The organism is Bacillus pfraonensis, assembly GCF_050768835.1.
GTDB lineage: Bacteria > Bacillota > Bacilli > Bacillales > Bacillaceae_G > Bacillus_A > Bacillus_A pfraonensis.
In genome coordinates, this window is the sequence record NZ_JAHCDO010000012.1 from 1 (window position 1) to 115,343 (window position 115,343).

The following is a 115,343-nucleotide window of genomic DNA, read 5'->3' on the forward strand; positions in this document are numbered from 1 at the left end:
GTTACGTTCCCGTATGGGCAAGAAATGATTGAAGAAGTAATCACAACCCAATTACAGTGTAAGAATAAGAAAAAGGATGGCAAACCGATTGCGTGGTCTGTGGAAGACCACGGGGAGTATTACATTGTAAAATGTTTAGTCGATGTGCCGAAAAACCCTCATACGAATTACAGTACATCAGATGGTGTGATCGGTGTAGATTGTAATCTTGAGCATGTTGCTTGGGCAAATGTAACGAAGGATGGGAATTATAAAGGAAGTGGCTCCCTTCATTTTTCTATTATGGGTAAATCTACAGGACAAATCACAAAAATCATCGAAGTGGAAGTGATTCGCTTAGTGGACTTAGCGGAGCGGTATAACAAACCAATTGTACTAGAGAAATTAGATACGACCCAATCGAAAACAGGAGATCGATACGGAAATAAACAAGCAAATCGAATGAAGAGTATGTTTGCGTATGAGAAGATGACAAGTGCGATCCGCAGTCGTGCAGATAAAAGAGGTGTGGCTGTCTTTCAAGTGAATCCCGCTTACACTTCAATCTCTGGAAAAATGAAATACATGCGGAAATTCGGTATCTCTATTCATCAATCCGCGGCCTTTACAATTGGTCGCCGGGGATTAGAATATAAAGAAAAAGTACCTCGGGTGCTTCAGCTTTATATTCCAAAGAAAGGCGTACACCACTGGAGTCATTGGCATCAATTAAACAATCAATTGGATATTCGCACGCATCATTTCTATCAGTTATACGATGTGAATCAGCCGCAAGAGGCATTACAAATCGAGCGATTAAACTTATTTGAAAGTGAAAAGAAAAAACTAGCAAAACGATTTGCATGATAAAGAAGAACACTTTGTCCCAGATTTTTACGCTTATTACCAGAGCAGATAATAAGTCTAGGAACTGGATGCATGACAAAGTGTTCTAGCCTCGATATAAGAAAAAGTAGTTGTACCTATTTTGTTTGCCTTCTGTCGGAAGATAGAATGGGTCGTCTTACATAACATACAGACACTACTGAACTCTATATCGTTGTATCCTCTTTGTTGAACGAGAGGAACTGTTTTTGTGAGGACAGAGACAGGAGAATCCCCACCTCAAGCTCTTGTAGAGGTAGGTGGGGGTAGTTCAATTTATTCCGCTATTTGTTGGGAGTAGGACTTCGCTCTCTCAAGATTCAGATAGAAGTTAGGAAGAATGCCTGTAAAAGGCTAATTGGGGAGAGATTTCCAACTGTTGCTTACTCTATATAGATCCATTTTTATTTTCCAACAGATAAGTCGCTATTATGAAAATAAAAGGAGATCTCCACTTGTCTTCTTCTTTTGTTTTAATTTGGTATGGGGCAGGAAGAGGGTCTGACCGCTTCAATGCATGGCTGGATGCTCTCTTCTATCTAAAAGGAATGTTTTTTATTTTGTATTTATAAAGCTAGCGCACAAATCTAGTAATAATAGAATGTGTATGAAAAATGAAAAAGTAAGTGTTTCACAAAAACTTCACAAACATTTCGTACATTGTTTTCAGCAGAAGGCTGGAATATGAACTGGTATATCCTCTATACTAAATAAAGTATAAAGGAGGAAATCATAATGAAAAAACTTATAATCACTTTATTTATTGCAATGCTAGCATTAGCTGGATGTAATACAAAGGAAGAAGATACAACAAAAAAAGAGAAACTTGAAGAAGTAAAAGTAGCTGTCCAAACAAATCCGAAAAAAATTAAACCAAATGAAAAAACAGAAGTGCAGGCTCTTGTTACACAAGGGAAAGAAAAAGTAACGGATGCTGATGATGTGAAATTTGAAATTTGGAAAGATGGCGAAGAAAAGCATGAAATGTTAAATGGGAAGCATAAAGGAAAAGGTGTTTATGCAGTAGAAAAAGCATTCCCATCAGATGGTGTATATCATGTTATTGCACATACAAATGCACGTGAAATGCATGTAATGCCAGAAGTGAAAATAGCTGTAGGAAATGCAAAAGTTGAGGACGCAAAGAAAGAAAATGGCGGTCATGAAGCAGGGCACGGCGATCATAAGAGCGATACGATGATTCACCTTATGGCTGGTGAAGTAAAAGTAAATACTGAATCAACAATGAAAGTACATTTAAAACAAAAAGAAGAAGCGTTAACTGGAGCTGAAGTGCAGCTTGAAATTTGGAAAGACGGCGCGGAAAAACATGAATATATTCCTGCTGAAGAAGGCAATAAAGGCGAATATGTAAGTAAACATACGTTTAAAGATGCAGGTGCATATAAAGTAAAAGTTCATGTGAAAAAAGGTGAGCTTCACGAACATAAGGAAGAAACAGTAGAAGTAAAGTAAGAAGCGGCTCTTTAGAGCTGCTTTTTTCTTTAGGTTAATGAAATAAATCATAATTTCATTAGCACTTCTGTGCAGAATGGATTACAATAGAAGGTGTGAAGAAAATAAGAATTTCTACGAAAATGTATTAAAAAGAAAGCGTAAACATGTTATGATATCAGTATGAGATGTCTGACATCTGACTTAGAAAAAACAGGAAAGTTTTTTGCTTCGTTTGAAAATAGAGCGAAGAGAGTTGGAGCATGACTTGAAGAAGTGTTTTAGTAAGTGGGAAACGAGAGAATTCTCACTGATAGCAGTTTCACTTTACAACGTTTTGAACATACTACAAGAAGTAGAACCGAACATATAGGAGGTTGCAGTTATGAATAAATATAAACGTATTTTCCTAGTCGTAATGGACTCAGTAGGAATCGGAGAAGCACCGGATGCTGAAAAATTTGGTGATGTAGGTTCTGATACAATCGGTCATATTGCTGAACATATGAATGGATTACAAATGCCAAATATGGTGAAATTAGGTCTTGGTAATATCCGTGAAATGAAAGGGATTTCTAAAGTAGAGAAACCACTTGGTTACTATACAAAAATGCAAGAGAAGTCTACTGGTAAAGATACAATGACAGGTCACTGGGAAATTATGGGTCTTTACATTGATAAGCCATTCCAAGTGTTCCCAGAAGGATTCCCAAAAGAATTATTAGATGAGTTAGAAGAAAAGACAGGCCGTAAAATTATCGGGAATAAACCAGCGTCAGGAACTGAAATCCTTGATGAGCTTGGTAAAGAGCAAATGGAAACAGGATCTCTAATCGTGTACACATCAGCTGATAGCGTATTACAAATCGCGGCTCATGAAGAAGTTGTACCACTTGAAGAGTTATACAATATTTGTAAAATTGCCCGTGAGTTAACACTGGACGAAAAATATATGGTGGGCCGCGTTATTGCTCGTCCATTCGTTGGAGAACCAGGAAACTTCACACGTACACCAAACCGTCATGACTATGCATTAAAACCATTTGGCCGAACAGTAATGAATGAATTAAAAGATAGCAACTATGATGTAATTGCAATTGGTAAAATTTCTGATATTTACGATGGAGAAGGGGTAACAGAATCTCTTCGTACAAAGTCTAATATGGATGGAATGGATAAGCTTGTAGATACATTGAACATGGACTTTACAGGTCTTAGCTTCTTGAATTTAGTTGATTTTGATGCGATGTTCGGTCATCGCCGTGATCCTCAAGGATATGGAGAGGCATTGCAAGAATATGATGCACGTCTTCCAGAAGTATTTGAAAAACTAAAAGAAGATGATTTATTAATCATTACAGCAGATCATGGTAATGATCCAATTCACCATGGTACTGACCATACACGTGAATATGTACCATTATTAGTATATAGCCCAAGCATGAAAGAAGGCGGACAAGAATTAGCACTTCGTCAAACATTTGCTGATATTGGTGCAACTGTAGCAGAAAACTTCGGTGTGAAAATGCCAGAATACGGAACAAGTTTCTTAAACGACTTAAAGAAATAAGGGGGACAATATAATGAATCGTGAACTTATTACAAAATCAGCTTCATACTTAAAAGAGAAATTCCAAGAAACACCACAAGTAGGACTTATCCTTGGATCTGGACTAGGTGTTTTAGCCGATGAAATCGAAAATGCAGTGACAGTACCATATAGTGAAATTCCTGAATTTCCTGTATCAACTGTAGAAGGACATGCTGGTCAACTTGTATTTGGTACACTTCAAGGTGTAACAGTAGTTGCGATGCAAGGACGCTTCCATTTCTACGAAGGGTATGACATGCAAAAAGTAACATTCCCAGTTCGTGTTATGAAAGAACTAGGTGTAGAAACAGTTGTTGTAACAAACGCGGCTGGTGGTGTTAACACATCATTTGAACCAGGAGATCTGATGTTAATCTCAGACCACATTAACTTCATGGGTACGAACCCATTAATCGGGCCAAATGATTCTGAAATGGGCGTACGTTTCCCTGATATGTCTACATCGTATACAAAAGAGCTTCGCGAAATGGCGAAACAAGTTGCAGCAGATTTAAACATTAAAGTACAAGAAGGTGTATACGTTGGAATGACAGGTCCCGTATACGAAACACCTGCTGAAATTCGTATGCTTCGTACACTTGGTGGAGATGCAGTTGGAATGTCAACTGTACCGGAAGTAATCGTAGCACGCCACGCTGGTATGAAAGTACTTGGTATTTCTTGTATTTCAAATATGGCAGCTGGTATTTTAGATCAACCACTTCATCATGATGAAGTAATTGAAACGACAGAGCGTGTTAAAACTAATTTCTTAGCATTAGTAAAAGCAATCGTAAAACAAATGAAGGGGTGAGTTCACAATGAGAATGGTGGACCTAATTGCAAAAAAACGTGATGGACATGCATTAACGACAGAAGAAGTGAACTTTATTGTAGAAGGCTATACAAATGGCGATATTCCAGATTATCAAATGAGCTCACTTGCAATGGCGATTTTCTTCCAAGATATGAATGAACAAGAGCGTGCTGATTTAACGATGGCAATGGTGAATAGCGGCGATACAATTGACTTATCAGCGATTGAAGGGGTAAAAGTAGATAAGCATTCAACAGGTGGTGTTGGCGATACAACTACGCTTGTGTTAGGTCCGTTAGTAGCGGCTTTAGATGTACCAGTTGCCAAAATGTCTGGTCGTGGTTTAGGACATACAGGTGGTACGATTGACAAATTAGAAGCAGTTCCAGGGTTTCATGTAGAAATTGAAAATGCTGAATTTATTCGTCTCGTAAACGAAAATAAAATCGCTGTTATCGGTCAAAGTGGAAACTTAACACCTGCTGATAAAAAGTTATATGCACTTCGCGATGTAACAGCGACGGTAAACTCTATTCCGCTTATTGCAAGCTCTATTATGAGTAAAAAAATTGCTGCTGGTGCAGATGCAATTGTGCTTGATGTCAAAACAGGTGCGGGTGCATTTATGAAAACAGATGAAGATGCCAAACGTTTAGCAGAAGCAATGGTACGCATTGGTAATAACGTTGGACGTAAAACAATGGCAGTTATCTCAGATATGAGTCAACCGCTTGGCGAAGCAATTGGCAACGCATTAGAAGTAAAAGAAGCAATTGATACACTGCAAGGTAAAGGACCGAAAGATTTAGAAGAGTTATGTTTAACACTTGGAAGTCAAATGGTATACCTTGCTGGAAAAGCTTCTTCTTTAGAAGATGCTCGTGAAAAACTTATTGAAGTAATGAACAATGGAAAAGCATTAGAAGCATTTAAAACGTTTTTAGCAGCGCAAGGCGGAGATGCTTCAGTTGTTGATGATCCTTCTAAGCTTCCACAAGCACAATATAAAATGGAAGTAGAAGCAAAAGAAGACGGATACGTATCTGAAATTGTTGCTGATGAAATTGGAACAGCAGCTATGCTTTTAGGGGCAGGACGTGCAACGAAAGAATCTGAAATTGATTTAGCAGTTGGACTTATGCTTCGCAAAAAAGTGGGCGATAGCGTGAAAAAAGGTGATTCACTTGTTACAATTTACGCAAATCGCGAAAATGTAGAAGATGTAAAAGCAAAAATTTATGAGAACATGAAAATTGAGAAAGACTATGTTGATGCACCGAAACTCGTGCATGGCATTGTAACGAAATAATCTAAAAAGCTAAGGGGCCTTCTCCTTGGCTTTTTTGGTTGTTTTTTGTTAATAATAATAATGGGTGAAATTATGATTAGAATTTGCGCAGTAACGAAAGAAGATGAAGTATTATACGATGTTTCATTAGAAGACACAAAGAGAGAAGATATTGTATGGTATTGGCTTGATTTATATAAGCCGACAAAAGAAGAGTATACATATATTTTACGAGACCATTTTAAGTTCCATCCCTTGGCGATTGAAGATTGTGTAGAGTATGTACAGAGGCCAAAAGTGGATTTCTATGATGGATATAATTTTTTAGTTCTCCATGCATTTGGAGAAGATGGATTAGAGCCACACGAAATTGACTTATTTGTTAGTGAAGGTTATATCGTCTCTTTCCATTTCTCACATAATAATGCGATTGAAAGAGTGTGGAAAAGGCTTGGTGAGAAGAAACGGATTAAGAAGAGTCCTTTGCATGTAGCACATACAATTATTGACCAAATTGTTGATGACTATTTTGCGCCTGTTTACTATATTGAAGATCATTTAAATGCAATTGATGATAATTTAACAGGAGATACAGCAGGAAGTGTACTAGAAGAAGTATTTGATATTCGTGCGGACCTATCTAAGCTTAGACGTACGATTATACCAATGCGTGATCTCTTGTATCGCATTTTAAATTCAACTCGATTTTATGGTGTAAGCGATCATGAAATATATTTTAAAGATATTCACGATCATTTGCTAAAGCTTTCAGAAATGATTGAAGCAAGCCGAGAGTTAACAGCGGATATTCGAGATAGTTACTTTTCGTTAAATTCGCATCATATGAACAACATAATGAAAACATTAACCGTATTCTCGACTATTTTTATGCCATTAACATTTATTGTTGGTGTATATGGGATGAATTTCGATAATATGCCAGAATTAAAATGGGAGTATGGTTATTTTATATGTTTAGCACTTATGGCCTTTATAGGTGGAGGTATGATGGTTTGGTTTTATAAAAAAGGATGGTTTAAGTAAAAAGCGCTAGGGAGTTTCTCCCTAGCGTTTTTTCTTAGCCGATAGCATGTAAGACAAACATGGCTAAGAATAGGCATGTAATAATATACATGGACGGTGCGATTTCTTTATGCTTTCCAAGAGCAACCTTTAAAATAGGATAAGCAATAAATCCGAACGCAATACCATCAGCGATGCTATATGTGAGTGGAATCATAACGATGATTAAAAACGCTGGAAATCCTTCTGAAAAGTCATTAAGAGGGATTTGTAGAATGTTTGTAATCATTAGACCACCAATAATAATTAAAATCGGTGCAATGGCACTATCAGGAATTAATTTGACAAACGGAAGAGCAAACAGTGATGCGAAGAATAACATCCCTGTAACGATAGACGTCAGACCTGTTTTTCCTCCCGCGGCAATACCTGCAGCACTTTCTACTGTTGAAACGGTAGGACTTGTGCCAAATAGACCACATGTCATTGCTGAAATTGCATTTGCTTGATAAGCACGTGGGAATTTACGATCGTCTTCTAATAATCCGTGCAATAGCCCCATGTTCTCAAAAATAAGTACCATACTTAAGGAGAATGTTGCAATCCAAAACGGTAAGGAAGAAAGTTTTCCAAATGACATAGCTCCAAATACATCTCCGTAGTTAGCGAATGAAAATGAGCTATTTCCTACTTGGCTTGTATCAACAAGACCAAATAGCCACGCAATACCAGTTCCAATTGCAATCGTCCATAAAAAGTTTCCACGTACGTTACGAATAAATAAGACAAGTGCAACAATTAGAGTAAGTAGTGTTGCAAGAACAACAGGGCTACTTAATTTTCCTAATGCAACAGCAGTGTTCGGATGCGAAACGACTAAACCACCTTTTTGCAATCCAATGAAAGCTAGGAATAAACCGATGCCGACGGTTATTGCTTCTTTTAACGATTTTGGAATCGATAGTGAAAGCGTGCGAGCAATCGGTGTAAACGCGGCAATTGCAAAAATAATACCGGCGATAAAGACAGCTGCTAATGCCTCTTGCCAACTTAATCCAAGCGTATGCACAGCTGTGTAAGTGAAAAATGCATTTACACCCATACCTGGTACAAGAATAGCAGGTGCATTTGCCCAAAATGCCATCATTAGACATCCAACAAATGAACTAAAAACAGTTGCCAAAATTCCAGCTTCAAGTGGAATACCGGCATCTGATAAAATAGACGCGTTGACAATCATAATATAAACGATTGTGAAAAATGACGTCACTCCAGCTAATATTTCTTGTTTTGTTGATGTGTGGTGTAGGTCTAATTTAAATGTTCTTTCAAGAATTCCTTTCATGTTAAACCTTCTTTTTCATATCCCTCTCCCACCCGTGATATCCCTTTTGTAAAGAGCTCACCGTTCTTTATTATATCAGAACATAATCTTTTTACAATAAATAAAATGAGAACGGTTACTTAAAGATTAATTGGTGTTACAAATAAGTGAAGATCGCACGAACGGTAGAGATAATTTCTAGTTCCCCAGATTGAATTGGAGGAGCAGCTTGTGCCTGTAAAGTAGTATGAGTCGTAAATTCACGCGGCAATTGTGCCGATTCTTCAACGAGTGACAGAGGGACAGGATTAATATTTAAATTATATGAATTCGCAATGATGCGAGCTTTTTCTTGAGCATGCTGAACTGCTTGTAAGAGTGCTTGTTGATAATACGCGTTTGGATGGGAAATGCGAAAGCGTAATCCTCTTGCGACATTTGCTCCATTTGTAACGGCTATATCATATACTTCCCCAGCTTTCTGTACATTTAAAACGGTAATTTCATACAAATGCTCTACTCGGTAACCTTGTAATAATGCTTTTTCATTTACGTATTCATATTGAGGTGTAATTGTGTAGGAGATGGTTTCTATATCTTTATCAGCGATACCAATTTGTTTAAGTGCAGCAAGTAATTGATTAGATTGAATTGCATTTTCCTCTTGTGCTTGTTTGACATTTTTATTATCTGTTCGAATACCGATTGTTAATATAACAACATTTGGTTTTGCTTTTATAACGCCTTCTCCTTGTACAGTAATCGTTGCTTGTTTTCCATTACGGACATCGGGTGAATAAGGATTCATGCCAACTTGCATTTTTGCTCACCATCCTTTTTATATGTATATGAGTAAAAGGGAGAGAAAATTGTATGTAAAAAGTTACATAATTGAGAATCAAAAGGAAAGAAAACATATACAACGTAGGTATTTATAGATTATAATATGTATAAATATGATGAAAAAGGGTCGAGGCTAGTGAACGAAAAAAGAGAAGCGCTGATTTTAGATTTATCTACATCATTTCGAAAGATGATACGTTTATTACAAAATGATATTAATACACGTTTTTCAGAGCATATGCCATATAATGAGTTTTCAGTATTGCGTGCATTGTTCTTGAAAAGCCCGCAAATGGCTTCGCAAATAGCTAGTGAGGTAAATGTAACATCCAGCCATATTACAGCAGTAACAGATCGCCTTGTACGAAAAGGTTTTGTAACGAGAAAACGTTCTGATTCAGATCGTCGTATCGTGTATTTAGAAATTACAGAGCATGGAAAAGAAGTTACACAAAAACTTGAAGCTGTACGTAAAGAATACTATAAAGAGAAATTTAAAGAGTGGAGCGATCAAGAGGTTGAGATGGTATTAGAACTATTTGGTCGTGTACTATAATTACGATAAATGAGGATAGGAAGCAAAATGCTTTCCTATCTTTTTCTTTTGAATAAAAATATTTTGAAATTCCAATACTTTAAGTAAAAAGTATTCGGAGGAAAAATAATGAAATATATTGTTTCACTTGCAATTATTATTGGAAGTTTTATATGCTCGAGCACGTTAAGTTATGCAAAAACACCAGTCCAAGTTGTACAAAAAGAACTACATTATATTACGAGTGATCAGCCTATTTTATATTCAAAGCTATGGATTCGTTCTATGCAGAATGCTATTCTTTTTCAACATAGTAATAATATTCGTGAGCAGGATACAATGCGTAATGTCAAAAATTCTTCTCTCGTAAAAGTGAAACAGCTTTCCCTTGAAAAGGCTTCACATTACATCCCACGGTTATCTCAATATGTCTCTAAGTTTGAAAATAAAAATGTTCAAGTTTATTACGTTGCTGTTCGTTATGAAGTGAAAAAAGAAACTCCATATCAATTGAATGGAATGAATTATTTTCTTCAAGTATTTGTACAAGAACAAGGCGATTGGAGGATTGCTGAAAGTATTGTAGCTCCTACAGATCAAATGATAGAGAATGGTGATGGATTTGGGATGAAGGAAGAGAAGGAATATGGGAAAAGAAGAGAGAATGTGAAATAATCTTTTATATAGTAATAAGGCATTGCTCGGAAGCAATGCCTTGTTTATTTTGCATATAAAGAAAGTTTATGCTTTAAAAGGCGCTGCAAGATAACATATGTCAGTACGCCCGATCCTATAAAGTAAATATAGTAAAGAGGTAAAGAATTACTACCATCAATAAAAACTGTACCACCAAGAAGCCCAAAACAAAGAGAAGTACAAATTAAGAAATACTTATGAAGTTTTGGATATAGCAGTATTTTTCCGTTATGTTCATTTGGAGCACGTATATATAAATAAGCCCCTAGTGGAAGACAAATAAGTATATACATAGCAGGGCTTAACAATGTCCAAGCGGACGGAATATGATGGTAGGTAGGCCCTGTTTGTACATTGCCGAATTCATCTTTATAAGATTCACTTTGTGAGTCATAGTTGTAGTTAATACGAAAATGAGTAAGAGGAGATGCAATACTTACATTTTCTGTATAAAGGGCGTATTTATTATAATTATAATTGTATTCCTTCTGTGGTAAATCCACATGTAATGCAAGGAAAGGGAAAATAAGTCGAAAGATATATAAAGGTAAAATGATAATAATATAACTTAAAGTCCCTTGTGAGATTACGTTCCCTGTAATGGTTCCAATAAAGAGTGTGAATGTGTAAACTGCAATAAGCGTAATGATTGTATACGTAAAGTATATATGAAATGGTTCAAAAGATTGATACTGAGCATGTATCGTGTTCTGGTAGATGATATACATAAGAAGCCAACTAAGGCTAAGCGCACCTACGATATGAACGATGCCTAGTAACCATTTTGATAAAAATAAGTGTGACCGTTTAAATGGCATAGACCAAAGAAAATCGATTGTTTGATTATTGCGTTCCCATCCTATTAAGAGGATCGCTAATCCCATTAATAGAAGGGCTGGAAATAGTATAGCGTCAGCTCCCTGTATATGATACGTATAATAAGTATCTGTCGTTTTCCGTAAATGTTCAGCCGTGTGCTGTGCATTCATATAATATTTATATGGTAAGGTGTATAAAGTACTTAGCCAAAAGAGCCAAATCACATATTTTCCTTGTTTATAGTTCCGTATCCATAAGGCTTTATGAAACATGTATCCACCACCTCAATTTGTATTTATTTCCCTCCAAAAGCAAACTTCAATTTTAATAGACGTGTAAAAATGAAATAACTCATGATAGCGAATAGGAAAAATCCAACATAATAAGACAGCAGGGCATCTCGTCCCCCTAATATTCTACCGCCAAGTAATCCGAAGCATAGAACAGTACAAAGCATGAACCACTTTTGCAAGCTAGGAAACAATAGTATTTTTCCGTTTTGTTCGTTCGGTGTACGTGTGTATAGAAAAATTGATAATGGTAAAAAGATAATGATGTAAGCAAATGGTGTTAATAGTGTCCAAGGAGAAGGCACAGAAGTATGCTCCATTGGATTGTCCTGTGGTACACTAGAAAGTTTATTTCCATAGTCATCAAATGTTTCTATCGGATGGTAATCATAAGTAATAGAAAAAGATTCTAATGGTGAAATAATCCCTACATGTTGTAAGTACTCATGAGTCTGCACCTCTATTTCTCCCATCGCCTCTAAAGACCATTGTGTATGGGTATAAATGAATCCAGAGATTAATAATATGGAACCGTATGGTAAAAATAATAAAATTGCTGTTAAGCTACTTTGGGAGAAAATATTTCCAGTAATAGTTCCGATAAATAAAGTGAATGTATAAATAGCAATGAGTACAACCGTAGCATATACAAAGTAACTATGGAACGGAGTAAAGATTTGATACTCATTGTGAAACGATATGTGTTTGATTCCGTACATGCTAATCCAGCAAATGATCTGTACTGCAATAATGTTGAAAACGCCAAACAACCACTTTGTTAAAAAAATATCTTTTCGCTTAAAAGGCATCGAGAATAGAAAATCAGTAGATTGATTGTTACGTTCCCATCCAATTAAAAGACAAGCGAGTGCAATAAGAGCAGCTCCTTGAAAGAGGACAGCACCATCAGATGTTTGAAAATAGTAGGAGTAGTAGTACGTATAGTCATCAAACTTCATTTTTGAATGATTTAGCGCCATTTGTGCTGCTTGATAATATTTATAAGGGAGTTGATACAAACTAATTAACCAAAACAATAGAATGATATATTTTCCTTGTTTCCATTGCCTCATCCATAAAGCTTTATGAAACATGTGAATCCTCCTCAAACGTTGTGACAAAAATATCTTCGAGTGACATTGGTAATTCTTCTAATAAAAGGGGCTGTTCTTTATGAAACTTTTCTAATGTAACTGCTACGTTTCCTTCAATTAAGATGGTATATACTTTTCCAGTTTGATTTAATATTTTTATATTTGCTAAGTTTTCTAGTTTTTGTGGTAGTGAACGCTCGTAAGCAACTTGTATTTTTGCATAGCGAGATTTCGTATCTTCTAATGCTGTAATCGATGCGATTGTATGATCTTTTAAAATAATAACTGTGTCAGCAATTTTTTCTACTTCATCTAAATGGTGAGTAGAAATGAGAATGGTAATTTCTCTTTCCGCTACTTCTTCAATTAAAAATTGTAAAATTTGTCTTTTTACAATTGGGTCAAGCCCATTGGTTGGCTCATCTAAAATGATGTATTCTACACCTGTACAAAAGGCTAAAATCATAGCAAGAAGTGCCTTCATCCCGCGTGAGTAACTACGAATGCGCTTTTCAGGCAATTTGAAGCGTTCTAGCAGCTGATAGAAATGTTCTTCATTAAAATTGTGATAAACAGCCTTATAAAACTTTACAATTTCCTTTACTGTATATCCGTTTAATATATTAGTAGAATCCGGCACATAGGCTACCTTTTGTTTTATTTCTGGATGCTCATGAACATCCACATCATCATATGTAACAGTGCCTTCATCTGGATTTAAAATACCAACAAGTGTCCGAAGTAAAGTGGTCTTCCCCGCACCGTTTCTTCCGAGTAATCCAACAATACTTCTTTTTTGTAATGTGAAAGAAATATTGTCTAAAATGACTTGGTTATCAATTGTTTTTCTGAGACTCGTCACTTTTAGCATTCGTATTTCCTCCTAGTTCTTTATAGTATGAATCTATCCAATTATGAATTTTTTCTTTCGTAATCCCAAGGTAGGAAGCTTCTAGTAGTAATTGATGGAATTGTTTTTCAACCATAGCAATTTTCCTTTCATCTAGTGTCGGTGTAATCGATTGAGAGACAAATGTACCTTTTCCTCGCAGCGTTTCGATAATACCTTGCCGTTCTAATTCTTGGTACGCTTTGCTTACTGTATTCGGATTAATGACAAGAAGTGAAGCCAGTTCACGTACAGATGGTAGTTTATCATTTGGTGCTAGCATTTTTTTCAGTACGAGTTCTTTTATATTTTGAACAATTTGTTCCCAAATCGGAGTGTTGCTTCTTGGATCGAGTTGAATGTGCAAGAGCAATGTCTCCTTCCTGATGAGTATTAGTGTATTACTAGTTGTAATACACTTAATACAATATATGCGATAGAATTGTTTGTCAATACGAATTCATAGAAAAATATGGTATAAAAATGCTCTAGTTGGAAAAAATAGGTTTGATATAGAATGGAGGGTTAGTCATGAGGCGAGTTTTTGGAATACTTGTTTGTTTCATGTTGTTATTTTCTGGTGTTTCAGTTGGCTTTGCAGAATCTGAGAAAACACAGTCTAAGAAAACAGAAGTAGAAACAGGGCCGAAGTTAGCGGAGCAAGCATCATCAGCAATTGTGATTGAGCAAGATACAGGTAAAGTTTTATTTGAGAAAAATCCAAATGAAAAACTACCACCTGCTAGTATGACGAAGATTATGACGATGCTACTGATTATGGAACAAGTTGAAAAGGGAAAACTAAAACTAGAAGATAAAGTCAGAGCAAGTGAACATGCAGCATCAATGGGTGGTTCGCAAATCTTTCTTGAGCCAGGTGAAGAAATGACAGTGAATGAAATGCTAAAAGGAATTGCGATTGCATCGGGAAATGATGCATCTGTTGCGGTTGCTGAGCATATCGCTGGTTCAGAAGAAGGCTTTGTAAACATGATGAATAAAAAAGCAAAGGATTTAGGACTGAAAAATACACATTTCCAAAATCCAACGGGGCTTCCGGCGAAAGATCATTATTCAACAGCATATGATATGTCAATTATGGCGAAAGAATTGATGAAGTATCCACTCATTCGAAAATATACAGGAAAGTATGAAGATTATTTACGTGAAAATACAGAGAAAAAATTTTGGCTTGTAAATACGAATAAATTAGTACGTTTTTATCCAGGTGTAGATGGAGTGAAGACAGGTTTTACGACAGAGGCAAAATATTGTTTAACTGCATCAGCTGAAAAAAATGGCATGCGTGTTATTTCTGTTGTCATGGGAGCGCCAACATCAAAAGAACGTAACAACCAGGTAACAAAGCTCCTTGATTATGCATTTGGACAATACACAACGAAAAAATTGTATAAGCGCGGTGAGAAAATTCAAACTGTAAAAGTAGGAAAAGGTAAGAAAGAAAATGTAGATTTAGTGGCATCAGATAATGTATCTCTTCTTATGAAAAAAGGCGAGAATATGGACAAGGTAAAACAGGAAGTTATCGCTGAAAAGAAAGTAAAAGCACCAATTAAAAAAGGTGATGCACTCGGTACACTTGTTATAAAAAAAGATAAAGATGTTTTATTAAAGCAAACGATTGTAGCGAAAGAAGATGTTGCTGCAGCAAGCTGGTGGGAACTGTTTAAAAGAAGTTTGGGAGCGTTCTCAACATCGGAATAACGACAAAGATATTGCTCCTTTTCTATCCGCAGGCATGAAAAAGGTAGAATAATTGCTGAAAGGTTCACATTATGGCGAAATAGTACTTCTTTTGTCAGTAGGAAGGATTCTTATTTTATGTTCACGAAAATCTTATGTAAATGAATCAAGTTTAAGCATAAGGAGGAAATCGTGTGAGTCTTTCCATGCATTTAGAAATAAAGCGTGATGTCTTATGTGTTCGGTTAGCGGGTGAATTAGATCATCATACTGCTGAAGAGTTGCGAGCAAAGGTAACGGATATGATTGAGACGCATCGCGCTCATCATATTGTACTAAGTTTAGAGAAGTTAACATTTATGGACAGTTCTGGTCTTGGTGTTATATTAGGCAGATATAAGCATGTTAAAGGTTTAGGAGGGGAGATGGTCGTTTGTGCAATCTCACCTCCTGTAAAACGTTTATTTGAAATGTCAGGTCTGTTTAAAATCATTCGCTTAGAAGAAAGTGAAGCGCATGCGCTCGCGACATTGGGGGTGGCATAAATGAGAAATGAAATGAACCTTCAATTTTCAGCATTAAGTCAAAATGAATCGTTCGCTCGCGTTACAGTTGCTGCTTTTATCGCACAATTAGATCCAACAATGGAGGAATTGACAGAGATAAAAACGGTTGTGTCTGAAGCAGTCACAAATGCAATTATTCACGGATATGAAGGGAATGCAGAAGGTCTTGTTTACATTTCAGTGATTTTGGAAGAAGCAATGGTGAAACTCACGATTCGAGATGAAGGGGTTGGCATTTTTAACTTAGACGAGGCAAGGCAACCTCTTTTTACAACTAAACCTGAATTAGAGCGTTCCGGAATGGGATTTACTATCATGGAAAATTTTATGGATGAAGTAGAAGTAATTTCAAATGAATCTTTCGGGACAACAATCCATTTGACAAAATACTTATCAAATAGTAACGCTCTATGCAATTAAGGAGAATTGCCTATGGACATAGAGGTCAGAAATGAGAAAAAGAAACCTCAGTTAAAGGACCACGAGTTAAAAGCGTTAATTCAAAAAAGTCAAGATGGAGATCAAGGGGCGAGGGATACGATAGTCCAAAGCAATATGCGTCTTGTATGGTCAGTTGTACAAAGATTCCTCAATCGAGGATATGAACCAGATGATTTATTTCAAATTGGCTGTATTGGACTCTTGAAATCAGTAGACAAATTTGATTTGTCTTTCGAGGTGAAATTTTCAACCTATGCAGTTCCAATGATTATTGGAGAAATACAGCGGTTCTTGCGGGATGATGGATCCGTAAAAGTAAGTCGTTCTTTAAAGGAAACTGGAAATAAAATTCGAAAAATGAAGGATGAGCTTTCTAAAGAATACGGCAGGGCTCCAACGATTAATGAGGTTGCTGAAGCGCTTGAACTAACGGCAGAGGAAGTTGTTCTTGCGCAAGAAGCGAGCCGTGCTCCATCATCTATACATGAAACCGTGTATGAAAATGATGGAGATCCTATTACAATTTTGGATCAAATTGCAGATCAAACAGAAACGAAATGGTTTGATAAGATTGCTTTAAAAGAAGCAATTCGAGAATTGGATGAGAGAGAACGTTTAATTGTGTACTTGCGGTATTATAAAGATCAAACGCAATCGGAAGTTGCGGAACGAATTGGTATCTCTCAAGTTCAAGTTTCGAGACTTGAAAAGAAAATTTTAAAACAGATGAAAGATCGAATAGATGAATGACCATCTATTCGATTTTTTATTTCAACGAGAAGGGAGTAATATTTCAAATGAACTTTTGAAAAAAGCTACATCTTATGTTATTAATGTTATCTTTTCCAAAATCCAAAAATTTCACTCATCCAGAAAAATTTACAGAATTTATTGATAATTTAGTAAATTTTAAATATAATCCAATTATAAACTTGTCATAAAGGGGGAAGGAAACATGGAAACAAGGCAGCAATGGGGAACGAGGGCTGGATTTATTTTTGCAGCAATCGGTTCTGCTGTTGGATTAGGGAACATATGGCGTTTTCCGTATACTGCGTATGAAAACGGAGGGGGCGCATTCTTTTTACCGTACTTATTTGCATTATTAACGACTGGTATTTCATTATTAGCTTTTGAATTTGCTCTTGGGCACCGTCACCGCGGTTCAGCACCACTTACATTCTTTCGTATAAATCCACGTGCTGAATTTATTGGTTGGTGGCAAATGGCTGTTACATTTATCGTTTCCACGTATTATGCTGTTATTATTGCATGGTCGATTTCTTATACGTATTTTTCGATTACTGGAGCGTGGGGGAAAGATACAGAAGCTTTTCTATTTAAAGAGTATTTACAAGTTGTTGATAAGCCAGGACAATTTGGAGGCCTTGTACCAGAAGTGTTAATTCCACTTGCGCTTGTTTGGATTATTGTACTTGGTGTGGCATTTAAAGGGGTTAAGAAAGGAATTGAAGTTGTAAACCGTATTTTTATTCCTTTACTTGTTGTGATGTTTCTAATTATTGTTGTTCGCGCTGTTACGATGGAAGGGGCAATGCAAGGGCTTGATGCCTTTTTTAAACCGGATTGGAGTCGTATTTTAGATGGAAAAGTATGGCTTGCTGCATACGGGCAAATTTTCTTTAGTTTATCGTTAGCATTCGGAATTATGATTACTTACTCTAGTTATTTACCAAAGAACTCTGATACAACAAATAACGCTTTTATTACTGGTTTTGCGAACTCAGGCTTTGAATTATTAGCTGGAATCGGTGTGTTTGCAGCACTCGGTTTTATGGCAAATAACATGGGAGTACCAGTTGATAAAGTAGCGAGCGCTGGCGTTGGACTCGCGTTTGTCGTATTCCCGCAAATTATTAACGAATTACCGATGTCACCATTATTTGGAGTATTATTCTTTCTGTCCTTAACGGTAGCTGGAATTACATCACTTATCTCATTAGCAGAAGTATGTTTTGCAGCTGTATCTGAAAAATTTAGTCTAAGTCGTCAAAAGACCATTGGAATTATGGGTACTCTTCTTGTGCTAGTTTCACTTGTATTTGCGACACGTGGCGGGCTTATGTTCCTAGATGTTGTAGATTACTTTGCAAATAACTTTGGACTTATTGTAATTGCATTGGTAGAGGTAGTTACGGTTGGACTTATCCTTCGCCGTTTACCAGTATATCAAAATCATGCGAATTTCACATCGGATATTAAGCTAGGGATGTTCTGGAGAGTTAGTTTACTTGTTATTACACCACTGATGTTAGGGTACATGCTGATTGATGGTACAATCCAAAACATTCAAAAGAATTACGGAGATTATCCAACACAATTTGTCGTAACGTATGGTTGGGCTTTGGCAGCAGCATTTCTTATCATTGCATTAATTATTAGCGTGAAAAAATGGAATTCGCAAATACATTCAGATTCTGCCCAGCTTGAAAAAGAATGGAAAGATCGAGGTGTTTCATAATGAGTGGATCAGCAATTATGATGATGATCATTGGAATTGTAGTCATTTGGGGAGGATTAGCTTTAAGTATTATGAATTTATTTAGAAAAAAGAAGGCATAAAAAAACATCTGCGCCAAAAAAGTGCGGATGTTTTTTCTTTAAGGGTGTGGGGAAACAGGAGTCAGCAGGCTCCTGTTTTTATCGTTATTTGTGGCAATGTCGATATATTTGAAATTGGAACGATAAAATTTTATTCACCATTTTCTTCCATAAGACCCTATTACTAAAATTCCTGTTTTCTTTATTCACTGTGATCGTTGATAAAAATTCACCGTACAAAGTTTATTTTATAAAAATGTTGTATTAGAAAATTTTCCAAAAACCATACTACAACTACGAGGAAAAGTGAAGAGGTGAGCTTTAAGTGGAACAAACAATCTATCTCAAAATGCGAAATCGTCTGCAAGTATCGCCTTCATATGAGGTGAAGATTGAAGATGTTGCACAAGTAGTTGGAGAGTCTGATGTAGTAGAAAAAATAAAAAAACAGCTCGTCTATAAAATCACAAAACGTGATAAAACACATGTTGTAATTGATGCGATGAAAATTATTCAAGTCATTGGGCAAACTACGCAGCATACACAAATTAATTTATTTGGTCCTGGACAAACACTTGTTGAAATCGTCTATGAAAAAAAGAAAGTAAACCCCGTTTTCTTTGGATTGGTTTGGATATTACTTTTTGTCGGGGCGGCTCTGGCAATTATTTATTTTCATGAGGACGTAAGTATGCAACAAGTACATGGACGTCTATATTACATGATTACAGGAGAAATTAACTATAAACCACTCTTATTTCAAATTCCTTATTCTTTAGGACTTGGATTAGGGATGGTCCTATTTTTTAATCATGTGTTTCAAAAACGAATTAATGAAGAGCCGAGTCCGTTAGAAGTGGAAATGTTCCAGTATCAACAATCACTCGATCAATATGTCATGATTAATGAAAATAAAGAGAGTGCAAAACAAATTGCAGATGATTGAATATGGTTTGGTGATCGTAATGGGGCTTGCTGGTGGTATCGCAGTTGGAGGGGGATATGTTGCATTTTTAGCTGTGCTCGGTGTTATTCCACGATTAGCTCAGTTAACAAGGAGTGGCCATCGTATTCAAATTTTTGAATGGGCTGTAATTGGTGGTTCTTTGGTCGGGGCATGGTGCAGTTTAAGAGATATAACCTTTCAAGTATCTCAGTATTGGCTTATTATACTTGGCTTATTTTGTGGAACATTCATTGGTATGCTTGCTGCAGCTTTGACAGAAGTATTAAATGTTTTACCTATATTAGCTAAACGGGTAGGAGTAGATGGGAAAATTGTTATTTTACTTGTTGCACTTGTACTTGGAAAGGTAATGGGTTCTTTATTTCATTGGATTTATTTTGCACGGTAGGAGGCATCAGATGACACAAGATAAATTAAAAGATGATTACATAAATAAAGTAAAAGATTATCATCCAAAGCCAAATTATGTGATGAATTGTGTAAAAGCATTCGTCGTGGGGGGACTGATTTGTACGGTAGGTGAATGCTTGATGAAATTTTTTATGCATTATTTTCATTTCAGTGAGCAAGATGCAGGAAACCCTACAATAGCAACGCTTGTATTATTATCAGCCATGTTAACTGGACTTGGTGTGTATGATAAAATCGGTCAATTTGGAGGAGCTGGTTCAGCAGTTCCTGTTACTGGATTTGCAAATTCAATGGCAAGTGCAGCAATAGAGCATCGTAGTGAGGGAATTGTACTTGGAGTTGCTACAAATATGTTTAAGCTTGCTGGAAGTGTAATTGTATTTGGAGTTGTTGGAGCATATATTGTTGGACTCATTCGATATACGTTTAAACTTTGGATGTCTTAAAGGAGACTAGATATGAGATTGACAGGGAAGCAAACATGGGTATTTCAAAATCATATATTTGTGAATGCAACAGGTACTGCTGTCGGTCCAAAAGAAGCGGAAGGTCCTCTTGGAAAGTGTTTTGATATTTCATACGATGACTTACACTGCGAGGAAGAAAATTGGGAGCTCGCTGAAAGAAGGTTGATGAATGATTCAATTCAGCAAGTTATGCGAAAGGGGGATATAAGACCTTCGCAAATTGATTTTTTTTTAGCAGGTGACTTATTAAACCAAACCGTTACAGCGAATTATGTGGCACGAGAGCTTGGAATTCCTTTTTTAGGTATGTTCAGTGCTTGTGCAACATCAATGGAGACACTAGCAATCGGATCGGCTTTTATTGATGGCGGTTTTGCTAACCGTGTGATAGCTACGGTTAGTAGTCATAATGCAACTGCAGAACGGCAATTTCGTTATCCGACAGAATATGGAGGGCAAAGGCCTGGTACAGCTACATCAACTGTTACAGGGGCGGGAGCAGCTTTAATTAGTAAAGAACCGAGCAATATTAAAATAACAGCTGCCACCATTGGTAAGGTACAAGATTTAGGAATTACAAATCCTTTTGATATGGGATCGGCAATGGCACCTGCAGCTGCTCATACGATTCAACAGCATTTTGAAGATTTAGGGAGAAGTGCAGCTGATTATGATCTTATTGTTACAGGCGATTTATCAGGTGTTGGAGCGCCAATTACGAAGCAGCTTTTACTTGAGGAAGGATATGATTTAGGGCATGTATATAATGATTGCGGACTAATGATTTATCACAAGGATCAAGAAGAAGTTTTTGCAGGTGGAAGTGGTTGTGCTTGTTCGGCAGTTGTAACATACGGTCATTTACTAGAAGAAATGAAAAAGGGAAACTTACAGCGTATTTTTGTAGTTGCAACAGGAGCATTGTTAAGCCCGATTATGATACAACAAAAAGAAACGATTCCGACAATCGCACATGGCATTGTATTTGAAAGGGTAAAAGGAGTGTGAAGTGTGGATTTTGTATACGCGTTTATTGTTGGAGGAGCTATTTGTGTAATAGGACAACTTTTATTAGATTTTGCTAAATTAACTCCTGCACATTTGATGGCAACTTTTGTAGTGATTGGAGCGATTTTAGATAGTTTTGGACTATATGATAAACTCATAAAATTTGCAGGTGCAGGTGCAACTGTTCCTATAACGAGCTTTGGACATTCCCTTTTACATGGGGCATTAGAGGCGGCTGAAAAACATGGCTATTTAGGAATAGGAATTGGGATGTTTAGTTTAACTTCCTCGGGTATTTCAGCAGCGATATTATTTGCGTTCTTTGTGGCACTTATATGTAAACCGAAAGGATAAAACAAATGAGACGAAGGGTTATTTTGGTGACAGACGGAGATGAATATGCAAAGCGAACAATTGAGCTGTTAACAAAGGAATTTGGCGGAAGGTGTATTTCAGCCTCCCAAAGCAATCCGACCAAGTTGACAGGAAAGAAGATTGTGGAGCTGATTATGCAAACGCCATATGACCCTGTATTTGTCATGTTTGATGATAGTGGATTTATCGGAGAAGGTTCAGGTGAAAAGGCATTAAAATATGTGGCGATGCATAAAAACATTGATGTTCTTGGTATTTTAGCTGTTGCGTCTAATACACATCATTGGGAGTGGGCACGTGTAGATGTCAGTGTAGATCGAGAAGGCAGATTAACAGAATACGGCGTTGACAAATTTGGATTGCCCGATGGTGAAATTGGCAGGATTAATGGGGATACGATTTACTGTTTAGATGAATTAAATGTCCCTGTCATCGTTGGGATTGGTGATATTGGAAAAATGTGTGGAAATGATGAGTGGGAACGAGGATCACCTATTACAAAAAAAGCAATTCAATTAATTTTAGAAAGAAGTGGATTTTATGACGAAACAGAAGAACGTTAATATCCCGATTTCTTCTTTTTTAAGTGACAATGAAAATTATTTAAAACAAACAGTCGGACTCGGTGTTACATTTGATGTTGGAATTCGTAAATTTCAAATTCTTGATAAAGAAATCGGTGTATTATTTGTAAATGGATTGTGTGATACAAACTATATCATTCCAATTTTGGAAGAAGCAGTGGATACAAATGAGATAAGGAATGCTGAGGGGAATACAGTAGAGATTTTAGAAAATCGACTTATTCATCAACAAGTAAGTAAAGTGAAAACGATGGATGATGTAATGGTACAAGTTTTATCTGGTCTCGTGATTATTTTTGTAGAAGGTGAGACGGAAGCTTTTGTAATTGATGTTCGTAGTTATCCAGGGCGAACACCGACAGAGCCAGATACAGAAAAAGTAGTACGTGGAGCGAGAGATGGCTTTGTAGAAAATATAGTTGTAAATACTGCCTTAATAAGAAGACGTATTCGTGATCCGCGCTTGCGAAATGAAATTATCCGGGTAGGGGATAGATCGCAAACAGATATTTGCATTACGTATGTTCAAGATGTTGCCAATCCAGATTTAGTAAAGATTATTAAGCAAGAACTAGAGAATATCGAAGTAGATGGAATTACGATGGCAGATAAAACGATTGAAGAATTTTTAGTTAAACAAGGCTATAATCCTTTTCCACTTATTCGTTATACAGAAAGACCGGATGTAGCAGCAAATCATTTATTAGAAGGGCACGTATTAGTTATTGTTGATACATCTCCAAGTGTGATGATTACACCAACAACTTATTTTCATCATGTACAGCATGCGGAAGAGTTTAGACAAAATCCCGCAGTTGGTACATTTTTACGATGGGTACGATTTGTTGGTATCTTATTTTCCCTATTTTTGATGCCTTTTTGGCTCGTGTTTGTTTTAGATCCAACGTTATTACCGGAAAAACTAGCTTTTATTGGACCGAATAAAATGACGCATTTACCTATTGTATTACAAATTATTATGGCAGATATTGGGCTTGAATTTTTAAGAATGGCATCGATTCATACGCCAACCCCTCTATCATCAGCTACCGGTTTAATTTCAGCGATTTTAATTGGACAAATTGCAATTGATGTTGGCTTATTTGTTCCAGAAGTTATTTTATATACAGCTGTTGCGATGATTGGAATATATGCGACACCGAGTTATGAATTAGGACTCGGAAATAAACTAGGAAGATTATTCGTAATTCTTTTAACCGGTTTATTTCATGAAATAGGATTTATTGTTGGAATGACAATGTTAATCTTATTTTTAACATCTATTAAAAGTTTACAAACACCGTATTTATGGCCGTTTCTACCGTTTGATTGGGGCGCATTAACGAAAATTTTGTTACGTCCAACTATGTCTAGCTTAAAAGTACGTCCAAGCATTGTACATCCGCAAAATATACGTAGACAAAAATAAGCAGGATTATTTTCCTGCTTATTTTTTATTATAAATTTATCGTTTTTTAACAAAAACACAACATTTTTTTCGTACAATTAGAGTAGAAATTGTGTATGAAAGGGGAAGAGAGCATGATTAAATTATTTGTAAGTGATTTAGACGATACACTTGTTTATAATGTAAGTCATATTCATAAGGAAGATGAAAAAGCACTTTGTTGGTTAGCAGAAAAAGGGACAAATATTTGCTTTGCTTCTGGCCGTTTTACACATAGAATTCACGATGCAGTTAAATGGTTCACATTTCCATATTATACAACTGGTTTAAATGGAGCTACGATGCTATTACCAAACGGGCAAACATTTCATGAATCGAAATTTAATGATGGAGTTGCCCAGGAAATATATCGATATATTCATGAAAAAAAGCTAGCTGATATTGTGTGTGCAAAAGAGCAGCGATATACGAAAAAGAAAAACGAACATCATTATGTTTTTGAAGAATATATGGGTGTGCATATTGCTGAAATAGAAACATTAGAAGAAGAATTTGGTAAAAGTGTACATCCTGCAAAGTTGTTTGTGTATGGAGAAGCAGAAAAAATTGTGAAATTGGATCAAGAACTAAGAGAAACTTTTCATGAACAAGCTGAAATTTTTATTTCTGGAAAAGGCTATGTGGATATTATGCCAATGGGAGTTAGTAAAGGAAGTGCTTTAAAACGTTTAATGGCGCATTTGAAAATTGAAGCGCACGAAGTAGCATGTATCGGTGATTCTTTTAATGATATCTCCATGTTTGCAGTAACGCCAAATTCTTTCACTCTTCATCATGCACATCCCTATGTAAAAGAAAAAGCACGTCACGTTGTTCGTTCTGTAGAGGAAGCTGTTATGAAGTTACCCTTGCTTATATAAATCTCAAGTATATAAGTCGTGACTATGAAAATAAAAGAAGCATCTGCTCATTTTTTCTCTTTGTTTTGCACATGGCATGGTGTTAAAAAAGCTCTGATCGCTACAATGCAAGGGCGGATGATCTCTCCCACCTAGAAAAGAGGGTTTGATTCGGATGTATAAAGAAAAAGCCCGTCAATGACGAGCTTTTTCTTACTTAAATAAGGATTTAATAAAATCAATAATACTAGAGAAGAAATCTTTTACTTTATCTAGGAACCCTTGTCCTTCTTCAGATCCTAAGAAGGCTGAAACATGTTCTTTCGCTTTATTTAATTGGGTACCAACTTGGTTCCAGTCAATATTTAAGTTTTTCATTTTATCAAATAATGAAACTAAACTATCTAATTGCTCATCTGTTAGTGTAATACCAAGTTGCTCAGCAATCTTTTTAATTAGCGCACGTAAATCTTCTGTTGTTTTTGGTTGTTCCTTAGCAATTTCTTCTTTTACTTTTGCAACAAGTTGAACAGCTTTTTCTTCACCAATTTTGTCACCAAGCTTGGCTGTTTGTACCATTTCTTCATTGGCTACTTTTTTTACTTCTTCAGGAATTTCTTTTTTCGATGTTGTTTCGTAAGCTTTCATTAGTCCTGTTAAAGCAGCTGTTCCTGATACTTTAAAGGGTGCTGTGATTTGAATCTCTGCATCTTTGACACCTGCTGTAATGAGTGCGTTTGTATACATTGCATCTGTTACCCAATTAATGTTTTTCGCTCGCACAATAAGACCTGATCCTGGTTTTGTATACGTAATCATAGAAGAGGAAATAGCTCTCGTACCAATTTGTGCTTTTGGTACAATACCCTCTAAAAATTTATGTTCTTCCGCATTAGAAACAGTAATAATTTGCGCATCTTTTGGCGCTTTCATTTCTTTTAAAAGATCTTGTTTTTGTTGTTCAGATAAATTTTCTCCTAATGTAACGATTGATTCTCCCTCAATCACATCTGCAAATGAAGCTGTTGGAATCATAAATACTGTAACAGCTAGTAGCAGAGCTAATAGTTTCGTTCTCACGAAAAATCGCTCCCTTTCTCTTTCTGGAATTTTCGGGCAACACAGTTATTATAGTATATTTTTCTGATTTGTCATCCGTCTTCTTCTTGATTTCAAAAAAGAAGTATGCAGATTGTCGGATTCTTTTTGTTTCTGGACGCGAATATGGTAATATAGTGCTGAGATAGTTGAAAGGAGACATATACGTATGAAAACTTTAGGATACATATTAATGGAGAATGGTGAAAAAATCGAATTAGAATTTTTCCCAGAAGAAGCACCAAAAACAGTTGAAAACTTTAAAAAATTAGCAGACCAAGGATTTTATAATGGTGTTACATTCCACCGCGTTATTCCTGGTTTCGTAAGTCAAGGCGGAGATCCAACAGGAACAGGAGCGGGTGGCCCTGGTTACTCTATTCCATGTGAAACTGATGGGAATCCTCATAGACATGTAGTTGGAGCACTTTCTATGGCACACGCTGGCCGTAATACAGGTGGTAGCCAATTCTTTATTGTCCATGAGCCACAACCACATTTAGATGGTGTACATACTGTGTTTGGTAAAGCGACAAGCGGTATTGAAACAGTATTAAACATGCGTCAAGGCGATGTAATGAAAGAAGTTAAAGTTTGGGAAGAGTAAGTGAAAGAGAGAGCAATCTAGCTCTCTTTTTTTGTACTTATTCTTACTATCATCAGTTTAAGATAATTCTTTTGCAATCAATATGAAAAGGGAAGAGTAGTTTTTTATGTTATAAGGAGGAATTGATGATAGTTGTACAGTAAATGATAATGTAGAGAATAAAGTTATTATGCGAAGAACTAGTTTTTGTAAACATACATAGGATATAGTAAAATTTTTTATAGGCGTTATGATTGAATTGTATTCAATTTTTCTCCCTTGTTTGATTTGGCCTGGGGCAGAAAAAGGGTTTGAACGCTTCTATGCATGAACGGATACTCTCCTCCCGCCTAAAAGGGAAAGGTTTTATGCTCATTTTAAAATTTATATGTAGTTGACTTTCCTAAACTCTCTTTGTATGATTATCAAGTTGTTTTGGCAGCCCTTCTCACTATAGTGAAAATATTGTAGAATGGATATGATGTAGAAATAGTGGTAGAGGGGATACATGGTTTGTAACTTTTGTAAGAAGGGATAAGATTTATGTTAATTCGTTTTAAAAAAAGTTATGAGAAGATTGCAATGGGACTTCTTTCTTTTATGCCGACTGAAAAAGATGTAAAAACTTTACAATTAACAATGAAAGAATATGATAAAAACGATAGTTGGCAACTGTATTTGTGGAAACAAAATGATGATTTTGTTGGGATAGTTGGAATTATCAATCAAGAAAATGTATTAGAGATTCAACATCTTAGTGTGAATCCATCTCATCGTCACATGGGGATTGGTACGAAGATGGTACAAGAATTAAAAAATAAGTTTCAAGGTGTTACGGTTTGTGGTAATGAACAAACTACTAGTTTTTGCGAAAAGTGTAAGGAAGTAGAACAAAATATACATTCATAAAAGCAGAGATAAGAACAATGTCATCTCTGCTTTCTCTTTTTTAGTTGCTCGTTTCGTTCGGCAATTACATCATTTCTGTTACGTAATTTATGTTTATGGACAATGTACTCAGTAGGTAGTGAATGAGCATCTTTCCAGGGAAGCATTTTTTCTGTACACAATTGCAAGCATGTATTTTCCAAAGAAGAGTCTGAAAAAGGTAAAAATATAGGTGTAAAAGGTTCTTTCTTTTGAATAGACTGTAATTGTTTTTGCAAAATAGTTAAAAGTTTTGGGTGATCAAGACCTAATTCATGCACTTGTTTACTTTCTTCTTTTAAAATAGCAATGGCGCTTTTCATCATTCGTATTGAACCATTCCAATTTGAGCGTCTGTGATGGTATAAAGAAACTGCTATTTGAATAAAACCAACCCAGTAGTTGTCACGCTCTCCTCTTGGTTTTAATTTCCAATATTCCTCTAATACTTCGTGACATTCGAAGTAATCGTAATCTCCGTGAAAATGAATTAAAAACTGTATGTATGCAGTAGGATACATTCTTTTCGCTCCTGTCTAAACGGTCTTATGTACAGTGTACCATGAAGCGTAACGATAATGTGAGTAGGGGAGAATTCTAAAGCTTTTCTTTTTTAGAGATGAGAGATAAAGTGAAACTTTAATCAGTATGGGGGTTATTTCCTGTAAATAGCAGGATAAATAATAAACGGCTAGAGATTCCCTAGCCGTTTATTATGTTCTGCATTAGCAGAAGCAAGCCGCGCCTACAATGATTAATAAGATAAATAGCACAACAAGTAAAGCGAAACCGCCATTAAAACCACAATCAACATGGCCCATAGTTTTTTACCTCCTACATTGAACTTACTACACTTTTATCATATGAAGAGGTGGGCATTGTTGCATGGGCAGATGTCTATTTTTAAGTAAATTTCTTAAAAAGGTTGGATAGAACATAAGTATGCTCTATACTTATGTTGTTATAGAAAAAATGTGGTGGGATGCTTTGTGCAATATAATTTTAAAGTAGAAGCTTTTGAAGGACCTTTAGATCTACTGTTACATTTAATTCATCGTTATGAAATCGATATATATAATATCCCTGTAGCGGAAATTACAGAGCAGTATTTATCTTATATTCATACGATGAAAGAATTGCAACTGGATGTTGCAAGTGAGTATTTGGTGATGGCTGCAACGCTATTACAAATTAAAAGTAAAATGCTGTTACCGAAACAAGAAGAAGATGTACCTGATAGTGGTGAAGATTTTATGGATGATCCTCGTCAAGAGTTGATGGAGCGGTTAATTGAATATAAAAAATATAAACAAGTTGCTGCTGAATTAAAAGAGAGAGAACAAGAAAGAGCACAACTTTATACACGTCCACCAATCGATTTTACATCGTTTCAACAAGAAGAGGAGACAAGTTTACCTCTCGATGTCACACTGTATGATATGTTAGCAGCATTTCAAAAACTTATGCGTCGAAAAAAGTCAAAACGTCCAGTAACAACGCGAATTACTCGTCAAGAAATACCAATTGAACAGCGTATGAGTGATATTTTACAGCAATTAGATACAGCGGAAGGAAGCCAAAGCTTTTATGATTTATTTGTTGATGAAGAGCGTGAAGTAATGGTTGTGACGTTTTTAGCCATACTCGAACTTATGAAAAACCAGCAGATTGTTATTGAGCAGGAACACAATTTTGATGAAATCTTTTTGACTCGCTCTAAATCTTAGGAAATCCTATTTCAAGATTGTAATGAAAATTAGCAGTAAGTATTTGATTAGTCAAGACGAATGATCAGTGGAAGTAAATTCGCTGATCATAGTTTTACATGATTTTGTTTGGAACAATAGAAGGAGTGTTGGACCGAGCGCAATATACTGTGATTCGGTTTTTGTCGTGGATATTTTTGCGCGGAAAGATATGAGAAAGGAGATTGTATGTTGGATAGAAAAGAACAGATGGCAATAATTGAGGGGCTTTTATTTGTTGCGGGTGATGAAGGGATTTATCCAGAACAAATTGCAAAAGTACTTGAAATTGAAGTGGAAGATGTAATTCAGCTTGTCGAAGAAATGCAAAAGGAATGCCAAGGGATGCAGCGAGGATTGCAAATTGTACAATTTGCAAAAGTGTATCGCCTTGCTACAAAAAAAGAACATGCATCTTATTATCAAAAATTAATGGATACGCCAACAGCAGCATCTCTTTCCCAGGCTGCTCTTGAAACATTGGCGATTGTTGCCTATCGTCAGCCAATTACAAGAACTGAAATGGAAGAGATTCGAGGTGTGAAAACGGACAGGGCATTGCAAACATTGGTATCACACTTACTTATAAAAGAAACGGGCAGAGCAGAAGGTCCAGGGCGCCCTATTTTATATGGTACGACGAAAGAGTTCTTAGATACATTTGGACTTCAAACATTAGAAGATTTACCAACCCTTTCTGAAGAAAATGAACAAATGAATGAAGCAGACTTATTCTTTGGTTCTTTGCAAGAACTGTCAAAATCGTAGCTTAGCACATTGCTAAGCTTTTTTTGTATATGAAATACGTCTCGTGCCATACTAAATGAAAAAAGGAGACGAACTATGAAAGGTGTACGGATTATTCTATTGCTAGTTTCTGTTTTATTATGTTTTTCATTAAACAGCACATCTGCCAAAAGATATATGACGTCTGTTCATACTGCGTCCTCTTTTTCCGTACAACGACCGCATTTAGGGAGAATGAAAGTGAGTTTTTTTAAGGTAGGACAAGGTGATGCCACACTTATTATTTTACCTAATGGTCAAACAGTGTTAATTGATGGAGGTCCTTATGAGGCTGGAGAGGTAATCATTCAAAAATTGGTTGAAAAGGGAATTAACCATTTAGATGTTGTTGTAGGAACTCATCCAGATATGGATCATATAGGCGGACTTATACCGATTATAGAACAAATGCCAGTTTCACTTGTATTAGATAGCGGCAAAACCTATAGTTCTTTTACATATCATACGTATAGGAACGATATTAAAAAGAGAGGGATTCCGTTTGTTCGTGTAAAACAAGGACAGTATATCCCATTAGATCCTCATGTTTCCATGCAAGTATTAAATAATGGGAAGTCGAAGGATGAAAATAATGAATCATCAATTGTTTTAAAAGTTCGATATGGTAAAGCTGATTTTTTGTTAATGGGAGATGCGGATGTACAAACTGAAAAGAAAATAATAAGGTTGTATGATGTACATGCAGATGTTTTAAAGGTAGGTCATCATGGTTCGTATACGTCAACTAGTGAAGAACTTTTAGAAAAGGCAAATCCTCAATTTGCTATTCTTTCTTATGATAAAAAAAATCCATATGGGCATCCACATCAAAGTGTAGTAAAAAGGTTAAAGAGACATGGTGTGATGACATATACAACAGATAAACGAACGGTAGAAATTGAAACAGATGGAGAGCATATTGTAATGAGGTCTAATTTGCTACTTCCGTTATTAAAGTAAACTAGTATTGTTTATTGATAATCAAAATCTAGATAAAATAAGGAATCGATACCAAATTTCATAAAAAGTCTACTGTCTCCTTTTGGAAAAAATGCATAATATATATTATAATTAGGGAAGAAAAAAGAATTTCCTTTTTTGATCATAAAAGAGGAAATTTATTTTTAATGTATAGACAACTACTCGTGTATATATTAAGATGGAATTAGGCAAATAGGTAATCATAACAAGTAGGTATTTCATGGGAAAGGATCGATGAAAATGAAAACGCAAGTTGTCATCAATGCCAAAATTTATACAGGTCACGAAGTAATGGAAAGTGGATTTATTCGTTACGCAGAAAAAATTGAAGAACTTGGTTTGATGGCTCAATATGTATCACAAGAAAATGAAACTGTGTTTGATGCAGAAGGAAAAATTGTGATTCCAGGTATGATCGATGTTCATATTCATGGTGGATACGATATTGATGCGATGGATGCAAATAGCGATGGATTAGTAACTCTTGGTAAAGAAATGTTAAAAGAAGGAGTTACAACTTACTTCCCAACAACAATGACACAAGCTCCAGAAGCGATTGAAGCGGCTTTAAGTGCTGCAAAAGAAGCAAAAGAAAAAGGAGCACATTTTGAATATATTCATTTAGAAGGACCATATGTTTCAAAAAAACGTGCAGGAGCACAGCCACTTGAGCATATCGTCCCTGCGGATATTGAACAATTTAAACAATGGCAAGAAGCAAGCGGTAATTTAATTAAATTAGTAACGTATGCACCAGAAGAAGAGGGTGCGGTAGAGTTTGAACAGTATCTTGCTGAAACTGGTGTTGTTGGTACAATGGGGCATACAGATGCAATTGATGCACAATTAAAAAATAGAAACATTACACATGCTACACATTTATACAATCAAATGCGTGGTTTACATCACCGTGAACCAGGTGTTGTCGGTCATGTGTTATTAAACCCAAATGTAATGGTTGAAGTGATTACAGATGGTATTCACATTCATCCAGACATGGTGAAATTAGCATATAAATTAAAAGGTCCTAAAAAAATAAGTGTCATTACAGATGCGATGCGTGCAAAAGGTTTAGAAGACGGATTATATGAACTTGGTGGACAACCTGTACACGTAAAAGATGGCAGTGCTCGTTTAGAAGACGGAACATTAGCTGGTAGTATTTTGAAAATGGACCAAGCATTCCGAAATGTAATTGAATTCACAGGCTGTTCTATTGAAGAGGCTGTTCTGATGACATCAGTTAACCAAGCAGAAGAGTTTGGATTAACAAATAAAGGTATACTAGCATCAGGGAAAGATGCAGATTTTGTTGTCATGACTGAAGATTTACATGTATATGACACAGTTCGATTAGGAATTCATATGAAGGAAGGGAAGTGAGTAGATGAATATTCTTGTTGTAAAAACGCCAGAAGAATTAGCAGAAGCAGGTTATAAATTAATTGAAGAAGTTGTAAAATCAAAAGAAAATTCAACATTAGGAATGGCTACAGGAAGCTCTCCACTTGGTATTTATGCAGAAATGAGAAAAAATAAACTTGATACAAGCCGTGTAACCACTGTAAACTTAGATGAGTACGTAAATTTACCACACGAAGATAAAAACAGCTACCATTATTTTATGCAAGAACAGTTGTTTGATCATCTTCCATTTAAAGAAACTTATGTACCAAATGGGATGGCAAGTGATTTAGAAGAAGAGTGCAAGCGTTATGAAGGCATTCTAGCAGCTAACCCAGTTGACCTACAGATTCTTGGAATCGGTGAAAACGGTCACATCGGATTTAACGAGCCAGGAACAGCTTTTGATTCTCCAACTAACATTGTAGAATTAACAGAGTCTACACGCCAAGCAAACCTTCGTTTCTTCGAAAAAGAAGAAGATGTACCAACTCATGCAATTACAATGGGGATTGGTAGTATTATGAAAGCGAAGCAAATTCTACTTGTTGCTATGGGACCGAAAAAAGCAGAAGCAATCAAAGAACTACTGCAAGGTGAGTATAGCGAAGCGTGTCCTGCTACAGTACTGCAACGTCATCCGAATGTAACCGTAATTGCTGATCCAGAAGCTCTATCTTTATGCAGTGAGGCGATTGCTGATGAACATCGACAAGTATTCACCATTTCCGATCTATTATCAGATTCAAGAGTGGGTGAAACAGCTAATTGAGGACGGTGAATGGACGCCGGGAGATAAAATTCCATCTGAGAATGAACTTTGTGATAAGTTCGAAGTAAGTCGCATGACAATCAGACAGGCAATTAATAATTTAGTGGAACAAGGGTATTTATACCGAAAACGTGGAATTGGAACATTTGTTCAACTTCCAAAAGTGGAGCAGAAACTGCAAGGGATGACGGGATTTACAGAAGATATGCTTTCCCGTGGTATGAAACCAAGCAGTCAGTTATTAAGCTTCCGTCTCGTTCCAGCTACTGCTAAAATAGCAGAACGGCTTAAAATTCAAGAGGGAGAATCGGTATATGAAGTGAGACGTATTCGTCTAGCTGATGACGAGCCGATTGCTTTTGAGACAACATATTTGTCACCAACTCTTGTAAAAGATATTAACGAAGAAATTCTGCAACAATCTTTATACGAACATTTAGAGAAAAAGTTAGGCTTTAAACTTGTTCGTGCTACCCAAGCAATTGAAGCTTCAATTGCAACAGATGATGAAGCAGAACATCTGCATATACCTAAAAAAGCACCTGTGCTTGTAATGCGACAATGGTCATATTCAGAAGGCGAATTACCGTTAGAATATGTAAAATGTATTTATCGTGGTGATCGTTATAAGTTTATTACGAGTATTTCACGAAACAAGTAATATACCTCATTTTTTGAAACATAGTAAACTTTCGATCAATTAGGTATGTAAAGAAATAAAAATACGACTCATCCTTATATGGAGTGAGTCGTATTTTTATTTTGCTTTGAATTGAAGGCTAGAACGTGTTCGACAGCATCTTTTACAGAGTCTACGACATAATGAGAATACTCTTTTACTGCGTCATCTGCTTGCGCCATGGCAAAGCTATGAGGTGTTAGTGCGAACATTGGAATATCGTTATAAGAGTCACCAATACAAGCAATTTCTTCAGGATTTATTTGGAATTCCTGTAATAAAACTGAGATAGCTGAGCCTTTACTAATATTGGGTGGCATAACATCTAGGCACTGTTCAGCAGAAATAAAAGTGCTGACCTTCCCATGGAATCTTTCATCAATTTTCTTCTGAAGAGCTTGTAAGTCCTCTTTCATGCCACCAACAGAAATTTTATTTGGGAAGATTGTATCATCAATTTTTTCTAATAAATTTGGTTCTTCAACAGAAGTCATTGTGACTTGTTTTTCAAGTTCATGGATAAAAGGTGTTTTTTCTTCGATGTAATAATTATGTTCATCACTTACATAACGAAAATACGGTTCCTCTTTTGTCATAGCTAACAAATCGGGTAAAATATTTGAATCAAATGTCGCTGACAATAGTTGTTTATTGTCATGTGTATATACAAAGACACCGTTCACACTGATGCGGTGAAAATGAGCACCAACCTCTTTCATTAAACCAGCAATTTCATTATCTAGCCTACCAGAGGCGAAACAAAGAATTACATTTTGTTCTGCGAGACTACGAAGTGCGGCAATATCTTCCTGATCAATGATGCCTCCATGTTGCATCATTGTACCATCAATATCGCTTACAAACATTTTAATCATGTTGCTCTCTCCTTTCTATGTACATATGCTCTTACATTATACGTATATCGTACAATCATGTCTAAAAAATGAATTTTTCTAAAATGGTAGATGTTTTGCATTGACGAAAAAGAAGGATGTTCTGTAACATAAAAGCAGGCTATTTAAGTACGAGGGTGGTGTTATATGAATAATTATCTAGAAATTAAAAAAGTTTTAAATAATAATGTCATCATTGCGAGCCATCCGGAACATGAGGAAGTAGTAGTGATTGGCAAGGGAATTGGATTTGGAAAAAAAGCAGAAGATATGTTAGATGCGGAACAAATTGAAAAAATGTTTGTTTTAAAAAATGAACGGGACCGTGAACAATATAAACTTTTAGTGCCACATGTGAGTGAAAAGTTAATTGAATTGATGAGCGATATTATGCTGTACATTCAAGAAAAAGCGCAGTCACCATTAAACGAGCATATTCATATTGCCTTAACAGATCATATTTCTTTTGCAATTAAAAGACTGAAACAAGGCTTTACAATAGATAATCCTTTTTTAGTTGAAACAAAAATGCTGTACCCTGAAGAATATAAAATCGCTGAGGGAGTTGTACAACTTCTGAATTCCCGCTTGCAAATTACATTACCAGAAGGGGAAATTGGTTTTATTGCACTTCATATTTATAGTTCACTCACAAATTCTGATTTATCGTCTGTTAATCAAAACTCCCGTCTTATTGCACAGCTTGTTTCTTTAATTGAAACAAACTTACACCTTACATTAGATCCAGAAAGCATTCATTATTTACGTCTTATTCGTCATTTGCAATATGCAATTGAACGAGTGAAAAAGGGAGAAAAGGTAGAAGAATCGCAAGGGTTTGCTGATTTGTTAAAAGCAGAGTATCCAGTTTGTTATAATTTAGCTTGGAAACTTGTGAAGGTGATGCAAAAAGAATTACAGCTTCCTGTATATGAAGCGGAGAGCATTTATTTAACGATGCACTTGCAAAGATTAGTAAAAGCAGAGCACGTGTAAAAGGCATATATTTTGTCTAAAATGAAAACGTTAAAAAAAATGATTGAATCGCTTACAATTGTTTTGTATAATAAGTCATGCAAAGTTATACAAAATTCGACAAACAAATGAAAGCAAATAACGAAAACGTTTGCTTTAAAATAGTGAACTTATAAGTAAACCTATTTTTGACACGTGTTACTGATTCGATCAGGCATGAGTGGAGAAAAGTCAGGAATGTAAGCTAGAGAAAGGGACATACTACCCTTTGTATAGCTACCGTTCTATCTTTTTTTTCCTCATGCCTTTTTGGCGTTTGTCGAAAAGTACAATATAGATAAGAGAGGAAGGGTTTCCATGTTTAAGAAGATCTTTGGTGTTCTTCAAAAAGTCGGAAAAGCGCTTATGCTCCCAGTAGCGATTTTACCGGCAGCAGGTATTTTACTTGGATTTGGTAACGCATTTCAGAATGAAACGTTAACAAATTTCATTCCTGCTTTAAAAGCAGATTGGTTTGTCATGGTTGCAAAAATCATGGAACAATCTGGTGATATTATTTTCGCAAACCTAGCGTTATTATTCGCAGTTGGGGTAGCGATTGGACTAGCGGGTGGAGACGGGGTAGCTGGATTAGCAGCGTTCGTCGGCTACTTAATTATGAACAAAACAATGAGTGTTTTCTTAGAAGTAGACAAGCTAGTAAAAGTAACAAGTACTGGATCTGACCCGGTTAAAATCGGTTTTACAGATCCTGCGTATGCGAATGTATTAGGGATTCCAACACTGCAAACAGGGGTATTTGGTGGTATTATCGTCGGGATATTAGCGGCGTATTGCTATAATAAATACTTCAATATTGAATTGCCACCATACTTAGGATTCTTTGCAGGTAAACGTTTCGTACCGATTGCAACGGCAGCATTCTCTTTATTATTAGGGATTTTAATGTGTTTCATTTGGCCTACGATTCAAGGTGGTTTAAATACGTTCTCACATCAAATGATTGATGCAAACAAAACGTTAGCAGCATTTATTTTTGGATTAATTGAACGTTCCTTAATTCCATTTGGACTACATCACATTTTCTATTCACCATTCTGGTTTGAATTTGGCCAATATACGAATGCGGCAGGCGAGTTAATTCGCGGTGACCAAAAAATCTTTATGGCACAGTTAAAAGACGGTGTAGAATTAACAGCTGGTACATTTACAACAGGTAAATACCCATTCATGATGTTTGGTCTTCCAGCAGCAGCTTTAGCAATGTATCATGAAGCTCGTCCAGAAAATAAAAAATTAGCAGCTGGTATTTTAGGGTCCGCTGCGTTAACATCTTTCTTAACAGGTATTACAGAACCACTTGAATTTTCATTCTTATTCGTTGCACCAGTATTATTCGGAATCCATGCTGTATTTGCTGGTTTATCGTTTATGACAATGCATATTTTAGGTGTTAAAATTGGGATGACATTCTCTGGTGGTTTAATTGACTTTATGTTATTCGGTGTACTTCAAAACCGTACACCATGGTGGTGGGTAATTGTTGTTGGTCTTGTACTTGCAGTGATTTACTACTTCGGATTCCGCTTTGCAATCCGTAAATGGAATTTAAAAACACCTGGTCGTGAAGTAACAACAGATACTGATGGCGCAGGGAAAACAGAAGCAGGCGAACTTCCACGTGAAGTACTAGTAGCGCTTGGTGGTAAAGAGAATATCGCTTCTTTAGATGCTTGTATTACACGTTTACGTGTTCAAGTTAACGAACAAAAAAATGTAAACAAAGATCGTTTAAAAGAACTTGGGGCAGCAGGAGTACTTGAAGTTGGAAATAACATTCAAGCGATTTTTGGACCGAAATCAGACACACTAAAATCACAAATTCATGATATTATGTCAGGTCGCACGCCTCATGTTGAAAAAGAAGAACTTGTAAAAGTAGAAGAGCCTGTACAAAAAGCTGATACAAATGAAACAATTGTATCTCCAATTGAAGGTAAGATTTTACCGATTACAGAAGTACCTGACCAAGTGTTTTCAGGGAAAATGATGGGTGATGGATTTGCAATTGAGCCAACAGAAGGGACAGTAGTTTCTCCAGTTGACGGTGAGATTGTCAACGTCTTCCCGACAAAACATGCGATTGGTATTCAATCTGAAGGTGGAAAAGAAATTTTGATTCACTTCGGTATTGATACTGTAAAATTAAATGGTGAAGGTTTTGAAGCACTTGTAGCGCAAGGTGATCAAGTGAAACAAGGACAACCTTTATTAAAAGTAGATTTAGGATTTGTAAAAGAAAATGCACCATCTATTATTACACCAATTATTTTTACAAATTTAGCGCAAGGGCAACAAGTTGAATTGAAAAAAGAAGGTAATGTCAAGAAAGGTGAAACAGCTATTATTGACATTCAGTAAGAAATTGACGCAAAATGTTTATAATTATAATAGGCGATGTGGTTGACCGGACATCGCCTATTATATACAATAGATGGTGTAGTACTCACGTCTATACAACTAAAAAATACTGTATTTAAAGGAGATAGATTATTATGGAAAAAATCTTTAAAGTAACTAGTGACTCAGGAATTCATGCTCGTCCAGCAACTCTACTTGTTAACACTGCAAGCAAATTCGGTGCTGACATTAACTTAGAGTATAACGGTAAAAACGTTAACTTAAAATCAATCATGGGTGTTATGTCTTTAGGTATTCAACAAGGCGCAGAAATTAAAATCACTGCAAATGGTGATGATGCAGCTCAAGCACTAGCAGCTATCGAAGAAACTATGAAAAACGAAGGATTAGGAGAATAATGACTCTTAATATTCAAGGGATTGCTGCATCAAGTGGGATTGCTATTGCAAAGGCTTTCAGACTTGAAAATCCTGAATTTAACATTGAAAAGAAAACGATTACGAACGAAGCTGCAGAAATTGCACGCTTAGACGCTGCGCTTGAGAAAGCAAAAACTGAATTAGAAGCAATTAAAGACCATGCTTTTGCTGAGCTTGGTGCTGATAAAGCTGCTATCTTTGAAGCACATTTACTAGTACTAAATGATCCTGAACTAGTAAATCCAGTAAAAGATAAAGTAAACAATGAAAAAGTAAATGCTGAATTTGCAATGGATGAAGTTGCAACAATGTTCATTACTATGTTTGAAAACATGGATAACGAATATATGAAAGAGCGTGCAGCGGATATTCGCGACGTAACAAAACGCGTTCTTGCACATTTACTAGGAATTAACTTCTCAAATCCAAGTACAATTTCTGAAGAAGTGATCATCATTGCTGAAGATTTAACACCATCTGATACAGCTCAATTAAACCGTAAATATGCAAAAGGTTTTACAACTGATATTGGTGGACGTACATCTCACTCTGCAATTATGGCTCGCTCTATGGAAATTCCAGCTGTTGTTGGTACAAAAGTTGTTATGGAGAAAATCCAAAATGGCGATATGGTAATCATCGACGGTTTAGATGGAGAAGTAATTGTAAATCCATCTGAAGAAACTCTTCGCACTTTCCAAGAAAAGAAAGCGAAATTCGAAGAACAAAAAGCTGAATGGGCTAAATTAAAAGATCAAGCAACTGTAACAAGCGATGGACATCATGTTGAGCTTGTTGCAAACATCGGAACACCAAATGATGTACAAGGTATCATTGACAATGGTGGAGAAGGCGTTGGTTTATACCGCACAGAATTCTTATATATGGGTCGTGACAACCTTCCAACAGAAGAAGAGCAGTTCGAAGCGTATAAAGCAGTTCTTGAAGGTGTAAAAGAAGGTCAACCAGTTGTTGTTCGTACACTTGACATCGGTGGAGATAAAGAACTTCCATACTTACATTTACCAAAAGAAATGAACCCATTCTTAGGTTACCGTGCAATTCGCTTATGCCTTGAAGAACAAGATGTGTTCCGTACACAACTTCGTGCATTACTTCGTGCAAGCGTATATGGTAATTTAAAAATTATGTTCCCAATGATTGCAACTCTTGATGAATTCCGTCAAGCAAAAGCAATTTTATTGGAAGAGAGAGAGAGACTTGTTCAAGCTGGTACAACTGTTTCTGAAGATATTGAAGTAGGTATGATGGTAGAAATCCCTGCTTCTGCGGTATTAGCAGATCAGTTTGCTAAAGAAGTTGATTTCTTCTCTATCGGAACAAATGATTTAATCCAATATACAATGGCTGCTGACCGTATGAATGAGCGTGTATCTTACCTATACCAACCGTATAACCCATCTATTTTACGTCTTGTAAAAATGGTTATCGATGCTGCTCATAAAGAAGGAAAATGGGCTGGTATGTGTGGTGAGATGGCAGGAGATTCACTTGCAATCCCATTATTACTTGGATTAGGTTTAGATGAATTTAGCATGAGTGCAACATCTATCCTTCCTGCAAGAACACAACTAAGTAAGTTGTCAAAAGCAAAAATGGAAGAGTTAGCACAAAAAGCATTAACAATGTCAACTGCTGAAGAAGTTGTTGAATTAGTTAAAAGTATTTAATAGTAAAAAGAAAACCTGAGACCGATTTGAAATCGGTCTCAGGTTTTTTGTACAAGGTTAATCTTCTAACAAATTGCAATTGCGATTATATCCTCTGGGCAAACACGTAATAATCCTTTAAAATCGTCTTTGTGTCTGTTGTTATCACCTGAATCATGGTGATGATCGTTTCTGCAGTTATTCTTGGAGAAGAGAGCCACACCACAAGAAAAACCTTCGAATACTACATCACGGAACGTACCACAATCTTTAACTTTTAGAAGAGAAATTTTTGTTCCAATTGAAATGTTAACAAGGACATTGCATAGTGATTTTCTTTGAAAATCATCATTTCTAGAATCATCTTTTCTAAAATCATCTTTTTTACACCCATCGTCAAAGTTACAACCTCTGAAGTCATCACGACATCCAAAAGATCCAAACATAATTCTTCACCCCCTTCACACTTATAATGTATGTAAGTTCCATATGTGGTGATTGGACATAGCGTGGAATTTTTGCTGGGATATTTTCTTATTTTAAATGACTAGATGGGTATTTGTTACTTAGTGGTATTTGGATAAGGACAAATGACAGGGGAAGATAGATTGCAACTTTTATTCGTGTGTTTTTTTATTCAAGCATCGGAATTTTAGGGGGAGTTATTTTGTATTTCTCATCTTTGAATCAACAAGAATCTTTAGGGGAGATTTGGCTATTCGCGAATAACCGGATACATAGAAAAAGACACCTTCATTTATAACGAGGTATCCTTTACACTTTTCTACTTTTATATAAAACGATTGCATATACGGGAAGAGCCAACAGTAATGGTACGATAGATTGTGAGATATGTAGTCCTTCTTCTAGCTGTAGTGCCTTTTCTTTTGGAAATTGTAATATTGTAATATTTGTGGCATCACCAATAAAGTATAGAAGCAGAACAGTTACGGTATAGCTTAAAAATGCAATAAAGCTTCCATATGAATTCAATGAAAATCCCTCTCTTGTTATCTGTTTGTTACCATTGTATCATAATTGTAACAAAAAAACACCCTTTATATTTCAGTATGTAACAAAATTCGACAAAACACTACGGTTCAAAGGGGGGAAGAGGAGTGTTTTGTTATTTATATATGTTGAAATATTACAAAGAAATGACATAAAAACCGAAGGAATCTCCTTCGGTTTTTATGTCATTGTGAGACGGTTTACTTTACCCATTCGGCTACTTGTTCGACATTCATACGTGGTGCTGGATGTCCTTTTAAAGTCGATTCTCCAATTGTAATTAACATGATTGGTACATAGCGAGAAGAAACATTAAATTCATCCATTAGTGCTTGTGGATTAAAGCCGCCGATTGCACAAGTATCCCAGCCAGTTGCCTTTGCTGCAAGCATAAGCTGCATTGCTGCTAGAGATGCATTAGAGAAGGCTGCATCTCGTGGATATTGTTCACGTTTATATGCAGATTCAATATTTTGTGCCAAACGTTCTTTGGCCTCTTCCTTCATAAATCCTTGCTCTACGATTGGTCCATATACAGGATCAATGTTTTTATTCGCTTCTAAGTCACCTAAAATAGCGACTACTGCAGAGGCGTCAAGAATTTGTTGTTGATTATAAGCGATTGGATGTAAACGACTTTGTACATCTTTACCTTGGAAAACAAGAAACTTCCAATGTTGTAAGTTCCAAGCTGATGGTGCTTGGCACGCTGCTTTCAAAATTTCTTGTAATTCTTCTTTTGAAATTTCCTTTTCAGGATTGAATGCACGATTAGATGTTCGTTCATATAAAACAGTAAAAAAATCTTGCTGTGTCATAATATACCTCCAAGTTTTATATCGATTTACAAAAAATACTATATGTAATTTTCACTTACGTTTTGTAAGTTATCACTGTAAAAGAATATAATACCTTTATTTTAATTGTCAAGTTGTTGAGAATAGAATAAAAAGAGGACATTCGTACAATCGCTGCCGTTCATAAAGTCATACAATAAAAAGATGATTCACAGATTAAGAAAGAAATATGTAAAGAGAAGCTCCTGTCAGTGGGAGGGTTCTTCGTTCCTGCTGATACTCAGCCCTCATCAATCGGGTTCTTTTGATAGCGGTCCCTTATAGAAAAGGATAGTGAAGAATTCAGTAGAACAGGATATATGAAGTGAGTGAAGACCAGTGGTGAACATACTACATTTTTTATTAGAGAATACGGTTTTTCAAAATGTATTACAAGATCTCCATGTAAATGTACTTTATATAGAAGAAGGGTGTAATCACCAGTATACGATTGACAATATACATCCCAAATGTATGTTTATAGCAAATAGTTTTGAAGAAGGAGAACTATTATATGAAAAAGTGCGACCACAAATTGTAATCATTTATGTGTCGAATGGTGCACAAGTAGAGTATATAAAACACATATATAATTCAATGAGTTCTTTTATTATTATTTGGGATCAGCCGGTGACATCAAAATTTGTAGATCTACTTACAATAGGGGTACGTAATATTGTGATGGCTCCTGTTACACCGCAGGTTGTGCTAGAAGAGGTAAACAAAACTCTTTACCAATTATCACTATTGCAGCAATTGACTATTCAACAAGAGCTTCTTCAAATGATGTTTGATTTTCAAAATGATTTATTATTTATTGTAGAAGATGATGAAATTGTCGACTGTAATACGAACTTTTTAAGTTTTTTTGGATATGAAAATTTACTTTCATACCGTGAGAATCATATGGTATTTGCGGAACATTTTATTCAAGAGAATGGATATTACACAACAAATCACGATATAACTTGGCTCGATGATTCTTTAGAGCAATCCAGAAAAATAAAAATGTATAATTATGAAGGTGAAGAGTTCGTTTTTTTATTACGTGCCGTATCTGTACCAGAAGATTTGTCTAGGTTTATTGTTAAGTGTACCGATATTACGGAATTAGATGAATTATATCAAGAGCAAGAACAGCTTGCTGCAATTGATTCTTTAACAGAAATATACAACCGTTTGAAGTTTCAACAATTATTAGAAGAAAACTGGAAAAGTGAGAAACGAATGAATCAAACAATGGCGGTTATTCTTTTTGATATAGACGATTTTAAAAAAGTGAATGACACATATGGACATGATTTTGGTGATTTAGCATTAATTCAATTAGCCGAACTTATGAAATCTAAAATAGCATCTCAGCATATTCTGGCACGGTGGGGGGGAGAAAAATTTATTATATTAGCAACAAATACGACGGAAAAAGAGGCTTTCCAAATTGCTGAATCGCTACGTTTTTTCATTGAAACAAAACAATTCTCTAGTATTTCAAAATTAACCGCAAGTTTTGGAGTTGCTTTATATGAGCAAGGAATTACAAAAGAGGAATTGATGCAACGAGCAGATATTGCTTTATATGAAGCGAAAAAGAATGGGAAAAACCAAGTACGTTTATATAGAGAAGAAAAAATGTGAATTTTTCGCAACAAAGTGTTGCGATTTTTTTCTGTTGTTTGATAATAGAAAGAGGGCGCCATTTATGATGAAGTAACTGTGGAGGTTTTTAAATGTTAAAAAGATTGATTATGATGGTCTTGTGTTGCTTTTTAGTATGCGGAATTGTGTACTATTTTTGGGATACGCCGGAGAAGCCAAAAGCGCCAATAGCAAAGGCAATCCCTTCTGTTAAATCTAAATTGCAGGATAATTTGGAAGAAAAAAAGCGACCATCAACTGATTATGCTAGTATTGCACAAAAGTTAGATCAATATTTAATAGATAAAGACTTTAATGGAACGGTTCTTGTCAAGGATAAAGGTCATGTGTTACTCAATAAAGGTTATGGATATGCGGATGTGCAAAATAAAATTAAAAATACACCACAAACAAAATATCGCATCGGTTCAATTACTAAGACTGTTGTGGCAACATCCATTTTACAGTTGCAAGAGCAGGGGAAAGTAAATATTCGGGACAATGTAAATAAATATATCCCTTCGTTCCCCGCAGATAAAAATATTACATTATACCACCTTCTCACACACACTTCTGGTTTACCAGGGAAGGGAAAAGGAAAAGTGAATGCTGCATCCCGTTTGGCTTTAGTTACTTGGATTGGAAACCAGCAAGTAGCTTTTCCGCCCGGTACTGGCTGGGAATACACTGACTATAATTATATGGTGCTTGCTTATATTATAGAAAATGTATCTAAGAAGTCTTTGGGGGAATATGTAAATGAGAATATATTTGCGCGAGCAGGCATGCATGAGTCAGGTATGGGGAAAATGGCGCCAGGAGAGAGACATTTCACGAAAGGGTATAAAAAGGAAAATAATATACTTGTACCAGCTCCAAAATTAGCAATGAACTGGCTATATGGCTGCGGCGAGATGTATACTACAGTTGGGGATATGAAGAAATTAGATGAAGCGATTATAAATGGAAAACTTCTTTCACAGAAAAGTATACAAGCAATGTTTATACCTTCAGCAGAAAAAAAGTATGCATTGAGTTTTTATATTTATTCTGATTATTTTCATAATCATGGTGTAGTAGCTGGTTGGAATACATTTAATAATTTTAATAAAGATAAGAGAACGTTTGTTATCTTATTTTCAAATGTACAAAATAGCATAAATGATGATTTCAATAAGGAATTTCGAAAAATGGTAAGTGACTTATTAGAAAAAAGGGGATGAGTAGATGAAACAAGTAATTTCATCAATAGGTTTTATAGGTACAGGTGTTATGGGGAAAAGTATGGTACATCATTTATTACAAGGTGGTTATACAGTATATGTATATAACCGTACGAAAGAAAAAGCAACTTCTTTATTAAATGAAGGAGCACATTGGTGTGATTCACCAAAAGAATTAGTAAAGAATGTAGATGTTGTTATGACGATGGTAGGATATCCGCATGATGTAGAAGAAATTTATTTCGGAACAGAGGGAATTCTAGAATATGCTAATGAAGGAACAATTACAATTGATTTTACAACATCGACACCAACGTTAGCAAAACGTATATATGAAGATGGAAAAACAAAAAATGTACATACTTTAGATGCACCAGTATCGGGAGGCGATATTGGAGCGAAAGAAGGAAAACTTGCCATTATGATTGGTGGAGATGAAGATGTGTATGAAGCTTGTTTGCCGTTATTTGAGATATTAGGGGAAAACATTCAATTACAAGGGCCGGCAGGAAGTGGACAGCATACAAAAATGTGTAATCAAATTGCAATCGCTTCTAATATGATAGGAGTTTGTGAAGCGGTAGCATATGCAAAGAAAGCAGGATTAGATCCAGATAAAGTATTACAAAGTATCTCAACTGGAGCAGCTGGTAGTTGGTCATTAAGTAACTTAGCTCCGCGTATGCTAAAGGAAGACTTTGCACCAGGGTTTTATGTAAAACACTTCATGAAGGATATGAAGATTGCATTAGATGAGGCTGAAAAGTTAGAATTACCTGTACCAGGTTTAACGCTCGCGAAAGACTTATATGTACAATTAATAGAAGCAGGAGAGGAAGACAGTGGAACACAAGTGTTATATAAAAAATACATAAGGGGGTAATATGATGAATTTAGAAAAATTTGATGGAATGATTGATGCTGTGCAGCGTACAACTTGTATGCCGATTAATGATAAACAACAAGCAGCATTTAAACAAAAATATGATTTTGAGCCAACATTTGAATATGGACGTGATGAGAATGACCATTATGTTATTCGAACATCAAAGAAAATGCTAGAAGAAATGGAATTTTATTTAGCTTTAAAGTACGATCGTGAAGGTATCGATCTTTATATGCATGCTGAAATTGATGGCGTATGTTATGTATCTGTTAGCTACGGAGAAGATGCTCTTCATTTACAAGAACTATTTCAGTTTTTGGAAGATAATAAATAAAAAAGTCCTTGTTTGAGGACTTTTTTATTTTGTTTAAAATATTTTTTTGAAAGCTGGAGGCTCATTTTGACAAAGGTAGGTTGCATGAAAGTAGGTGTATGGAGAGGATATAGTAATGGATTATAAGCTAGAAGCACGACGAGAGCGTTCAATTGGAAATGGAATGATTTGGGCCATATGATTGCGATTGAATTGTTTTGTGCGAGCGTGACGTAATATATATAATGAAAAGAGAATAGCGACAGGAATAGCACCGTACAAGCCAAAAAGTAAAGCGCTTACAGAAGATGCGACAAAACCTAACATACCAATTTCTAATTCCTCCATAATTGCCCCAAGAATAGCAGGAATAGCCCCACAAGTAACCCCAAGTATAAGTGCTATAATTAAATTCATGTTCTTCCTCCTTTTTTTTACAGTTTTTTCGATACATTTTCTATTATTTGTATTATAACACAATTTAAACAGAATTTTCAGAAAAAGTTCAAAAAATGTTCAAAAATTATTGATAAATATACTTGATAAAATGGAAAAAGAAAAAATGAGGATCATTCATTCTAGGTGATGAATTTACGAAGTAGGAGAAAATAAAAAAGCAGGCTTATTTCAAAAATATGAAATAAGCCTGTTCCATAGGAGGATGTATATATGTAGAGTGAATAAAAGGAAGGAAAAGGGGGTCCAATTCCTTTTATTCAACTAACTACCTTAGTAAATAGGAACCCAACCTTCCGTTGTAACAAAGATACGAATGGCTACAACTTGGCGATCATCTTGTAATGTGAAATAATGTCTTGCATTTTCAGGTACAGAGATTAAATCACCAGGCTCAAGTTCAACATCGAAGAAGCGACCATCTTTGTCTTGGATGGCAAAGATGCCATGCCCACTGACAATAAAACGAACTTCATCGTCAGTATGATGATGCTCTTGTTTAAAGTTAATTAATAACTCATCGAGGTTAGGTGTTGCCTTTGAAAGGGAAATAACATCATGTGCTTTATAACCTCGACGTTCTGAAACATCAACAATTTCTTTAGAGAATACTGTTAAAATTTCTTTTTTGTCTTCATCAGTTAAGGAGTAGTTTTCTTTTAAATGAGCAGGAAGCTTTGAAATATCCCATTTCTCATATAAAACGTTTTCTCCTTGTAAAAATTGCTTCACTTCTACTTCATTTTCAATGCGGGTATTTATTTCATGAATACGAATTTGCGCCATATGAAACGCCTCCTTGAATTGATAATAGTTTTATATGAAATTGGAATAAAAACTCATATGCTTCTAATCGTTTCTTTGTATCAAAGCTATCTTTTCCCCAAACGGTAATACCGTGGTTTCGGATTAATATAGCCCCTGAATCTTCATGGATGTGCTTCTTGAATTTTTCCCCAAGCGAAGGGATGTGGGCATCATTTTCAATAATTGGAATGTGAATGGTTGCACCTTCTTCCCAAATATCAAGAGCTTTAATAATTTCTTGGTTACGAAGAATAACTTCTTCTTTATATAAATTTGTGATGACATTATTATCAGTTGTATGGACATGTAGGACGCAACCAGCATTTGTATGATTGTAAATATGCGTATGCAATATGGTTTCGGCAGAAGGACGTAAATCGGTATCTAAGACTGGTTTTCCTTGATAATCAACTAATAGGAAATCATCAGGTGTTGTTTTTGTTTTATCCTTCCCGCTTGCTGAGATAAGAAAAGTAAGTGGTTCGTGATTTACTTTTATAGAAATATTTCCACTTGTTGCTGGAAACCAGTTGCGATTGGTTAATTCTTTTTTTAGTTCACTTAAGTTATGCCATTGATGAAAAAGTTGTTTCATAGCTTTACCTCCAACAAGTGCTGTAATTCCGTTTGAATATCATAAAATGTTTCAAATGGTGTGTAAGGAATATGGTGTTCTTCACATTTTGTAATAAGAAAATCCCGGGCGAATACTTTGTCGGCTTGTTTGGCTGCTTGTAAATCTGTGATGGAGTCGCCTATTACAATATGAAGATCATCGTTAGAGCTAAGATGTCGAATTAATGTTGATTTACAAAGACCACAAGCATAATTACAATGTTCATCGCAAGGGTGTGGCCATTTTACTTTGATGAATTCTTCAGAAAAATCAGTTTTATTGCAATAAATTCGATTTTCTGGAACGAGTCCTTCTAAGAGGGGATGAACGAAGAAATCCATTCCTCCAGAAATAACATAAAAAGAAATATTATTTTCATTTATAAACTGTAAAAATTCTTCAAAACCAGTGCGTATACTAGCCGTTTCTTTTAGGAACTTGATGATATTATCATGCAAAGTTGTTGGTAATAATTTAAAAAGTTGTGAGACTCCTTCTTGAATAGAAAGATCTTGTGATAATATCCTTCGTTTTATTTCCTCAGCTTCTGGTGGAGCGAATTTTTCCATAATGGCAACGATATTATCATTGTTCGTAATCGTACCATCGAAGTCACAAAAAATTTGAAGACTCATAGTTTCACCTCGTAAGATGGATTTCCCCATAATTGTAGTGCAGCATGTAAATCAGTGTTATCTACTTCATGCAATGGTGTTCCTTGCAAAGCGGCATCAATTGCTGCTCGGAATGCTTTTCCTCCGCCTTGTGCACTGCTTGGATGACCGTGAATACCACCACCTGCATTAATGACAACATCCTTGCCAAAATCGCGAAGGATAAATGGAACAAAACCAGGATGAATACCAGCTGATGGAACAGGGAAGCTTCTTTTTAAATCGGAATCTTCTTTTGTTAGTGCTTCTGTAATAAGAAGGGCTTCTTTTTTTTCTAATGCAACACTGCCGTATGGCGATGGAAATAAAGAGAAGTCTGCACCAGCATAACGAAGCAATTTTCCAAGTAACAATGGTGAAGAAAATCCGTATAATTTTGATGATGCATAAGCACCGCTAACAGCAGGATGAGCCATGATAGGAATAGAAATATCTTTATCCTCTGCAAGTGATTGTAGTACATCTAATCCGTACGCGAAGACATTAAAAAGTAGGATATCTGCACCGGATTCAATTGCTCGTTTGGCATGTTCTTTTAAATCATAAGTACGTCCCGTTAAATTCACTGCATATAAAGTCTTATGACCATATGTTTCGTATACAGATTGTAATACTTCTTTTCCAGCATGAATTCGTTTCGTAAGTGGCGTTAATGAGTTTTCAAATAAAATCTCATCATCTTTTACAATATCTACACCGCCAATTGCTTGATCACGTAGTTGAGTTTTTAAATATCCGATATTACGTCCAAGCATTCCCTTGAAAATACTCATTAGAAGTGGACGATCGTGAATATGTAAGAGATGTCGAATACCTTCAATACCAAATTTAGGACCAGGGAAATGTTTTTTTAAGTCATCTGAAAATGTTAAATCAATTAATTTAACTTCACCATCTAATGATAATTTTCCAAATGTTGTTGTTAAAATGGCCGGTAAATCAGGACTGAAATTTAGTGATGGATAATGAATTTTAATGAGTCCACGCGTTACTTTTTTTCCAAGGTACGCATTTACATGTTCTTGTTCTTCTAACTTTTCGACATGAATGACATTGCCTTTATGTTGTTTTAATTGTTCTTGTAATAAGTGTGGTAAATGGGTCCATGAACCAATTGTCAAACCGAGAGCAATTTGTTCTGCTTTTTTGTTTACATTATGAGAATCATCATGGATTAAATAAGTTGCTGTTATTCCGCTCATTTTCATAACCTCCTAGTTAAATAAAAAAACCTCTCAGCTAAGGAGAGGTTTTTTTACAACCAGCTCCTTATCTGTCAGCGTAATGCTGCGAGAATTAGCACCGTGCCTACAATTGTAGATCGGTTGCCGGGTTTCGTCGGGCTCGTCCCTCCACCTGCTCTTGATAAGAAGTATTTAGAAATGTTTAAATTTTTTCGATATCTGAATTTTGACAGAGTTTCTTTATAGTGTCAATGTTTTTTTGAAAATTTTTAATTTCTGGATTCGTTGAATAGCTTCTTGTAATCGCTCTTCTGTATGTAATAACCCAATACGAACGTAGCCTTCGCCATGTTCACCGAATCCGACTCCAGGTGCAACTGCTACATGTGCTTGTTCTAACAATAAGTCAGTAAATTGTTCTGATGTATACTCATTAGGAACAGGAAGCCATGCGAAAAATGATCCCTTCGGTGCGACAACATCCCATCCAATTGAACGGCACGCTGTAATGAGTGCATTTCTCCGTGATTCATAGCGTTCTACAAGTTCATTTACACAAGATTGTGAACTTAATAGCGCCTCACAAGCCGCCTCTTGCACAGCACCAAAAATGCTGACATACATATGATCTTGCAATAAATTAATTGTTTCAATGACACTTTCGTTACCGATCGCAAAGGCGATACGCCAGCCAGCCATATTAAATGTTTTTGATAGTGTATAAATTTCAATGCCAACATCTTTTGCGCCGTTTGCTTGTAAGAAGCTAGTTGGTTTGTTGCCATCAAAGCCAATTGCTCCATAAGCGAAGTCGTGAACTACTAAAATATCATTTTCATGTGCAAATGATATTGTTTGTTCAAAGAACGTTTTTGATGCAATAGCACCAGTTGGATTATTAGGATAATTTAAAAACATCAATTTGGCTTGTTTGGCAATAGCATCATTAATTTTAGTGTAATCCGGTAAAAAATCATTTTCTGCTAATAATGGCATCGTCTCAAACTTTGCTTTCGCTAAAGCGACGCCTGATAAATAGTCAGGATATCCTGGATCAGGTACAAGTATTGTGTCACCAGGATTTGTAAAACAAAGCGGTAGTTCAACCAGCCCTGCTTTACCACCAAATAAGATAGCGACTTCTGTTTTAGGGTTTATTTTGACTCCGTATTCACGTTTATAGAATGTCGCAACGGCTTTTTTTAAGCTTTCATGTCCGCGGAATGGCGGGTATTTGTGATGAACTGTTTTTTCTGCTGCACGTTGTAAAGCTGTTACGATATGCGGCGGTGTTGGTTGATCTGGATTGCCTTGACCTAGATTGATAACATCATGCCCTGCTTCAACGACTTTGTTAACTTTTGCAACAAGTGAAGCAAAAAATTGTGTTGGTAATGATGTTGTAATCTCGGAAGGTTGAAAATGTTTCATACTTTCCACCTCTTTTGAAAGTTGTTACAATTCTAGTGACAAATGATATAACCTTTCTAAGTTTTTGTAAAGAAAAAATAATTGAAGATGGGGTCGATAGAATGAAAGTCGCATGTATTCAAATGGATATTGCTTTTGGTAATGTAAAAATAAATATTGAAAATGCAAAGAAAAAAATAGAAGAAGCGATGCAAGGAAACCCGGACATTATCGTATTACCAGAACTTTGGACGACTGGTTATGATTTAGAGAGAGTGCCGGAAATTGCAGATGGGGATGGTATTCAAACAAAGCAACTTCTTTCAGAATGGGCCCAACAATATTGTGTGAATATTGTTGGGGGGTCTATTGCGAAACAAACAAAGCACGGTGTTATGAATACGATGTATACAGTGAATCGGGAAGGAAAACTACAAAGTGAGTATAGTAAGGTTCATTTGTTCCAGTTGATGAATGAACATAACTATTTAATAGCAGGTGATAAAACAGGAGAATTTACATTGGATGGTGTACAGTGCGGTGGTGTCATTTGTTACGATATTCGTTTTCCAGAATGGCTGCGTGTTCATACTGTAAGAGGAGTAAATGTATTATTCGTTGTAGCAGAATGGCCGCTTGTTCGCTTAGCTCATTGGCGCTTACTTCTTCAAGCGAGAGCAATTGAAAATCAATGTTATGTGGTTGCATGCAATAGAGCAGGAGAGGATCCAAATAATGTGTTTGCTGGACATTCTCTAATTGTTAATCCATGGGGAGAAATTGTAGCAGAAGCAGGAGAAGAAGAGTCTATTTTGTATGGGAATGTAGAGTTAGAAAAAATTAAAGAAGTACGAAAGGGAATTCCTGTTTTTGCTGATCGACGTCCGGAATTATATAAATAAAAATATTGACAAATGATTTTTATTCTTGTTATATTCTGTAACAGAAACTTAAAAATTTGAATAAATCATGCAACTCTTATCAAGAGCAGGTGGAGGGATTTGGCCCGATGAAACCCAGCAACCGACCGTAATACCATTGTGAGATGGGGCGCTTATGCGCCAAAAAGGCACGGTGCTAATTCCAGCAGAAAGGATGGCTTTCTGACAGATAAGAGGGGAGAAGATCAACTTCAAACCTCTTTCTTCATGGAAAGAGGTTTTTCTTATAATGAAAAGCCTCTGAATTTAATAAAGGGGGATAAAAAATGGGATATTGTTCATTAACAAAAGAAACAGCAGTTGAGTATGTAAAAGAGCAGGGGTACTTTGAGCAAAAAGCAAAGGTGACTTGCCATGAAATAGGGGATGGAAATTTAAATTATGTATTCCGGCTCCATGATGGAGAACGCGGTATCATTGTAAAACAAGCTCTCCCGTATGCGAAAGTCGTTGGGGAAAGCTGGCCACTTTCGCTAAGAAGAGCCACAATTGAAAGTCAAGCATTGCAAGTTTTTGCGAAATATGTACCAGAATATGTTCCGAAAGTATATGGTCACGATGAAGAGTTAGCTGTAACGGTAATGGAGGATTTATCATCTCTTACTATTACTCGTAAAGGTTTGATTGAAGGGGAAGATTATCCACTTTTATCCCAGCATATTGGACGCTTTTTGGCACACGTTCTTTTTTATACGTCAGATTTTGGTCTATTAGCAGAAGAGAAAAGGGTGCTAGACGGAAAATTTGTAAATCCTGATCTTTGCAAAATTACAGAAGATCTTGTGTTTACAGATCCGTTTGGAAATTATGATACAAATAATTATGAGAAAGAATTACAGCCTACATTAGATGAACTTTGGTGTGATAAGAAATTGAAATTACAAGTAGCGCAGTATAAATATAAATTTTTAACGAGAAAAGAAGCACTAATTCATGGCGATTTACATACAGGTAGTATTTTTTCATCACCTTCTGAAACAAAGATAATTGATCCAGAGTTTGCAACATTTGGGCCATTAGGATTTGATCTAGGTCAATTTATAGCAAATTTATTATTAAATGCGCTATCAAGAGAAGAGAAGCGAAGTGTATTATTCTATCATATTGAAAAAACATGGAGTAATTTTGTAGAAGTATTTACAAAGCTATGGGTACTAGAAGGAGTAGAATCATATACAAAGGAGAAACAATGGCTTGCAATTGTACTGCAAAATATTTTTGCTGATGCAGTTGGATTTGCTGGGTGTGAAGTCATTCGTCGAACAATTGGATTAGCACACGTAGCAGATTTAGATGGAATTCAGGATAAGAATAGAAGAATTCAAACTAAAAAGCATGCATTAAACTTGGGCAGAGAACTATTGTTACATGAAACGACAGGTGCAGATACTCGATTGTTCCAAACGTTATTTCAATATATTGTTTCAGGGAAGGTGAAAGCATGATGACAACAGTTGCCATTCCGCGTTCTATAAGCTGGAAAGGAGATTCTATTGCATTATTAAATCAAACGAAATTACCGCATGTTGTAGAATATAAAACGTTAACCAGTATTGAGGATGTGTGGAAAAGTATTGTTATGTTAGAAGTGCGCGGGGCACCTGCAATTGGTATTACCGCCGCTTTTGGTTTAGCACTTGCCGCAAAAAAATATAATGCTGCGAATATCACTGACTTTGAAAAACAATTTAAAAGAGATTGCAATTATTTAGCAACCTCACGTCCGACAGCTGTTAATTTATTTTGGGCAATTGATCGTATGACTGCTTCTATCAAGCAAGTAACAACTATTAAAGAAGCAAGGAAAATATTAGAAGAGGAAGCACTTAAAATTCAGCAAGAAGATGAAAGTGTATGCCGTAGCATAGGAGAGCATGCTTTAACTAGATTTAAAGATGGTGATCACATTTTAACGATTTGTAATGCAGGAAGTATTGCTACAGCTCGTTATGGAACAGCGCTAGCTCCGTTTTATATTGGAAAAGAGCATGGGGTGAACTTACATGCTTATGCATGTGAAACAAGGCCGGTTTTACAAGGAGCGCGCCTTACTGCCTGGGAATTGCAACAAGCTGGTGTTGATGTAACGCTCATTACAGACAATATGGCAGCCCATGCGATTCGAACAAAAAATATTTCTGCTATCATTGTAGGAGCAGATCGAATTGTTGCAAACGGTGATACGGCAAATAAAATAGGGACATTGAATTTAGCTATACTAGCGAAATATTTTCATATTCCTTTCTATGTTGCTGCTCCGCTTTCTACATTTGATATTACGAAGAAAATAGGGGCTGAAATTGTGATTGAAGAACGCGATGAATCTGAAGTTACAAAGGTTTTTGGAAAACAAATTGCTCCAGAGGGCGTCGGTGTTTATAATCCTGCATTTGATGTAACTCCGCATGATCTTATTACTGGAATTATTACTGAAAAGGGAATTCTACAAGGAGATTATTCAGTAGAGATTGCTTCATTATTCGAGAACACAAGCTCAACAAATACGCATGGAAAGGCCGGCATAAAGTAGTGGAAGAGAGCATCCGCTCATGGGTAGAGGCGGTCAGTTCCTTTTTTAGCCACATGCCATATGAAAACAGAAGGGGAAAATGAGTGGTGAACCTCTTTTGTTTTTATAACTGTGACTTATATGACGGAAAATGAAAAGGTATATAATATACAGTATTTTATTTTTTTATTGCCAAATTTCCTTTCTTTTTTCTATTTATTTAAAAGAAAGGAGGAGAAGTAGATGGAGGAATGGATATCTATGATCGGTAATGTTGGATTTCCAATTGTTGTGACTTTATATTTACTGCATCGTATTGAAAGTAAATTAGATGGTGTAATTGTTGCAATTGAGAAATTACCACAACAGATGACAAGGTATGAAGCTCCGCATGAAACAAAATGACAAAAGGCTTTGCTCTCAATGAGCAAAGCCTTTTGTTACAAAGATTATTGTGCTGTATATCCCCCATCAATAACGACCGCTTGGCCAGTTATTCCTTTTGTTTTTTCGCTTGCTAAAAATAAAGCATAGTCAGCAATTTCCTCTACAGCTAGCAATCGTTTTTGTGGTACGAGTGGATAAATAACATCCTCTAATACACGCTCTAGTGGAACATTTCTTGTTGTTGCTAAATCTTGGAGTTGATTTCGAACAAGCGGTGTATCAACATAGCCGGGGCAGAGGGCATTTACCGTAATTCCATGTGTAGCGCCTTCTAAAGCGGCAACTTTTGTCAAACCAATCACACCGTGCTTTGCACTATTATAGGCAGCCTTTCCAGCAAATCCAACAAGCCCATTAATAGAGGCGATATTAATAATGCGTCCATACTTTTGCTTTTTCATAATTGGAAAAGCATGTTTTATTGCGATGAAAGGTGCGATTTGCATAATTTGAATCAGAAGTTCAAATTTATCGGTTGGGAACTCTTCAATAGGTGAAACGTGTTGCATACCAGCATTATTTATTAACACATCAAGTGAGCCGAATTTTGTAACAGTTTCAGAAATAGCCTCGGATATTTCTTTCTCAGATGTAACGTCACATCTTAGACCTATTGCTTCATAACCTTCCCTGCATAACTGTTCAGCAGCTTCCTTCGCACGATCTTCAAGACGATCACTAATCACAACTTTTGCTCCTTCTTTCGCAAAAGCATTTCCCATTTCATAACCAATTCCACTTGCAGCACCTGTTAAAAAAACGACACGATTTGAAACCATGATGAGAGCACTCCTTTATATAAAATTTGTCTTAGTGCTCTATTTAGAGGGAATGTAATGAAAATCCTGCAAAGATTTGGAAAAATATACTGAACTATCTTGTTTTGCAAAATAGCTTTTGCTATACTATTTTGTAAAGCAAGATACTTACGCTTATCTATCTTGTAAAACAAGATAGAGGGAGGATTTGAATTATGTCGACAAGTCAAATGCTGAAAGGGATTTTAGAAGGGTGTCTCCTTGCAATTATTTCTGAAGGAGAAATATATGGATATGAAATGAGTGAAAAGCTAGCTAAGTATGGTTTCACTATGGCAAGTGAAGGAAGTATTTATCCGTTATTAATAAGGATGCAAAAGGAAGGGCTAATAGTAAGCACAATGAAGGAATCTCCATCTGGTCCAAAGCGAAAATATTATACATTAACAGAAAGAGGTGAAGATGCGTTAGATGAGTTTATGGAGCGTTGGGGGACAATGCAGAGTAGTGTAGAGCGTTTGCTAGAAGGAAAAGGGAGACGACGATGATGCTATCTACCGAAGCGAGAAAATTCCTATTAGATATGAGCTTGTTTTTAAAGCAAAGGGTGTAAAAGAAAGTGATATTGAGAGCTTTTTAGAAGATGCAAAGTTACATTTAATCGAAGGTGAAATGGACGGGAAAAGTGTAGCAGATATTTTTGGAAGCTCACCAAAAGAATATGCAAATGAACTTGTTAAAGTAATGGAAAAAGATCGCAGGGAGAGCTGGAAACAAATCGGATATACAGTGATGAATATTGTTGCGTTTTGGATTATTGCCTCTATCTTAGTTGTAAATGATAGTGGGCAATTACAGATTTCAGTTGTTCAATGTATTGGCTATGGGATGTCACTAATGGTTGCGCTTGTAGTGCCCAATCTGGCTTTTCGTAAAATGGCTTTTCGATTACATTTTTCAAAACAATTGTTTGTCCAAGCGTTATTGATGGCAGTTCCGATGGTTTTATTAGGAGCAGTAATTATACTGGATATCATCTATCCTACACCAATGATTCAATTAACTCAGTTGCAGAGCTATATGATAGCAGGCGCAATCTTCATCGTAACAGTAATTATAAACGTGTACTTTGAAGGATGGTATAAAGTTTTATATTTAGTGGTTCCACTTGCTATTATGCTCGTCTTTAAAACATTTACATCAGAGGATTTAATTCCGATGTTATTTCAGATTGTGTGTTTGTATGGCAGTCTATTTATTCTTATTATTATTGAATTTATTATGAAGGCGAATAAAAGAGAGACAGCTAGGTAAATTTGGTAGCTGGTATATGCTCATTAAATAGTTAAATAAAAGGAGGAAAATAATGTTTTCAAAGGAAGCACAGAAATTTCTAGATGATACAACAGTATATTTAGTAACGAAGGGAATAAAAAAGGAAGACATTGATTCTTTTATAGAAGATGCAAAACTTCACTTAATAGAAGGAGAAAAGGATGGGAAAACAGTTGCAGATATTTTTGGAGATTCACCAGAGGTATATGCTGAAGAGTTAGCAAAAGAAATGGAGCTTGATAAAAAAGAAAACATGAATCTATTCATTTCCTTTATCATTGGAGTTCTTGCGTATTGGTCTGTTCCAGATCTTTTATTTCATGGGGTGAATGAGCCGGTATCTATATCATTAATCAGCTTAATCGGTTATCCAATAGTATTGGCTATTAGCATTCCTATGGGGATCATTGCTTTTCGTAAATCTACATTTATAACAAGTAAATTAAAGGAATTCTCTATTTTGTATATATGTATATCCCTTTTACCAGTCGCGTTGATTGTTTTGGTTATGCTACTAAATAAATGGTATGAACCACCGCTCTTTTATTTATCACCAGTGCAAAGTTATCTATTAGGTGGATTATTACTATGTGTATTGGCCATTATCAATATGCGTTTAGCAAGCTGGATGGGCTTACTTCAAGTAGCTGCATTATTTACCATTATGTTTGTGTTTGAATGTACAGCAATTAAAGATACGAATTTCGGAGCACTGGAACCGCTCTTTTTATATGGAAGTTTAATTCTATTGATGAAAATAGATTTGAAAAGAACGGAGACTTCTAACATATAAAATAGATGGGAGGTAGAACAATGCTTATAAAAGAATCACAAAAATTTATAGAGGAGACACGCGCATATTTACGAGTAAAGGGGATTAAAGAATCTGACATTACTTCCTTTTTAGAAGATGCAGAGCTTCATTTAATAGAGGGTGAAAAACAAGGAAAGACAGTCGTTGATATTTTTGGGGATTCACCGAAAGAGTTTGCCAAACAGCTTGCTAGAGAGATGGAGGTTGATAAGAAGGAGAATTATAGTTGGTTAGTCTATTTCATTGTGAATGCATTGGCGTTCACAATGGTGAAGAGTGTATTTTTTAGTCAGGTAGATCATCGTTTATATTATTAGTTAATCTAAATAATTGGTTATCTAATTATATTTGCTATAGGTGTTATGATATTGATTTTTGGGATGCGAACAGCTGCTTTTAAACGTAAAGGAATTGAATTCATTATTATGTGTACCACTGGAGCGCTGTATTTCTTATCAATTTTTAGCATCGCACTATTAAATGAGTTTTATGGTTTTACTACAGGGCAAAGCTATTGTATTGTAGGTGCTATATTCCTCATAGCAGCATTTTTAAATATAAAGGTTGGTGGTTGGTTTACTCTATTATATTTAATGATTCCTATTACAATAGAGTATGTATTCTTCAAAATAGATTTGTCAAGTGTGCCAGGTCTGTATATAAAACAATTCATATTTTTAGCTATTTTATTTGTCCTTGTAATGATTCATATGAAATTAGAGAAAAGAAAAGCGAATATATAAGATTAAGAGAGAAGTAGCTTATATACAACTTTATTTTAATGTTTCGACATATGAGTTGTTGCTACAAAGAATGGTAATTTTCACTTACTTTCTGTTTTTACTTGGCATGGGCAGGAAGGGAATTTGACCGCTTCTATACATAGTCAGACTCTCTTTCCCACCTACAAGGTTTATTTTAAACAGTAACTGATATGGTTACTGTTTTTCTCTGTGTAATAAAGAACTCTGTAAAGATAATGCTCGCTGTTCTTTTGTTAATAAAGATTCAATGTGTACTTGATCAGGGCGAGGTACGATTGGGTACATAAGATTGGTGGAAGAAGGGTGATGCTCAGAACCGGTTGGAGAATGTGGATCTGCATGGGTAAGCTTTCCATTAATACGCCTTGTAAATAAAATATGTCCTATTTCATGAGCAAGTGTATATATATTTTTCATAGGAGAAGCAGCATTAGTAAGAATGATATAACCTGTGAGGATTTGGTTTATAACGAATGAGTAGGCACATGCAATTACAGATTGTTCTTTAAAATAATTACTCCCAATATAACAAATATAAATATCACAATCGGGAACTTCTGATGAACAGGTGTTAAAAAAGGAAGAAACTTTAGGTTGATTTTTGACAGAATCCATATAGCTAATTTCACCATCATGAAATCTAAAGGATTCATTTAGTATAATGACATCTTTCATTTGAAATGAAATGGGGTGCCAGATTGATTCAGCAACTGCTAAGTCTTTGGCAATGCGATCTTCTGTAATATCAGAGCCTGGGGCAATGCAAATACATATATTTACGTACGGATCCATTAGAAACACCTCAAATGGAAAATAGTTTATTAATATACTATGTGAAAGGAAAAGGGTATGTATGGATATAATCCCTATAAATTAGGTGTATTTTGGTGTGTTGGAATTGATGAGAAAATAGAATATCTATATATTCGCAATATGTTTTATCTCGCATTAACAGGCAGTAAGACTCATACCTCAAAATTCAGCGAAAATAAAGAAGTTAGATGAGAGAACTGCTCGTAAAATCTCGATTGGTAAGGAATGATTAAAGTTTTCTTTTATGAATAGCTATGTTTTTACCTGAGAATATATAGAGGAGTGGATAATATGGATATAAGGATGAATGGAAGAAGTCGGAAAATATTCATAGTTTAATTCAATTATATGTGATTCATTCTGCTATAGTAAAAGAAAAGGGGGAGAATGTATGTATACATTAAAAATTGTTTCAGATCGAGAAGCTGTTTATCAGTTTGCAAGTTATGTAAGGGTCGTTCAAGGGGTAGAGAATGTATATGTAGAAGTTGGAGAAGCTTTATATGAACATCCACTTATGAAATTTTATGTACATGTAACGATTGAAGAGACATATGAAAAGCAAAAAGCATTACAGGAAATTGCTCGATTAGTAGAATTAGGACGTTTTACATATGTTCATTATCGAAATGAAGAGATTGAAAAGGCGTTTGAAGCAGTTAAATATGAAAGTTTTCGAAAATAAAAATGATTAGAAGGGAGCAGATGCTCCCTTTTTTTACTAGTAGGAATATTTTTTTCATCGCACAAAAAAATAAGGAATTTTGCTATGATAAGGAAGGGTGAGGAAAGGAGAGATTTATAATGGGGTATATCGAAGAGTTGCGAAAATCAGTCGGTACAAGACCGTTAATTCTTGTAGGATCAGCTGTGATCATTTTAAATGAAAAACAAGAGGTATTGCTTCAATACCGCTCGGATACATATGATTGGGGTATACCAGGTGGTGCAATGGAGTTAGGTGAAACGACGGAAGAAACGGCTCGGCGAGAGCTTTTTGAAGAAACAGGATTAGAAGCGAAGGTGTTGCAGTTTCTTGGTGTCCTTTCTGGGAAAGATGTGTATTATCGTTATCCAAATGGAGATGAAATTTATAATGTAATTCATCTATACCAAGCGCATCACGTGAGTGGAAAAATAGAACTTGATGAAGAAGGGCTGGATCTCAAGTATTTTCCTGCTGAAAAGTTACCGAATTTAAATAAAACAACAGAGAAAATTTTACAAAAATTCTTATATGCATTAACGGAATAGAGGGTTGATTCCCTCTATTTTTACTATATCAAATATTTTGATTTTTTAGTATGTTTGTAGTATGATAAGTTCAGATATACATCTTCTGCTATTCCATCCAAAAACTTACTAGGGTACATAAGAGAGGGGCAAGTGCAAGATGCATAATGTTGTCATTACAGCCGCAGTTCGTTCGCCAATTGGAACTTTTGGAGGAGCACTAAAAAATGTAACGCCAGTAGAACTAGCTGTTCCTGTGCTTCAAGAAGCTGTCAAAAGAGGTGGAGTAGACCCTCATGAAGTGGATGAAGTCATTTTAGGACACTGTATTCAAAGAACAGACGAAGCAAATACAGCGCGAACAGCTGCATTAGCAGCAGGGTTTCCAGAAACAGTTACAGGTTACACAATTCAGCGTCAATGTTCTTCAGGTATGCAAGCGATTATGTCAGCAGCAATGCAAATTCAGCTAGGTGTAAGTGATGTTGTTATTGCGGGTGGAGTAGAAGCGATGAGCTCAAGCCCTTATGCATTAAAACAGCACCGATGGGGACAGCGTCTTCAACATGGAGAAATTCGTGATACGGTGTGGGAAGTTTTAGAAGATCCGATCCATCATATTATGATGGGAGAAACAGCTGAAAATTTAGTTGAACAATATGAAATTACAAGAGAGGAACAAGATGAAGTTGCGTTGCGTAGCCATCAATTAGCGCTTCAGGCGATTGAATCAGGTTATTTTGATGAACAAATTGTTCCTATTACGATAAAAGAACGTAGAAAAGAAGTAGTATTTTCAAAGGATGAACATCCGCGTGCTGATATTACAGCTGAAAAATTAGCTGGACTTAAGCCGGCATTCCGTAAAGGTGGGTCCGTAACGGCAGGGAATGCGTCCGGTATTAATGATGGAAGTGCGGTTTTAGTATTGATGAGTGAAGAAAAGGCTAAGGAAAAAGGTTTACAACCGTTAGCTAGAATTGTTGGCTATTCTGTAGCTGGGGTAGATCCGAAAGTTATGGGAATCGGTCCAGCACCAGCAATTCGTAAGGGGTTAGAGAAAGTAAATTGGTCATTAGAAGATGCCGATTTATTAGAGATTAATGAAGCTTTTGCAGCACAATATTTAGCGGTTGAGAAGGAACTTGGATTAAACCGTGAGAAAGTAAACGTTAACGGAAGTGGTGTTGGTCTTGGACATCCAATTGGTTGCACAGGAGCGCGTATTACGGTAAGTTTAATTCACGAATTAAGAAGACGTGGACTAGAAAAAGGTATTGCATCTCTTTGTGTCGGTGGTGGCATTGGGGTAGCATTATTTATAGAAGCGTTGTAAAAAGAAGCAGCAATTGCTGCTTCTTTTTTATTGATGAGAGTTCAAATTCATGATTGAAACAAATGATGGAATAGCCGATCACGATTTTCAAAGAAGAGTTTTGTTGTTTGATAGTGTTCAGTTTCTTCTAAAGTCGATTCATGAATTCCTTCTTGTGTTAAAGAATATATAGTGGACTCTGGGTAAGCCATTAAAATAGGAGAATGTGTTGCGATGATGAATTGTGATCCTTGTTTAGCTAATTCATGCATCCGAATAAGCATAGAAAGTTGCCTCATAGGAGACAAAGCGGCTTCAGGCTCGTCTAAAATATATAAACCTTGTTCTGAAAAACGCTTCATAAATAAGGAAAAGAATGATTCCCCATGAGATTGGTCATGTAAGGATATACCACCGTATGAATCAATTACCTTATTGCCTAATATGGCATCCTCATTTGCATCCACCTCATCAATATAGGAAGCAACGTTATAAAATGACTCTGCCCGCAGAAAGAACCCATCTTTAGGTGTAGCAAAGCTTTTGGCAACTCGAATATACTTGTGTAAGGAAGAGTGAGAATCGTAAGTAGTGAAACGAAAATTTTTTGTACCACCTTCTGCATTAAATCCTAAAGCGACAGCAATTGCTTCTAGTAATGTTGATTTTCCAGTTCCATTCTCTCCGATAATAAATGTTACATTAGGATGGAAAGTGAGTGATTGCAATGTTCGGATCGCAGGTAAACAATACGGGTACACGGAAAAGCTAGGAATCTGTTCTTTTTGCAAGGAGACACTTTTTAGAAAGGGCGTATGTTCATTCAATATATAAACCTCAATTCATTGATGATTTCGTTTCTAATATGGCTGCAAATACAAGGGTTAGACAGCTTGTGAATAAGATGGTAAATTGGAGAGCATCAAAACCTAAGCCTTCCCAGCCATATGTATTTCTCTTTAAGGTAAAAATCAATAATACGGTAATAGGACCTGATAGTGCTGGAATATATTTTACTATTTTTAAGTGTTTTCATAGAAGAAATCCTATGTATGTGCTTATGAAAAAGTACAATAAGACTAAGTAAAAAGGCGAGAACGAATGACAATTTAATCCCTACTGATCTTCTATATACTACATAAAAATTGTATCATTTAAAGTATAGATATTCCAATGTCAAAATAAGTGTTGCATAAAAAGAATTGATATCGTTATGATAGATTATGTTCTACTTACTATCGTTATGTAGCATCAATCCCATGGAAGTTTACTTCAGGGAAAGGAATTTTGGTGTTTCTCTATTCTACAGTATTTGGTATGCTTACACATGTTGTGTGGGATACGTTTTCCCATAAGACGGGTTATTTTGTTATGAATCTATCCTTTCTACAACAAACTATTTATTCGATACCAATATATAAATTGATGCAACATGGGAGTACATGTTTTGGCTTTATATTCATTATATTTGTTCTTTTGAAATATAGAGATTCTCCCCAAAAAATGGATAGGGTTTCAGGGAGAGAGAAAGTAAAATACTGGGGATGGTCCATGATCACAGCGCTTGGGATATTTATTGCTCATGCATTGTTAGACCCGTATTTTCAAATTTTACATATAGGGAGTATAATAGTATCCGGACTTACAAGTGTTTATTTGGTATATTCATTGTTTCAGTAGTATATCAAATAAGGAGATCATTTAGTGAACTATGAATGAGAGTGTTAGGAGTAATAAAAAGATGAAGATATGGAAAAGTATTTGTATTTTATGTAGTTTTCTCATTATATTAAGTGGTTGCTTCCAAAAGGAAGAAAAAAAAGATGCTAAGAAGAAAGAGTCAATTCCAGAGACGACTGAATATGGTGGCAAGGAATTAAAGAAAGTCGGACAAGCTGTAAAAGAAAAAGGATGGGGAACGTTTAAATTAGAACAACTAAAACATGTGAATCAAACGTTTGAAGTAACTCCGATGAAAATACATGTGCAAGATGTAAAGGTTATTGCATTATCACAAATGAGCCAAGAGGCAAAAGATACATTGAAAGTATATACAGCATTGACTCCAGAAGAAGTGCAGCGCAGGCTTGGAGATAAAGTTAATCGAGAAGATGCTGAGTTGTACGCTTCGTTAAGTGGAAAAGATATTAAAGATAAAATACGTTATGTTGAAATTACATATAAGGTAGAAAATAGTGGAGATAAAGATATGCAATTTTTCTCTTTGAATGATGTTACAATTAATGAAACACAGCAATTTAATGTTCCAAAACAAAACTTTCTATATGAAGAGAACACGCTTGTAGGTACAAAAAGTGTTGCAAGAGAAGAGTACAAATCAGGCGAGACAAGGGAAGGAATAATTGGATTAATACTCGAGGATGAGAAAAAAGAGGTTACTCAAATCGCATTTACAACAGATGTTCTGGCCACGGGCGATACACATGAAACAGTTGTAGAACCGCAAACATTTAACATCTCACTGTCTAAGTGAGATGTTTTTTTGTATATATAAATTCAAGTTGAAAAATCGACATAAACCTCTTCTTTTTAGTTTGAGAGAGGATCTGAAGCGGTCAAATCTTTTTTCTGCCCCATGCCAAGTAAAAATAGAAAGAGAAAACAAGTAGCGGCTACCTTTTTTTCTTCGAATGAGCGACTTATATGTTGAAAGACTAAAATGGATTTACATAGAAAATGAACAGGAAATTTGTCAAATCAAAGCGAATGTATTATAAAGTGCAAAGGGGGAAGGGAAATGGAAAAAAGATGTTACGAATGTGGTAGTAAAGAGATAGAAAAAGCAACGATAGCACCAAACCAAAAAAACTATCTTACTTTATTTGCACAAACAGTCGCGGAGGTAGAAATTTGTAAAAAATGCGGTACTGTTATCACAATAAAAGAGAAGCATCCAAGTTATCTAAATCAACAGATGGACTGAAAAAGTTTTGATTTTGAAACAAACAGCCGTTTTTAGGTGTTTGCTGACTGTTTATTTTGCTCGTCTAAATACACTTCTACGGTTTGTAATTGTTTAGAAATTCGAAATGCTTCCTTTTGTTCCTGAAATTGTTTTTCATTATAAGGACCAAAACGTCGATTGTTGTTCATATCAATAATCCAATAATGTTCACTCTGTTTATTTATAATACTAGATTCCGGGTTATTGGGATCAGATTTTTCTTCAATTTGTTTTGCAATAATATATGTATCGTCCCAAGCAATTTCTACAATTTTAGCTGGTACATATTGCGTAGCGTATATAGCGTCTTGTTTTGGAAAAAGTTCAAATGCATTTCCGGAAGTATTTATTAGTTCATATTCATCATTGATGGTGTAAGCTGAGTGGCTAGAATTTGCTGTGCAACCAGTCAGCAACATAATGGCAATTGCGGTCATCAATCGCTTCAATATGAGGCCCTCCTTAAAAATACTTATTGTAAACACATTGTACAGGAAACGGAAAGGAAACGCCAATATATGAGTTATTTACAATGGTTTTTAGAAATGGTACGATGAAGCAGGTAAAGAAGGATGTAAAGGAGTCGACATAAAATGAAGTTAAAGATGCATCGTCCAGCGATGGTAATGAATCGCATAGGTGCCTCCATTATTGATATGTTTTTTATCTCGGTTATGTACGGTGCGGTTGTGGCCATTGTAACAGGAAATTATGGAGCCATTTTCAATCGTTTTAATATAAGCTTAGGTGACTACCGATATGATCTTATGATTGTTTTTATATTAATGGCTATATATTTTATTTTTGTTCCATTCATATGGAACGGTTGTACAATTGGTAAAAAAATTACACGAACAAGACTTATATCATTAACAAGTGAAAAGTTAACAATTCAAACGCTAACAGTACGGTTCTTTGTATTGTTATTACCAAACATATTGCTACTAGGAATTCCATCTATTTGTAATGTATATATGATGTTGTTCCGTCAAGATAATTGTGGCTTCCATGATCTAATTATGAAAACGAAAGTGATGAGTCTCGTTTAAAGAATAATAGAATGATAAAGGTTTATATTTTGTAAAGCCCCTTTTTGAAAGGCAATATGCTATTCAAAGAGGGGTTTTATTTAGGTTTATCCCGCTACTTTAGGGCAGTAATACTCTCACCTCAAAATTCGGCGAGAGCAATGTCCGGCTCTAGCGGCTAGAATCTCCGGTCGTTTCGCCCCCTCGGACGAGGCAAAAAGCGCCTCTCTGCCTAGGGCGCGGGCGTCCTGCGATTCTGAGTGAGCCGCTTCCGCTCTTCTAAAGAAGTTAGGTGGGAGATAAACTGCCCGTAAAGGCCCGATTGGTGAGGGCTAATAATCAGTAGGGGATGAAGAAACCCCACTGATTAAAGTTTCACTTTATTAAAAAACATGTGTATCCTTAAAGTTTTATAAAATTTGATAAATTTAATTGGTATAGTGAAGTTCATATAAGGATGAACATCTCTTATAGAGTACCTCCATATTGACGTAGGATGTGTTAGAAAGTCGGTTTTTAACACATCCTATTTTAATTAGATTGAAAATTAAGAAAATGATATAATAAAGAAAACGTGTTATACAACAAGGGGGAGATCGAAATGACAGAAAGTAGCTTAATTTTTTGGGGGATACTTATTTTTATCGGTCTAGCTTTTGATCAATATAATAGTAAGAAAAAAGAGAAAATAAACAAGTAAACGGTTACAAATAATGATATTGACTTTTCCTGCTTGCAGAGCTACAGGCGAAAGGAGTATACTGAATGACGGTAAGACTTACAGAAGGGGTAATGACGATGAAGCTTGCAGGAAAAGTTGCCGTTGTAACTGGCGGTGGCATCGGTATTGGACGTAGTACAGCTCTTTTGTTGGCAAAACAAGGTGCAAAAGTAATTGTGACGGATATTGATAAGGAAAATGGACAAGCAACAGCAGAGGAAATTGTAGATTTAGGTGGAGAGGCACTTTTTGTTACTCATGATATGGCGAAACAAGGAGATTGGCAACGTGTCATTGAAGTAGCGATTGACGCTTATAATCGTATTGATGTGTTATTTAATAATGCTGGCTTATATAAAATAGATTCTATTTTCTCGCGGCAACAAGAGAACGATTCCAATGTACTTTGTATTAATGATGTTTGGATAGAAATAAAACAATTGACATCATCGTTTATGAAACACCAAGAAGAAGTAACGCTAACTGATTTACCTATTTTTGGTATTATTAGTACAAAAGAACAGTCACTTCATACAGTAGGAACCCTAGTATAATAATAGAAAACCGCCCAAAATACATATGTGGACGGTTTTTTTGTATTTGTATGATGCAAAGAAAAGTGCTATTTTAGCGAATGCGTTTTTCAGTTTTACTATCAAAGAAATGTGCTTTATTCATATCAAATGCAAGTTTAATTTGATCACCGTGTGCAAAAGTATGTCTTGCATCAACGCGTGCTGCAAAATCTTGATTTCCAAGTTTCATATATAAAATAGATTCTGCCCCTAATAATTCTGCAACTTCAATTTGAGTTGTAAATATTGTTCCTTGTGAAGCTTCTAAAAATAGAAGTTCATCATGAATATCTTCTGGACGAATCCCTAGTACAACTTCTTGATTCACATAACCTTGTTCGCGTAATAATTTCATTTTGCCTTCAGATACTTTAATCTTTACTTTATCATCTATAACAAAGTCTTGTTCTGTTAATTTACCACGGAAGAAATTCATTGCAGGAGAGCCAATAAATCCACCAACGAAAATATTTTCTGGTGTTTCATATACTTCTTTCGGAGAGCCGATTTGTTGAATCTTTCCATCTTTCATAACGACAAGGCGTGAAGCCATTGTCATCGCTTCTGTTTGATCATGTGTTACATAAATTGTTGTTGTTCCAAGTTTTTGATGCAGTTTAGAAATTTCTGAGCGCATCGCTACACGTAATTTTGCATCTAGATTTGATAACGGCTCGTCCATTAAGAAAACTTTTGCGTCACGGACGATCGCACGACCTAGCGCAACACGTTGGCGTTGTCCACCAGATAATGCTTTTGGTTTTCGATTTAAATATTCCGAAAGTCCTAAAATTTGAGCTGCGTCTTTTACACGGCGATCAATTTCGTCTTTTGGGATTTTACGAAGCTTTAATCCAAATGCCATGTTATCGTAAACGCTCATATGTGGATAGAGTGCATAGTTTTGAAAAACCATTGCAATATCTCGATCTTTTGGAGGAACATCATTCATTACTTTACCATCAATAGAAAATTCCCCTTTTGAAATGTCTTCGAGTCCAGCTACCATTCGTAATGTTGTGGATTTTCCACATCCAGATGGACCAACGAAAACGATAAACTCTTTATCTTGAATATGCAAATTGAAGTCTGTTACTGCTGTGACGTTATTATCATAAATTTTATAAATATTTTCTAACTTTAGTTCTGCCATGACTTTTCCCCCTAGAAAAAATTATGCAAACGTTTTCTTTGAATTCATTATATACGAATGAATTCAAAAAATAAATAAAAAGGGATAAAAAAATAAAACGTTTTCATAATTTGTGTGGAATGAACAGTAAAATCACTTAAATAGATTATAAAAATTGTAAGCGCTGTTTTCATTTCTTTTAAAATCTGTTATCATTCATTAGTGAAAACGTTTGCGCCTGGATTTTTTTTGATTTAAAAAATGAAATGGGGTAGCATGATGAAAAAACAATGGTGGAAAGAAAGTGTTGTATATCAAATTTATCCACGTAGCTTTATGGATAGTAATGGTGATGGGATTGGTGATCTTCGCGGAATTACTGCAAAGCTTGATTATTTACAAAACTTAGGTATAGATGTTATTTGGTTATCACCAGTCTATGAATCTCCAAATGATGATAATGGCTATGATATTAGCGATTATCGAAAGATTATGGATGAGTTTGGGACAATGGAAGATTGGGACGAATTATTAAGCGAAATGCATAAACGTAATATGAAATTAATGATGGATTTAGTTGTTAACCATACGTCCGATGAGCACGATTGGTTTATCGAATCTCGTAAGTCAAAAGATAATCCATATCGAGATTACTATATTTGGCGTCCTGGGAAAGATGGAAAAGAGCCAAACAACTGGGGGGCAGCTTTTAGTGGCTCCGCTTGGCAGTATGATGAAACGACAGGTGAATATTATTTACACTTATTCTCTAAAAAGCAACCAGATTTAAATTGGGATAATGAACGGGTGCGAAAAGAGGTTTATGAGATGATGGAGTTTTGGCTTGAAAAAGGGATTGATGGTTTCCGTATGGATGTGATTAACTTTATTTCCAAAGAAGAAGGATTTCCAGCTGTGAAGACAGAGGAAGAAGGTTATGTATCTGGACATCAACACTTTATGAATGGACCGAATATCCATACATATTTGCATGAAATGAATCAAGAAGTATTGTCCAAATACGATATTATGACAGTTGGTGAAATGCCTGGTGTAACAACAGAGGAAGCTAAACTTTATACAGCTGAAGAACGTAATGAACTACAAATGGTATTTCAGTTTGAACATATGGATTTAGATTCTGGAAAGGGAGGAAAGTGGGATGTAAAACCATGTTCACTCCTTACATTAAAACAGAATTTAACAAAATGGCAGAAAGCGTTAGAACAAACAGGATGGAATAGTTTGTATTGGAATAATCATGACCAGCCTCGTGTTGTCTCTCGTTTTGGTAACGATAAAACATATCGCATAGAATCAGCGAAAATGTTAGCGACGGTACTTCATATGATGAAAGGGACTCCTTATATTTATCAAGGAGAAGAAATTGGGATGACAAATGTTCACTTTGATTCGATTGATGACTACCGAGATATTGAAACGCTGAATATGTACCGTGAAAAAGTAATAGAACGCGGTGAAGATGAAGAAACAGTAATGCAATCGGTTTATATAAAAGGGCGAGACAATGCTAGGACACCAATGCAATGGGATGCCACTGTGCATGGTGGGTTTACAGTGGGGCAACCATGGATTGGATTAAATCCTAATTATAAAGAAATCAATGTAGAACAAGCGTTACAAGACTCGAACTCTATTTTTTATTACTATAAAAAATTAATTGAACTTCGTAAAAAACATGAAATGATTGTGTATGGAACGTATGATTTAATTTTAGAAGAACATCCTTCAATTTTTGCTTATGTAAGAACATGGGAAGATGAAAAATTACTTGTTATTGCGAACTTTACTGAGGATAACTGTATATTTGAAATGCCAGAAGGGCTAAATTATAATAGTTCAGAATTGTTGATACACAATTATGATGTACAAGATGCAGGGGTTAAGAGTATCGATTTACAGCCATATGAAGCGAGAGCATATAAATTAAAATAATGAAAAGCCTTGTGTAATCTCTGACACAAGGCTTTTATATTTTACCTCGCTATTCACGGACAGTAATACTCTCACATCAAAATTCAGTGAAAGCAAAGAAGTTAGGTAGGAGATAAACCGCCCGAAAAAAACCGATTGGTGGAGGCTAATAATCAGTGGGGATGAAGAAAACCCCACTGATTAAAGTTTCACTTTACCATTTCAAAATTGAGAAACCATATGGTGGAAGTGTAACTTGTAATGAGTTTGTTTCCGCTGAAAATTCTTCTTTTGTATATAGGTTGATGATTTTTTTACTAGAAATATCAAAAGGTACAGGAGCTGAGATTTCATGATTTGTTGAATTTAAAACAAAGAAAATTGTTTCTTCTCCATATGTTTTCGTATAAGAAATGTAACCCTGTTCATCATTTGCTTCAATACATTGAAATGTTCCGTGGCCACCAAATGCTTTGTATTGTTTTCGCAATGAAATTAATGTTTGTATATGTTTAAATAATACTTTATCTTGCTTATCTTCATCCCAAATCATACATTTTCGGCACTCAGGGTCCATCCCGCCATCCATCCCAATTTCATCACCATAATAAATGCATGGTGAACCGATGAAAGAAAGATGAAATACATAGAGTAGGTACATTTTATCTTTCTTTCCGTTACAAGTTGTTAAAATTCTCGGTGTATCATGACTGTCTAATAGATGAAAAGCCGCTTCGTTTACGTTCATGGAATACGAGTGAAGAGATGCTGTAATTTGTTCCATAAATTCACTTGCTTGAATCGTTTCATTTGCGAAATAAGAAAGGAGTGCATTTGTTATAGGGTAACTCATTACCGCATCAAATTGATCACCTTGTAACCATGGCAGAGCATCATGCCAAATCTCTCCTAGAATATAGACTTCAGGGTTAATGGTCTTTATTTCGTTACGGAACTCTCTCCAAAAGCTATGATCGACTTCATTTGCTACATCAAGCCGCCAGCCGTCAATGTGAAACTCTCGTACCCAATAACGCCCTACTTCAAGTAAGTATTCTTTTACATCAGGATGGGCTGTATTTAATTTTGGCATATATGGTGTAAAGGCAAAAGTATCATAGTTCGGAATTGGTTTTGTTACTACCGGAAATTCATGAATATGAAACCAGTCGATATAGCGAGATTTCTCACCTTTTTCTAGAACGTCTTGAAACTTATCAAAGAAGTAGCCACTATGATTAAAAACAGCATCTAACATTACTTTTATACCACGTTCGTGGCACGCATTAACAAGCTTTCGAAACGTTTCCTTCGTCCCAAACTGTGGATCAATTTCCATATAGTCAATCGTGTCGTACTTATGATTAGAGTGTGCCTTAAAGATAGGTGTAAAGTAAATGCCGGTAATCCCGAGTTCTGCAAGATAATCAAGGTGCTCGATAATACCTGCAAAATCTCCACCGAAAAAATTAGTAGCTGTAGGATCAGTACTTCCCCATGGAAGTGTATGTACTGGATTGCATCCAGCATCTCCATTAGCAAATCTCTCTGGGAAAATTTGGTACCACACTGTATCTTTTATCCATGAAGGAGCCCTAAAAACATCCTGTTCATGAATAAATGGAAAGCAAAAAAAGTTGCCTACATCATCATGAGGTGTTTCGTGGAAAAAGCCACGTTCCGTATAAATGGTCGTTTCTGTATTGCTTTTTAATTCAAACCCATATCGTAAGCGCTTGAATTTCGGTTCAATTGAAATGAACCAATAATCAAATAAATTTGTTGATCCGCTTTTTTTCATCGGTATGTTTGATGTAATCCATTTTCCATCTTGCCATTCATAAGGATCGCCATGAATGAGTGAGACGATATCCACATCATTTTTTTTTGTACGCAATCGAATATGAAGTGTTTTTTTATCGTAAGCGTATGCATAATTATCTTTTGGTCTATGGTATATAGCTTCTTTAAACATATAGAAAATCCCCCTTTGATATTTCTATAAATAAGAATATATTGCAAACGATTGCTTTTGGTATTACTTTAATATTGCTTATAAGAGTAGTATTCATTTCATATAAAGTCAATGGATACAAAGAATAATGTTATAATTTTTTTGAAAAATATAGAGAGAAAATATTTGCAAAAAATATAAAAGAATGTATAATGATAGACAAATAGCGCAAACGTTTTCATAGATTGGAAGATTGTTTGCGCTCCTATTAAACAAGTAAGTGCAAACGTTTTCATTTATTAAACTAGTACATATATAACTTGGGGAGGTTTTGAGGGTGAAGAAAGCATTATCATTATTAACAGTTTCAGCTTTGACAATTGGTATGTTATCGGCGTGTGGTCCGAAAGATTCAGGGAAAAAGGAAGCAAGTAAAGAAAAGAGAGATTATGATCTTCTTGTTTGGGAAGATCTTAAAAAAGGTCCTGCATTAGAACCAGCGGTAAAGAGCTTTGAAAAGAAATATAACGTGAAAGTAAAAGTGGCTGAAATTCAAATGACCGATCAAACAAAAAAACTACGTCTTGATGGTCCAGCAGGTACAGGTCCTGACGTTGTAACATTACCGCATGATCATATTGGAAATGTGGTTACGGAAGGTTTAATTGATGAAGTAAAAGTTGATGATGCTGTGAAGAACAAATTTACGGACTTATCTATAGAAGCTCAAACATATAAAGGGAAATTATATGGTTTACCAAAAGCAATTGAGACACCTGTTTTTATCTATAATAAAAAGCTTATGCCAAAGGCACCAGAAACAATGGATGAATTATACAACTTCTCGAAAGATTTCACGAAAGATGGGAAATATGGCTTTTTAGCATTAGGAGATAATTTGTATTTTGCGAATGCATTTATGGCTGGTATGGGAGGATATGTATTTGGTGAGAAAGATGGTAAACCGAATACAGCGGACATCGGGTTAAATAATGATGGAGCCGTACAAGGTATGGAATATATTCAAAAATGGTATAAGGAGAATTTATTTCCCAAAGGTATTATTGGTGAATCTGGTGGGGCAGCTGCAGATGGATTGTTTAATGAAGGAAAAGCTGCATCCATTATGAACGGTCCGTGGGCATTTCAAGCTATGGAAAAAAACGGAATTGATTATGGTGTAGCACCGATGCCTAAATTACCAAATGGTCAACCAATGAAAACTTTTGTTGGTGTAAAAGGATGGCATGTAACGAGTTTCTCAAAAAATAAAGATTTAGCAACGAAATTTGTTGATTGGGTAACGAATGAAGAAAATGCAAAAATTCGCTATGAAAAATCAAAAGAAATTCCTCCTGTAAAATCAGTAATGGAAGATCCAATGATTAAAGACAGTGAAGCTGCAAAAGCGATAACTACACAGGCTGAGACAGGTATTCCGATGCCGAATATTCCAGAAATGCAAGAAGTATGGGAGCCAGCAAGGTTTGCATTAGAGTTACTTGCGGCTGGAAAACAAGAACCCAAACCAGCACTTGATGAAGCTGTGAAACAAATTAAAGGAAACATTGAAGCAAATCATAGTAAGCAAAAATAAGACGGAATTCGTATCTCTTATAAAGGGGAGGTACGAATTCTCCTCCTTCCAAGGGGAAGAAAAAAGGGGGAAGAAATATGCACACATCCATTGAACCAGTGAAAGAAGCGAACGGTTCAAAACACCGTAAAACAGCTGTGATGTTGTCAATCATTCCAGGTGTTGGTCAAATATATAATAAACAATATGTAAAAGCACTGATCTTTCTTGTATTAACAGGTTCATTTATTGTAGCATTTGCTGATTTGTTAAATATGGGATTGTGGGGAATTGTCACGCTCGGTACAGAAGTTCCTCGGGATCACTCTATCTTTCTATTAGTAGAAGGAATTTTAGCACTAATCGTTATTGCATTTGGATTAAGCATATATGCTTTTAATTTATATGATGCCTATCAAAATGGGAAAAAGCGTGATGTAGGAATACCATTAAATTCTGTGAAAGAACAATACCGTAATTTATTAGATCAAGGTTTTCCATATTTGATGGTTTCCCCAGGATTTTTGCTATTGATTTTTGTAGTTGTGTTTCCGATTATTTTCGTATTTTTAATTGGATTTACAAACTATGATTTGTATCATTCTCCACCAGCGAAATTAGTAGAGTGGGTTAGTTTCAAAAACTTTATTGATATTTTCACTTTACCAATGTGGAGAGATACATTTTTAAGCGTATTCTCTTGGACTGTGATTTGGACTTTTGTTGCAACGACATTGCAAGTAGCTCTTGGTATTTTCTTAGCGATATTAGTAAATCAACCTGGTATTAAAGGGAAAGCAGTAATTCGTACAATCTTTATTTTACCGTGGGCAGTTCCAGCATTCGTATCTATTCTTGTCTTTGCTGGTATGTTCAATGAATCATTTGGAGCGATTAACAACCAAGTATTAGCGCTATTTGGAATTGAAAAAATTGCGTGGATGACAGATCCGTTTTGGGCAAAAATCGCTTTAATATTTATTCAAACATGGCTTGGTTTCCCGTTTATCTTTGCAATGACAACAGGAATATTGCAATCGATTCCAGGGGAATTGTATGAAGCTGCTACAGTAGATGGGGCAACCGCTTGGCAACAATTTCGGAAAATCACATTGCCACTTGTTTTGTATGCAACAGCACCAATCTTAATTACACAATATACGTTTAACTTTAATAACTTCAGTATTATTTATCTGTTTAATGGCGGGGGGCCTGCAGTGTCAGGACAAAATGCAGGTGGAACGGATATTTTAATTTCCTGGATTTATAAATTAACGATGACATCAGCACAATATGGAAAAGCAGCCGCACTTACGATGATTTTATCGTTAATTGTTATTTCAGTGGCGTTATGGCAATTCAAAAGAACAAAATCATTCCAAGAAGAGGATATGATGTAAATGAATATAAAACGACAGAAGATGTTGCGTCTTTCATTAAGTTATTTCGTAATTTTCATAATGTGTGTCATTATTTTCTATCCATTATTATGGATTGTTGGCTCATCGTTTAATCCAGGAGATAGTTTATCTGGATCAAGTATCATTCCGAAAAATGCAACGCTAGATCATTATCGAGAATTATTAGATCTTGATAAAAGTAATTATTTACTTTGGTACAAAAATACGCTGAAAGTTAGCGTTTTGACAATGACTTTCTCGGTACTATCCATTAGCTTCACTGCATATGCTTTTTCAAGATATCGCTTTGTCGGAAGAAAGAATGGATTATTAACGTTTTTAATTCTACAAATGATACCGAATTTTTCAGCGTTAATCGCACTCTATGTGTTAGCTCAATTGACAGGATTAATTGACACGCATTTAGCGTTAATTTTAATTTATGTCGGCGGAGCAATTCCAATGAATACGTGGCTTATGAAGGGTTACTTTGATACGATTCCAAAAGAGTTAGATGAGTCAGCTCGTATGGACGGGGCAGGACACTTCCGGATTTTTTGGCAAATTATTATGCCGCTTGCAAAACCGATTGTGGCAGTTGTAGCGCTGTTTACCTTCATCGGTCCGTTTACAGATTTTATTTTAGCGAGTATCATTTTACGTACGCCAGAAAATTATACATTAGCTGTTGGATTATATGAAATGGTAGCGAAGAAGTTTGGTAATGAATTTACAACATTTGCAGCCGGGTCTGTATTGATTGCAATCCCGATTTCAATTTTGTTCTTATCATTGCAAAAATACTTTATTTCGGGTTTAACAGCTGGAGGTACGAAAGGGTGAAAATGGGACATTATGTCCCATTTCTCTTTTTTAGGGAGAATTTCGATTCATATGACATTGTAAGGGGAAAGATGTGAAAAAAATAGTATATTATAGTATAGGAAAATAAGCTTATATCCCTTACAATACATGGAGAGGGAGAATATTAGTTTACATTAATATAATTTTTTGAGGAATGAAATAAAGTAATGGCGGCTTTCGTTTTCTCCTATTACCTGTAGAACTACGGGATAAAAATAGATATGAATGAAGAATGAGAAGAGAGGAGGAGATTTTATGACAGTTACCATTAAAGATGTAGCGAAAAAGGCAAATGTTGCACCATCTACAGTTTCTCGTGTAATTGCTGATAACCCAAGTATAAGTGAAAAAACAAAGCGCCGTGTTCGTAAAGTAATGAACGAATTAGGATATCACCCGAATTTAAATGCGAGAAGCCTTGCCAATCAAACAACAAAAACAATCGGTCTTGTTATGCCGAGTTCTGCAAGTAAAGCATTTCAAAATCCATTTTTCCCAGAAGTAATTCGAGGGATTAGCTCGTTTGCACATGTCGAAGGTTATGCGCTATATATGTCAACTGGTGAAACAGAAGAGGAGATTTTTAATGGCGTTGTAAAGATGGTACAGGGGCGTCAAATTGGCGGAATTATCCTGCTGTATTCACGTGAGAACGATCGTATTATTCAATATTTACATGAACAAAATTTCCCATTTGTTTTAATTGGAAAACCATACGAAAGAAAAGATGAAATTACATATGTAGATAATGATAACTATACAGCTGCAAGAGAAGTAGCAGAATACTTAATTTCACTTGGACATAAACAGATAGCGTTTATTGGCGGTGGTTCGGATTTACTTGTTACAAAAGATCGTTTAGCTGGAATGAGCGATGCTTTAAAACTAGCTGACATTATGTTGCCAGATGAATATATTTTACATTTTGATTTCTCAAGAGAGAGTGGTCAGCAGGCTGTAGAAGAGTTAATGGGACTCGAAAAACCACCAACAGCAATTATGGCAACAGATGATTTAATAGGTCTTGGGGTATTAAGTGCGCTTGCAAAAAAAGGAGTGGCCATACCGAAAGATGTTTCAATCGTCAGTTTTAACAATGCTTTATTATCTGAAATTGCGAGCCCACCGCTTACTACGGTCGATGTGAATATTTATCAATTAGGGTATGAAGCTGCAAAAGCGTTAGTTGATAAGGTAGAGCATTCTGAGTCTACTTCAAAATGCATTATTATTCCGCATAAATTATTGAAGCGTCAAACTTGTGATCATTATGCGTAAAAAGCTAAGAGGCTTACCTCTTAGCTTTTTGTTTTAAAAATTCTTCTAAACGATCGCAGCCTTCTTTTAGTGTTTCCATACTATAAGCGTATGAAAGACGGATATACCCTTCACCATACTCTGAAAATGCTGTTCCTGGAACAACAGCGAGTCTAGCTTCTTTGACAAGCTCAATGGCAAAATCAAATGATGAAGATGCAAGATTCCCGATGTATGGGAATAAGTAAAAGGCACCAGTTGGTTTCTCAACAGTTAAGCCCATTTGAATGAGTCTGTTATATACGTAATCGCAGCGCTTTTTATATTGATCACGCATCATTCGTGGTGCATCTTTTGCTGCTGTTAATGCTTCAATTGCAGCGTATTGTGCGATTGAAGTTGCACATGTAACGTTATATTGATGCACTTTTAAAATATGCTGTGCTACATAGCTTGGAGCAAATAAAAAGCCAATGCGCCATCCTGTCATTGAATGTGATTTTGATAGACCATTAATAACAATTGTTTTATCTCGCATTTCTGGAAAATGGGCAATGGATGTGTGACTTTCTTCATATACAAGTTCGCTATAAATTTCATCGGAAAGAACGAAAATGTTTTTATCTTTTAAAACAGATACAATATCTTGCAGCTCTTCTTTTGACAGTGTAACACCAGTCGGATTAGAAGGATAAGGTAAGACAATACACCTTGTTTGATCTGTAATTGCATTTTGAATCGCATCCGCTGTTAAGCGAAATCCAGTTTCACGAACGTCTACAAAAACAGGTGTTGCACCGCATAGTCTAATAATGGGTTCATAGCCTGGATAAATAGGGGCTGGTAAAATAACTTCTGTTCCAGGCTCTAAAATGGTACGAAATGTGACATCAATCGCTTCACTAGCACCGATTGTAACGATGGTTTCGTTCTCAGGTGAATAGTGTAAATCGTAATTTTCCTTTAAAAAATGACAAGCTGCTTTGCGTAACTCTAATAGGCCAGCGTTGTGAGTATAACTCGTGTAGTTTTCTGTGATTGCTCGTTTTGCAGCTTCCTTTACTAAAGAAGGTGTTGGAAAATCTGGTTGTCCAATTGTTAAAGAAATGAGATTATCATAGTTTTGAATCATATTAGAGAACTGGCGTATACCAGAAATTTGAATATCTTTTACTTTAGGATTAATGAATTGTTCCATCTTGTTCTCCCTTTCTGCCGCTTGAAAATTAATTTCATTTTACCATATTTGCAATATTTTCGCTTGGTAGCGAAAAAAAAAGCCGCGTAAAGCGACTTTTTAATAACCATATTCCCAATCTATTTCATCTTCATTCCAAAGAACCGAAGATACTTTTCCGAGATACATAACAGATTCATTCACAGCGCATGTGCAATGTTCTTCACCAGTTTTGTCTTGTAATTCTTCGTATACTGATTTATCCACATTTTCGAGAACAACCAAATTTTCCTCTTTTAAAACAAGCGTAGTTCCTGCCATATTTATCTTCCTCCTACTAAAATAATGGTCACTTATTTGTAAACATAGATAGTATGGATTATATGCTGTATGTTGTTATAGTTGTCCGTTTACTGGACTGTTTTATATTTTATTTTTAATCCGTATTCATTGTATCTTGCATTGTGATAATTTGGTACAGGGTTTACAATCATTTCGGAAATTTGTAACATTTATAAACGGTTATTCACAAATGATTTACAAATATGTTAAGAAAAATCTAAATTTTAAAACAAAAGTGGCTATAAAATGATATAATCATATCAAAATACATGTAGAGGATGAAAGGGTATGGAGCTAATCCGTGACTTAATGATCCAAGTTGCTATCATTATTTTGCCACTGTTTTTATATGAAGCGATTCGTCTAAACCGCTATCAAGATATGCTTCCAAAGCCCAATCGCTATTTTATTATGTTTTTATCTAGTATTACGCTTGTTCTTTCTATGACGTATTCGATTTGTTTTGGCGATGTTTGTGGTTATAATTTCCATCCAATTCCAATTATTAGTGCTTTTTTGTACGGTGGGATTGCAGGGATTATCCCGGCTTTTATCTTTGTTATATACGAATGGTTTTTGAATGGTTTACAGTGGTTTCGAATCATAGAAGTTTTATGTCTTGCAATTATTCCTTTATTGTTATCAAAAAAGTGGTCTGTATTTCCAAGAGAAAAAAAACTTATTTTAGCTCTTATTATTTCATCTTTGTATGTTCTTGTCGGTTTAGCATGTAGTATGTTTGGAATTTTATTGAGAGTAGGCTTTACGCCACCTATATCGCATTTATATAGTGAATACATATTCGCTTCTCTTGTTATGGTTATGACGATGGTATTTCAAGTGTATTTAACAGAGTATTTAAATGAAAATGCATTGTTACGTACGGAAATGCAAAAGTCTGAAAAGCTGAACATTGTAAGCGAGCTAGCGGCGAGTGTAGCACATGAGGTTCGAAACCCCCTTACAGTTGTTCGTGGTTTTATTCAGCTATTAGAGAGTACAGAAGATATGAAGAATAAAGATTATATGCGTCTTGTACTAGCTGAGCTTGATCGAGCTGAACAAATTATTTCAGATTACTTAAATTTAGCTAGACCACAAATTGAAAAAAAGGAACATATATGTTTATCTGCGCAGCTCATAGAAATGACTACTTTAATGTCTTCGTTTGCAGCTATGCAAGGCGTTTATTTACAAGTTGAAATTTCTGAGAATCTTTATACAATCGGTGATAAGACAAAGTTAAAACAAGCAATTATGAATATCGTTAAAAATGGAATTGAAGCCATTCAAGAAAACAAAGGGTATTTAAAAGTAACCGCTGTTCAAAAAGCTGATTTTATTATAGTGCGAGTAAAAGATAGTGGTGTTGGAATGACGAAAGAACAGTTAGCTAGGCTTGGACAACCGTATTATTCATTAAAAGAAAAAGGAACAGGTCTAGGGCTTATGGTTACCTTTAGCATTTTACAAGCACATAATGGTACGTTGGAATATAAAAGTGAGAGTGGGAAAGGAACAGAAGCAATTATTACATTACCAGCAGTTAGAAATAAGGAATAAAAGTTAAAAAAACAACATAATCCCCTTCTTTTTAGTTGGGAGAGAGGATCCAGCCATGTATAGAAGCGGTCAGATCCTTTTCCTGCCTCATGCCAAGTAAAACAGAAAGAGACAACAAGTAGCAATCACTGTTTCTTTTTCACGTGAGCGGCTTATATGTCAAAAGTTAAAATGGATTTGTATACGTGAAAGTGAAAGGTCTGTAAAACTTCTACCTTGGATGATGAAAAGCGAGCGATGAAGGTTTTACTTTATTCATTTGTTTTTTCTGGTTTAACTCGAACAAATAAATTTTTAAATGATTGAAATAAACTTTGCTCTTTTGAGGCGGCGATTAGTCGTTTTGTCTCTTGAATTTCACGAATGACTTGCATAAGTTGTGCATCTCGATTGTTGTCTTTCGTGTAAACTTGATTGACAAGCTTGTTCATTTTTTCTTCTTGTTTTGATTCACGCTTATACATATGATTCATCAATAAATCCATTTTTTCTTTTTGCAGGGCATCTGTTTGGGCAGCGTGATCAATAAGTTTTTGTAGCATTTCTTCCTGTGTTCCTTCTTTTACATAGACTTGTTGCATTAATTCATCTAGTTTTTCATCTTTTAAGCGATTCTGAGTAATTAAAGTTGAGTTTTGATGAATAATTGCTTCGTTTAATTGCGCAAGCATCTCAAGCTTTAGCATGAATTCTTCAAAGTTTCGACCTTCTTCTTTTGATTGAACTTCTTGATTTTTCTTTATCACCGGCACAGGTGGATTTTCTTTTTCTTTTAAAATGATAGGAATTGTTTCTGTGATGTCTTCTTGCAGTGTAGCTGCTCGTTCATGGATGGATTTTAAAAGCTTCATATCATCCATTTTATATATACGAGCATCAGCGGTTTTTGTGATTATATACCCATGTTCTTCTAAAAGTTGACTATATTTTCGAACTATATGTTTCGGGATTCCTGTTTTATTTGTAACATCTTTCGTTTTATATGTCGCCTCCATAACATTTCCTCCCCAAAAAGTATCGTATATACAAATTCCATCTTTTATTTGGACTTCCTTTGAAAAAGAATGTCGGAAGCCCAGAAGTTTTCTACATGATTAGCGAAAAGTTGCATAAAAATGAATATTTTTGGCGTAAGGGAGAGGAAGGGATAAAATAATGTCTGAAAACATGTATCGAGAAAGTTTGTTATAATAGCCTGGAAAAAGAAATTGGGTCAAAAACGGAGGTACATATATGAAACAATTAAAAGGCATTATTATTTCGATTATTGCAATTCTTTCTATTTTGGTTGCTGTTTATGAAGCGTTTATACTAGAGGAACCAAAGAACCAGAAAGAAGTTACATATGATCAAGTTCTAGAATTTCCAAAAGAACGCTATCCCGAGACAGGAAAACATATTGCAGATGCGATGAAAGAAGGACATTCTAAAGTGTGTACGATTGATCGAAGTGGTGCAGCTGATAGAAGAAAGTTGTCTCTAGCTCCATATCCAGCGAAAAAAGGGTATGATCGTGATGAATGGCCAATGGCGATGTGTAAAGAAGGTGGAAAAGGTGCACATATTGAATATATTAGTCCAGCCGATAATAGAGGTGCAGGTTCGTGGGTTGGGAATAAACTAGATAAGTATCCAGATGGTACGCGCGTGAAGTTTATAGTGAAGTAGTAGAAAGCTATTCTAATCAGTGATTGAAGGGAATGGTATATATGGAATTAACAATTTCTTATTCACAATTAATTGTGATGAATTATGATGGAGAACAGCCTTATGTAGACTGGACGAATGAAGATTTTGAGAGAGGATATGTCGAAACAGAAGGTGTAATTATTTTTGAGGCGATTTCTGATTATACATGTGAAATCAAAGCGACTATTGGAACGCATACTGAGAAAGAAGGTATAGTGAGAACGGTATCAGCACCATTTACTGTAGGTAGTGAGGGTGTTTTTATAAGCAGCATTCTTTCAAGTAAATTACATATTTCTATTCCGCAAGGTGAATATATGTTAGTGATGCAAGCAATCCCGCTTGAAGAACCGACAGATAATGAGCTGTACAAGGTTCGGTATGAATTGTTTTTCGAAGAGAAAGAATGAAAAAGCCACTGCAATGTGGCTTTTTATTTGTACGAGTTTATGATTAGCACTTGAATGTCGCTTGGGTCTTTTATCATTTTTATAGGGTATCACTGATGCGAATTGAGAAGAAAGCTAGTTGAAAATGTATAGTATTAAAAGAAGATGTCTCAAAAAGACATCTTCTTTTTAATTATGCGTTTGTTTTTAGAAGAGAACGAGCCTCTTTAGCTGCTTGAACCATATGCTCTAAAGCAGGGATAACTTCTTCTGTTCTTCTTGTTTTTAAACCACAATCTGGGTTAATCCAGAAGTATTTTGGATCACATACTTTTAAGGATTGTTCTACAATTGTATACATTTCATTTTTACTTGGAACGCGAGGGCTATGAATATCATAAACTCCTAAACCGATTCCTTTTTCATATGTTGTATGTTCTAATGTATGAATGAATTCACCATGGCTTCTTGATGTTTCGATAGAAATAACATCAGCGTCTAATGCGCGAATTGCATCAACGATATCTTCAAAGTTGCTGTAGCACATATGTGTATGAATTTGTGTTTCGTTCGCTACAGAAGAAGTTGCTAAAAGGAATGAATGAACAGCCCATGTAATATATGCGTCCCAATCTTTTTCTTTTAGTGGCATACCTTCTCGGAGCGCTGGCTCGTCGACTTGAATAACACGAATACCGGAAGATTCAAGTAATTCGATTTCATGGCGAAGTGCTAATGCAATTTGATAAGAAACTTCTTTTCGTGAAATATCATTTCGTACGAATGACCAATTTAGAATTGTTACAGGACCTGTTAACATACCTTTTACAACTTTATCTGTAAGGCTTTGTGCATATGCAGTTTCCTTAATTGTCATCCCATCAATAAAGGCAACATCACCATAGATTACAGGTGGTTTTACACAACGAGAGCCGTACGATTGTACCCAACCGTTCTTAGTGAAAGAGAATCCAGCAAGTCGTTCGCCAAAATATTCCACCATATCCGTTCTTTCAAATTCACCATGTACAAGTACATCAAGACCAATATTTTCTTGATGACGAATCCACTTCTCAGTTTCTTTTTCGATAAATTGTTCATATTGTTCGTTTGTAATATCACCACTTCGCCATTGTTTACGCGTTTGACGAACTTCAGTAGTTTGTGGGAAGCTACCGATTGTTGTTGTTGGAAGTAGTGGTAATTGTAATGCTTCTTGTTGCAGTGCATAGCGTTGTTCGAATGGAAGAGGACGAGAAAAGTCTTCTTCTTTAAGAGCTGCTCGTGCTGCTTTCACATCTTCACGATTACGTGCAGCTGAAGAACGTATAGTCTCATGAGCAGTACGGTAAGTAGTTAATTCAGTACTAACACTTTCTGCACCTTCAGAAAGTGCACGTTTAATTACTGTAAGTTCTTCTAACTTTTGGTTTGCAAATGCAAGAGCATCAAAAAGTTCTTTTGATAAATGTGTTTCTTCTGTTTTGTCAATTGGAGTGTGTAGTAAACTACAAGAAGGTTGAACAATCCAATCTTTCGGTGTAACACGACCCTTTAATGTTTTAAATAAAGAAAGGACTTCATCGAGATCAGCTCTCCAAATGTTGCGGCCATCTATACAACCAACAGCTAAAATTTTATCTGTTGGGAAACCATGCTCTAAAATAGCTTTTACATTACCTTCTTTACCGTGAACAAAGTCCAATCCAATGCCGGATACAGGGAAGGTAATAATCTCTTCATAGTTTTCTTCTACGCTATCAAAATAAGTTTGTAGAATAAGAGATAAATGTGGAACTTCTTTACGAATTGTTTCATAAAGTTTTTTTGCTTCCACGATTTCTTCTTTTGTTAAAGATGCAAAGATTGGTTCGTCAATTTGTACGAAGCGTGCGCCAGCTTCATGTAATTCAGTTAATAGTTGTACATAAGGAGCAACTAGTTGTTGTAAGATTGTTGCAAATTGATTCTCTTTATATCCTTTTGCTAATTTTAAGAATGTATACGGCCCTAATATAACTGGTTTCCCATCGATTCCTAGCTCTTGTTTTGCTTCTTCATATAAGCGAAGAGGTCGATTGTCTTTTAAAGAAATATCTAATCCTTCTTCATATTCAGGAACAATATAATGATAATTCGTGTTAAACCATTTTGTCATTTCGGAAGCAACGTGATCTTTAGAGCCTCGTGCCATTGCGAAGTATACATCAAGATAAGAAGAGAACTCAGAAAAACGTGATGGAATAAAGCCGAGCATGTAGGCTGTGTCCAGCACATGATCATAATATGTAAAGTCGCCAATTGGAATTAAATCGATTCCTTTTTCTTGTTGAACTTTAACATGTTGCAGACGAAGCTCTTTCATTGTTGTTGAAAATTGTTGCTCATCAATCTTATTTGACCAAAAAGCTTCCAACGTTTTTTTCCATTCTCGGTGTAATCCAATACGTGGATATCCTAAACTACTTGTTTGAATTGCCATTTAAATTTCCTCCCTAATTGAAAGTAAGCATTTCCGTTTACTCGGAAATGCATGTAACGAAAAGTATAAAGGTACAGAAAATAGCCCTTTCTCCTCGTTCATAACACCTAATCATCATCCGTGAGTCTATCAGTGTTGTTAAAATAGGCAGGTCTCCTGACTTATGCTTTATACGATTTCTTTCACCTTCCCGTTTTCACAGTGGTATAGAAAAGAAGTCTTTGCACTTACAGTGGCGGGACCGCGTTGGAATTTCACCAAACTTCCCTTTTAAACACGAAATAAGAAACTCCGTGTACCTATTTTCCTTTATGAAAGGAATTTAACAAGCGAATATGATATTGAAACAAATTCTAACACAATTTTTAAAATTTTGTCTACTGTTTTGAAATAAGAATATTTTAAAGTTTTTAATTCTTATTATTCAGAAAAATAAAGTTACTAAAATTGAAAAAATAATAAAGAAAGATGTTTTTCATCATTAACTCGCATCCAAGAATAACGAGAAAATATGAGGTGAGTGTTAAAAGAAAACAAGAAGACGAATGTTTCTTGATTAGAAAGTAGATAAGAACAAAAATAGAGAAAAACTGCTCGTAAGAACTTGATTAATGAGAATTCTTACGAGCAGTGGGAAGAAAAGCATCCAGGTATAGAAGTTTTACTATATATCCATTCCAATTTCAGAAAGACATCCAGCGCTTGCATCCTTATGTAGCTCATTTAACCAACGTAATTCAACGGTAATATGTTCAATAACACTTTTTAAAATATAAAGTTGTGCACGTGGAACATTTTCTTTGCTATGTTTGTATATGGTTTGCATTGTATGTAAATATTGAATCGTGTCATCCCTCTTTTTTTCTAAAATAGGAATGAGTGTTTTTTCATCACCAAAATGAGCGAAAGATAGTGCTGAATAGATTGGTTTATATATTTGGTTTTTTGCTTCAAATTGTTTTAAAAGCAGTGTATGGAAAAGTTCTATTCCTGTTTTAGTTATATGAAAAATAGTCTTATCTGGTCGATTGGTATCTCGTACTACGTTTGTAATTGCAATTGCCCCTTGCTTTTCTAATTGTTCAAAAGCGTAGTAGAGGGAGCCTTTTGCATATTTAATATAACAATCCATTTGCCGTTCTTTCATTGTGTGCTGCACTTCATATGGATGTTTATCTCCTTCGAGTAGTAAACCGAGAATGACTAGTTTCATACTCATGCTGTCTCAACTCCTGTAATATAAACTTTATACATAGTATAAACGGTATATCTCTTTCGATAAAGAGATATACCGTTTCATTTTGTCATATATTAACTTACTTGTTTTTGTTTTTTCATTGTTCCAGTTAAGAGACGTTCTTTACCCATCATTGTAATGCAGATAATACTTAGAATAGCTGGGATAAGCGCCCAGAAAAATGTATCAGCAATAGATGTCGCAAGTGCTTGTTTAATTCCACCCAATATTTGAGGTGGGATCTTTTCAGTGGCATGCGGTGATAATAAAAAGCTTGTATCCCCACCTTTGGGTGCCATCTTTGCTAACTCTGGAGGAAAAACAGTTTTTAATTTGTCAGTGAAAATATGGTTTTGAATCGTACCAAAAATTGTTACACCAAGCGTCATACCGAGAGAACGGAAGAATGAGTTTGTGGATGTGGCAGAACCCCGGTCTCTCATTTCTAAGTTATGAATGGAAGACATACTTAAAACAGAGAAAGAGAAGCCGACTCCAAGTCCAGCAAGAATCATAAAGAGTGTTACGAGTACGCGGGGTGTTTCCATTGTTAAGGTGCTGAGTAAATAGATACCAAGTACAAAGAAAATGCCTGACACGACCATAATGTTACGGTAACTTGTTCGTGAAGCGAATTGTCCACCTGTTTGGCTTCCAATTACAGAACCAACCATCATCGGTGTTAAAATTAATCCGGCATTTGATGCTGAGCCACCAAGGACGCCTTGGACAAAGATTGGAATATAAACTGTGCAAATAATAAAAGCTGCTCCATAGAAAAAGGCAACACCTTGACTTGCTGCAAATAACTGCTTTTTAAATAAATGGAAAGAAATAATCGGTTCTGTAGCTCGTTTTTCTACAAAGACAAAGATAATGAGCATAATAGCAAAAGTAGCAAATAATCCAAGAATCATATTGGAATTCCATGCGTATTCCTTACCACCAAGTTCTAGTGCAAACATTAAGCAAACAATGCTTATTACAAGTGTAATAGCACCAGCCCAATCAATTTTTTGTTTTTTATATTGTAGAGATTCTTTGTAGTACTTGGAAATGAAGAAGAAAGAAATAAGACCTAATGGAATATTGATATAAAAGACCCAGTGCCAACTTATATAATCAGTAATATAAGCACCTAATAAAGGGCCGAATACGCTTGATGTTCCAAAAACTGCTCCGAATAATCCGGTCATTTTCCCGCGTTTTTCTGGTGGGAATATATCATACATGATTGTGAAGGCAATTGGCATGAGGGCACCGCCACCAACCCCTTGAATTGCTCTATAAATACTTAGCTGTTCAATGCTTGTTGCTGTACCACAAAGAATAGAGCCGACTAAGAAGAGAAGTAATCCGCCGATATAAAAACGTTTACGACCATACATATCCGAAAGCTTTCCGAAAATCGGCATTCCTGCCATTGTTGCTACCATATAAGCTGATGTGACCCAAACAAATTTGTCAAATCCTCCTAGATCTCCAACAATTGTTGCCATGGCAGTGGCAACGATTGTATTGTCCATTGCTGCCATTAAAATACCAAGTAACAATCCAGCAACAACAAATTTTGTTTTACTTACTTTGTTTTGAGATGTTTGTTCTTGCAAACATACCCCTCCTTTTATATAAGATTCACTGCTCTTTAAGATAGTGGCTCTCGCTTTAATATGTCTTTATGTACGACTATGATTTCATTATTCCTTTTATATAAAGTGCCATAAAGAGATAGAAAGTATAAATCATATTATAGTCAAATTTGACTAAAAGGCAAATTTTTTTACTTACTCCATCTATTTGTGGGAAGTAAGATCCTCAGCTCGACATTCAAGGAAAGCATAGAAGTTAGGTGGGAGATAAACGGTTCGTAAAAGTTCGATTGGTGAGGGCTAATAATTAGTAGGGGATGGAGCCTCGACTGATTAAGGTTTCACTTTATAGCTTTTAATATCGAAGAAACAAAAGGAAGTTAGTGGATGACATGGTGTATAGCTATTTAAAATGGTTTTTTAATCGCGTTGTCGAATAAGATAAAGAAGAAAGATAAAAAATGGTGAAGATTTATATTTTTTATTGGAAGAAAATGGGAGGGTGCTTTAAAGGGAACGAATTGGAGAATGGTGTTTTATTATTGAAGAGAGCAGAATAAATTTGTACAGATAATAACATCTGGAATGAGGTGAATTGTTATTGTGAAAATGTGGGAAATAAGTATGGGTAAAGAAGTGTTCCCTTTGTCTTTACAGCCTGTTATGTGGATGGAAGGTGGTTCGAAAGAAGTTACGAGCAAACAATCTAATCCAAATGTAGCAGTAACATTACAAATTCGCAGTCAAAAAGAGAAGTGTTTTTCACAAAAAGTTGTTTATGATGTACATGAAATTCTTTTTATTCAATTAGAAGTTGAAAACATAGGAAGTGAAGGGGTTTCTCATGTGATCGTTAGTCATATGATTCGGGACCATTTTGCATATATCCCCAACACATTACAAATACAAAAAGGAAAGGGAGAGTTTTTATTTCAACTTGTAAGATGGCGTATTGATGAATTACTATCAGGTGAAAAGGCTCAATTAACCTGTCAGGTAAAAGCATCACGTATACCAATCCCGTCCAGTATTTCATTACGTGCTACATACACGTTCCAGCAGAAAGGTCAATTATATGGGCCACTACAAACAAACGAAGTGATGTTGATACAATAAAAGAGGAACCCGGACATGGGTTCCTCTTTTATTGAAGGTTATGCTTCTTTAGTAATTCTTTTTGTTCCAGGCCTTTTTTTCCTACATAGTTATTTTTATATCCAAAGTATAAAATAAATAAGAAAGAACCAACATTTATGATTGCATCAATTTGGTCATTTGTAATAAATGAAAGCCCGAACGATTCAAATAATAGTTTTAATGATAAGAGAAATCCGGCTAAAAAACGAAGGATGTCTGAAATGTTTTCTCTTTGTAGCATTTTCTTCTCCTTTCGATAATGGCTATATACTATATATATGAAATAGAAAAGAAGATGAATACAAGTTGTAAGAAGAAATGGATGATAAGAACGTCCATTTTTTGTTTTGCAAAAAAACATTATTGTTATAGAGGCATATAGTAGTGTAAAAGAGGATTTTCGTAACAAATTTTTCTCTTTTGTTACAAAAAAACAGTATCTTGTAACAAAAGTCTTTAAAAATAGATATAAACATCATATAATTGTGATGGATGTGTCAATACATTTTTGCACAATGGTTTTTCATTTAAAAAGTGTAGGGGAACAATCTCTACACTTTTCCTTTTGGGGAAATAAAAAGAATATTTGTAAATTGTTGCAAGTAAACCTTTACACTGTGTAAAATGGACAAGAAAAGATTGTAGGGGGAAAAGAAGTTGAAATATAATAAAATAGCAATTGTAGCAGTTTTATCTATGACATTATTAGCTGGTTGTTTCGGACCAAAACCAGAAGAGGAATTATATGTAGCATTTGAAAATGCTGCGAAACAAGAAAAGCCGATGTTTGAAGAAGCAAAAAAATTAGAGACATTAGAAAAAGAAGGTCAAACATTATATGATCAAATTGTGCAAGAAGGAAAAGATAATAATCAAGTTGTGAAAGAGAAGTTAGATCAAGCAATGAAAAATACAGCAGAACGTGGAAAAGTAATCGATAAAGAGAAAGAAGCATTGAACAAAGCACAAGAAGAAGTAAAATCAGTTGAAAAATATGTGAAAAAAATCGAGAATGGTAAATTAAAAGAACAAGCAGATAAAGTGAAAAATACATATGAAAAACGACATGAGTCTTTTAAGAAGATGTATGATAACTATAGTAAATCTTTAAAGTTAGAAAAAGAATTATTTACAATGCTTCAAGATAAAGGAGCAAAATTAAAAGATATTAGTGATAAAGTAAAAACGGTGAACGAATCTTATAAAAATATTGATGCTGAAAAAGATAAGTTTAATGAATATACAAAATCATATAATACAGAAAAAGTAGCATTTTATAAACAAGCGAACATTAAAATAAAAGAAGAGAAAAAATAAAGCAGGTTGGCCGTTATGGCCAAACCTGCTTTATTTTTTTGTGTACGTACGACGATACCAAGGAATCGGTTCGCTTAATTTTTTTTCTTGTTTTAGTGCTTCCGGCCCAATGTAGTCTTGAAGTGTTTTTTTCGCTATTGCTAAAGAAAGAGTTGTTTTTGGGTTTCTATAGGAAGATTCGAGGCTACCGAGATGCGGGAGATTACTGAAATCATCTTTTGTAGGAGGAATATGAAAAAAGTAGTCACCTAATCGAACGAGAACATCTGATTGTTGCTGACTAAAACGCGGATTTCTAGAGAAATGCAACCCTTCTTTTATTGCTTTCTTTTCATTAATCAAACGCTCCAAAGCAATCTTTTTCAACCAATATAAATATTTAGGATTTGTAGCAGCTTTGGCATGCCGGTTCACAATGAAAATAGATTGAGCCAATCGATCGATAGAATGTTGCTTGTATGACTGAGACTGTGGTTGTGAAGGTTTCATAGTGGGACCCCTTTCTAGTTTTTCAATATTATAGCATAAATAAAAATAGTTTTTATTATATGCAAAAAATGATTGTATATATTTTCAATATTAATGCAATATTGTTACAAAAAACAACTATTTTGTATAATAGTGATAGGAACGTTTTCTAGAAATTTGATGACGAAAGAGTGAGAATTGTGAAAGATATATTGAAACAGCAATATGCCATTATTGATATTGGTTCAAATACGATGCGATTGGTGATTTATGAAAAACAAAATGGGGGCTTTTATAAGGAAATTGAAAATACAAAAGTTGTGGCACGGTTAAGAAATTATCTAATAGATGGTATGCTAATAGAAGAAGGAATGAATACACTTTTGCAAACATTGCTTCAATTTCAAGAAAGCACAAGGTTTCATGGATTACATAATGTGTTATGCGTTGCGACAGCAACTATTAGACAAGCAAAAAACCAAGAAGAAATAAAAAAGCTTGTAGAAGGAAAAACTGATTTTGTACTTAGGGTATTATCTGAATATGAAGAAGCACGTTATGGTTATTTAGCTGTGATGAATTCAACTTCTTTTACGGAAGGAATTACTGTCGACATTGGTGGAGGAAGTACAGAGGTTACATATTTTCGTGATCGAGAAATTATAGAATATTATAGCTTTCCTTTTGGAGCACTTTCTTTAAAACAACAATTTATTCATCATGAGACACCAACTGCAGAAGAATTAGAAGAGTTAAGAAGATATTTATGGTATCAATTTGAAACGTTACCTTGGTTAAAGGCAAAAAGGTTACCTCTTATTGCGATAGGTGGAAGTGCTCGGAATATGGTGAAGATTCATCAAAATATAATTTCTTATCCAATAGCAGGTTTACATTTATATAAAATGAAAGAAGCGGATATACGAGGTGTAAAAGAGGAATTAGAAAGTCTTTCTTTTGTAGAATTACAAAAATTGGATGGGTTAGCAAAAGATCGGGCGGATACAATTATTCCAGCGGTAGAAGTATTTTATATGCTAACAAATATCATACAAGCTCCGTCCTTTGTATTAAGTCGGAAAGGGTTACGAGAAGGTGTTTTTTATGAGGAACTTACAAAAAATTTAGGTGTTTCTTATTATCCAAATGTGATAGAGGAGAGTTTACATTTATTGTCCTATGAATATGAAATGGATATGAAATTTGTTGTTCAACTTATCAAGTACGGAACGTTAATTTGCAAACAGTTAGAAGAGTCTGGAATTATATCTTTTTCAGAAAAAGATTGGTGTATATTTTATCAAGCTGCAAAAGTGTTTAATATTGGAAAATACATAGATGCAGAAGCAAGTCGTCTACATACATTCTATTTATTAGCGAACAAAACAATTGACGGCATGATGCATAAAGAGCGTATTAAACTTGCACTCATCGCATCTTATAAGTCGAAAATGTTATTTAAACAGCATTTGGAACCATTTGAAGGGTGGTTTGATAAAAATGAACAGAAAAAGATTCGTTTGTTAGGAGTAATTTTGCAATTTTCTGCCGCTTTAAATGTGAGGCAAAGAGCACTGATTGAAAAGATTGAAGTGAAGAAAAATAAAGAGGGGCTTGTCTTTCATATTGTGTGTGAACAATCGGCTTTAGCGGAAAAAGTGCAGGCTGAAAAGCAAAAAAAACAACTTGAAAAAGTATTGAAGATGAACATTCAACTCTTGTTTGAAGGGGAATATTAAGTTGTACGGATGTCTTTACAAAAAATTTACACTTAAATAATTTGGGATTTGATACAATAAATGTAATTAAATTATATTGAAAAAGTTTCAAAGGGAAGTGTGAGAAAATGGAATTGATGAAGGAGAATCCTGTAAAATTCAATGATACAGCTTACTATAATAATCGTGAATTAAGTTGGCTTGCTTTTAATGAACGTGTTTTGCAAGAGGCACAAGATGAAAGTAATCCACTTTTGGAAAGATTAAAGTTTATTAGTATTTTTAGTTCAAATTTGGATGAATTTTTTATGGTACGTGTTGCAGGATTAAAAGATCAAGTAAAAGCGGGTTTTAATCAACCAGAAAATAAAGCTGGTTTAACACCGAAACAGCAGCTAAATAAAATTGCTACAAAAGCTCATGAATTGATGACAGTTCAGTATAATACATTTAAAAATGCTATATTGCCAGCGCTTGAAATGGAAGGTATCGAGCCGTTAACGTTTCAAGATTTAACGAAAGAACAACGTGAATTTATTGAAGAGTATTTTGATGAACAAATTTTCCCTGTGTTAACCCCCGTGGCAATAGATGCGTATCGCCCGTTTCCTATGTTGTTAAATAAAAGCTTAAACTTGGCTACTATTTTGTATGATGGAAAACAAACAGAGGAAGAGAATCGAACAAAGCTTGGAATCGTTCAAGTGCCATCATTGCTCGAACGTTTTATTTTTTTACCGAGTGAAGACCAAAAACATAAATTTATTTTATTAGAAGACGTAATTAGTAGCTTTACTCATAAATTATTTACAGGATACAAAGTATCCTCTGTTACTCGTTTTCGTATTACACGTAATGCGGATTTAACAATTCATGAAGAGGGTGCACGAGATTTATTAAAAGTGATTGAAAAAGAGTTAAAGAAACGTAAATGGGGAGCGGCTGTTCGTTTAGAAATTGGTAAAGAGCATGTGGATGAAAGAGTTTTAGCTTTATTGTATGAAGTGTTAGAAGTGAAAGATGAAGATGTATATATGATGGATGGACCATTAGACCTAACATGCTTATTCTCCTTATATAAAAAATTAGCACCTTTATATGAGCATCTTGTTTATCCAGCTCTTATACCGCAGCCACCTCAAGATTTAGATGATGAAGAAGATATATTTGAAAAAGCGATAGAGCATGATATTTTACTACATCATCCATTTGAATCATTTCAGCCAGTTATTGATTTTGTACGTGATGCGGCAGATGATTCCAATGTACTAGCAATAAAACAGACGTTATACCGCGTAAGCGGGGATTCGCCGATTATTCAGGCGTTAAAGACTGCAGCGGAGAAGGGAAAACAAGTAACAGTACTTGTTGAATTAAAAGCACGTTTTGATGAAGAAAATAACGTCCATTGGGCGAAGGAACTCGAACAAGCCGGTTGCCACGTTATTTATGGTGTAAGTCATTTGAAAACACATAGTAAAATTACCCTGGTTGTAAGAAGAAAACACGGAAAAATCGAAAGATTCGTACATTTAGGGACAGGAAATTATAATGATGCGACAGCAAAATTATATACAGATTTTGGCTATATTACATCCCGAAAGGATTTCGGGGTAGATGCGACAAATTTCTTTAATTACTTGAGTGGTTATACAACAAAGCCACATTTTCATTACTTGTCAGTAGCACCGTTTGATATACGTCATCAATTTATGGAATTGATCGATGAAGAAGTTCGTTATCATAAACAATATGGAAATGGACATATTGTGGCAAAGATGAACTCATTAACAGATAAACCGTTAATTCAAAAATTATATGAGGCATCACAAGCTGGAGTAACAATAGAGCTTATCGTTAGAGGAACGTGCTGCTTGCGGCCTGGTATTAAAAATATAAGTGAAAATATTCGTGTGATCAGCCTTGTTGGACGTTATTTAGAACATAGCCGTATTTATTATTTTCATCACAATGGGGATGAAAAAGTGTACTTATCTTCAGCCGATTGGATGACAAGGAACATGGAAAAACGGGTAGAAATTTCATTTCCAATTTTAGGATTTGAAATGAAAGCACGAATCAAAGCAATTTTGCAGCTTATTTTAGCGGATAATGTAAAAACACGTGAACAAAATAAAGATGGTGAATACTATTATGTAATAAATAATGGTTCACAAGAAATTGATAGCCAAGTGAAGTTATTTAAGATGGCTTATCAAAATACAGATGCGGAGTAATGTGTAAATTCAAAAATGATATAAAACCATATTTTTTAGTTGGGAGAGAGGATTCGTCCATACATAGAAGCGGCCCGATTCTTTTTTAGTCCCATGCTAAGGGAAAAAAAGGGGGAAAATGAGTGGAAGTCCTCTTTGAGTTTCCTAGCAGTGACTGATGTGCCAACAAATTAAAATGAATTTATATATGCAATAGTTAAGTTTAATAATTTGAGAACAAGTAAACTCCTGAATTCAAGATCATGAGAATACGACGAAAAAAGCCTCTTACTAAATAAAGAGGCTTTTTCATAGTTTTTGTTTATATTAATAATAATACGGCTGGCACGGACCTCCGTAACAAGGAAACGGCGTTGGCGGATATGGCGGTGGGTATGGAGGGTAGTAAGGTGGTCTAGGACCAAATGCTAATGCTCCGCCAATTAAGCCGCCAGCAAGTCCTGCTAAGAATGGAACGCCGAAGAATGGTAAGAAGCGTGAGTCACTTACTGGGCCAATAGGTCCTGAACGAACTAGATAGGGCTGAGGATATGGGTACATAAAAAAACCTCCTTTATTGGACTCATTGTTATCATATGGTGAAAAAGCATGGATGAGCGAGTACAAGAAAGGATATATAAGAAAATAGGCAATTATAGGTTACAAGTGCTGGAGAGTAAATACTGTAATTTCAGGGATGGACAAAAAACGAAAAGGAACACGCGTTCTTCCAAGGCCGCGATTTACATAAAGAAGTAATTCTTGGATATGATAAAAACCTTCGATGTAATGTTTTGCTAGTGCTGGGGTAACGATTGCACCTAAAAAGGGAAGTTGTACTTGTCCACCATGGCTATGTCCAGAAAGCTGGAGATTCACTGGAAAGTTAGCAATTTTAGGTGCTATATCAGGTTCATGTACGAGTACTATAGTATATAGTTCTTTCTGCACATGTTGTAGTGTTACGTCGATTTCTGGTTTACCAAGAAGCATGTCATCGATTCCAAAAATAGAAATCTCGCTATTATCTAATAAGCGAATACGTTTTTCGGTATTTTGTAATACTTCAAAACCTGCATTACTCATAATTTGACTATAGTATTCGGTTCCATACCCACCATGATCGTGATTTCCATAGATTGCAAATTTACCAAAGGGTGCACGGATGTTTCGTAAAATTGAAGAAACAAAAGGAATTTCACTATATGTTTGGTAGTCATCGATTAGATCACCAGTAAAAAGAACAATATCGGGTGCAGTCTTATTTATTTTTGAAACGATTGTAGAAAGGTGTTGGAGAGAAAAATAGTATCCTAAATGTAAATCACTAAATTGAACAATTTTCATACCATGAAAGTTTGGTGGAATGAGTGGAGAGCTCAGTGTATGATGAGTCAAAGAAAGACAGTACGGTTCAATATACTTTGCATAGTAATAACCGATACTAGCCGTAATACAGGTATAGAAACAAGATCGTATTCCGTTTTTTATAAAATTTCTTCTTGTTATTTGTTTCATAGAAATATGAATGGGCCTATATAATAAAAAAAGTGGGATAAGTATTATATGAATGTGGTGTAGGCCACAACAGCTCTCCTTTCTTTTTATCTCTTCTTAAAGAAGTATAATTGAGTCGATTAACCTTGTCATCTAGTGAAAATACGATTTAGTAGAATAGTCTAGAGTTAAGAGAATGGTTATTATGAAAAAAAGGGATTGTATATAAAGATATCAGAAAAGTTTAAAAATATAAAGATTTCTATTAAATAAAGTGGTAAAATGAATGTGCATTCATTTTTTGGGAGGGGATATATTTGAAAGAAAAAGTAGTGATTATAACTGGTGGTTCAAGTGGAATGGGAAAAGGAATGGCAACTCGTTTTGCGAAGGAAGGAGCACGCGTTGTTATTACGGGACGTACGCAGGAAAAACTTGAAGAAACAAAAAAAGAGATTGAGCAATTTTCAGGGCAAGTATTGACGGTACAAATGGATGTTCGTAATATTGAGGATATAAGTCGTATGATTGAATATATTGATGAAAAATTTGGACGTATTGATATTTTAGTTAATAATGCAGCAGGAAATTTCGTTTGTCCTGCAGAAGATTTATCTGTTAATGGTTGGAATGCAGTTATTAATATTGTATTAAATGGAACATTTTATTGCAGCCAAGCAGTAGGGAAGTATTGGATTGAGAAAGGGATAAAAGGAAATATCATTAATATGGTAGCGACATATGCATGGGATGCAGGACCTGGTGTCATTCATTCTGCAGCTGCGAAAGCGGGTGTATTAGCAATGACGAAAACACTTGCTGTTGAGTGGGGGCGTAAATATGGCATTCGCGTTAATGCAATTGCTCCTGGACCAATCGAACGAACAGGCGGGGCGGATAAATTATGGATTTCAGAAGAGGCAGCTAAGCGTACATTGCAAAGTGTTCCACTTGGGCGGCTTGGTACACCAGAAGAAATAGCAGGCTTAGCTTTTTATCTATGCTCTGATGAGGCTGCATACATAAATGGGACATGTATGACAATGGATGGTGGACAGCATTTACATCAGTATCCGTTTTAAAGGGGATTATATAAAGTGAAACGTAGGGATTAAACCCCCATTTATGCGAGGTAAAATGTGACGAATTTGTGACATATGAAAGAAAGGTATTTACAATAGGTTTTATATAAGGTATATTTAAGACCTCTTTTTTCTTCATAGTAGAATTGCTAATTCCCCTTAGCATTTTACCCCTCTAATCCCTTCAGGAAAACTGAAGGGATTTTTTATTATTTTTCTATACATATCATGTTATAATTTTTGAAAAGTAAAGGGAGGGAAACATTTTGATAGATGCATTAGATGTAATGAGTAATTTGGATAAAGTCCTTCCTTATTATCAAGCTATTTTTAGTGCTGATGAGCATACAGTAATTGGATATGAGGTAGTAGGGCGTATCCAAACGGAAGAAGGGATACAAAGTCTTTCTTCTTTTTTTCATGATGATTCCATTCCGGGTGAATTCCAACTAGAGGCAGATAATGTCATAGTAGAAAAAGCATTAGAACGCTATTTGGAAACAAATCAAAATTTTTTATTGTTTATACATCGTAATGCAAACATATTAATGAATGATGAAGATGAAAGTTTACTTCATTTATTGTTAATGTATGAAAAAAAAGGATTAAATTTAGGACGTATCGTTTTAGAAATAACAGAGCACGAGTGCAAGGAAGATATAGAACAATTTAATCATTTACTGATGTATTACCGTACATATGGTATTCAAATTTCCATTAACAAAGTGGGAACAGGTACGAGTAATCTGGAACGGATTAGTGTACTAGCACCGGATATTTTAAAGGTGGATTTAACGAATTTAAGACAAACTGCACTCTTACAATCTTATCAAGATATTTTATATTCCTTGTCGTTATTAGCAAGAAGAATTGGTGCGACATTATTATATGAAGAGATTGATGCTTTTTATCAGTTGCAATACGCTTGGAAAAATGGCGGAAGATATTATCAAGGAAATTATTTAAAAGAGTGTTTACCAGACTTTATTGAAGCGGATATTTTAAAAGAACGTCTTGGTAATGAGTGTCATCAATTTATCCAGCATGAAAAGAAAAAACTACAAAAAATTTATCAATTGACAGAAACATTGCGTGATCAAATTGGGAATGTTTTATCTAAGCAGAAAAAGAATGAAGACGTTAATGATTGGTTGTTACATTTTAGTCAACATGTATCACATTATAGTTTTCGAATCTTTATTTGTAATGAAGACGGCTTCCAGCAATCGGGAAATATTATGAAAAAAGATGGTGAATGGATTGTTATGCCAGAGTATTATATGAAAAATTGGAGCTGGCGCCCATATTTTTTAGAAAATATAATGAAAATGAGATTTGAAAATAAAGCAAGACTCTCTGACTTATATGCAGATATAGAAACAGGAGAGATGGTACGAACATTTTCCTTTCCAATTGATGACGAGCATTTTTTATTTATTGATTTGTCCTATGAATTTTTATATGAAGAAGATGTTTTATTTTAATGCACGGAGCAATTCGTGCATTTTTTTTGTTTGTTTTTATCATAAATTGGTAATAGTGAAAAAGATGGCAAAAATGCTGTCTATCATTGTAAAGATTTTACGAACGAAACCATCCCTTTCTTTGCATAATCATTGTTACAATGAATACTACAAAGACAAGCTCTGTTAAAGGAAGGTGAAAGAATGAGAAAATATGGAATTTGGTTTGTTCTATTTCTGTGTGTTGCCTTTCTAGTTGGGTATAGTGTGACAACGGTTCTTGGTAAAGAAGAAATAAAAGTGGATCGAAAAGAAGTATTTACAACGATTCAAAAGGGATATGAGGCACAATTTTCAATTCGTGGGAAGCATTTATCGATGAGTAAAATGTATGATGCATTATCACCTTATTTTACAAATAACTTTCTTCAAGTTTTTACGGATGAAAATAGTAATGGTGATAAACAAAGTGGCGAATATTTACTCCCTACAAAAGAAGCTCCTTTTTCTTTTACTTCTCAAACAAAATTAGCATATGGTGAAGAACATAGACTTTTATATGTATATGAACGGATGAAAAATGAACAATATCAAATTATTACATTGCAAAAGGAAGAAGGGAAATGGAAATTAGCTGGTTATCATGAGAGTCAGCAACTTTTGACAGAAATGCAAAAATTACAGGAGTTGAAAGAAGAGGAATAGGTAAAGGGTACCTATTCCTCTTCTAAATTTAGTAATTGTTGTAATTTTTCAATTTGAAAACCAGAGACAACTTCTCCATCAATGACAACAGTTGGAGTTGAGTATGAGTTATAGTCATATAAAAGACGGTTGCGAGCAGAAGCATCCTTTTTGACATCAAATTCTTCGTATGTTATGTTATTGTGCTTTAAAAACTCTTTTACAATGGTGCAGGGTGGGCAATCTGGTTGTGTATAAACCTCTACTTTTTTCATTATTAAATCCTCCTCTTTTTCTGCTTTTTATTATATTCCGCAGCTATAAAAACCGCAATAAAGGAAGATAAAGATTTTCTTTCTGCTTTTTACTTCTTTTTTCGACAAATTTTAGTTGAGTTTCTTGCCAAGAAGCTTTATCCTAGAGTGTGGAACATTTTTTCTGTTATGACGGATAGAATGAGTATAGCTGTAAAACCTATTGGTAGGAAGATTAGAGAAAGGGGAGATTTCATGTCTCTACTCCAAGGAATTTTAACTCGACTTGTTAGTCTACAAGAACAAGCTGAAAGCGGTGAAGTAGCACAACGCTATTTTGAAGTGAACGGTGAACGTAAATGTAGCGTGAAATTTTTTGATAAAAGTGAAATGTATGAGTTAGAAGTGTATCAACAAGGCGAAAAGCCACAAGTATATCAATTCGATAACATTGACATGGTTGCAATTGAAATTTACGATATTATTTCTTGATACATACAAAAAAGGTACCGCGAGAAGCGGTGCCTTTTTTGGTTATTATAATAACTAATAGTAAGAGGATAAGGAATTGAAGAAGATATGGGGAGATAACGATAAGAAAAAAACGATTGCTGGGGGATGATTAAAGTTTCACTTTATATGTATAAGATTTTTTTGATCTTCCTACACTGGTATTAAAAGTTAGAAAGGAATGTGGAATGTGGAGCGATTACCAATTGTTGTTTGTCCAAAATGTCATATGTCATTTGAAATGGATCAAGTATTAACAGCGCAGTCTAATCAAAATGTAATTTATATTTGTCCAGCATGTAAGTATTCCATCCGAAATATAGAAACGAGTAAAGGATAATAAAGTCATATTTTGTTCTTTTGTCCCATACAATGAGAATGCAAAAAGTCTGTCTAATTGAAGGGACGTGACTATATGGACGGTGAGTATCGATTTTATAATGTATCAGAGAGGCATATGGATTTTGAAACAGTTTTCTCACGCATTTGCACTTTTATTGAAAGGGATCCCCGAAATTTATACCGCTTATCTATTGGAACAGATTCACAAGCGCATCAAAAAGATACCCGTTTTATTACAGCAGTGCATATTCATCGTGTTGGAAAAGGAGCATGGGGATGTTTGAAACATAAAGCAGTACATAAAAAGCCACCGACCTTACGTGAAAAAATATATTTAGAAACACAATTTAGTCAAGAAGTTGCCTGTTTGTTTACACCGGAACATATAAGGCGTATATGGGAGATTTTACATCCATATGCTCATGAAGGAGCTGGATTTGTAATGGAAATTCACTTAGATATTGGAAATGATGGATTAACAAAAGAGTTCATTTCAGATATGACAGCAAAGGTTAAAGCAATGGGACTAACTGCAAAAATTAAACCTGATGCTTATGCAGCTTTTAGTTATGCAAATCGCTATACAAAATAAAAAAACTGAATCTTTCATCTATTAAATTAAACGAATATTTTATATAATAAATAATAAGAAAAAGCATAAGCATAAGGAGAGGGGTATATGCAGAAGGAAATTACTTTAACAACAGAAGAAAAAAGCTTGTTGTTAGATATTTTATTTCGCCAAAATTATGCTAGTGAAATTCTAGCTGTTGAGCTTACAGATATTGAAAATGGCTTAAAAAAAGCTGATATTTCCCAGTATAGAAGAATTACAAGGTTATTTAATCGATTAAAAAATGAAGGATACTAAGTGCTACCAGAAAGGTAGTCTTTTTTTTGTGTTCTATGGTAGAATGAACTGTGTATCATTATTTTTGTTGGAATAAATAAGGACAAAATAATAATATGAAAACGCTATCATAAGATGTGAATAGAAATGGGAAATAAAGTGAAACTTTTACTCGTGGATATGATTAACTCTAAACAGTAAGCCTTATGGATTGTCGAATGGAGATCATGTTAGCAGGAAAAAAGGGAGAAAAAGTGGGGGATATAATATGATTAGTATTCCAAAAGATGAGTTTCAACAAGTTCTTGTTAAGGATTTAATGATTTCATCAGAAAAAGTCGCGCATGTTCAAATTGGAAATAGCTTAGAACATGCTTTGCTTGTTCTTGTAAAGTCGGGATATTCTGCGATTCCTGTTTTAGATCCAATGTATAAATTGCATGGATTAATAAGTACTGCGATGATTTTGGACGGTATTTTAGGGTTAGAACGCATTGAATTTGAAAAGCTGGAAGATATGAAAGTGGAGAATGTAATGAAAAAAGACATTCCGCATCTTGGACTTGAGGATTCATTTGCTAAAGCATTAGAAATGACAATTGATCATCCATTTATTTGTGCTGTAAATAATGATGGGTACTTTGAGGGGATTTTGACAAGGCGTGCTATTTTAAAATTGCTGAATAAAAAAGTGAGACAATATAATCGATAAAGAAGGGTAAGCGACTTCGTAATGAAAAAGAAGTCGCTTTTTTACCATGCGTCTCTTTTCATTTTATCCCGCATTAACAGGCAGTAAGACTCCCACCTTAAAACTCAGCAAAAGCAAAGAAGTTAGGTGGGAGACGGGCTGCCCGTAAAAGCCCGATTGGTTAAGGCTAATAATCAGTGGGGATGAAGAACCCCACTGATTAAAGTTTCACTGTATCCGGTTATTCGTGTTTAGTAAGACCACCAACCTTTAAGAGAGAAGCGAGAGAGGCGGAGGCTAATAATGAGCGGGAGATGAAGCCACCTCCGCTGATTAAATTTTCGCTTTTATATAATAACTGGAGTAAACAGGTATAAAAGGTTAGGTGAAAATGCCGATTCATCTGAGCTTTTTGAAAATAAAAATGAAATAATGCATGTTAGAGAATAGTGCAACGTATATATTAAAGTTACATGTAAGATGAGGAAAGAGGGAGAAAGTTGCAAATTGATGATTTTCAAATGATGGTTGTTTTAGCACAGGAATCCAATATGAGAAAAGCTGCGGAGCGCCTATTCGTTTCACAGCCTGCACTCAGTCAACGATTACAATCAATGGAAAAACAGTGGGGAATGAAATTTTTTATTCGTTCTCAAAAAGGATTGACGATAACACCAGAAGGGGAAAAAGTGGCCAAATATGCAAAAGATATGTTGCAAAGAGAAGAGGCAATAAAAAGTGAATTAGCAATCTATCGTACAGAAACATATGGAACATTAAAGATAGCTGTGGCATCTGTGATTGGCCAATATTGGTTACCACCTGTTTTAAAGAGGTTTGTACAAAAATATCCATTTGTTAAAGTTTCTCTTTTTACAGGGTGGAGTAGTGAGGTGCAAAAGCACTTTTATGAAGGGGATGTGCATGTAGCTATATTGAGAGGGAAACAAGAATATAAAGGGCATAAAGAGCAATTGTTTGAGGATGAGTTGTATTTAGTTGACACGGAAATTAAAGATATTTCTATGCTGAAAGATACAAACAGACCGTTTATACAATTTAAAAGTGATTCGACATACTATGGACAAATCCAGAATTGGTGGTATGGTTTATTTTCTAATCCACCTAAACGAACAATTGTAGTTGACCAAATTGAAACATGTAAGCAACTCGTTTTAAATGGAATTGGTTATGCACTGCTGCCTTCTACTGTTTTAAAAGAAGTGAGAGAAAAGACGTATAAAACACCTGTTCAATTGACTCGAGAAACGTGGTTATTGACAAGTGATTCTGCAAGGCAATTGAAACAAGTACAAGCGTTTTTGGATATTATAGAAGAAATTCAAATGGAAAAATAAGATTATTGTCTTGCTAGTAGCTCTTTCGTTTGGTAGAGTAACATTATAAATGGATTTAGGAGGCAACAAGCATGAAAATGATGGATGCAAACGAAATTATTTCGTTTATTCAAAAAAGTGAGAAGAAAACTCCTGTAAAGGTATACATAAAAGGGGATTTAAAAGAAGTAACATTCCCTGAAACGGTACAAGCATTTGTAAACAAAAAAGCTGGTGTTTTATTTGGAGAATGGTCTGAAATCAAGGCAGTTCTTGAAGAAAATAAAAAGTATGTTGTAGATTATGTTGTCGAAAACGACCGTCGTAATTCTGCGATTCCAATGCTTGATTTAAAAGGCATTAAAGCTCGTATTGAGCCAGGTGCAATTATCCGTGACCATGTTGAAATTGGTGATAATGCAGTTATTATGATGAATGCAACGATTAATATCGGTGCAGTAATCGGTGAAGGTTCAATGATCGATATGAATGCAGTGCTTGGTGGACGTGCTACAGTAGGTAAAAACTGTCACGTTGGTGCTGGTGCTGTACTTGCAGGTGTTATCGAGCCACCTTCTGCAAAACCAGTTATCGTTGAAGACGATGTTGTAATTGGTGCAAACGTAGTTGTTCTAGAAGGAGTAACAGTTGGTAAGGGTGCAGTTGTTGCAGCAGGAGCGATTGTGACAGAAGATGTACCACCATATACAGTAGTTGCAGGAACACCAGCACGTGTTATTAAAGAAATTGATGAGAAGACAAAAGCGAAAACAGAAATTAAACAAGAACTTCGTCAATTAAACCCAGAAAAATAAAGAACGAAAGCGTAAGGGCAAATAAGCTCTTACGCTTTTTATAAATGGTGGTGGAGACATGACAGTCGGTAAATTTGTACAAATTCGTAGAGACTTACATAAAATTCCAGAGTTAGGTTTTCAAGAGTGGAAAACACAACAATATATTTTAAATTATATCGGGACTCTTCCTAGTGAATATCTTGAAGTGAAAACATGGAAAACAGGTGTTATCGTTAAAGTAAATGGGAAAAAATCAGAAAAAACAATTGGCTATCGTGCAGATATTGATGGCTTACTAATTCCAGAGGAAACAGGATATGAATTTGCTTCTGTGCATGAAGGCATGATGCATGCATGTGGTCATGATTTTCATACTACAATTGGTTTAGGACTTCTAACAGCTGTTGTAAATGAAAGAATAGATGATGATCTTGTTTTTCTATTCCAACCAGCTGAAGAAGGCCCAGGTGGAGCACTTCCTATGTTAGAAAGTGAAGAATTAAAGGAATGGAAACCAGATATGATTCTTGGTCTTCATATCGCACCTGAGTACCCAGTAGGAACAATCGCAACAAAAGAAGGATTGCTATTTGCAAATACATCAGAACTATATATCGATTTAAAAGGAAAAGGTGGACATGCAGCATATCCACATACTGCAAATGATATGATTGTTGCGGCAAGTCATCTTGTTACACAGCTCCAATCGGTAATTAGCCGTAATGTAAATCCACTTGATAGTGCAGTTATTACAATTGGTAAAATTACAGGAGGTACAGTTCAAAATATCATTGCAGAAAAGTCTCGTTTAGAAGGGACGATTCGAACTTTATCTGTAGAATCAATGAAACGAGTGAAAGGTAGAATTGAAGCAATTGTTGCAGGGATTGAAGCTGCATTTCAATGTGAAGCTGTTATCGATTACGGAGCAATGTATCATCAAGTATATAACCATGAAGCATTGACACGAGAGTTTATGGGATTTGCGTCAGAACACACTGATATGAATGTTATTACATGTACAGAGGCAATGACGGGAGAAGATTTTGGATATATGCTTCGTGAAATTCCAGGTTTTATGTTCTGGCTCGGTGTAGATTCTGAATATGGTTTACATCATGCAAAATTACAGCCGAAAGAAGAAGCAATTGAACAGACCATTGCTTTTTTAAACCAATATATAAGTTGGAAAGGGAACAGGGTTTAAACCTGTTCTTTTTTGATTTAAAGGATTGTAATATATAATGCATTTTTTTTGTAATTCTAACACAATACTTTATAATGGTAGATGGAGGGACAAGTTGTTAGTGATTTTTAAATGAAAATGACTGCAAACTCATCTCTCTTATATACTACAAGAGTGGACATATATGATAAAAAATTATGGAGGTTGATACATATGGCAGAACGTATGGTAGCAAAACAAGCTCCACGCTTTGAAATGGACGCTGTTATGCCAAACAAAGAATTTGGTAAAGTAAGTCTTGAAGAAGTTATGAAACAGGACAAATGGACAGTACTTTTCTTCTATCCAATGGATTTCACTTTCGTATGTCCAACAGAAATTATCGCACTTTCAGATCGTTATGATGAGTTCGAAGATTTAGATGCGGAAGTAATTGGTGTATCTACTGATACAATCCATACTCACTTAGCTTGGATTAACACTGACCGCACGGAAAACGGTTTAGGTGAATTAAAATACCCTCTAGCTGCTGATACGAACCATGTAGTATCTCGTGATTACGGTGTATTACTTGAAGAGGAAGGTATTGCACTTCGTGGTTTATTTATCATTAGTCCAGAAGGTGAATTAATGTACCAAGTTGTACATCATAACAACATCGGCCGTGAAGTTGATGAAGTAATTCGTGTTCTTCAAGCTCTTCAAACTGGTGGACTTTGCCCAGCAAACTGGAAACCAGGTCAAGCAACTTTAAATGTTTAATTTTATCGTGAAATATAGTGGTCTAACAATAATTTTGTTAGGCCTTTCTCTACATCTGTAAGGGAGGGGAATTATGAAATTACGTCAACCAATGCCTTCTTTAGACGGTGCAACAACAGTATTAAATGGAGAAGTGGTACGTGAATCACTAATTGGAGAAAAGCCAACACTTATTCATTTTTGGTCTGTTAGTTGTCATTTATGTAAAGAAGCAATGCCAGATATTAATACATTCCGTGATGAATATAAAGAGCAATTAAATGTTGTTGCAGTTCATATGCCACGTTCAGAAGAAGATTTAAACCTTGAGCAAGTGGAAGTAGTTGCAAAAGAACACGGCATATCTCAAACAATTTTGGTAGATAATCAACACAAGATTACAGATGCATTTGAAAATCAATATGTACCAGCGTATTATGTGTTTGATAAAAATGGTGTGCTTCGTCATTTCCAAGCAGGTGGAAGTGGGATGAAAATGCTTACAAAACGAGTAAATCGTGTGTTAGATGAAGCGAAACAAGAAGCTGAATAAAATTTGTATTTTTCTACTTACGCGTTAGGGGTAGTTTGGAAGTAGAAGTTTCTTTTGATATGCGCAAAAAACCTCCTTTTTGATTAGGAGGTTTTTGTTTTTATCTCATATTAACGTGAAGTAAGCCCTTACCTCAAGGTGTAGAGAGATAGAGTGAGAACAACTACCTGCAAAAGTTTGACTCGTGAGGAATTTCGGTTAGTAAAGGATAAAGGATGTCTCGGCTAATGGAAGTTTCAATTTATAAATAGTCGGAGAAATGAGAGATACGCCTATTGGTTGTTAATTGAGAAATGAAAATTGTAATACAGGAAATAGAACCGTATGTTTTAGTTTACTTTTTATACGGAAAATGTGTAAAATCAATGTGATACATAGAAAAAAAGGGTGGGGAATCAGGTGCAGATTGGCAGTGCAATCTTATGTTTCTTTTTATATGCATATGTTATTATTGCAGCGGTTTATTTCGGGATAAGTTTTTATGCATATCGTCTAACAAATAAACGCGAATATGAAGAAACATATAAATGGGTGAAAGGTTATTTATCACCAGTATTAGAAATCATGAATGGATTTGTTCTTTTTTTATTCATTGGCTTAATTGCTTTTTCAACAAGCTTAGTTGGGAATAAGACAACGTTATTTGTAATTGGCGTCATTATTTTTATGCTTTTAGGTATTCGAATAGGCAATGCTGTGTTTTGGAATGAAAGAAAAATTGACGGATGGACAGGTATGCTGATTCCAAGTATGTTAGCAGCTATCGTTACGAATATAGAACATGAATATAATCAATTACATTTTTGGTTAATCATCGTATTAACAATTCTTTCTGTCTTGTATATAAGTACAGTATTTTTAACATATTGTGCAAATGAAAAAGGTGATTCTCATGGACTCCGATTTTTTCGAAGTCGAGCGTTATTTTGGAGTGTTCCCACGATGTTGGTCATTGGAATCATTGCACTTGTTGTAAATGGATATAACTTTGCTGGGTGGAGAGCGTTTTTAGAAACTTGGTGGATTTTTATCATTTCATTTTGTGCATTTTTAGGAGCAACACATTATTTGTTTCATCAACATCATTATAAATGGGCGCTCTTATTTGCTTTTACACAGCTCTTATTTGCTTTTTTTGGTCAAGAAACATTATTATTTGTGTTTCAAACGTTTAGCTCATTTGGAAACATTTTCGTATTCGGTATGCTTATTTGTATCATCGCATTTTATTTGCAGCAGTATTTCTATATACAAAAACAAAAATAAGTATAGGTTAGTTGCTATTCTTTTTAGTGAATATAAAGTGTGCTACAATAAATATGGACAGGACTTGATATTATTGGAGGAATTCATGTGAGTGAGAAAGAGAAAGAATTTGCCGTCATTGGACTTGGACGTTTCGGAGGCAGTATTTGTCGTGAATTGGCTCAATTAGGTATGGAAGTAATGGCCATTGACCTTGATGAAGATAAAATAAATGAATTTGCAAATATTGCTTCACATGCAGTGATTGCTGATTCAACAGATGAAATGGTGTTAAAAAGTCTCGGTATTCGTAATTTCGATCATGTTGTTGTTGCAATTGGTGATAATCTGAATGCAAGTATTTTAACGACGCTTATTTTAAAGGAATTAGGCGTGAAAAATATTACGGTTAAGGCGCAAAATGATTATCATGAAAAAGTGTTAAGTAAAATTGGAGCTGACCATATTGTTCACCCAGAGAGAGATATGGGAAAACGAATTGCAAATAATATCGCTTCAAGCAACGTATTAGATTACTTAGAGCTTTCAGATGAGCATAGTATTGTAGAGATTATTGCGAATAAAAAGATTGATGGGCACTCTTTAATTGAACTGGATATTCGTGCGAAATTTGGATTAAACATTGTTGCAATTAAGCGAGGGAAGGAAGTTATTGTTTCTCCTCGAGCTACAGAAAATATCCAGGTCGGAGATATTTTAATTGTAATTGGTCATGATGATGAAGTGGATCGCTTTAAACATTATTTACGATAGAATGAAATGAAAAAGGACAATGCTCAGGAGGCATTGTCCTTTTTCTTATATTTCCATAATGATTGGTAAAATCATTGGACGACGTTTTGTTTTTTCGTATAGGAATGGTGCCAATGTATCTGTAATCTCATTTTTAATTTCAGACCATTGTGTCGTTTTTCGCTCCATTACTTTTTCGAGATGTGTTGTAATTAACGTTTGAGCATCATTGATTAAATCGCTACTCTCACGCATATAAACGAATCCTCGAGAGATAATATCAGGTCCTGCTGCAACCTTAAATTCTTTCATATCGATGCTAACAACTACAATAACAAGTCCTTCTTCAGAAAGAATACGACGGTCGCGGAGTACAATGTTACCAATATCACCAATACCGTTTCCATCAATATAAACAGAACCGGATGGGATTTTTCCAGCAATGTTTGCTTCATCTGAACGTAAGGCAAGAACATCACCATTGTCCATAATGAAGCAATTTTCTTCTGGAATACCACAATCGTTTGCTAATTTCATATGCATACGTTGCATACGGAATTCACCATGAATTGGCATGAAATATTTAGGTTTAATAAGACGTAGCATTAACTTTTGTTCTTCTTGTCCACCATGTCCGCTTGTGTGAATATTTGAAAGCTTACCATGAATAACATCGGCACCAGCACGGTATAACATGTTAATCGTACGGCTTACGCTAACTGTATTTCCTGGAATCGGTGAAGAAGAGAAAACAACTGTATCGCCAGGAATAATTTGAATTTGACGGTGTGTCCCATTTGCGATACGGGATAGTGCCGCCATCGGTTCGCCCTGACTACCTGTACATAAAATAACGACTTTGTTAGCTGGTAGTCGATTGATTTGAGACGCTTCTATAAATGTATCCTTTGGACAGCGAATATAACCAAGGTTGTGACCAATTTCAATTGCCGCTTCCATACTTCGGCCAAATACAGCCACTTTGCGATTATTTTCAACAGCAGCTTCAACAACTTGCTGCAGGCGATGAATATTTGACGCAAAGGTTGCAAAGATAATACGACCTTCCACTTTGCGGAAAATATCCTGAATACTATCGCCAACGCGGCGTTCAGACATAGTAAAGTTAGGCACTTCACTATTGGTACTATCAGATAAGAGACAAAGTACACCATCCTTACCGATTTCCGCCATTTTTGTTAAGTCAGCTGGTTCACCTACTGGTGTGAAATCAAATTTAAAGTCTCCTGTATGAACAATTTGTCCTTGCGGTGTTTTCACCACAACACCGTATGAATCTGGAATACTGTGTGTTGTGCGGAAGAACGATACAGATGTCTTTTTGAATTTGATGACATCGTCTTCTTGAATTTCGTATAGTTTTGCTTTTCGAAGTAATCCGTGCTCTTCTAATTTGTTTTTAATTAAAGCAATTGCTAATTTCCCGCCGTAAATTGGAATGTTCACTTGACGTAATAGATAAGGGATACCACCAATATGATCTTCATGACCATGCGTAATAAATAAACCCTTAATTTTATCTTCGTTTCGTACAAAATACGTGTAATCAGGAATCACATAATCGATTCCGAGAAGTTCGTCTTCTGGAAACTTAATTCCAGCATCAATTATAATAATTTCATCTTGAAATTGGACAGCGTATGTATTTTTGCCGATTTCACCAAGTCCACCAAGAGCGAAAACGGCTGCCTGATCATTTTTTAGGAATTTCATAAATTATACGATCTCCGTTAATGTTAAATCAGCATTTTGCTTTTCGTATTCAAGATGAGCGCCAGTAACAGATTGGACAAACTCAATATTATATGCGAACTTTTGTAATTTTGTACGAACGTCTCTTTCAGATTCAGCTTCTAAATATAAAACTTTTGTATTTTCACGTACTGGAACCTCAGTCATCTTTTCTTGATAGAATACTTTAAAAATCATTGGAAAAACCTCTCCTTGTCAATGTTTTGCATTATCTGTTACCTATTATAAAGCAAATAGTCGTGATTTTCATGTTTTTTCGAATGAGAATGAAGAAAAAGCCCGAAATGGGCACGATTTAAGCCATGGTCTTTTTCCGGACTAAATCGTTTAAATACCGTTTTAGCTTTTCCTTCAGCTTCTTCAGCATGATTACTCCTTCCTTTCCTTATTTTCAAATATGCATACTTATTTCTTGTTTATTAGTAGTAACTCTTCATCTCTATATACTAGGAAATCATAGAAGATAAATGAAGCGATTACCATCCGGATGTTCAATGATCTTATTGGCTCATACAGAGGTAATCCCGTGTTACGTTTTTTACTCTCACACGCACTATGTCCCCAGCTATGAATATAGTATGAGATAGATTGGAAAAGAAAATTCATTCAAACAAGTATCGATGTTCTATTGATAGTATATGCATACTTCGTAAATAAGGTTAGAAAGTGAACGCTTTCTTCACAGATGTTTAATATGTTATACTTTTTTTTAGGATTTGAAAAGAAGTAGTCAATGTAGGAATATAGAAGGGCTAGAAAGGATTTTGAAAATGAATGATAAAATCGTCTTTTTTGATATTGATGGAACGCTACTCGATCATGATAAAAAAATTCCACAATCTACAAGAGAAGCAGTACGTATGTTGCAAGAAAAAGGAGTACATGTGGCTATTGCGACAGGGCGTGCGCCTTTCATGTTTGAAGATATTCGTAATGAGCTTAATATCCATAATTATGTTAGTTTTAATGGGCAATATGTTGTATTCGAAGATGAGGTTATATTTAAAAATCCACTACAACCTAATGCGTTACATACATTTACAACATTTGCGAAACAAGAGGGATATCCACTTGTTTATTTAGATCATAAGGATATGAAGGCGACAGTAGAATACCATGATTATGTAAAAGAAGGCTTTGGTAGTCTGCAATTTGAGCATCCGTTATATGAACCAAGTTTCTATGAAAATCGTGACATTTATCAAACTTTGCTTTTTTGCCAAGTGGATGAAGAAGAAAAATTTATTCATGATTATCCAGATTTTCATTTTATTCGTTGGCATGCGTATTCTATGGATATTATCCCAAATGGAGGTTCAAAAGCAAAGGGAATTGAAAAATTCATTGAAAAATTAGGGTTTAATCGTGAACAAGTCTATGCTTTTGGGGATGGATTAAATGATTTAGAAATGATTGAAGCAGTCGGAACAGGCATTGTAATGGGGAATGGCCATGAAGAATTGAAAAAACTTGCTAATTATGTGACAAAAGATGTGAGCGAAGATGGGATTCTTCACGGTTTACAATGGGCGCGTTTATTGTAATAAAAAAGTATGAGAACCATTTCAGTATAGAAAAAAGCAGGAGCTAAAGTTCCTGCTTTTTTATCTTTCGAATGGTTTTGCATCATCAGGAGATGCAAATGGATTTTCTTGATTAATGTGGTCATAGAACATTACGCCGTTTAAATGATCAATTTCATGTTGAAATACAATTGCTGGTAACCCTTTTAAACGTAATTTTACCTCTTCGCCATCGATAGTAGTTGCTTTAACTGTAATTCGTGTATAACGCGGAACATAGCCAGGTACTTCACGATCTACAGATAAGCATCCTTCTCCGCCTGATAAATATGTACGTTCAACAGAATGACTAATAATTTTTGGATTGAATAAAGCATAGCTGTATAATGTCTCATTTGTATCAGTAACATGAACAGCAATCATTCTTTTTGAAATGCCGATTTGTGGTGCAGCAATCCCGATTCCTGGACGTAAATTATATTTTTCAACCATTTCAGGGTTTTGACTGTTTATTACAAGTTCAATCATTTCTTTAAGAGTACGTACATCTTCTTCACTTGCTGGCAGAGGTACTTCTTCTGCTACTGCTCGTAGAATGGGATTTCCTTCACGAATTACATCATTCATTGTAAGCATTCACAATCTCTCCTTTCTCCTTTAGTCTACCAAAGGAGCTGAAAAAAGTCATGATAAAGTGCATAGTGTCTGTATAGTTTGGGCGGATTAAGAGTATGCCAAGTAGGCATTTTCCTCATCGGTATGTGCTTAATACAAAAGAAAAGACGGCAGAGCCGCCTGTTTCTTTCTATAGTTGTTTTGTTTTACATTAACGAATGCAAGCAGCACCAACGATAATTAAAAGGATAAACAACACAACGATTAAGGCAAAGCCGCGTCCGGATCCTCCGCAAGAACCTCCATAGCCATAGGAAGGATATGAACAAGTTGGATAACAATATGTGTATCCGTACATGAGATGACCTCCTTTATCATTTCCCGCGAATACTGCGGTTATTATAATGTATGGTAGAGTGGTTAGGGGTGTATAGACATTCGCCTAGAAAAGGAAGATGTGATTGCATATTTTTGTCATAAAGAGAGAAAAACTAAGAAGAATTAATCGTTTACATATTATTCTACGATGAAAAAAGGGTTAAAAAGGGAATAATATAACAGTAGGTTATCACTTACTAATACAGATGTGAAAATGAAAACACCTATGTATAGTGGAAACCTCAATGTTATTCATAAAAAATCGTAACCAAAGTAATTGACATCGTGATTAGAATAGTTGTAAACTAAAAAACGTGATCAAGATTGTATTAATATGTTTCTGGAAAAACATTAGTACAGATTGTTAGGTACACAAAATTATTCTCAACCGACAAGGTTTCCTGTCGGTTTACATGGTTGCGTTTTCTTTCTAGCTGATTGCTAGTGAAAGCGTTTCAGAATATGGTTCAAGAGAGGAAGAGGTGAACGGAATGGGTACTAAAACAAAAAAGACCCTATTTAATGTTGATGAGCAAATGAAAGCTATCGCAGCTCAATTTGAAACATTACAAATTTTAAATGAAAAAGGCGAAGTTGTGAATGAAGCAGCAATGCCTGAATTAACTGATGATCAATTAAAAGAATTAATGCGCCGTATGGTGTATACTCGCGTACTAGATCAACGTTCTATTTCTTTAAACCGTCAAGGACGTTTAGGTTTCTACGCACCAACAGCTGGACAAGAAGCTTCTCAATTAGCAAGTCATTTCGCACTTGAAGCAGAAGACTTCATCTTACCAGGATATCGTGATGTTCCACAATTAGTATGGCATGGTTTACCATTATACCAAGCATTCTTATTCTCTCGTGGACACTTCATGGGTAACCAAATGCCTGAAAATGTAAATGCACTTGCTCCACAAATTATCATCGGTGCGCAAATCATCCAAACTGCTGGTGTTGCGTTAGGTATGAAACTACGTGGTAAAAAATCTGTTGCAATTACTTACACTGGTGACGGCGGTGCTTCACAAGGTGACTTCTACGAAGGCATGAACTTTGCGGGCGCATTCAAAGCTCCAGCAATCTTTGTTGTTCAAAACAACCGTTATGCAATCTCTACTCCAGTAGAAAAACAATCTGCAGCAAAAACTGTAGCACAAAAAGCAGTAGCAGCAGGTATTTACGGAATTCAAGTAGACGGTATGGATCCATTAGCTGTATACGCAGCAACTGCTTTTGCTCGTGAGCGTGCAGTAAATGGTGAAGGTCCTACTTTAATCGAGACTTTAACATTCCGTTATGGTCCACATACAATGGCTGGTGATGACCCAACTCGTTACCGTACAAAAGATATCGAAAACGAATGGGAACAAAAAGATCCAATCGTACGCTTCCGTGCATTCTTAGAAAACAAAGGCCTATGGTCTCAAGAAGTAGAAGAAAAAGTTATCGAAGAAGCAAAAGAAGATATCAAACAAGCAATTGCTAAGGCTGACCAAGCTCCAAAACAAAAAGTAACTGATTTAATGGAAATCATGTACGAAGAAATGCCTTACAACTTAGCTGAACAATATGAAATTTACAAAGAAAAGGAGTCGAAGTAAGCCATGGCTCAAATGACAATGATTCAAGCAATCACTGATGCTTTACGCGTTGAAATGAAAAATGACCCTAACGTACTTGTATTTGGTGAAGACGTTGGTGTAAACGGCGGTGTATTCCGTGCTACTGAAGGCTTGCAAGCTGAATTCGGTGAAGACCGTGTAATGGATACTCCACTTGCAGAGTCTGGTATCGGCGGACTTGCAGTTGGACTTGCACTTGAAGGTTTCCGTCCAGTTCCAGAAATCCAATTCTTCGGTTTCGTATACGAAGTAATGGATTCAATTTCTGGTCAAATGGCTCGTATGCGTTACCGTTCTGGTGGACGTTGGAATGCTCCAATCACAGTTCGTTCTCCATTCGGTGGCGGCGTTCATACTCCAGAACTACACGCTGATAGCTTAGAAGGATTAGTTGCACAACAACCAGGTCTAAAAGTTGTTATTCCATCTACTCCATACGATGCAAAAGGTCTTT

123 protein-coding genes, 3 pseudogenes and 3 riboswitches (1 of these 129 running past the window's edge) are annotated in these 115,343 nt (G+C 35.4%); of the genes and pseudogenes, 85 read left to right on the plus strand and 41 right to left on the minus strand.

The window, feature by feature from the left end; genetic code table 11:
* From KFD70_RS13045 to corA, 6 genes are all read left to right on the plus strand, one after another.
* A partial coding sequence (locus KFD70_RS13045; protein ID WP_431613204.1) for an IS200/IS605 family accessory protein TnpB-related protein occupies positions 1–846 on the plus strand: 846 nt, incomplete at its 5' end.
* Positions 847–1,599: 753 nt separating this feature from the next.
* Positions 1,600–2,340 (plus strand): FixH family protein, encoded by a 741-nt coding sequence (locus KFD70_RS13050; protein ID WP_336452209.1) that lies wholly within the window; start codon positions 1,600–1,602, stop codon positions 2,338–2,340.
* 364 nt (positions 2,341–2,704) lie between these two features.
* Positions 2,705–3,889, plus strand: a complete 1,185-nt coding sequence (gene deoB / locus KFD70_RS13055; RefSeq protein ID WP_336452208.1) for a phosphopentomutase — start codon at positions 2,705–2,707, stop codon at positions 3,887–3,889.
* A 13-nt stretch (positions 3,890–3,902) separates the two neighbouring features.
* A complete protein-coding gene (locus KFD70_RS13060) occupies positions 3,903–4,724 on the plus strand; it encodes a purine-nucleoside phosphorylase (RefSeq protein ID WP_017151004.1) in 822 nt (273 codons plus the stop codon).
* Positions 4,725–4,731: 7 nt separating this feature from the next.
* Positions 4,732–6,036: a pyrimidine-nucleoside phosphorylase gene (locus KFD70_RS13065; protein ID WP_336452207.1), complete on the plus strand. Its 1,305-nt coding sequence runs from the start codon at positions 4,732–4,734 to the stop codon at positions 6,034–6,036.
* Between the two features lie 60 nt (positions 6,037–6,096).
* A complete protein-coding gene (corA, locus tag KFD70_RS13070; protein ID WP_336452223.1) occupies positions 6,097–7,059 on the plus strand; it encodes a magnesium/cobalt transporter CorA in 963 nt (320 codons plus the stop codon).
* A 34-nt stretch (positions 7,060–7,093) separates the two neighbouring features.
* On the opposite strand, the gene KFD70_RS13075 is transcribed toward corA, so the two are convergent.
* Entirely contained in the window at positions 7,094–8,383 is a 1,290-nt protein-coding gene (locus KFD70_RS13075) for an NCS2 family permease (protein ID WP_336452206.1), read from the minus strand.
* A gap of 136 nt (positions 8,384–8,519) precedes the next feature.
* On the minus strand, positions 8,520–9,182 hold the full coding sequence (locus KFD70_RS13080; RefSeq protein WP_336452205.1) for an SIMPL domain-containing protein: 663 nt from the start codon (positions 9,180–9,182) through the stop codon (positions 8,520–8,522).
* A gap of 159 nt (positions 9,183–9,341) precedes the next feature.
* On the opposite strand from KFD70_RS13080, the gene KFD70_RS13085 reads away from it, so the two are divergent.
* A complete protein-coding gene (locus KFD70_RS13085; RefSeq protein WP_001003304.1) occupies positions 9,342–9,761 on the plus strand; it encodes a MarR family winged helix-turn-helix transcriptional regulator in 420 nt (139 codons plus the stop codon).
* Positions 9,762–9,869: 108 nt separating this feature from the next.
* Positions 9,870–10,415, plus strand: a complete 546-nt coding sequence (locus tag KFD70_RS13090) for a hypothetical protein (RefSeq protein ID WP_336452204.1) — start codon at positions 9,870–9,872, stop codon at positions 10,413–10,415.
* Positions 10,416–10,459: 44 nt separating this feature from the next.
* On the opposite strand, the gene KFD70_RS13095 is transcribed toward KFD70_RS13090, so the two are convergent.
* The 4 genes from KFD70_RS13095 to KFD70_RS13110 are packed head-to-tail and all read right to left on the minus strand — an operon-like array spanning position 10,460 to position 13,895.
* On the minus strand, positions 10,460–11,527 hold the full coding sequence (locus KFD70_RS13095; protein ID WP_336452203.1) for an ABC transporter permease: 1,068 nt from the start codon (positions 11,525–11,527) through the stop codon (positions 10,460–10,462).
* 23 nt (positions 11,528–11,550) lie between these two features.
* Positions 11,551–12,639, minus strand: coding sequence for an ABC-2 transporter permease (locus tag KFD70_RS13100; protein WP_336452202.1), 1,089 nt, complete (start codon positions 12,637–12,639; stop codon positions 11,551–11,553).
* The gene (locus tag KFD70_RS13105; protein ID WP_336452201.1) at positions 12,629–13,510 is read right to left on the minus strand and encodes an ABC transporter ATP-binding protein; all 882 of its coding nucleotides are present in this window, start codon (positions 13,508–13,510) and stop codon (positions 12,629–12,631) included. Before KFD70_RS13105 ends, KFD70_RS13100 begins: the two co-directional genes overlap by 11 nt.
* Positions 13,476–13,895, minus strand: coding sequence for a GntR family transcriptional regulator (locus tag KFD70_RS13110; RefSeq protein ID WP_336452200.1), 420 nt, complete (start codon positions 13,893–13,895; stop codon positions 13,476–13,478). The genes KFD70_RS13105 and KFD70_RS13110 overlap by 35 nt, the downstream gene beginning before the upstream one ends.
* Before the next feature lie 164 nt (positions 13,896–14,059).
* On the opposite strand from KFD70_RS13110, the gene KFD70_RS13115 reads away from it, so the two are divergent.
* The 14 genes from KFD70_RS13115 (at position 14,060) to KFD70_RS13180 (ending at position 24,941) form a co-directional block, all read left to right on the plus strand.
* Complete coding sequence (locus KFD70_RS13115) at positions 14,060–15,253, plus strand: D-alanyl-D-alanine carboxypeptidase family protein (RefSeq protein ID WP_336452199.1); 1,194 nt, start codon at positions 14,060–14,062, stop codon at positions 15,251–15,253.
* A 173-nt stretch (positions 15,254–15,426) separates the two neighbouring features.
* A complete protein-coding gene (gene spoIIAA, locus KFD70_RS13120) occupies positions 15,427–15,777 on the plus strand; it encodes an anti-sigma F factor antagonist (protein ID WP_241818028.1) in 351 nt (116 codons plus the stop codon).
* On the plus strand, positions 15,778–16,218 hold the full coding sequence (gene spoIIAB, locus KFD70_RS13125) for an anti-sigma F factor (RefSeq protein ID WP_098336151.1): 441 nt from the start codon (positions 15,778–15,780) through the stop codon (positions 16,216–16,218).
* Positions 16,219–16,230: 12 nt separating this feature from the next.
* Positions 16,231–16,989, plus strand: a complete 759-nt coding sequence (sigF, locus tag KFD70_RS13130; RefSeq protein ID WP_336452198.1) for an RNA polymerase sporulation sigma factor SigF — start codon at positions 16,231–16,233, stop codon at positions 16,987–16,989.
* Positions 16,990–17,194: 205 nt separating this feature from the next.
* Positions 17,195–18,721 (plus strand): sodium-dependent transporter, encoded by a 1,527-nt coding sequence (locus KFD70_RS13135; protein WP_336452197.1) that lies wholly within the window; start codon positions 17,195–17,197, stop codon positions 18,719–18,721.
* Positions 18,721–18,822, plus strand: coding sequence for a methionine/alanine import family NSS transporter small subunit (locus tag KFD70_RS13140; RefSeq protein WP_082188779.1), 102 nt, complete (start codon positions 18,721–18,723; stop codon positions 18,820–18,822). The genes KFD70_RS13135 and KFD70_RS13140 overlap by 1 nt, the downstream gene beginning before the upstream one ends.
* Positions 18,823–19,126: 304 nt before the next feature.
* The gene (locus tag KFD70_RS13145) at positions 19,127–19,747 is read left to right on the plus strand and encodes a stage V sporulation protein AA (RefSeq protein WP_336452196.1); all 621 of its coding nucleotides are present in this window, start codon (positions 19,127–19,129) and stop codon (positions 19,745–19,747) included.
* A complete protein-coding gene (locus tag KFD70_RS13150) occupies positions 19,740–20,156 on the plus strand; it encodes a stage V sporulation protein AB (protein ID WP_336452222.1) in 417 nt (138 codons plus the stop codon). The genes KFD70_RS13145 and KFD70_RS13150 overlap by 8 nt, the downstream gene beginning before the upstream one ends.
* 10 nt (positions 20,157–20,166) lie before the next feature.
* Positions 20,167–20,625, plus strand: a complete 459-nt coding sequence (gene spoVAC / locus KFD70_RS13155; RefSeq protein ID WP_336452195.1) for a stage V sporulation protein AC — start codon at positions 20,167–20,169, stop codon at positions 20,623–20,625.
* Positions 20,626–20,637: 12 nt separating this feature from the next.
* Positions 20,638–21,654 carry a stage V sporulation protein AD gene (gene spoVAD, locus KFD70_RS13160; RefSeq protein WP_336452194.1) on the plus strand — a complete coding sequence of 339 codons (1,017 nt, stop codon included), beginning with the start codon at positions 20,638–20,640 and terminating at the stop codon, positions 21,652–21,654.
* A gap of 3 nt (positions 21,655–21,657) precedes the next feature.
* On the plus strand, positions 21,658–22,008 hold the full coding sequence (spoVAE, locus tag KFD70_RS13165) for a stage V sporulation protein AE (RefSeq protein ID WP_336452193.1): 351 nt from the start codon (positions 21,658–21,660) through the stop codon (positions 22,006–22,008).
* 5 nt (positions 22,009–22,013) lie between these two features.
* Positions 22,014–22,592 (plus strand): stage V sporulation protein SpoVABEA, encoded by a 579-nt coding sequence (gene spoVAEA, locus KFD70_RS13170; RefSeq protein WP_336452192.1) that lies wholly within the window; start codon positions 22,014–22,016, stop codon positions 22,590–22,592.
* On the plus strand, positions 22,570–24,042 hold the full coding sequence (locus KFD70_RS13175; protein ID WP_336452191.1) for a spore germination protein: 1,473 nt from the start codon (positions 22,570–22,572) through the stop codon (positions 24,040–24,042). Before spoVAEA ends, KFD70_RS13175 begins: the two co-directional genes overlap by 23 nt.
* 95 nt (positions 24,043–24,137) lie before the next feature.
* Positions 24,138–24,941, plus strand: coding sequence for a Cof-type HAD-IIB family hydrolase (locus tag KFD70_RS13180; protein WP_336452190.1), 804 nt, complete (start codon positions 24,138–24,140; stop codon positions 24,939–24,941).
* A gap of 192 nt (positions 24,942–25,133) precedes the next feature.
* Here KFD70_RS13180 and KFD70_RS13185 read toward each other — a convergent pair whose 3' ends face one another.
* Entirely contained in the window at positions 25,134–26,000 is an 867-nt protein-coding gene (locus KFD70_RS13185) for a DUF1002 domain-containing protein (protein WP_336452189.1), read from the minus strand.
* Between the two features lie 187 nt (positions 26,001–26,187).
* On the opposite strand from KFD70_RS13185, the gene KFD70_RS13190 reads away from it, so the two are divergent.
* Both KFD70_RS13190 and KFD70_RS13195 read left to right on the plus strand, forming a co-directional pair.
* Positions 26,188–26,625, plus strand: a complete 438-nt coding sequence (locus KFD70_RS13190; RefSeq protein ID WP_336452188.1) for a peptidylprolyl isomerase — start codon at positions 26,188–26,190, stop codon at positions 26,623–26,625.
* A gap of 522 nt (positions 26,626–27,147) precedes the next feature.
* A complete protein-coding gene (locus KFD70_RS13195) occupies positions 27,148–27,513 on the plus strand; it encodes a GNAT family N-acetyltransferase (protein WP_336452187.1) in 366 nt (121 codons plus the stop codon).
* Between the two features lie 20 nt (positions 27,514–27,533).
* Here KFD70_RS13195 and KFD70_RS13200 read toward each other — a convergent pair whose 3' ends face one another.
* Entirely contained in the window at positions 27,534–28,052 is a 519-nt protein-coding gene (locus KFD70_RS13200; protein ID WP_336452186.1) for a DUF309 domain-containing protein, read from the minus strand.
* 204 nt (positions 28,053–28,256) lie between these two features.
* A complete protein-coding gene (locus tag KFD70_RS13205; RefSeq protein WP_000510192.1) occupies positions 28,257–28,352 on the minus strand; it encodes a YjcZ family sporulation protein in 96 nt (31 codons plus the stop codon).
* A gap of 168 nt (positions 28,353–28,520) precedes the next feature.
* On the opposite strand from KFD70_RS13205, the gene KFD70_RS13210 reads away from it, so the two are divergent.
* The 6 genes from KFD70_RS13210 (at position 28,521) to phnF (ending at position 33,880) form a co-directional block, all read left to right on the plus strand.
* Positions 28,521–29,258, plus strand: coding sequence for a segregation/condensation protein A (locus KFD70_RS13210; RefSeq protein ID WP_336452185.1), 738 nt, complete (start codon positions 28,521–28,523; stop codon positions 29,256–29,258).
* A gap of 210 nt (positions 29,259–29,468) precedes the next feature.
* Positions 29,469–30,044 (plus strand): SMC-Scp complex subunit ScpB, encoded by a 576-nt coding sequence (scpB, locus tag KFD70_RS13215; RefSeq protein ID WP_336452184.1) that lies wholly within the window; start codon positions 29,469–29,471, stop codon positions 30,042–30,044.
* Between the two features lie 75 nt (positions 30,045–30,119).
* A complete protein-coding gene (locus tag KFD70_RS13220) occupies positions 30,120–31,022 on the plus strand; it encodes a ComEC/Rec2 family competence protein (RefSeq protein ID WP_336452183.1) in 903 nt (300 codons plus the stop codon).
* A 261-nt stretch (positions 31,023–31,283) separates the two neighbouring features.
* Entirely contained in the window at positions 31,284–32,426 is a 1,143-nt protein-coding gene (gene nagA / locus KFD70_RS13225; protein WP_336452221.1) for an N-acetylglucosamine-6-phosphate deacetylase, read from the plus strand.
* Between the two features lie 4 nt (positions 32,427–32,430).
* A complete protein-coding gene (gene nagB, locus KFD70_RS13230; protein WP_336452182.1) occupies positions 32,431–33,219 on the plus strand; it encodes a glucosamine-6-phosphate deaminase in 789 nt (262 codons plus the stop codon).
* A complete protein-coding gene (gene phnF, locus KFD70_RS13235) occupies positions 33,149–33,880 on the plus strand; it encodes a phosphonate metabolism transcriptional regulator PhnF (protein ID WP_336452181.1) in 732 nt (243 codons plus the stop codon). The genes nagB and phnF overlap by 71 nt, the downstream gene beginning before the upstream one ends.
* Positions 33,881–33,954: 74 nt before the next feature.
* Here phnF and KFD70_RS13240 read toward each other — a convergent pair whose 3' ends face one another.
* Positions 33,955–34,773, minus strand: coding sequence for an HAD family hydrolase (locus KFD70_RS13240; protein WP_336452180.1), 819 nt, complete (start codon positions 34,771–34,773; stop codon positions 33,955–33,957).
* A 165-nt stretch (positions 34,774–34,938) separates the two neighbouring features.
* Here KFD70_RS13240 and glcT point away from each other — a divergent pair, with 165 nt between their 5' ends.
* The 4 genes from glcT (at position 34,939) to ptsP (ending at position 40,297) form a co-directional block, all read left to right on the plus strand.
* Positions 34,939–35,787: a glucose PTS transporter transcription antiterminator GlcT gene (gene glcT, locus KFD70_RS13245; RefSeq protein WP_336452179.1), complete on the plus strand. Its 849-nt coding sequence runs from the start codon at positions 34,939–34,941 to the stop codon at positions 35,785–35,787.
* 336 nt (positions 35,788–36,123) lie between these two features.
* Positions 36,124–38,187 (plus strand): PTS glucose transporter subunit IIABC, encoded by a 2,064-nt coding sequence (gene ptsG, locus KFD70_RS13250; RefSeq protein ID WP_336452178.1) that lies wholly within the window; start codon positions 36,124–36,126, stop codon positions 38,185–38,187.
* A 134-nt stretch (positions 38,188–38,321) separates the two neighbouring features.
* Positions 38,322–38,585 carry a phosphocarrier protein HPr gene (gene ptsH / locus KFD70_RS13255; RefSeq protein ID WP_000411078.1) on the plus strand — a complete coding sequence of 88 codons (264 nt, stop codon included), beginning with the start codon at positions 38,322–38,324 and terminating at the stop codon, positions 38,583–38,585.
* Positions 38,585–40,297 (plus strand): phosphoenolpyruvate--protein phosphotransferase, encoded by a 1,713-nt coding sequence (gene ptsP, locus KFD70_RS13260; RefSeq protein ID WP_336452177.1) that lies wholly within the window; start codon positions 38,585–38,587, stop codon positions 40,295–40,297. Before ptsH ends, ptsP begins: the two co-directional genes overlap by 1 nt.
* Positions 40,298–40,362: 65 nt before the next feature.
* Here ptsP and KFD70_RS13265 read toward each other — a convergent pair whose 3' ends face one another.
* The 3 genes from KFD70_RS13265 to KFD70_RS13275 form a co-directional block, all read right to left on the minus strand.
* A complete protein-coding gene (locus KFD70_RS13265; RefSeq protein WP_336452176.1) occupies positions 40,363–40,722 on the minus strand; it encodes a DUF3915 family protein in 360 nt (119 codons plus the stop codon).
* A 328-nt stretch (positions 40,723–41,050) separates the two neighbouring features.
* Positions 41,051–41,269, minus strand: coding sequence for a hypothetical protein (locus tag KFD70_RS13270; protein WP_336452175.1), 219 nt, complete (start codon positions 41,267–41,269; stop codon positions 41,051–41,053).
* 218 nt (positions 41,270–41,487) lie between these two features.
* The gene (locus KFD70_RS13275; protein WP_336452174.1) at positions 41,488–42,105 is read right to left on the minus strand and encodes a nitroreductase family protein; all 618 of its coding nucleotides are present in this window, start codon (positions 42,103–42,105) and stop codon (positions 41,488–41,490) included.
* Positions 42,106–42,465: 360 nt separating this feature from the next.
* Here KFD70_RS13275 and KFD70_RS13280 point away from each other — a divergent pair, with 360 nt between their 5' ends.
* The 4 genes from KFD70_RS13280 (at position 42,466) to KFD70_RS13295 (ending at position 46,201) form a co-directional block, all read left to right on the plus strand.
* On the plus strand, positions 42,466–43,758 hold the full coding sequence (locus tag KFD70_RS13280) for a GGDEF domain-containing protein (RefSeq protein WP_336452220.1): 1,293 nt from the start codon (positions 42,466–42,468) through the stop codon (positions 43,756–43,758).
* A gap of 92 nt (positions 43,759–43,850) precedes the next feature.
* Positions 43,851–44,981, plus strand: a complete 1,131-nt coding sequence (locus KFD70_RS13285; protein WP_336452173.1) for a serine hydrolase domain-containing protein — start codon at positions 43,851–43,853, stop codon at positions 44,979–44,981.
* A 4-nt stretch (positions 44,982–44,985) separates the two neighbouring features.
* Positions 44,986–45,864 carry an NAD(P)-dependent oxidoreductase gene (locus KFD70_RS13290; protein ID WP_336452172.1) on the plus strand — a complete coding sequence of 293 codons (879 nt, stop codon included), beginning with the start codon at positions 44,986–44,988 and terminating at the stop codon, positions 45,862–45,864.
* 4 nt (positions 45,865–45,868) lie between these two features.
* A complete protein-coding gene (locus KFD70_RS13295; protein WP_336452171.1) occupies positions 45,869–46,201 on the plus strand; it encodes a DUF3909 family protein in 333 nt (110 codons plus the stop codon).
* Positions 46,202–46,321: 120 nt separating this feature from the next.
* Here the strand turns inward: KFD70_RS13295 and KFD70_RS13300 are convergent, their stop codons facing one another.
* From KFD70_RS13300 to KFD70_RS13325, 6 genes are all read right to left on the minus strand, one after another.
* Positions 46,322–46,597: a hypothetical protein gene (locus tag KFD70_RS13300; RefSeq protein WP_241818003.1), complete on the minus strand. Its 276-nt coding sequence runs from the start codon at positions 46,595–46,597 to the stop codon at positions 46,322–46,324.
* Positions 46,598–46,909: 312 nt separating this feature from the next.
* The gene (locus KFD70_RS13305) at positions 46,910–47,422 is read right to left on the minus strand and encodes a cupin domain-containing protein (RefSeq protein WP_336452170.1); all 513 of its coding nucleotides are present in this window, start codon (positions 47,420–47,422) and stop codon (positions 46,910–46,912) included.
* Entirely contained in the window at positions 47,400–48,038 is a 639-nt protein-coding gene (locus tag KFD70_RS13310) for a methylthioribulose 1-phosphate dehydratase (RefSeq protein WP_336452169.1), read from the minus strand. Before KFD70_RS13310 ends, KFD70_RS13305 begins: the two co-directional genes overlap by 23 nt.
* Positions 48,035–48,694 carry a 2-hydroxy-3-keto-5-methylthiopentenyl-1-phosphate phosphatase gene (locus KFD70_RS13315; RefSeq protein WP_336452168.1) on the minus strand — a complete coding sequence of 220 codons (660 nt, stop codon included), beginning with the start codon at positions 48,692–48,694 and terminating at the stop codon, positions 48,035–48,037. The genes KFD70_RS13310 and KFD70_RS13315 overlap by 4 nt, the downstream gene beginning before the upstream one ends.
* Positions 48,691–49,935, minus strand: a complete 1,245-nt coding sequence (gene mtnW / locus KFD70_RS13320; protein ID WP_336452167.1) for a 2,3-diketo-5-methylthiopentyl-1-phosphate enolase — start codon at positions 49,933–49,935, stop codon at positions 48,691–48,693. Before mtnW ends, KFD70_RS13315 begins: the two co-directional genes overlap by 4 nt.
* Before the next feature lie 64 nt (positions 49,936–49,999).
* Positions 50,000–50,105: riboswitch (SAM riboswitch) on the minus strand.
* 52 nt (positions 50,106–50,157) lie between these two features.
* Positions 50,158–51,348: a pyridoxal phosphate-dependent aminotransferase gene (locus tag KFD70_RS13325; protein WP_336452166.1), complete on the minus strand. Its 1,191-nt coding sequence runs from the start codon at positions 51,346–51,348 to the stop codon at positions 50,158–50,160.
* 14 nt (positions 51,349–51,362) lie between these two features.
* Here KFD70_RS13325 and KFD70_RS13330 point away from each other — a divergent pair, with 14 nt between their 5' ends.
* The 4 genes from KFD70_RS13330 to KFD70_RS13345 all read left to right on the plus strand — a co-directional run bounded on the left by KFD70_RS13330 (position 51,363) and on the right by KFD70_RS13345 (position 55,182).
* Complete coding sequence (locus tag KFD70_RS13330; protein WP_336452165.1) at positions 51,363–52,229, plus strand: carbon-nitrogen family hydrolase; 867 nt, start codon at positions 51,363–51,365, stop codon at positions 52,227–52,229.
* A 73-nt stretch (positions 52,230–52,302) separates the two neighbouring features.
* A riboswitch (SAM riboswitch) is annotated at positions 52,303–52,444 on the plus strand.
* 90 nt (positions 52,445–52,534) lie between these two features.
* Positions 52,535–53,713, plus strand: coding sequence for an S-methyl-5-thioribose kinase (gene mtnK / locus KFD70_RS13335; protein ID WP_336452164.1), 1,179 nt, complete (start codon positions 52,535–52,537; stop codon positions 53,711–53,713).
* Positions 53,710–54,798 (plus strand): S-methyl-5-thioribose-1-phosphate isomerase, encoded by a 1,089-nt coding sequence (mtnA, locus tag KFD70_RS13340; RefSeq protein ID WP_431613205.1) that lies wholly within the window; start codon positions 53,710–53,712, stop codon positions 54,796–54,798. Before mtnK ends, mtnA begins: the two co-directional genes overlap by 4 nt.
* A 222-nt stretch (positions 54,799–55,020) precedes the next feature.
* Positions 55,021–55,182 (plus strand): YvrJ family protein, encoded by a 162-nt coding sequence (locus tag KFD70_RS13345; RefSeq protein WP_017151057.1) that lies wholly within the window; start codon positions 55,021–55,023, stop codon positions 55,180–55,182.
* A 44-nt stretch (positions 55,183–55,226) separates the two neighbouring features.
* Here the strand turns inward: KFD70_RS13345 and KFD70_RS13350 are convergent, their stop codons facing one another.
* Entirely contained in the window at positions 55,227–56,003 is a 777-nt protein-coding gene (locus KFD70_RS13350; protein WP_336452162.1) for a 3-hydroxybutyrate dehydrogenase, read from the minus strand.
* Positions 56,004–56,197: 194 nt separating this feature from the next.
* Between KFD70_RS13350 and KFD70_RS13355 the strand changes: the two genes are divergently transcribed.
* From KFD70_RS13355 to KFD70_RS13370, 4 genes and pseudogenes are all read left to right on the plus strand, one after another.
* Positions 56,198–56,530 (plus strand): PadR family transcriptional regulator, encoded by a 333-nt coding sequence (locus tag KFD70_RS13355; RefSeq protein WP_336452161.1) that lies wholly within the window; start codon positions 56,198–56,200, stop codon positions 56,528–56,530.
* Positions 56,530–57,296, plus strand: a pseudogene (locus KFD70_RS13360) (DUF1129 domain-containing protein). Before KFD70_RS13355 ends, KFD70_RS13360 begins: the two are co-directional and overlap by 1 nt.
* A gap of 52 nt (positions 57,297–57,348) precedes the next feature.
* On the plus strand, positions 57,349–58,110 hold the full coding sequence (locus KFD70_RS13365) for a DUF1129 domain-containing protein (RefSeq protein ID WP_431613206.1): 762 nt from the start codon (positions 57,349–57,351) through the stop codon (positions 58,108–58,110).
* Positions 58,111–58,130: 20 nt separating this feature from the next.
* A pseudogene (locus KFD70_RS13370) lies at positions 58,131–58,874 on the plus strand (DUF1129 domain-containing protein).
* Positions 58,875–59,069: 195 nt separating this feature from the next.
* Here the strand turns inward: KFD70_RS13370 and KFD70_RS13375 are convergent.
* The gene (locus tag KFD70_RS13375) at positions 59,070–59,687 is read right to left on the minus strand and encodes an ImmA/IrrE family metallo-endopeptidase (RefSeq protein WP_336452160.1); all 618 of its coding nucleotides are present in this window, start codon (positions 59,685–59,687) and stop codon (positions 59,070–59,072) included.
* A gap of 412 nt (positions 59,688–60,099) precedes the next feature.
* On the opposite strand from KFD70_RS13375, the gene KFD70_RS13380 reads away from it, so the two are divergent.
* From KFD70_RS13380 to KFD70_RS13390, 3 genes are all read left to right on the plus strand, one after another.
* A complete protein-coding gene (locus KFD70_RS13380) occupies positions 60,100–60,393 on the plus strand; it encodes a DUF3928 family protein (RefSeq protein WP_336452159.1) in 294 nt (97 codons plus the stop codon).
* A gap of 119 nt (positions 60,394–60,512) precedes the next feature.
* Positions 60,513–60,962 carry an NUDIX hydrolase gene (locus KFD70_RS13385; protein ID WP_336452158.1) on the plus strand — a complete coding sequence of 150 codons (450 nt, stop codon included), beginning with the start codon at positions 60,513–60,515 and terminating at the stop codon, positions 60,960–60,962.
* Between the two features lie 139 nt (positions 60,963–61,101).
* Positions 61,102–62,277, plus strand: coding sequence for an acetyl-CoA C-acetyltransferase (locus KFD70_RS13390; RefSeq protein ID WP_336452157.1), 1,176 nt, complete (start codon positions 61,102–61,104; stop codon positions 62,275–62,277).
* Positions 62,278–62,324: 47 nt separating this feature from the next.
* Here the strand turns inward: KFD70_RS13390 and KFD70_RS13395 are convergent, their stop codons facing one another.
* Together KFD70_RS13395 and KFD70_RS13400 are read right to left on the minus strand one after the other, a co-directional pair.
* Positions 62,325–63,083: an AAA family ATPase gene (locus KFD70_RS13395; RefSeq protein WP_336452156.1), complete on the minus strand. Its 759-nt coding sequence runs from the start codon at positions 63,081–63,083 to the stop codon at positions 62,325–62,327.
* Positions 63,084–63,093: 10 nt separating this feature from the next.
* Positions 63,094–63,330 (minus strand): annotated as a pseudogene (locus KFD70_RS13400) (hypothetical protein).
* 180 nt (positions 63,331–63,510) lie between these two features.
* Here KFD70_RS13400 and KFD70_RS13405 point away from each other — a divergent pair.
* The 3 genes from KFD70_RS13405 to KFD70_RS13415 all read left to right on the plus strand — a co-directional run bounded on the left by KFD70_RS13405 (position 63,511) and on the right by KFD70_RS13415 (position 65,200).
* Positions 63,511–63,936, plus strand: coding sequence for a DUF4184 family protein (locus tag KFD70_RS13405; protein ID WP_420792347.1), 426 nt, complete (start codon positions 63,511–63,513; stop codon positions 63,934–63,936).
* Positions 63,937–63,997: 61 nt separating this feature from the next.
* The gene (locus tag KFD70_RS13410; protein WP_336452154.1) at positions 63,998–64,750 is read left to right on the plus strand and encodes a hypothetical protein; all 753 of its coding nucleotides are present in this window, start codon (positions 63,998–64,000) and stop codon (positions 64,748–64,750) included.
* A gap of 264 nt (positions 64,751–65,014) precedes the next feature.
* Entirely contained in the window at positions 65,015–65,200 is a 186-nt protein-coding gene (locus KFD70_RS13415; protein ID WP_336452153.1) for a hypothetical protein, read from the plus strand.
* 32 nt (positions 65,201–65,232) lie between these two features.
* Here the strand turns inward: KFD70_RS13415 and KFD70_RS13420 are convergent, their stop codons facing one another.
* Positions 65,233–65,658, minus strand: coding sequence for a DUF3997 domain-containing protein (locus tag KFD70_RS13420; protein ID WP_420792346.1), 426 nt, complete (start codon positions 65,656–65,658; stop codon positions 65,233–65,235).
* Positions 65,659–65,814: 156 nt separating this feature from the next.
* Here KFD70_RS13420 and KFD70_RS13425 point away from each other — a divergent pair, with 156 nt between their 5' ends.
* From KFD70_RS13425 to KFD70_RS13435, 3 genes are all read left to right on the plus strand, one after another.
* Entirely contained in the window at positions 65,815–66,270 is a 456-nt protein-coding gene (locus tag KFD70_RS13425) for an RDD family protein (RefSeq protein ID WP_336452151.1), read from the plus strand.
* A gap of 580 nt (positions 66,271–66,850) precedes the next feature.
* The gene (locus KFD70_RS13430) at positions 66,851–66,949 is read left to right on the plus strand and encodes a flagellar motor protein (RefSeq protein ID WP_098336102.1); all 99 of its coding nucleotides are present in this window, start codon (positions 66,851–66,853) and stop codon (positions 66,947–66,949) included.
* Between the two features lie 65 nt (positions 66,950–67,014).
* On the plus strand, positions 67,015–67,524 hold the full coding sequence (locus tag KFD70_RS13435; RefSeq protein WP_336452150.1) for an SDR family NAD(P)-dependent oxidoreductase: 510 nt from the start codon (positions 67,015–67,017) through the stop codon (positions 67,522–67,524).
* Positions 67,525–67,597: 73 nt separating this feature from the next.
* Here KFD70_RS13435 and KFD70_RS13440 read toward each other — a convergent pair whose 3' ends face one another.
* Positions 67,598–68,698, minus strand: coding sequence for an ABC transporter ATP-binding protein (locus KFD70_RS13440; RefSeq protein WP_336452149.1), 1,101 nt, complete (start codon positions 68,696–68,698; stop codon positions 67,598–67,600).
* A gap of 258 nt (positions 68,699–68,956) precedes the next feature.
* On the opposite strand from KFD70_RS13440, the gene KFD70_RS13445 reads away from it, so the two are divergent.
* On the plus strand, positions 68,957–70,633 hold the full coding sequence (locus KFD70_RS13445) for a glycoside hydrolase family 13 protein (protein ID WP_336452148.1): 1,677 nt from the start codon (positions 68,957–68,959) through the stop codon (positions 70,631–70,633).
* A gap of 193 nt (positions 70,634–70,826) precedes the next feature.
* Here KFD70_RS13445 and KFD70_RS13450 read toward each other — a convergent pair whose 3' ends face one another.
* The gene (locus KFD70_RS13450; RefSeq protein ID WP_336452147.1) at positions 70,827–72,587 is read right to left on the minus strand and encodes an alpha-glycosidase; all 1,761 of its coding nucleotides are present in this window, start codon (positions 72,585–72,587) and stop codon (positions 70,827–70,829) included.
* A 316-nt stretch (positions 72,588–72,903) separates the two neighbouring features.
* Here KFD70_RS13450 and KFD70_RS13455 point away from each other — a divergent pair, with 316 nt between their 5' ends.
* The 4 genes from KFD70_RS13455 to malR all read left to right on the plus strand — a co-directional run bounded on the left by KFD70_RS13455 (position 72,904) and on the right by malR (position 77,684).
* Positions 72,904–74,163, plus strand: coding sequence for a sugar ABC transporter substrate-binding protein (locus tag KFD70_RS13455; protein WP_336452146.1), 1,260 nt, complete (start codon positions 72,904–72,906; stop codon positions 74,161–74,163).
* A 77-nt stretch (positions 74,164–74,240) separates the two neighbouring features.
* Positions 74,241–75,542 (plus strand): carbohydrate ABC transporter permease, encoded by a 1,302-nt coding sequence (locus KFD70_RS13460; protein ID WP_336452145.1) that lies wholly within the window; start codon positions 74,241–74,243, stop codon positions 75,540–75,542.
* On the plus strand, positions 75,543–76,385 hold the full coding sequence (gene malD / locus KFD70_RS13465) for a maltosaccharide ABC transporter permease MalD (RefSeq protein ID WP_336452144.1): 843 nt from the start codon (positions 75,543–75,545) through the stop codon (positions 76,383–76,385).
* A gap of 276 nt (positions 76,386–76,661) precedes the next feature.
* Positions 76,662–77,684 (plus strand): maltose operon transcriptional repressor MalR, encoded by a 1,023-nt coding sequence (malR, locus tag KFD70_RS13470; protein ID WP_336452143.1) that lies wholly within the window; start codon positions 76,662–76,664, stop codon positions 77,682–77,684.
* 13 nt (positions 77,685–77,697) lie between these two features.
* On the opposite strand, the gene KFD70_RS13475 is transcribed toward malR, so the two are convergent.
* Together KFD70_RS13475 and KFD70_RS13480 are read right to left on the minus strand one after the other, a co-directional pair.
* On the minus strand, positions 77,698–78,861 hold the full coding sequence (locus tag KFD70_RS13475) for an aminotransferase A (RefSeq protein WP_336452142.1): 1,164 nt from the start codon (positions 78,859–78,861) through the stop codon (positions 77,698–77,700).
* A gap of 99 nt (positions 78,862–78,960) precedes the next feature.
* On the minus strand, positions 78,961–79,161 hold the full coding sequence (locus KFD70_RS13480; RefSeq protein WP_017151082.1) for a hypothetical protein: 201 nt from the start codon (positions 79,159–79,161) through the stop codon (positions 78,961–78,963).
* Between the two features lie 309 nt (positions 79,162–79,470).
* Here KFD70_RS13480 and KFD70_RS13485 point away from each other — a divergent pair, with 309 nt between their 5' ends.
* The gene (locus KFD70_RS13485; protein ID WP_336452141.1) at positions 79,471–80,745 is read left to right on the plus strand and encodes an ATP-binding protein; all 1,275 of its coding nucleotides are present in this window, start codon (positions 79,471–79,473) and stop codon (positions 80,743–80,745) included.
* 251 nt (positions 80,746–80,996) lie between these two features.
* Here KFD70_RS13485 and KFD70_RS13490 read toward each other — a convergent pair whose 3' ends face one another.
* Positions 80,997–81,740, minus strand: a complete 744-nt coding sequence (locus KFD70_RS13490) for a DUF3967 domain-containing protein (RefSeq protein ID WP_336452140.1) — start codon at positions 81,738–81,740, stop codon at positions 80,997–80,999.
* A 238-nt stretch (positions 81,741–81,978) separates the two neighbouring features.
* Here KFD70_RS13490 and nucA point away from each other — a divergent pair, with 238 nt between their 5' ends.
* Positions 81,979–82,413 (plus strand): DNA-entry nuclease, encoded by a 435-nt coding sequence (gene nucA, locus KFD70_RS13495; protein ID WP_336452139.1) that lies wholly within the window; start codon positions 81,979–81,981, stop codon positions 82,411–82,413.
* A gap of 41 nt (positions 82,414–82,454) precedes the next feature.
* A complete protein-coding gene (gene comJ / locus KFD70_RS13500) occupies positions 82,455–82,844 on the plus strand; it encodes a competence protein ComJ (protein ID WP_336452138.1) in 390 nt (129 codons plus the stop codon).
* 172 nt (positions 82,845–83,016) lie between these two features.
* Here comJ and metE read toward each other — a convergent pair whose 3' ends face one another.
* From metE to KFD70_RS13515, 3 genes are all read right to left on the minus strand, one after another.
* Entirely contained in the window at positions 83,017–85,305 is a 2,289-nt protein-coding gene (gene metE / locus KFD70_RS13505; RefSeq protein ID WP_336452137.1) for a 5-methyltetrahydropteroyltriglutamate--homocysteine S-methyltransferase, read from the minus strand.
* 129 nt (positions 85,306–85,434) lie between these two features.
* Positions 85,435–85,623, minus strand: a riboswitch (cobalamin riboswitch).
* 346 nt (positions 85,624–85,969) lie between these two features.
* The gene (locus tag KFD70_RS13510; RefSeq protein ID WP_336452136.1) at positions 85,970–86,524 is read right to left on the minus strand and encodes a PadR family transcriptional regulator; all 555 of its coding nucleotides are present in this window, start codon (positions 86,522–86,524) and stop codon (positions 85,970–85,972) included.
* A 92-nt stretch (positions 86,525–86,616) separates the two neighbouring features.
* The gene (locus KFD70_RS13515; RefSeq protein ID WP_336452135.1) at positions 86,617–88,152 is read right to left on the minus strand and encodes an MDR family MFS transporter; all 1,536 of its coding nucleotides are present in this window, start codon (positions 88,150–88,152) and stop codon (positions 86,617–86,619) included.
* Positions 88,153–88,734: 582 nt separating this feature from the next.
* Here KFD70_RS13515 and KFD70_RS13520 point away from each other — a divergent pair.
* Complete coding sequence (locus tag KFD70_RS13520) at positions 88,735–89,247, plus strand: hypothetical protein (protein WP_336452134.1); 513 nt, start codon at positions 88,735–88,737, stop codon at positions 89,245–89,247.
* Positions 89,248–89,275: 28 nt separating this feature from the next.
* Here KFD70_RS13520 and KFD70_RS13525 read toward each other — a convergent pair whose 3' ends face one another.
* Positions 89,276–89,509 (minus strand): phage holin, encoded by a 234-nt coding sequence (locus KFD70_RS13525; protein ID WP_336452133.1) that lies wholly within the window; start codon positions 89,507–89,509, stop codon positions 89,276–89,278.
* A 455-nt stretch (positions 89,510–89,964) separates the two neighbouring features.
* Between KFD70_RS13525 and KFD70_RS13530 the strand changes: the two genes are divergently transcribed.
* Complete coding sequence (locus KFD70_RS13530) at positions 89,965–90,585, plus strand: YkyA family protein (RefSeq protein WP_336452218.1); 621 nt, start codon at positions 89,965–89,967, stop codon at positions 90,583–90,585.
* Positions 90,586–90,615: 30 nt separating this feature from the next.
* Here KFD70_RS13530 and KFD70_RS13535 read toward each other — a convergent pair whose 3' ends face one another.
* A complete protein-coding gene (locus tag KFD70_RS13535; RefSeq protein WP_336452132.1) occupies positions 90,616–91,074 on the minus strand; it encodes a YkyB family protein in 459 nt (152 codons plus the stop codon).
* A 179-nt stretch (positions 91,075–91,253) separates the two neighbouring features.
* Between KFD70_RS13535 and KFD70_RS13540 the strand changes: the two genes are divergently transcribed.
* Together KFD70_RS13540 and KFD70_RS13545 are read left to right on the plus strand one after the other, a co-directional pair.
* On the plus strand, positions 91,254–92,792 hold the full coding sequence (locus tag KFD70_RS13540; protein ID WP_336452131.1) for a Ppx/GppA family phosphatase: 1,539 nt from the start codon (positions 91,254–91,256) through the stop codon (positions 92,790–92,792).
* A gap of 107 nt (positions 92,793–92,899) precedes the next feature.
* On the plus strand, positions 92,900–95,008 hold the full coding sequence (locus KFD70_RS13545; RefSeq protein ID WP_336452130.1) for an RNA degradosome polyphosphate kinase: 2,109 nt from the start codon (positions 92,900–92,902) through the stop codon (positions 95,006–95,008).
* Positions 95,009–95,314: 306 nt separating this feature from the next.
* On the opposite strand, the gene KFD70_RS13550 is transcribed toward KFD70_RS13545, so the two are convergent.
* Both KFD70_RS13550 and KFD70_RS13555 read right to left on the minus strand, forming a co-directional pair.
* Positions 95,315–95,548: a hypothetical protein gene (locus KFD70_RS13550; RefSeq protein ID WP_174099227.1), complete on the minus strand. Its 234-nt coding sequence runs from the start codon at positions 95,546–95,548 to the stop codon at positions 95,315–95,317.
* Between the two features lie 99 nt (positions 95,549–95,647).
* On the minus strand, positions 95,648–96,505 hold the full coding sequence (locus tag KFD70_RS13555; protein ID WP_336452129.1) for a metallophosphoesterase: 858 nt from the start codon (positions 96,503–96,505) through the stop codon (positions 95,648–95,650).
* A gap of 296 nt (positions 96,506–96,801) precedes the next feature.
* Between KFD70_RS13555 and fadH the strand changes: the two genes are divergently transcribed.
* The 3 genes from fadH (at position 96,802) to KFD70_RS13570 (ending at position 99,734) form a co-directional block, all read left to right on the plus strand.
* Positions 96,802–97,566 (plus strand): 2,4-dienoyl-CoA reductase, encoded by a 765-nt coding sequence (fadH, locus tag KFD70_RS13560; protein WP_336452128.1) that lies wholly within the window; start codon positions 96,802–96,804, stop codon positions 97,564–97,566.
* A 266-nt stretch (positions 97,567–97,832) separates the two neighbouring features.
* Positions 97,833–99,050, plus strand: a complete 1,218-nt coding sequence (locus KFD70_RS13565; protein WP_336452127.1) for an EAL domain-containing protein — start codon at positions 97,833–97,835, stop codon at positions 99,048–99,050.
* A gap of 183 nt (positions 99,051–99,233) precedes the next feature.
* Complete coding sequence (locus KFD70_RS13570) at positions 99,234–99,734, plus strand: DUF3993 domain-containing protein (RefSeq protein WP_336452126.1); 501 nt, start codon at positions 99,234–99,236, stop codon at positions 99,732–99,734.
* Positions 99,735–99,745: 11 nt separating this feature from the next.
* Here KFD70_RS13570 and KFD70_RS13575 read toward each other — a convergent pair whose 3' ends face one another.
* Positions 99,746–99,988, minus strand: coding sequence for a glutaredoxin family protein (locus KFD70_RS13575; RefSeq protein ID WP_336452125.1), 243 nt, complete (start codon positions 99,986–99,988; stop codon positions 99,746–99,748).
* A gap of 234 nt (positions 99,989–100,222) precedes the next feature.
* Between KFD70_RS13575 and KFD70_RS13580 the strand changes: the two genes are divergently transcribed.
* The 12 genes from KFD70_RS13580 (at position 100,223) to KFD70_RS13635 (ending at position 108,993) form a co-directional block, all read left to right on the plus strand.
* The gene (locus KFD70_RS13580) at positions 100,223–100,459 is read left to right on the plus strand and encodes a YkuJ family protein (RefSeq protein ID WP_000055151.1); all 237 of its coding nucleotides are present in this window, start codon (positions 100,223–100,225) and stop codon (positions 100,457–100,459) included.
* A gap of 208 nt (positions 100,460–100,667) precedes the next feature.
* Positions 100,668–100,817, plus strand: a complete 150-nt coding sequence (locus KFD70_RS13585; RefSeq protein ID WP_174099232.1) for a hypothetical protein — start codon at positions 100,668–100,670, stop codon at positions 100,815–100,817.
* 75 nt (positions 100,818–100,892) lie between these two features.
* Positions 100,893–101,411 (plus strand): ribonuclease H-like YkuK family protein, encoded by a 519-nt coding sequence (locus KFD70_RS13590; protein WP_336452124.1) that lies wholly within the window; start codon positions 100,893–100,895, stop codon positions 101,409–101,411.
* An 87-nt stretch (positions 101,412–101,498) separates the two neighbouring features.
* Positions 101,499–101,690 carry an antirepressor AbbA gene (gene abbA, locus KFD70_RS13595; protein WP_336452123.1) on the plus strand — a complete coding sequence of 64 codons (192 nt, stop codon included), beginning with the start codon at positions 101,499–101,501 and terminating at the stop codon, positions 101,688–101,690.
* 247 nt (positions 101,691–101,937) lie between these two features.
* Positions 101,938–102,381: a cyclic-di-AMP-binding protein CbpB gene (cbpB, locus tag KFD70_RS13600; protein ID WP_336452122.1), complete on the plus strand. Its 444-nt coding sequence runs from the start codon at positions 101,938–101,940 to the stop codon at positions 102,379–102,381.
* A gap of 479 nt (positions 102,382–102,860) precedes the next feature.
* On the plus strand, positions 102,861–103,718 hold the full coding sequence (gene ccpC / locus KFD70_RS13605; protein ID WP_420792344.1) for a transcriptional regulator CcpC: 858 nt from the start codon (positions 102,861–102,863) through the stop codon (positions 103,716–103,718).
* A gap of 71 nt (positions 103,719–103,789) precedes the next feature.
* The gene (dapD, locus tag KFD70_RS13610; protein WP_174099237.1) at positions 103,790–104,512 is read left to right on the plus strand and encodes a 2,3,4,5-tetrahydropyridine-2,6-dicarboxylate N-acetyltransferase; all 723 of its coding nucleotides are present in this window, start codon (positions 103,790–103,792) and stop codon (positions 104,510–104,512) included.
* A gap of 58 nt (positions 104,513–104,570) precedes the next feature.
* Complete coding sequence (locus KFD70_RS13615; protein WP_336452121.1) at positions 104,571–105,701, plus strand: N-acetyldiaminopimelate deacetylase; 1,131 nt, start codon at positions 104,571–104,573, stop codon at positions 105,699–105,701.
* Between the two features lie 192 nt (positions 105,702–105,893).
* Entirely contained in the window at positions 105,894–106,442 is a 549-nt protein-coding gene (locus KFD70_RS13620) for a peroxiredoxin (protein WP_336452120.1), read from the plus strand.
* A 73-nt stretch (positions 106,443–106,515) separates the two neighbouring features.
* On the plus strand, positions 106,516–106,974 hold the full coding sequence (locus KFD70_RS13625; protein ID WP_336452119.1) for a TlpA disulfide reductase family protein: 459 nt from the start codon (positions 106,516–106,518) through the stop codon (positions 106,972–106,974).
* 399 nt (positions 106,975–107,373) lie between these two features.
* A complete protein-coding gene (locus KFD70_RS13630; protein ID WP_336452118.1) occupies positions 107,374–108,240 on the plus strand; it encodes a cytochrome C oxidase assembly protein in 867 nt (288 codons plus the stop codon).
* Between the two features lie 87 nt (positions 108,241–108,327).
* Positions 108,328–108,993: a potassium channel family protein gene (locus tag KFD70_RS13635; protein WP_431613207.1), complete on the plus strand. Its 666-nt coding sequence runs from the start codon at positions 108,328–108,330 to the stop codon at positions 108,991–108,993.
* Between the two features lie 45 nt (positions 108,994–109,038).
* On the opposite strand, the gene rnjA is transcribed toward KFD70_RS13635, so the two are convergent.
* Together rnjA and KFD70_RS13645 are read right to left on the minus strand one after the other, a co-directional pair.
* Positions 109,039–110,706, minus strand: a complete 1,668-nt coding sequence (gene rnjA / locus KFD70_RS13640; protein ID WP_336452116.1) for a ribonuclease J1 — start codon at positions 110,704–110,706, stop codon at positions 109,039–109,041.
* 3 nt (positions 110,707–110,709) lie between these two features.
* Positions 110,710–110,922, minus strand: a complete 213-nt coding sequence (locus KFD70_RS13645) for a DNA-dependent RNA polymerase subunit epsilon (RefSeq protein WP_003199941.1) — start codon at positions 110,920–110,922, stop codon at positions 110,710–110,712.
* 593 nt (positions 110,923–111,515) lie between these two features.
* On the opposite strand from KFD70_RS13645, the gene KFD70_RS13650 reads away from it, so the two are divergent.
* A complete protein-coding gene (locus KFD70_RS13650) occupies positions 111,516–112,289 on the plus strand; it encodes a Cof-type HAD-IIB family hydrolase (RefSeq protein WP_336452115.1) in 774 nt (257 codons plus the stop codon).
* 60 nt (positions 112,290–112,349) lie between these two features.
* On the opposite strand, the gene def is transcribed toward KFD70_RS13650, so the two are convergent.
* Positions 112,350–112,904: a peptide deformylase gene (gene def / locus KFD70_RS13655; RefSeq protein ID WP_336452114.1), complete on the minus strand. Its 555-nt coding sequence runs from the start codon at positions 112,902–112,904 to the stop codon at positions 112,350–112,352.
* Positions 112,905–113,094: 190 nt separating this feature from the next.
* Complete coding sequence (locus KFD70_RS13660) at positions 113,095–113,241, minus strand: YjcZ family sporulation protein (RefSeq protein ID WP_000274566.1); 147 nt, start codon at positions 113,239–113,241, stop codon at positions 113,095–113,097.
* A 511-nt stretch (positions 113,242–113,752) separates the two neighbouring features.
* On the opposite strand from KFD70_RS13660, the gene pdhA reads away from it, so the two are divergent.
* The gene (gene pdhA, locus KFD70_RS13665) at positions 113,753–114,868 is read left to right on the plus strand and encodes a pyruvate dehydrogenase E1 component subunit alpha (protein WP_017151120.1); all 1,116 of its coding nucleotides are present in this window, start codon (positions 113,753–113,755) and stop codon (positions 114,866–114,868) included.
* 3 nt (positions 114,869–114,871) lie between these two features.
* Positions 114,872–115,343: the beginning of a pyruvate dehydrogenase complex E1 component subunit beta gene (gene pdhB, locus KFD70_RS13670; protein WP_017151121.1), read on the plus strand. It continues 506 nt past the right edge of the window; the window shows 472 of its 978 coding nt (coding positions 1–472); it begins with the start codon at positions 114,872–114,874; its stop codon lies off the right edge, out of view.

Excerpts from the sequence above, each read along its gene's own strand:
- KFD70_RS13050 (WP_336452209.1), top strand. The coding sequence starts at position 1,600 with ATGAAAAAACTTATAATCACTTTATTTATTGCAATGCTAGCATTAGCT.
- deoB (WP_336452208.1), top strand. The coding sequence starts at position 2,705 with ATGAATAAATATAAACGTATTTTCCTAGTCGTAATGGACTCAGTAGGA.
- KFD70_RS13060 (WP_017151004.1), top strand. The coding sequence starts at position 3,903 with ATGAATCGTGAACTTATTACAAAATCAGCTTCATACTTAAAAGAGAAA.
- KFD70_RS13065 (WP_336452207.1), top strand. The coding sequence starts at position 4,732 with ATGAGAATGGTGGACCTAATTGCAAAAAAACGTGATGGACATGCATTA.
- corA (WP_336452223.1), top strand. The coding sequence starts at position 6,097 with ATGGGTGAAATTATGATTAGAATTTGCGCAGTAACGAAAGAAGATGAA.
- KFD70_RS13075 (WP_336452206.1), bottom strand. The coding sequence starts at position 8,383 with ATGAAAGGAATTCTTGAAAGAACATTTAAATTAGACCTACACCACACA.
- KFD70_RS13080 (WP_336452205.1), bottom strand. The coding sequence starts at position 9,182 with ATGCAAGTTGGCATGAATCCTTATTCACCCGATGTCCGTAATGGAAAA.
- KFD70_RS13090 (WP_336452204.1), top strand. The coding sequence starts at position 9,870 with ATGAAATATATTGTTTCACTTGCAATTATTATTGGAAGTTTTATATGC.
- KFD70_RS13095 (WP_336452203.1), bottom strand. The coding sequence starts at position 11,527 with ATGTTTCATAAAGCCTTATGGATACGGAACTATAAACAAGGAAAATAT.
- KFD70_RS13100 (WP_336452202.1), bottom strand. The coding sequence starts at position 12,639 with ATGTTTCATAAAGCTTTATGGATGAGGCAATGGAAACAAGGAAAATAT.
- KFD70_RS13105 (WP_336452201.1), bottom strand. The coding sequence starts at position 13,510 with ATGCTAAAAGTGACGAGTCTCAGAAAAACAATTGATAACCAAGTCATT.
- KFD70_RS13115 (WP_336452199.1), top strand. The coding sequence starts at position 14,060 with ATGAGGCGAGTTTTTGGAATACTTGTTTGTTTCATGTTGTTATTTTCT.
- spoIIAB (WP_098336151.1), top strand. The coding sequence starts at position 15,778 with ATGAGAAATGAAATGAACCTTCAATTTTCAGCATTAAGTCAAAATGAA.
- sigF (WP_336452198.1), top strand. The coding sequence starts at position 16,231 with ATGGACATAGAGGTCAGAAATGAGAAAAAGAAACCTCAGTTAAAGGAC.
- KFD70_RS13135 (WP_336452197.1), top strand. The coding sequence starts at position 17,195 with ATGGAAACAAGGCAGCAATGGGGAACGAGGGCTGGATTTATTTTTGCA.
- KFD70_RS13140 (WP_082188779.1), top strand. The coding sequence starts at position 18,721 with ATGAGTGGATCAGCAATTATGATGATGATCATTGGAATTGTAGTCATT.
- KFD70_RS13150 (WP_336452222.1), top strand. The coding sequence starts at position 19,740 with ATGATTGAATATGGTTTGGTGATCGTAATGGGGCTTGCTGGTGGTATC.
- spoVAC (WP_336452195.1), top strand. The coding sequence starts at position 20,167 with ATGACACAAGATAAATTAAAAGATGATTACATAAATAAAGTAAAAGAT.
- spoVAD (WP_336452194.1), top strand. The coding sequence starts at position 20,638 with ATGAGATTGACAGGGAAGCAAACATGGGTATTTCAAAATCATATATTT.
- spoVAEA (WP_336452192.1), top strand. The coding sequence starts at position 22,014 with ATGAGACGAAGGGTTATTTTGGTGACAGACGGAGATGAATATGCAAAG.
- KFD70_RS13175 (WP_336452191.1), top strand. The coding sequence starts at position 22,570 with ATGACGAAACAGAAGAACGTTAATATCCCGATTTCTTCTTTTTTAAGT.
- KFD70_RS13180 (WP_336452190.1), top strand. The coding sequence starts at position 24,138 with ATGAAAGGGGAAGAGAGCATGATTAAATTATTTGTAAGTGATTTAGAC.
- KFD70_RS13190 (WP_336452188.1), top strand. The coding sequence starts at position 26,188 with ATGAAAACTTTAGGATACATATTAATGGAGAATGGTGAAAAAATCGAA.
- KFD70_RS13195 (WP_336452187.1), top strand. The coding sequence starts at position 27,148 with ATGTTAATTCGTTTTAAAAAAAGTTATGAGAAGATTGCAATGGGACTT.
- KFD70_RS13200 (WP_336452186.1), bottom strand. The coding sequence starts at position 28,052 with ATGTATCCTACTGCATACATACAGTTTTTAATTCATTTTCACGGAGAT.
- KFD70_RS13205 (WP_000510192.1), bottom strand. The coding sequence starts at position 28,352 with ATGGGCCATGTTGATTGTGGTTTTAATGGCGGTTTCGCTTTACTTGTT.
- KFD70_RS13220 (WP_336452183.1), top strand. The coding sequence starts at position 30,120 with ATGAAAGGTGTACGGATTATTCTATTGCTAGTTTCTGTTTTATTATGT.
- nagA (WP_336452221.1), top strand. The coding sequence starts at position 31,284 with ATGAAAACGCAAGTTGTCATCAATGCCAAAATTTATACAGGTCACGAA.
- nagB (WP_336452182.1), top strand. The coding sequence starts at position 32,431 with ATGAATATTCTTGTTGTAAAAACGCCAGAAGAATTAGCAGAAGCAGGT.
- phnF (WP_336452181.1), top strand. The coding sequence starts at position 33,149 with ATGAACATCGACAAGTATTCACCATTTCCGATCTATTATCAGATTCAA.
- KFD70_RS13240 (WP_336452180.1), bottom strand. The coding sequence starts at position 34,773 with ATGATTAAAATGTTTGTAAGCGATATTGATGGTACAATGATGCAACAT.
- glcT (WP_336452179.1), top strand. The coding sequence starts at position 34,939 with ATGAATAATTATCTAGAAATTAAAAAAGTTTTAAATAATAATGTCATC.
- ptsG (WP_336452178.1), top strand. The coding sequence starts at position 36,124 with ATGTTTAAGAAGATCTTTGGTGTTCTTCAAAAAGTCGGAAAAGCGCTT.
- ptsH (WP_000411078.1), top strand. The coding sequence starts at position 38,322 with ATGGAAAAAATCTTTAAAGTAACTAGTGACTCAGGAATTCATGCTCGT.
- ptsP (WP_336452177.1), top strand. The coding sequence starts at position 38,585 with ATGACTCTTAATATTCAAGGGATTGCTGCATCAAGTGGGATTGCTATT.
- KFD70_RS13265 (WP_336452176.1), bottom strand. The coding sequence starts at position 40,722 with ATGTTTGGATCTTTTGGATGTCGTGATGACTTCAGAGGTTGTAACTTT.
- KFD70_RS13275 (WP_336452174.1), bottom strand. The coding sequence starts at position 42,105 with ATGACACAGCAAGATTTTTTTACTGTTTTATATGAACGAACATCTAAT.
- KFD70_RS13285 (WP_336452173.1), top strand. The coding sequence starts at position 43,851 with ATGTTAAAAAGATTGATTATGATGGTCTTGTGTTGCTTTTTAGTATGC.
- KFD70_RS13290 (WP_336452172.1), top strand. The coding sequence starts at position 44,986 with ATGAAACAAGTAATTTCATCAATAGGTTTTATAGGTACAGGTGTTATG.
- KFD70_RS13295 (WP_336452171.1), top strand. The coding sequence starts at position 45,869 with ATGAATTTAGAAAAATTTGATGGAATGATTGATGCTGTGCAGCGTACA.
- KFD70_RS13300 (WP_241818003.1), bottom strand. The coding sequence starts at position 46,597 with ATGAATTTAATTATAGCACTTATACTTGGGGTTACTTGTGGGGCTATT.
- KFD70_RS13305 (WP_336452170.1), bottom strand. The coding sequence starts at position 47,422 with ATGGCGCAAATTCGTATTCATGAAATAAATACCCGCATTGAAAATGAA.
- KFD70_RS13310 (WP_336452169.1), bottom strand. The coding sequence starts at position 48,038 with ATGAAACAACTTTTTCATCAATGGCATAACTTAAGTGAACTAAAAAAA.
- KFD70_RS13315 (WP_336452168.1), bottom strand. The coding sequence starts at position 48,694 with ATGAGTCTTCAAATTTTTTGTGACTTCGATGGTACGATTACGAACAAT.
- mtnW (WP_336452167.1), bottom strand. The coding sequence starts at position 49,935 with ATGAGCGGAATAACAGCAACTTATTTAATCCATGATGATTCTCATAAT.
- KFD70_RS13325 (WP_336452166.1), bottom strand. The coding sequence starts at position 51,348 with ATGAAACATTTTCAACCTTCCGAGATTACAACATCATTACCAACACAA.
- mtnK (WP_336452164.1), top strand. The coding sequence starts at position 52,535 with ATGGGATATTGTTCATTAACAAAAGAAACAGCAGTTGAGTATGTAAAA.
- mtnA (WP_431613205.1), top strand. The coding sequence starts at position 53,710 with ATGATGACAACAGTTGCCATTCCGCGTTCTATAAGCTGGAAAGGAGAT.
- KFD70_RS13345 (WP_017151057.1), top strand. The coding sequence starts at position 55,021 with ATGGAGGAATGGATATCTATGATCGGTAATGTTGGATTTCCAATTGTT.
- KFD70_RS13350 (WP_336452162.1), bottom strand. The coding sequence starts at position 56,003 with ATGGTTTCAAATCGTGTCGTTTTTTTAACAGGTGCTGCAAGTGGAATT.
- KFD70_RS13355 (WP_336452161.1), top strand. The coding sequence starts at position 56,198 with ATGTCGACAAGTCAAATGCTGAAAGGGATTTTAGAAGGGTGTCTCCTT.
- KFD70_RS13365 (WP_431613206.1), top strand. The coding sequence starts at position 57,349 with ATGTTTTCAAAGGAAGCACAGAAATTTCTAGATGATACAACAGTATAT.
- KFD70_RS13375 (WP_336452160.1), bottom strand. The coding sequence starts at position 59,687 with ATGGATCCGTACGTAAATATATGTATTTGCATTGCCCCAGGCTCTGAT.
- KFD70_RS13380 (WP_336452159.1), top strand. The coding sequence starts at position 60,100 with ATGTATACATTAAAAATTGTTTCAGATCGAGAAGCTGTTTATCAGTTT.
- KFD70_RS13385 (WP_336452158.1), top strand. The coding sequence starts at position 60,513 with ATGGGGTATATCGAAGAGTTGCGAAAATCAGTCGGTACAAGACCGTTA.
- KFD70_RS13390 (WP_336452157.1), top strand. The coding sequence starts at position 61,102 with ATGCATAATGTTGTCATTACAGCCGCAGTTCGTTCGCCAATTGGAACT.
- KFD70_RS13410 (WP_336452154.1), top strand. The coding sequence starts at position 63,998 with ATGAAGATATGGAAAAGTATTTGTATTTTATGTAGTTTTCTCATTATA.
- KFD70_RS13415 (WP_336452153.1), top strand. The coding sequence starts at position 65,015 with ATGGAAAAAAGATGTTACGAATGTGGTAGTAAAGAGATAGAAAAAGCA.
- KFD70_RS13420 (WP_420792346.1), bottom strand. The coding sequence starts at position 65,658 with ATGACCGCAATTGCCATTATGTTGCTGACTGGTTGCACAGCAAATTCT.
- KFD70_RS13425 (WP_336452151.1), top strand. The coding sequence starts at position 65,815 with ATGAAGTTAAAGATGCATCGTCCAGCGATGGTAATGAATCGCATAGGT.
- KFD70_RS13430 (WP_098336102.1), top strand. The coding sequence starts at position 66,851 with ATGACAGAAAGTAGCTTAATTTTTTGGGGGATACTTATTTTTATCGGT.
- KFD70_RS13435 (WP_336452150.1), top strand. The coding sequence starts at position 67,015 with ATGACGGTAAGACTTACAGAAGGGGTAATGACGATGAAGCTTGCAGGA.
- KFD70_RS13440 (WP_336452149.1), bottom strand. The coding sequence starts at position 68,698 with ATGGCAGAACTAAAGTTAGAAAATATTTATAAAATTTATGATAATAAC.
- KFD70_RS13445 (WP_336452148.1), top strand. The coding sequence starts at position 68,957 with ATGAAAAAACAATGGTGGAAAGAAAGTGTTGTATATCAAATTTATCCA.
- KFD70_RS13450 (WP_336452147.1), bottom strand. The coding sequence starts at position 72,587 with ATGTTTAAAGAAGCTATATACCATAGACCAAAAGATAATTATGCATAC.
- KFD70_RS13460 (WP_336452145.1), top strand. The coding sequence starts at position 74,241 with ATGCACACATCCATTGAACCAGTGAAAGAAGCGAACGGTTCAAAACAC.
- malD (WP_336452144.1), top strand. The coding sequence starts at position 75,543 with ATGAATATAAAACGACAGAAGATGTTGCGTCTTTCATTAAGTTATTTC.
- malR (WP_336452143.1), top strand. The coding sequence starts at position 76,662 with ATGACAGTTACCATTAAAGATGTAGCGAAAAAGGCAAATGTTGCACCA.
- KFD70_RS13475 (WP_336452142.1), bottom strand. The coding sequence starts at position 78,861 with ATGGAACAATTCATTAATCCTAAAGTAAAAGATATTCAAATTTCTGGT.
- KFD70_RS13480 (WP_017151082.1), bottom strand. The coding sequence starts at position 79,161 with ATGGCAGGAACTACGCTTGTTTTAAAAGAGGAAAATTTGGTTGTTCTC.
- KFD70_RS13485 (WP_336452141.1), top strand. The coding sequence starts at position 79,471 with ATGGAGCTAATCCGTGACTTAATGATCCAAGTTGCTATCATTATTTTG.
- KFD70_RS13490 (WP_336452140.1), bottom strand. The coding sequence starts at position 81,740 with ATGGAGGCGACATATAAAACGAAAGATGTTACAAATAAAACAGGAATC.
- nucA (WP_336452139.1), top strand. The coding sequence starts at position 81,979 with ATGAAACAATTAAAAGGCATTATTATTTCGATTATTGCAATTCTTTCT.
- comJ (WP_336452138.1), top strand. The coding sequence starts at position 82,455 with ATGGAATTAACAATTTCTTATTCACAATTAATTGTGATGAATTATGAT.
- metE (WP_336452137.1), bottom strand. The coding sequence starts at position 85,305 with ATGGCAATTCAAACAAGTAGTTTAGGATATCCACGTATTGGATTACAC.
- KFD70_RS13510 (WP_336452136.1), bottom strand. The coding sequence starts at position 86,524 with ATGAGTATGAAACTAGTCATTCTCGGTTTACTACTCGAAGGAGATAAA.
- KFD70_RS13525 (WP_336452133.1), bottom strand. The coding sequence starts at position 89,509 with ATGCTACAAAGAGAAAACATTTCAGACATCCTTCGTTTTTTAGCCGGA.
- KFD70_RS13530 (WP_336452218.1), top strand. The coding sequence starts at position 89,965 with ATGACATTATTAGCTGGTTGTTTCGGACCAAAACCAGAAGAGGAATTA.
- KFD70_RS13535 (WP_336452132.1), bottom strand. The coding sequence starts at position 91,074 with ATGAAACCTTCACAACCACAGTCTCAGTCATACAAGCAACATTCTATC.
- KFD70_RS13545 (WP_336452130.1), top strand. The coding sequence starts at position 92,900 with ATGGAATTGATGAAGGAGAATCCTGTAAAATTCAATGATACAGCTTAC.
- KFD70_RS13550 (WP_174099227.1), bottom strand. The coding sequence starts at position 95,548 with ATGTACCCATATCCTCAGCCCTATCTAGTTCGTTCAGGACCTATTGGC.
- KFD70_RS13555 (WP_336452129.1), bottom strand. The coding sequence starts at position 96,505 with ATGAAACAAATAACAAGAAGAAATTTTATAAAAAACGGAATACGATCT.
- KFD70_RS13570 (WP_336452126.1), top strand. The coding sequence starts at position 99,234 with ATGAGAAAATATGGAATTTGGTTTGTTCTATTTCTGTGTGTTGCCTTT.
- KFD70_RS13575 (WP_336452125.1), bottom strand. The coding sequence starts at position 99,988 with ATGAAAAAAGTAGAGGTTTATACACAACCAGATTGCCCACCCTGCACC.
- KFD70_RS13580 (WP_000055151.1), top strand. The coding sequence starts at position 100,223 with ATGTCTCTACTCCAAGGAATTTTAACTCGACTTGTTAGTCTACAAGAA.
- KFD70_RS13590 (WP_336452124.1), top strand. The coding sequence starts at position 100,893 with ATGGACGGTGAGTATCGATTTTATAATGTATCAGAGAGGCATATGGAT.
- abbA (WP_336452123.1), top strand. The coding sequence starts at position 101,499 with ATGCAGAAGGAAATTACTTTAACAACAGAAGAAAAAAGCTTGTTGTTA.
- cbpB (WP_336452122.1), top strand. The coding sequence starts at position 101,938 with ATGATTAGTATTCCAAAAGATGAGTTTCAACAAGTTCTTGTTAAGGAT.
- dapD (WP_174099237.1), top strand. The coding sequence starts at position 103,790 with ATGAAAATGATGGATGCAAACGAAATTATTTCGTTTATTCAAAAAAGT.
- KFD70_RS13615 (WP_336452121.1), top strand. The coding sequence starts at position 104,571 with ATGACAGTCGGTAAATTTGTACAAATTCGTAGAGACTTACATAAAATT.
- KFD70_RS13620 (WP_336452120.1), top strand. The coding sequence starts at position 105,894 with ATGGCAGAACGTATGGTAGCAAAACAAGCTCCACGCTTTGAAATGGAC.
- KFD70_RS13625 (WP_336452119.1), top strand. The coding sequence starts at position 106,516 with ATGAAATTACGTCAACCAATGCCTTCTTTAGACGGTGCAACAACAGTA.
- rnjA (WP_336452116.1), bottom strand. The coding sequence starts at position 110,706 with ATGAAATTCCTAAAAAATGATCAGGCAGCCGTTTTCGCTCTTGGTGGA.
- KFD70_RS13645 (WP_003199941.1), bottom strand. The coding sequence starts at position 110,922 with ATGATTTTTAAAGTATTCTATCAAGAAAAGATGACTGAGGTTCCAGTA.
- KFD70_RS13650 (WP_336452115.1), top strand. The coding sequence starts at position 111,516 with ATGAATGATAAAATCGTCTTTTTTGATATTGATGGAACGCTACTCGAT.
- def (WP_336452114.1), bottom strand. The coding sequence starts at position 112,904 with ATGCTTACAATGAATGATGTAATTCGTGAAGGAAATCCCATTCTACGA.
- KFD70_RS13660 (WP_000274566.1), bottom strand. The coding sequence starts at position 113,241 with ATGTACGGATACACATATTGTTATCCAACTTGTTCATATCCTTCCTAT.
- pdhA (WP_017151120.1), top strand. The coding sequence starts at position 113,753 with ATGGGTACTAAAACAAAAAAGACCCTATTTAATGTTGATGAGCAAATG.